106 protein-coding genes, 1 tRNA gene and 1 pseudogene are annotated in these 103,049 nt (G+C 62.5%); 55 read left to right on the top strand and 53 right to left on the bottom strand.

Going from position 1 to position 103,049, the window contains the following annotated elements; all coding sequences use genetic code 11:
- Positions 1 to 1,887, bottom strand: a 1,887-nt coding sequence (locus BQ8482_RS40155) for a cadherin domain-containing protein (protein ID WP_208867833.1), incomplete at its 3' end; no start/stop codon positions are given.
- 703 nt (positions 1,888 to 2,590) lie between these two features.
- On the opposite strand from BQ8482_RS40155, the gene BQ8482_RS26535 reads away from it, so the two are divergent.
- The gene (locus BQ8482_RS26535; protein ID WP_123150283.1) at positions 2,591 to 3,685 is read left to right on the top strand and encodes a helix-turn-helix transcriptional regulator; all 1,095 of its coding nucleotides are present in this window, start codon (positions 2,591 to 2,593) and stop codon (positions 3,683 to 3,685) included.
- Between the two features lie 149 nt (positions 3,686 to 3,834).
- On the opposite strand, the gene BQ8482_RS26530 is transcribed toward BQ8482_RS26535, so the two are convergent.
- The 8 genes from BQ8482_RS26530 to BQ8482_RS26495 form a co-directional block, all read right to left on the bottom strand.
- Entirely contained in the window at positions 3,835 to 4,893 is a 1,059-nt protein-coding gene (locus BQ8482_RS26530) for an ABC transporter ATP-binding protein (protein ID WP_123150282.1), read from the bottom strand.
- A 44-nt stretch (positions 4,894 to 4,937) separates the two neighbouring features.
- Complete coding sequence (locus BQ8482_RS26525; protein WP_123150281.1) at positions 4,938 to 5,759, bottom strand: carbohydrate ABC transporter permease; 822 nt, start codon at positions 5,757 to 5,759, stop codon at positions 4,938 to 4,940.
- Positions 5,760 to 6,719, bottom strand: coding sequence for a carbohydrate ABC transporter permease (locus BQ8482_RS26520; RefSeq protein ID WP_123150280.1), 960 nt, complete (start codon positions 6,717 to 6,719; stop codon positions 5,760 to 5,762).
- On the bottom strand, positions 6,719 to 8,056 hold the full coding sequence (locus tag BQ8482_RS26515; RefSeq protein ID WP_123150279.1) for an ABC transporter substrate-binding protein: 1,338 nt from the start codon (positions 8,054 to 8,056) through the stop codon (positions 6,719 to 6,721). Before BQ8482_RS26515 ends, BQ8482_RS26520 begins: the two co-directional genes overlap by 1 nt.
- Before the next feature lie 62 nt (positions 8,057 to 8,118).
- Positions 8,119 to 8,778 carry a GntR family transcriptional regulator gene (locus BQ8482_RS26510; RefSeq protein WP_095494342.1) on the bottom strand — a complete coding sequence of 220 codons (660 nt, stop codon included), beginning with the start codon at positions 8,776 to 8,778 and terminating at the stop codon, positions 8,119 to 8,121.
- Positions 8,779 to 8,801: 23 nt separating this feature from the next.
- Entirely contained in the window at positions 8,802 to 9,686 is an 885-nt protein-coding gene (locus BQ8482_RS26505; protein ID WP_123150278.1) for a dihydrodipicolinate synthase family protein, read from the bottom strand.
- 151 nt (positions 9,687 to 9,837) lie between these two features.
- Complete coding sequence (locus BQ8482_RS26500; protein ID WP_123150277.1) at positions 9,838 to 11,124, bottom strand: D-tagatose-bisphosphate aldolase, class II, non-catalytic subunit; 1,287 nt, start codon at positions 11,122 to 11,124, stop codon at positions 9,838 to 9,840.
- Complete coding sequence (locus tag BQ8482_RS26495) at positions 11,121 to 12,065, bottom strand: sugar kinase (RefSeq protein WP_123150314.1); 945 nt, start codon at positions 12,063 to 12,065, stop codon at positions 11,121 to 11,123. Before BQ8482_RS26495 ends, BQ8482_RS26500 begins: the two co-directional genes overlap by 4 nt.
- A gap of 243 nt (positions 12,066 to 12,308) precedes the next feature.
- Between BQ8482_RS26495 and BQ8482_RS26490 the strand changes: the two genes are divergently transcribed.
- Positions 12,309 to 13,331 carry a LacI family DNA-binding transcriptional regulator gene (locus tag BQ8482_RS26490; RefSeq protein WP_165848721.1) on the top strand — a complete coding sequence of 341 codons (1,023 nt, stop codon included), beginning with the start codon at positions 12,309 to 12,311 and terminating at the stop codon, positions 13,329 to 13,331.
- On the opposite strand, the gene BQ8482_RS26485 is transcribed toward BQ8482_RS26490, so the two are convergent.
- The 3 genes from BQ8482_RS26485 to BQ8482_RS26475 all read right to left on the bottom strand — a co-directional run bounded on the left by BQ8482_RS26485 (position 13,319) and on the right by BQ8482_RS26475 (position 16,491).
- Positions 13,319 to 14,296: an alpha/beta hydrolase gene (locus BQ8482_RS26485; protein ID WP_123150275.1), complete on the bottom strand. Its 978-nt coding sequence runs from the start codon at positions 14,294 to 14,296 to the stop codon at positions 13,319 to 13,321. The two genes, BQ8482_RS26490 and BQ8482_RS26485, sit on opposite strands and share 13 nt — an antisense overlap.
- A gap of 16 nt (positions 14,297 to 14,312) precedes the next feature.
- Positions 14,313 to 15,461: a Gfo/Idh/MocA family protein gene (locus BQ8482_RS26480; RefSeq protein ID WP_123150274.1), complete on the bottom strand. Its 1,149-nt coding sequence runs from the start codon at positions 15,459 to 15,461 to the stop codon at positions 14,313 to 14,315.
- A 268-nt stretch (positions 15,462 to 15,729) separates the two neighbouring features.
- Positions 15,730 to 16,491, bottom strand: coding sequence for a DeoR/GlpR family DNA-binding transcription regulator (locus BQ8482_RS26475; RefSeq protein WP_123150273.1), 762 nt, complete (start codon positions 16,489 to 16,491; stop codon positions 15,730 to 15,732).
- A 162-nt stretch (positions 16,492 to 16,653) separates the two neighbouring features.
- Here BQ8482_RS26475 and BQ8482_RS26470 point away from each other — a divergent pair, with 162 nt between their 5' ends.
- The 18 genes from BQ8482_RS26470 (at position 16,654) to BQ8482_RS26390 (ending at position 33,168) form a co-directional block, all read left to right on the top strand.
- Positions 16,654 to 17,454 (top strand): beta/alpha barrel domain-containing protein, encoded by an 801-nt coding sequence (locus tag BQ8482_RS26470; RefSeq protein ID WP_023797149.1) that lies wholly within the window; start codon positions 16,654 to 16,656, stop codon positions 17,452 to 17,454.
- Between the two features lie 3 nt (positions 17,455 to 17,457).
- Positions 17,458 to 18,408, top strand: a complete 951-nt coding sequence (locus BQ8482_RS26465; RefSeq protein ID WP_123150272.1) for a PfkB family carbohydrate kinase — start codon at positions 17,458 to 17,460, stop codon at positions 18,406 to 18,408.
- A 90-nt stretch (positions 18,409 to 18,498) separates the two neighbouring features.
- Positions 18,499 to 19,644: an ABC transporter ATP-binding protein gene (locus BQ8482_RS26460; protein WP_123150271.1), complete on the top strand. Its 1,146-nt coding sequence runs from the start codon at positions 18,499 to 18,501 to the stop codon at positions 19,642 to 19,644.
- A 114-nt stretch (positions 19,645 to 19,758) separates the two neighbouring features.
- A complete protein-coding gene (locus tag BQ8482_RS26455; protein WP_123150270.1) occupies positions 19,759 to 21,006 on the top strand; it encodes an ABC transporter substrate-binding protein in 1,248 nt (415 codons plus the stop codon).
- 139 nt (positions 21,007 to 21,145) lie between these two features.
- The gene (locus BQ8482_RS26450) at positions 21,146 to 22,042 is read left to right on the top strand and encodes a carbohydrate ABC transporter permease (RefSeq protein ID WP_027153440.1); all 897 of its coding nucleotides are present in this window, start codon (positions 21,146 to 21,148) and stop codon (positions 22,040 to 22,042) included.
- Positions 22,043 to 22,047: 5 nt separating this feature from the next.
- Complete coding sequence (locus BQ8482_RS26445; protein WP_023797144.1) at positions 22,048 to 22,890, top strand: carbohydrate ABC transporter permease; 843 nt, start codon at positions 22,048 to 22,050, stop codon at positions 22,888 to 22,890.
- A 189-nt stretch (positions 22,891 to 23,079) separates the two neighbouring features.
- The gene (locus BQ8482_RS26440) at positions 23,080 to 23,895 is read left to right on the top strand and encodes a sugar phosphate isomerase/epimerase family protein (protein ID WP_123150269.1); all 816 of its coding nucleotides are present in this window, start codon (positions 23,080 to 23,082) and stop codon (positions 23,893 to 23,895) included.
- A 13-nt stretch (positions 23,896 to 23,908) separates the two neighbouring features.
- Positions 23,909 to 24,985 (top strand): Gfo/Idh/MocA family protein, encoded by a 1,077-nt coding sequence (locus BQ8482_RS26435; RefSeq protein WP_123150268.1) that lies wholly within the window; start codon positions 23,909 to 23,911, stop codon positions 24,983 to 24,985.
- Positions 24,985 to 25,803, top strand: a complete 819-nt coding sequence (locus tag BQ8482_RS26430) for a sugar phosphate isomerase/epimerase family protein (protein ID WP_123150267.1) — start codon at positions 24,985 to 24,987, stop codon at positions 25,801 to 25,803. Before BQ8482_RS26435 ends, BQ8482_RS26430 begins: the two co-directional genes overlap by 1 nt.
- On the top strand, positions 25,803 to 26,636 hold the full coding sequence (locus BQ8482_RS26425; protein ID WP_123150266.1) for an alpha/beta fold hydrolase: 834 nt from the start codon (positions 25,803 to 25,805) through the stop codon (positions 26,634 to 26,636). Before BQ8482_RS26430 ends, BQ8482_RS26425 begins: the two co-directional genes overlap by 1 nt.
- On the top strand, positions 26,633 to 27,355 hold the full coding sequence (locus BQ8482_RS26420) for a ribulose-phosphate 3-epimerase (RefSeq protein ID WP_123150265.1): 723 nt from the start codon (positions 26,633 to 26,635) through the stop codon (positions 27,353 to 27,355). Before BQ8482_RS26425 ends, BQ8482_RS26420 begins: the two co-directional genes overlap by 4 nt.
- Positions 27,355 to 28,392, top strand: a complete 1,038-nt coding sequence (locus tag BQ8482_RS26415; protein ID WP_123150264.1) for an ROK family protein — start codon at positions 27,355 to 27,357, stop codon at positions 28,390 to 28,392. The genes BQ8482_RS26420 and BQ8482_RS26415 overlap by 1 nt, the downstream gene beginning before the upstream one ends.
- A complete protein-coding gene (locus tag BQ8482_RS40720) occupies positions 28,385 to 28,759 on the top strand; it encodes an ATP-binding cassette domain-containing protein (protein WP_425294136.1) in 375 nt (124 codons plus the stop codon). The genes BQ8482_RS26415 and BQ8482_RS40720 overlap by 8 nt, the downstream gene beginning before the upstream one ends.
- 326 nt (positions 28,760 to 29,085) lie before the next feature.
- Positions 29,086 to 29,250 carry a hypothetical protein gene (locus BQ8482_RS38335; RefSeq protein WP_165848720.1) on the top strand — a complete coding sequence of 55 codons (165 nt, stop codon included), beginning with the start codon at positions 29,086 to 29,088 and terminating at the stop codon, positions 29,248 to 29,250.
- A 14-nt stretch (positions 29,251 to 29,264) separates the two neighbouring features.
- Positions 29,265 to 30,254: a sugar ABC transporter substrate-binding protein gene (locus tag BQ8482_RS26405; protein ID WP_123150263.1), complete on the top strand. Its 990-nt coding sequence runs from the start codon at positions 29,265 to 29,267 to the stop codon at positions 30,252 to 30,254.
- Complete coding sequence (locus BQ8482_RS26400) at positions 30,251 to 31,252, top strand: ABC transporter permease (RefSeq protein WP_123150262.1); 1,002 nt, start codon at positions 30,251 to 30,253, stop codon at positions 31,250 to 31,252. Before BQ8482_RS26405 ends, BQ8482_RS26400 begins: the two co-directional genes overlap by 4 nt.
- A complete protein-coding gene (locus BQ8482_RS26395; protein ID WP_123150261.1) occupies positions 31,249 to 32,013 on the top strand; it encodes an ATP-binding cassette domain-containing protein in 765 nt (254 codons plus the stop codon). Before BQ8482_RS26400 ends, BQ8482_RS26395 begins: the two co-directional genes overlap by 4 nt.
- Before the next feature lie 69 nt (positions 32,014 to 32,082).
- Positions 32,083 to 33,168, top strand: coding sequence for a Gfo/Idh/MocA family protein (locus tag BQ8482_RS26390; protein WP_123150260.1), 1,086 nt, complete (start codon positions 32,083 to 32,085; stop codon positions 33,166 to 33,168).
- Between the two features lie 10 nt (positions 33,169 to 33,178).
- On the opposite strand, the gene BQ8482_RS26385 is transcribed toward BQ8482_RS26390, so the two are convergent.
- Positions 33,179 to 33,448: a hypothetical protein gene (locus BQ8482_RS26385; protein ID WP_123150313.1), complete on the bottom strand. Its 270-nt coding sequence runs from the start codon at positions 33,446 to 33,448 to the stop codon at positions 33,179 to 33,181.
- A 218-nt stretch (positions 33,449 to 33,666) separates the two neighbouring features.
- Positions 33,667 to 34,203 (bottom strand): TetR/AcrR family transcriptional regulator, encoded by a 537-nt coding sequence (locus BQ8482_RS26380; RefSeq protein ID WP_123150259.1) that lies wholly within the window; start codon positions 34,201 to 34,203, stop codon positions 33,667 to 33,669.
- 150 nt (positions 34,204 to 34,353) lie between these two features.
- On the opposite strand from BQ8482_RS26380, the gene BQ8482_RS26375 reads away from it, so the two are divergent.
- Together BQ8482_RS26375 and BQ8482_RS26370 are read left to right on the top strand one after the other, a co-directional pair.
- Positions 34,354 to 35,616, top strand: a complete 1,263-nt coding sequence (locus BQ8482_RS26375) for an efflux RND transporter periplasmic adaptor subunit (protein WP_425294135.1) — start codon at positions 34,354 to 34,356, stop codon at positions 35,614 to 35,616.
- The gene (locus tag BQ8482_RS26370) at positions 35,613 to 38,696 is read left to right on the top strand and encodes an efflux RND transporter permease subunit (RefSeq protein ID WP_123150258.1); all 3,084 of its coding nucleotides are present in this window, start codon (positions 35,613 to 35,615) and stop codon (positions 38,694 to 38,696) included. Before BQ8482_RS26375 ends, BQ8482_RS26370 begins: the two co-directional genes overlap by 4 nt.
- A gap of 96 nt (positions 38,697 to 38,792) precedes the next feature.
- On the opposite strand, the gene BQ8482_RS26365 is transcribed toward BQ8482_RS26370, so the two are convergent.
- A complete protein-coding gene (locus BQ8482_RS26365) occupies positions 38,793 to 39,266 on the bottom strand; it encodes a L,D-transpeptidase (protein ID WP_123150257.1) in 474 nt (157 codons plus the stop codon).
- 373 nt (positions 39,267 to 39,639) lie between these two features.
- Between BQ8482_RS26365 and BQ8482_RS26360 the strand changes: the two genes are divergently transcribed.
- Both BQ8482_RS26360 and BQ8482_RS26355 read left to right on the top strand, forming a co-directional pair.
- Positions 39,640 to 39,978, top strand: a complete 339-nt coding sequence (locus tag BQ8482_RS26360; protein WP_244602967.1) for a hypothetical protein — start codon at positions 39,640 to 39,642, stop codon at positions 39,976 to 39,978.
- 23 nt (positions 39,979 to 40,001) lie between these two features.
- A complete protein-coding gene (locus BQ8482_RS26355) occupies positions 40,002 to 40,169 on the top strand; it encodes a hypothetical protein (protein WP_123150255.1) in 168 nt (55 codons plus the stop codon).
- Between the two features lie 39 nt (positions 40,170 to 40,208).
- Here the strand turns inward: BQ8482_RS26355 and BQ8482_RS26350 are convergent, their stop codons facing one another.
- Positions 40,209 to 40,895, bottom strand: coding sequence for a response regulator transcription factor (locus BQ8482_RS26350; protein ID WP_123150254.1), 687 nt, complete (start codon positions 40,893 to 40,895; stop codon positions 40,209 to 40,211).
- Positions 40,896 to 40,941: 46 nt separating this feature from the next.
- On the opposite strand from BQ8482_RS26350, the gene BQ8482_RS26345 reads away from it, so the two are divergent.
- Together BQ8482_RS26345 and BQ8482_RS26340 are read left to right on the top strand one after the other, a co-directional pair.
- Entirely contained in the window at positions 40,942 to 41,721 is a 780-nt protein-coding gene (locus BQ8482_RS26345) for a response regulator (RefSeq protein WP_192362246.1), read from the top strand.
- A 57-nt stretch (positions 41,722 to 41,778) separates the two neighbouring features.
- Positions 41,779 to 43,866 (top strand): PAS domain S-box protein, encoded by a 2,088-nt coding sequence (locus tag BQ8482_RS26340; RefSeq protein ID WP_165848718.1) that lies wholly within the window; start codon positions 41,779 to 41,781, stop codon positions 43,864 to 43,866.
- Positions 43,867 to 43,949: 83 nt separating this feature from the next.
- Here the strand turns inward: BQ8482_RS26340 and BQ8482_RS26335 are convergent, their stop codons facing one another.
- The 6 genes from BQ8482_RS26335 to BQ8482_RS26310 all read right to left on the bottom strand — a co-directional run bounded on the left by BQ8482_RS26335 (position 43,950) and on the right by BQ8482_RS26310 (position 49,172).
- Positions 43,950 to 44,360, bottom strand: coding sequence for a hypothetical protein (locus tag BQ8482_RS26335; RefSeq protein WP_123150309.1), 411 nt, complete (start codon positions 44,358 to 44,360; stop codon positions 43,950 to 43,952).
- Positions 44,361 to 44,635: 275 nt separating this feature from the next.
- Entirely contained in the window at positions 44,636 to 45,922 is a 1,287-nt protein-coding gene (locus BQ8482_RS26330) for a flavin monoamine oxidase family protein (protein ID WP_165848717.1), read from the bottom strand.
- Between the two features lie 136 nt (positions 45,923 to 46,058).
- Complete coding sequence (locus tag BQ8482_RS26325; protein WP_123150253.1) at positions 46,059 to 47,117, bottom strand: dipeptidase; 1,059 nt, start codon at positions 47,115 to 47,117, stop codon at positions 46,059 to 46,061.
- Between the two features lie 185 nt (positions 47,118 to 47,302).
- Positions 47,303 to 47,602: a GNAT family N-acetyltransferase gene (locus tag BQ8482_RS26320; RefSeq protein ID WP_123150252.1), complete on the bottom strand. Its 300-nt coding sequence runs from the start codon at positions 47,600 to 47,602 to the stop codon at positions 47,303 to 47,305.
- Positions 47,603 to 47,605: 3 nt separating this feature from the next.
- Positions 47,606 to 48,229: an alpha/beta hydrolase gene (locus BQ8482_RS26315; RefSeq protein WP_123150251.1), complete on the bottom strand. Its 624-nt coding sequence runs from the start codon at positions 48,227 to 48,229 to the stop codon at positions 47,606 to 47,608.
- Positions 48,230 to 48,239: 10 nt separating this feature from the next.
- The gene (locus BQ8482_RS26310) at positions 48,240 to 49,172 is read right to left on the bottom strand and encodes a VOC family protein (protein ID WP_123150308.1); all 933 of its coding nucleotides are present in this window, start codon (positions 49,170 to 49,172) and stop codon (positions 48,240 to 48,242) included.
- Positions 49,173 to 49,389: 217 nt separating this feature from the next.
- Here BQ8482_RS26310 and BQ8482_RS26305 point away from each other — a divergent pair, with 217 nt between their 5' ends.
- Positions 49,390 to 50,967, top strand: coding sequence for an alkaline phosphatase family protein (locus BQ8482_RS26305; protein ID WP_123150307.1), 1,578 nt, complete (start codon positions 49,390 to 49,392; stop codon positions 50,965 to 50,967).
- A gap of 50 nt (positions 50,968 to 51,017) precedes the next feature.
- Here BQ8482_RS26305 and BQ8482_RS26300 read toward each other — a convergent pair whose 3' ends face one another.
- A complete protein-coding gene (locus tag BQ8482_RS26300) occupies positions 51,018 to 52,469 on the bottom strand; it encodes a PRC-barrel domain-containing protein (RefSeq protein WP_123150306.1) in 1,452 nt (483 codons plus the stop codon).
- Between the two features lie 293 nt (positions 52,470 to 52,762).
- Here BQ8482_RS26300 and BQ8482_RS26295 point away from each other — a divergent pair, with 293 nt between their 5' ends.
- Entirely contained in the window at positions 52,763 to 53,683 is a 921-nt protein-coding gene (locus tag BQ8482_RS26295) for a diacylglycerol/lipid kinase family protein (RefSeq protein WP_123150250.1), read from the top strand.
- Positions 53,684 to 53,712: 29 nt separating this feature from the next.
- Here the strand turns inward: BQ8482_RS26295 and BQ8482_RS26290 are convergent, their stop codons facing one another.
- Positions 53,713 to 53,913, bottom strand: a complete 201-nt coding sequence (locus BQ8482_RS26290; RefSeq protein WP_123150248.1) for a hypothetical protein — start codon at positions 53,911 to 53,913, stop codon at positions 53,713 to 53,715.
- 196 nt (positions 53,914 to 54,109) lie between these two features.
- Here BQ8482_RS26290 and BQ8482_RS26285 point away from each other — a divergent pair, with 196 nt between their 5' ends.
- Positions 54,110 to 55,627 carry a sensor histidine kinase gene (locus BQ8482_RS26285; protein WP_244602966.1) on the top strand — a complete coding sequence of 506 codons (1,518 nt, stop codon included), beginning with the start codon at positions 54,110 to 54,112 and terminating at the stop codon, positions 55,625 to 55,627.
- Positions 55,628 to 55,728: 101 nt separating this feature from the next.
- Here the strand turns inward: BQ8482_RS26285 and BQ8482_RS26280 are convergent, their stop codons facing one another.
- Together BQ8482_RS26280 and BQ8482_RS26275 are read right to left on the bottom strand one after the other, a co-directional pair.
- Positions 55,729 to 56,193, bottom strand: coding sequence for a hypothetical protein (locus tag BQ8482_RS26280; protein ID WP_123150244.1), 465 nt, complete (start codon positions 56,191 to 56,193; stop codon positions 55,729 to 55,731).
- Between the two features lie 11 nt (positions 56,194 to 56,204).
- On the bottom strand, positions 56,205 to 56,531 hold the full coding sequence (locus BQ8482_RS26275; RefSeq protein WP_123150242.1) for an ElaB/YgaM/YqjD family protein: 327 nt from the start codon (positions 56,529 to 56,531) through the stop codon (positions 56,205 to 56,207).
- Positions 56,532 to 56,870: 339 nt separating this feature from the next.
- On the opposite strand from BQ8482_RS26275, the gene BQ8482_RS26270 reads away from it, so the two are divergent.
- Positions 56,871 to 57,242, top strand: coding sequence for a response regulator (locus tag BQ8482_RS26270; RefSeq protein WP_165848724.1), 372 nt, complete (start codon positions 56,871 to 56,873; stop codon positions 57,240 to 57,242).
- A 54-nt stretch (positions 57,243 to 57,296) separates the two neighbouring features.
- Here the strand turns inward: BQ8482_RS26270 and BQ8482_RS26265 are convergent, their stop codons facing one another.
- Together BQ8482_RS26265 and BQ8482_RS26260 are read right to left on the bottom strand one after the other, a co-directional pair.
- On the bottom strand, positions 57,297 to 57,848 hold the full coding sequence (locus BQ8482_RS26265) for an RNA polymerase sigma factor (RefSeq protein WP_029348707.1): 552 nt from the start codon (positions 57,846 to 57,848) through the stop codon (positions 57,297 to 57,299).
- A gap of 3 nt (positions 57,849 to 57,851) precedes the next feature.
- Positions 57,852 to 58,046 (bottom strand): NepR family anti-sigma factor, encoded by a 195-nt coding sequence (locus BQ8482_RS26260; RefSeq protein WP_065007450.1) that lies wholly within the window; start codon positions 58,044 to 58,046, stop codon positions 57,852 to 57,854.
- Positions 58,047 to 58,282: 236 nt separating this feature from the next.
- Between BQ8482_RS26260 and BQ8482_RS26255 the strand changes: the two genes are divergently transcribed.
- From BQ8482_RS26255 to BQ8482_RS26230, 6 genes are all read left to right on the top strand, one after another.
- Positions 58,283 to 59,077, top strand: a complete 795-nt coding sequence (locus tag BQ8482_RS26255) for a response regulator (RefSeq protein ID WP_123150239.1) — start codon at positions 58,283 to 58,285, stop codon at positions 59,075 to 59,077.
- A 240-nt stretch (positions 59,078 to 59,317) separates the two neighbouring features.
- On the top strand, positions 59,318 to 59,485 hold the full coding sequence (locus BQ8482_RS26250) for a DUF1328 domain-containing protein (RefSeq protein WP_023797107.1): 168 nt from the start codon (positions 59,318 to 59,320) through the stop codon (positions 59,483 to 59,485).
- A 149-nt stretch (positions 59,486 to 59,634) separates the two neighbouring features.
- Entirely contained in the window at positions 59,635 to 60,669 is a 1,035-nt protein-coding gene (locus tag BQ8482_RS26245) for a sensor histidine kinase (RefSeq protein ID WP_123150237.1), read from the top strand.
- A gap of 170 nt (positions 60,670 to 60,839) precedes the next feature.
- Positions 60,840 to 61,016 (top strand): hypothetical protein, encoded by a 177-nt coding sequence (locus BQ8482_RS38330; protein WP_165848716.1) that lies wholly within the window; start codon positions 60,840 to 60,842, stop codon positions 61,014 to 61,016.
- Between the two features lie 217 nt (positions 61,017 to 61,233).
- A complete protein-coding gene (locus BQ8482_RS26235) occupies positions 61,234 to 61,560 on the top strand; it encodes a hypothetical protein (protein WP_123150233.1) in 327 nt (108 codons plus the stop codon).
- Positions 61,561 to 61,642: 82 nt separating this feature from the next.
- A complete protein-coding gene (locus tag BQ8482_RS26230; protein WP_123150232.1) occupies positions 61,643 to 61,885 on the top strand; it encodes a YMGG-like glycine zipper-containing protein in 243 nt (80 codons plus the stop codon).
- Positions 61,886 to 61,980: 95 nt separating this feature from the next.
- Here BQ8482_RS26230 and BQ8482_RS26225 read toward each other — a convergent pair whose 3' ends face one another.
- From BQ8482_RS26225 to xylF, 4 genes are all read right to left on the bottom strand, one after another.
- Positions 61,981 to 63,624: a CHASE domain-containing protein gene (locus BQ8482_RS26225; RefSeq protein ID WP_123150304.1), complete on the bottom strand. Its 1,644-nt coding sequence runs from the start codon at positions 63,622 to 63,624 to the stop codon at positions 61,981 to 61,983.
- Between the two features lie 113 nt (positions 63,625 to 63,737).
- Positions 63,738 to 64,532: an ATP-binding cassette domain-containing protein gene (locus tag BQ8482_RS26220; protein ID WP_123150303.1), complete on the bottom strand. Its 795-nt coding sequence runs from the start codon at positions 64,530 to 64,532 to the stop codon at positions 63,738 to 63,740.
- 93 nt (positions 64,533 to 64,625) lie between these two features.
- Complete coding sequence (locus tag BQ8482_RS26215) at positions 64,626 to 65,957, bottom strand: sugar ABC transporter permease (protein ID WP_123150230.1); 1,332 nt, start codon at positions 65,955 to 65,957, stop codon at positions 64,626 to 64,628.
- Between the two features lie 142 nt (positions 65,958 to 66,099).
- Entirely contained in the window at positions 66,100 to 67,140 is a 1,041-nt protein-coding gene (gene xylF, locus BQ8482_RS26210; protein ID WP_123150229.1) for a D-xylose ABC transporter substrate-binding protein, read from the bottom strand.
- Positions 67,141 to 67,406: 266 nt separating this feature from the next.
- Between xylF and BQ8482_RS26205 the strand changes: the two genes are divergently transcribed.
- Positions 67,407 to 68,654 carry an ROK family protein gene (locus BQ8482_RS26205; protein WP_123150228.1) on the top strand — a complete coding sequence of 416 codons (1,248 nt, stop codon included), beginning with the start codon at positions 67,407 to 67,409 and terminating at the stop codon, positions 68,652 to 68,654.
- A gap of 196 nt (positions 68,655 to 68,850) precedes the next feature.
- Here the strand turns inward: BQ8482_RS26205 and phoB are convergent, their stop codons facing one another.
- The 6 genes from phoB to BQ8482_RS26175 form a co-directional block, all read right to left on the bottom strand.
- Positions 68,851 to 69,540, bottom strand: a complete 690-nt coding sequence (gene phoB, locus BQ8482_RS26200) for a phosphate regulon transcriptional regulator PhoB (protein WP_123150227.1) — start codon at positions 69,538 to 69,540, stop codon at positions 68,851 to 68,853.
- Positions 69,541 to 69,556: 16 nt separating this feature from the next.
- Positions 69,557 to 70,264 (bottom strand): phosphate signaling complex protein PhoU, encoded by a 708-nt coding sequence (gene phoU, locus BQ8482_RS26195; protein ID WP_123150226.1) that lies wholly within the window; start codon positions 70,262 to 70,264, stop codon positions 69,557 to 69,559.
- Positions 70,265 to 70,302: 38 nt separating this feature from the next.
- Positions 70,303 to 71,118, bottom strand: a complete 816-nt coding sequence (gene pstB, locus BQ8482_RS26190; protein ID WP_077373276.1) for a phosphate ABC transporter ATP-binding protein PstB — start codon at positions 71,116 to 71,118, stop codon at positions 70,303 to 70,305.
- Positions 71,119 to 71,130: 12 nt separating this feature from the next.
- Positions 71,131 to 72,744 carry a phosphate ABC transporter permease PstA gene (gene pstA / locus BQ8482_RS26185; RefSeq protein WP_123150225.1) on the bottom strand — a complete coding sequence of 538 codons (1,614 nt, stop codon included), beginning with the start codon at positions 72,742 to 72,744 and terminating at the stop codon, positions 71,131 to 71,133.
- On the bottom strand, positions 72,737 to 74,125 hold the full coding sequence (gene pstC / locus BQ8482_RS26180; RefSeq protein WP_123150223.1) for a phosphate ABC transporter permease subunit PstC: 1,389 nt from the start codon (positions 74,123 to 74,125) through the stop codon (positions 72,737 to 72,739). Before pstC ends, pstA begins: the two co-directional genes overlap by 8 nt.
- A gap of 120 nt (positions 74,126 to 74,245) precedes the next feature.
- Positions 74,246 to 75,250, bottom strand: a complete 1,005-nt coding sequence (locus BQ8482_RS26175; RefSeq protein ID WP_123150221.1) for a PstS family phosphate ABC transporter substrate-binding protein — start codon at positions 75,248 to 75,250, stop codon at positions 74,246 to 74,248.
- A 722-nt stretch (positions 75,251 to 75,972) separates the two neighbouring features.
- Here BQ8482_RS26175 and BQ8482_RS26170 point away from each other — a divergent pair.
- The 3 genes from BQ8482_RS26170 to BQ8482_RS26160 all read left to right on the top strand — a co-directional run bounded on the left by BQ8482_RS26170 (position 75,973) and on the right by BQ8482_RS26160 (position 78,399).
- On the top strand, positions 75,973 to 76,335 hold the full coding sequence (locus tag BQ8482_RS26170; RefSeq protein WP_123150220.1) for a hypothetical protein: 363 nt from the start codon (positions 75,973 to 75,975) through the stop codon (positions 76,333 to 76,335).
- A 376-nt stretch (positions 76,336 to 76,711) separates the two neighbouring features.
- Entirely contained in the window at positions 76,712 to 76,948 is a 237-nt protein-coding gene (locus BQ8482_RS26165) for a hypothetical protein (protein WP_123150302.1), read from the top strand.
- 566 nt (positions 76,949 to 77,514) lie between these two features.
- A complete protein-coding gene (locus tag BQ8482_RS26160) occupies positions 77,515 to 78,399 on the top strand; it encodes a GNAT family N-acetyltransferase (RefSeq protein WP_123150218.1) in 885 nt (294 codons plus the stop codon).
- Positions 78,400 to 78,866: 467 nt separating this feature from the next.
- Here the strand turns inward: BQ8482_RS26160 and BQ8482_RS26155 are convergent, their stop codons facing one another.
- From BQ8482_RS26155 to BQ8482_RS26125, 7 genes are all read right to left on the bottom strand, one after another.
- On the bottom strand, positions 78,867 to 79,757 hold the full coding sequence (locus BQ8482_RS26155; protein WP_123150217.1) for a glutathione S-transferase family protein: 891 nt from the start codon (positions 79,755 to 79,757) through the stop codon (positions 78,867 to 78,869).
- Between the two features lie 27 nt (positions 79,758 to 79,784).
- The gene (locus BQ8482_RS26150; RefSeq protein WP_123150216.1) at positions 79,785 to 80,366 is read right to left on the bottom strand and encodes a VOC family protein; all 582 of its coding nucleotides are present in this window, start codon (positions 80,364 to 80,366) and stop codon (positions 79,785 to 79,787) included.
- A gap of 448 nt (positions 80,367 to 80,814) precedes the next feature.
- Positions 80,815 to 81,234, bottom strand: coding sequence for a type II toxin-antitoxin system HicB family antitoxin (locus BQ8482_RS26145; protein WP_123150215.1), 420 nt, complete (start codon positions 81,232 to 81,234; stop codon positions 80,815 to 80,817).
- 5 nt (positions 81,235 to 81,239) lie between these two features.
- On the bottom strand, positions 81,240 to 81,428 hold the full coding sequence (locus BQ8482_RS26140; protein WP_123150214.1) for a type II toxin-antitoxin system HicA family toxin: 189 nt from the start codon (positions 81,426 to 81,428) through the stop codon (positions 81,240 to 81,242).
- A 260-nt stretch (positions 81,429 to 81,688) separates the two neighbouring features.
- Positions 81,689 to 81,763 (bottom strand) — tRNA-Glu (locus BQ8482_RS26135).
- A 90-nt stretch (positions 81,764 to 81,853) separates the two neighbouring features.
- Positions 81,854 to 82,261 (bottom strand): VOC family protein, encoded by a 408-nt coding sequence (locus tag BQ8482_RS26130; RefSeq protein ID WP_123150213.1) that lies wholly within the window; start codon positions 82,259 to 82,261, stop codon positions 81,854 to 81,856.
- A complete protein-coding gene (locus BQ8482_RS26125) occupies positions 82,258 to 82,635 on the bottom strand; it encodes a fimbrial protein (protein WP_123150212.1) in 378 nt (125 codons plus the stop codon). The genes BQ8482_RS26130 and BQ8482_RS26125 overlap by 4 nt, the downstream gene beginning before the upstream one ends.
- 26 nt (positions 82,636 to 82,661) lie before the next feature.
- Between BQ8482_RS26125 and BQ8482_RS26120 the strand changes: the two genes are divergently transcribed.
- Positions 82,662 to 83,747, top strand: a complete 1,086-nt coding sequence (locus tag BQ8482_RS26120; RefSeq protein ID WP_123150211.1) for an RluA family pseudouridine synthase — start codon at positions 82,662 to 82,664, stop codon at positions 83,745 to 83,747.
- A 207-nt stretch (positions 83,748 to 83,954) separates the two neighbouring features.
- Entirely contained in the window at positions 83,955 to 84,866 is a 912-nt protein-coding gene (gene rpoH / locus BQ8482_RS26115; protein WP_029348727.1) for an RNA polymerase sigma factor RpoH, read from the top strand.
- A gap of 53 nt (positions 84,867 to 84,919) precedes the next feature.
- Here rpoH and BQ8482_RS26110 read toward each other — a convergent pair.
- A pseudogene (locus BQ8482_RS26110) lies at positions 84,920 to 85,060 on the bottom strand (DUF2274 domain-containing protein); the annotation flags it as partial.
- 303 nt (positions 85,061 to 85,363) lie between these two features.
- On the opposite strand from BQ8482_RS26110, the gene BQ8482_RS26105 reads away from it, so the two are divergent.
- Entirely contained in the window at positions 85,364 to 85,771 is a 408-nt protein-coding gene (locus BQ8482_RS26105) for a hypothetical protein (RefSeq protein WP_244602965.1), read from the top strand.
- A 236-nt stretch (positions 85,772 to 86,007) separates the two neighbouring features.
- Here BQ8482_RS26105 and BQ8482_RS26095 read toward each other — a convergent pair whose 3' ends face one another.
- The 4 genes from BQ8482_RS26095 to BQ8482_RS26080 form a co-directional block, all read right to left on the bottom strand.
- Positions 86,008 to 86,880, bottom strand: a complete 873-nt coding sequence (locus tag BQ8482_RS26095; protein WP_123150209.1) for an MBL fold metallo-hydrolase — start codon at positions 86,878 to 86,880, stop codon at positions 86,008 to 86,010.
- A 150-nt stretch (positions 86,881 to 87,030) separates the two neighbouring features.
- On the bottom strand, positions 87,031 to 87,690 hold the full coding sequence (locus BQ8482_RS26090) for a peroxiredoxin (RefSeq protein WP_123150208.1): 660 nt from the start codon (positions 87,688 to 87,690) through the stop codon (positions 87,031 to 87,033).
- Between the two features lie 174 nt (positions 87,691 to 87,864).
- A complete protein-coding gene (locus BQ8482_RS26085) occupies positions 87,865 to 88,230 on the bottom strand; it encodes a cell division protein ZapA (RefSeq protein ID WP_123150207.1) in 366 nt (121 codons plus the stop codon).
- A gap of 11 nt (positions 88,231 to 88,241) precedes the next feature.
- Positions 88,242 to 88,514 carry a DUF4164 domain-containing protein gene (locus BQ8482_RS26080; RefSeq protein WP_023797069.1) on the bottom strand — a complete coding sequence of 91 codons (273 nt, stop codon included), beginning with the start codon at positions 88,512 to 88,514 and terminating at the stop codon, positions 88,242 to 88,244.
- Between the two features lie 305 nt (positions 88,515 to 88,819).
- On the opposite strand from BQ8482_RS26080, the gene tkt reads away from it, so the two are divergent.
- The 7 genes from tkt (at position 88,820) to BQ8482_RS26045 (ending at position 98,280) form a co-directional block, all read left to right on the top strand.
- Entirely contained in the window at positions 88,820 to 90,811 is a 1,992-nt protein-coding gene (gene tkt, locus BQ8482_RS26075; RefSeq protein WP_123150206.1) for a transketolase, read from the top strand.
- 154 nt (positions 90,812 to 90,965) lie between these two features.
- Positions 90,966 to 91,976, top strand: a complete 1,011-nt coding sequence (gene gap, locus BQ8482_RS26070) for a type I glyceraldehyde-3-phosphate dehydrogenase (RefSeq protein ID WP_123150205.1) — start codon at positions 90,966 to 90,968, stop codon at positions 91,974 to 91,976.
- A gap of 252 nt (positions 91,977 to 92,228) precedes the next feature.
- Positions 92,229 to 94,118: a potassium/proton antiporter gene (locus BQ8482_RS26065; protein ID WP_123150204.1), complete on the top strand. Its 1,890-nt coding sequence runs from the start codon at positions 92,229 to 92,231 to the stop codon at positions 94,116 to 94,118.
- Between the two features lie 109 nt (positions 94,119 to 94,227).
- Positions 94,228 to 95,424, top strand: a complete 1,197-nt coding sequence (locus BQ8482_RS26060) for a phosphoglycerate kinase (RefSeq protein WP_123150299.1) — start codon at positions 94,228 to 94,230, stop codon at positions 95,422 to 95,424.
- Positions 95,425 to 95,553: 129 nt separating this feature from the next.
- Positions 95,554 to 96,579 (top strand): class I fructose-bisphosphate aldolase, encoded by a 1,026-nt coding sequence (locus BQ8482_RS26055; protein WP_123150203.1) that lies wholly within the window; start codon positions 95,554 to 95,556, stop codon positions 96,577 to 96,579.
- 129 nt (positions 96,580 to 96,708) lie between these two features.
- Positions 96,709 to 97,449, top strand: coding sequence for a DUF899 domain-containing protein (locus BQ8482_RS26050; protein ID WP_123150202.1), 741 nt, complete (start codon positions 96,709 to 96,711; stop codon positions 97,447 to 97,449).
- A gap of 99 nt (positions 97,450 to 97,548) precedes the next feature.
- The gene (locus tag BQ8482_RS26045; RefSeq protein ID WP_123150201.1) at positions 97,549 to 98,280 is read left to right on the top strand and encodes an SGNH/GDSL hydrolase family protein; all 732 of its coding nucleotides are present in this window, start codon (positions 97,549 to 97,551) and stop codon (positions 98,278 to 98,280) included.
- 113 nt (positions 98,281 to 98,393) lie between these two features.
- On the opposite strand, the gene BQ8482_RS26040 is transcribed toward BQ8482_RS26045, so the two are convergent.
- A complete protein-coding gene (locus BQ8482_RS26040) occupies positions 98,394 to 98,576 on the bottom strand; it encodes a hypothetical protein (RefSeq protein WP_165848714.1) in 183 nt (60 codons plus the stop codon).
- Between the two features lie 45 nt (positions 98,577 to 98,621).
- Positions 98,622 to 99,575, bottom strand: coding sequence for a ring-cleaving dioxygenase (locus tag BQ8482_RS26035; protein ID WP_123150200.1), 954 nt, complete (start codon positions 99,573 to 99,575; stop codon positions 98,622 to 98,624).
- Positions 99,576 to 99,841: 266 nt separating this feature from the next.
- Here BQ8482_RS26035 and BQ8482_RS26030 point away from each other — a divergent pair, with 266 nt between their 5' ends.
- The 5 genes from BQ8482_RS26030 (at position 99,842) to BQ8482_RS26010 (ending at position 102,271) form a co-directional block, all read left to right on the top strand.
- Positions 99,842 to 100,009 (top strand): hypothetical protein, encoded by a 168-nt coding sequence (locus tag BQ8482_RS26030; protein WP_095495301.1) that lies wholly within the window; start codon positions 99,842 to 99,844, stop codon positions 100,007 to 100,009.
- Between the two features lie 84 nt (positions 100,010 to 100,093).
- Positions 100,094 to 100,696, top strand: coding sequence for a DJ-1/PfpI family protein (locus tag BQ8482_RS26025; RefSeq protein ID WP_123150199.1), 603 nt, complete (start codon positions 100,094 to 100,096; stop codon positions 100,694 to 100,696).
- A gap of 53 nt (positions 100,697 to 100,749) precedes the next feature.
- Positions 100,750 to 101,115: a VOC family protein gene (locus BQ8482_RS26020; protein WP_123150198.1), complete on the top strand. Its 366-nt coding sequence runs from the start codon at positions 100,750 to 100,752 to the stop codon at positions 101,113 to 101,115.
- A 7-nt stretch (positions 101,116 to 101,122) separates the two neighbouring features.
- Complete coding sequence (locus BQ8482_RS26015; protein ID WP_123150197.1) at positions 101,123 to 101,533, top strand: hypothetical protein; 411 nt, start codon at positions 101,123 to 101,125, stop codon at positions 101,531 to 101,533.
- Positions 101,534 to 101,551: 18 nt separating this feature from the next.
- Positions 101,552 to 102,271 (top strand): helix-turn-helix transcriptional regulator, encoded by a 720-nt coding sequence (locus tag BQ8482_RS26010; protein WP_123150196.1) that lies wholly within the window; start codon positions 101,552 to 101,554, stop codon positions 102,269 to 102,271.
- Between the two features lie 65 nt (positions 102,272 to 102,336).
- On the opposite strand, the gene BQ8482_RS26005 is transcribed toward BQ8482_RS26010, so the two are convergent.
- The gene (locus BQ8482_RS26005) at positions 102,337 to 103,032 is read right to left on the bottom strand and encodes a DUF1013 domain-containing protein (protein ID WP_123150195.1); all 696 of its coding nucleotides are present in this window, start codon (positions 103,030 to 103,032) and stop codon (positions 102,337 to 102,339) included.
- Positions 103,033 to 103,049: the final 17 nt, after the last annotated feature.

Raw genomic sequence — 103,049 nt, 5'->3', positions numbered from 1 at the left:
CGTCACCGCGATTGACTGGGTATCGGTGAGCGTTCCGTCGGAGGCGGAGACGATGACGTCATAGACATTGTTGCCGCCGGCATCGCCGGGCGCCTCGAAGTTCGGCGCATTGACGAAGCTCAGCGCGCCGGTCGTCGCATTGATGCTGAACAGGGCGGCATCGGCGCCACCGGCGATCGCATAGGCTAGTGTCGTCCCGGCATCGGGATCGGAAGCCGTAACCGTCGTCACCGCCGTCGTATTCTCGGCCAGGCTGATCGTCGCCGTGTCACCGCCACCGTTCGAGGTGATGACGGGCGCCTCGTTCACATTGCTGACGTTGACGGTGAAGGTCTCGTCATAGGTGTGGTTCTGACTGTCGGTGACCCGCACAGTTACCTGACGGGTCGGACCCGCCTCGAAGTCGATCGGACCGCTGACGACGAGATCGTTGCCGGAGATAGCGAACGTGCCGCCCGCGTCGTCGGGTAACGTGAAAGTCAGCGTCTCCCCCGGGTCGGAGTCAGTCGCTACGAGCGCGCCGATGATCGAGCCGGGCGCGCTGTTTTCAGCGACGGCATTCGCTGAAAGCGAAATGTCTGTCGGTGCCTGATTCGCAGTATCATCGACGTCCGTGACGCCGATCGTGAAGATTCGGTCACCAGTATTTCCGGCAGTGTCGGTGACACGCACGCGGACCTCGTGCGAAGTCGCCGCTTCGAAGTCCAGTGGCCCGTTGACCAACAATTGGTCGCCGGAAAGTGCAAAGAGCCCACCTGCGTCATCAACAAGACTGTAGGTCAGTGCATCGCCCGCGTCAGGATCGATCGCTGACAGAGTGCCTATGACAGTGCCATTTGCGCTGTTTTCGGCAATTGTTGCGGCCGAGAGGCTCAGGCTGGTCGGTGAGTGAATCAACGCGTCGAACGTTCGCGTTCCATCCGAAAACACAAATGCTTCGACCGCATAGGCGGTCGTATAGGTGGCTGTCCTTAGGTCGAGGAGCTGAACATCGGTACTTGAAAAGACGGAGATCTGATAGTCTCCGAGCATTCCCGAAAGCTGGATGGTGTCGTCACCCTCGCCGCCGACAGCCTGGCCGCCGTCGGCGCCCACATCGAGCGTGTCGTTACCCGTTCCGCCGTCGAGATAGTCGCTGCCGGCGCCACCGGTCAGCGTGTCGTTGCCGGCGCCGCCTGTGAGTTGGTCGTCGCCGTCAAGCGCGGTGACGACATCGTCGCCCGTCCCACCGGTGAAGTTCAACGTTTCGACATTGATGAAGCTTGTTCCATCGCCCACCGCGGTCGGGCTGGTGGTGCTGGTCATGTTGATGTTGAGTGCCGCAACGGCCGTCGAGCGGTCGATCGTTGCCGTGTCGTTGCCATCGCCGCCGTCGATCGTGTCGGCGCCGCCATAGGAATAGATGGTGTCGTTGCCGGCTTCGCCGTTCAGAATATCGTTGCCGGTGGAACCCGGACCATTGTCATCGATCAGGGTGTCATTGCCGGCTCCGGCATTGGTCGTGTCATTGCCCTCGTCACCAGCGAGATAGTCGTCGCCATCGCCACCGGTCAGCGTGTCGTCACCCTCGCCGCCAACGGCCTGGCCTCCGTCAGCTCCGGTGTCGAGCGTGTCGTTGCCCACGCCACCGTCGAGATAGTCGTAGCCAGCGCCGCCATTGATAATGTCGGTGCCTTCGCCACCAATGAGATTGTCGATGCCGTCTCCGCCAGTCAGCGTGTCATTGCCGCCATGACCAAGGATGGTGTCGTTGCCGCCATCGCCATTGATCTCGTCGTCGCCGATCTCGAGCGTTGGGTCCCCGCCTTCGGGTCCGCCAGAGAGGAAATCGTCGCCCGCCGTGCCATTGATGACATCGTTGCCGTTCGTTCCAAACTTGTCGGCCATTTCATCCTCCCAACGACCTCAGCGGTCGGCTTGTACATTCGGGTCATGCATGACGCCGCGGAAGCCGACTCCACCCTGTTAGGTGAAGCCCCGAGCTCCCTTTCCGGCTGATGGAATCTCCCCGGCCTTGGCGGCGGGCCCCTTGTTTTTGCCCCAGCGTTTCTTCGCTCACGGCACTTTTCAGGAGACTGGCACGGCGCGAAACTCCCATTTGAGTAAGTTTCGGCACTCGATCAGGAATGATCTTGGAAAACGACATCGCCCGCCCGCCAGAAACGCTTGGAAAGGCGGCGAAATTCAACAAGGGAATCGGCAAACTCATTCGAAATGTCGCGCGCATACCCCTTTTGGCGATCCATCCATAACATGGCTGAACGGTCAGTTGACCAAAACGAACAAAACACTGCGATTCTGACGGCCAACATCTACAAATAACAACTTCCAAATACATCTAAAGATGGCTGTTCGATAGATCCGTAATTTTTATTCAATCATCCGCTGGACTGCTGAAAGTTAAATTTGGGTCATTAGTCCTCATAGGAGCAGTTATCCGAACAGATGGTTCCAGTTCTGAGTTCAATGTTTACATTGTTGATAAATTGGCAATACTTCTAGGCCACCGTTGCCATCAAAATCGGGGGCGGTCTGACTCGCCATTCAAGATCCAGTGTGTTTAGATAGGTACCTTACTGAGGGGCTAGCGGTGGGCGCTGCTTTCGATTTTGACGCGATTGGCGTTGCCTTTGTCGAGGCAGCCCTCGATCCATCACGCTGGGACGCCGCGATGGAGGTGGCAGAAAAGGCCACTGGAAGTGCCGGAGCGTTGCTCTTCGATATAAGGGGGCATCTGCCACTCGTTCCTTGCAGCCGCGCCATGGCCCCCGTTTTGGAAACCTACGTGCGCGATGGCTGGATTAACCGCGACGAGCGGTATCGTGGCCTCAACGTCCTTGATCGACAAGGGGTCACCTCGGAGTTCGACTTCGTGACGACCGACGAGATCGCCAGGCATCCATATTACCAGGAATTCCTCGCCCCCTTCGGCCTGCAGCGCTACGCGGCGGTCAAGATCGCTGCCGGCGATGATTTCTGGGCACTATCGCTGCAACGGTCGATCCAACAGGGTCCGTTCACGCCAGACGAAATGAGACAGCTGGCGGAACTTTCGAAACAGCTGGGCTCTGTGGCCGCAGTTGCACGAGCAATCGGTTTCGGGAAGGCCGACGCGGCATTGGATGCGTTTAGCGCCACCGAAACGCCTGCCGTCATGTTGGACAGAAGTGGCAATGTACTCCGGTCCAATGCTCCGGCGGAAAGGCTTCTGGGGCGGGGTCTGCAGATTACGCGCCGGCGTCTGGTCTCCTTTGACCGAACCGCTACAGATGCTCTCGACCGATCGCTGAAAGCGCTGCTGTGTTCGCCGGACACGGCCGCATCGATGCCACCCGTGCCACTGCCCAGACTCCAAGGGCGGCCGCTCCTTGCCTATCCGTTGCGCCTTCCGAAAGTCTCCTACAACGCGCTGGCGCCGTGCCAGGCAATCGTCATCCTCATTGATCCTGACGCGAGACCTCCTCCTCCTGAAGCGGTGCTGCAGTCCTGCTTCAGGCTGACAGCGTCAGAAGCGAGGCTGGCGAGAAAGATTTGCTCGGGACACGGCGTTGAAGCGGCAGCCGACGAACTTGGCGTTTCCTATGAGACTGGGCGCAACCAGCTGAAATCGGTCTTCGCGAAGACGCAGACGCATCGGCAGTCGGAGCTGGTCGCGCTTCTCACAAGGCTCTCGAACGGCCGATAGTTCGCATGACCGTTCTGTCCAGTATCATCGGTTGTTGCCGTTATTGTCGGTGGAAACGCGTGTGGCGGCAGGCGCCGCAATTGGTACTACGGCGCTTTTGCGTGAATACGTCTTCGCGTGAGCGAACCCTGCCGCGCAGGCCACGCCAATCACATACGCCGGCCGGTTTTCGCGTCGAACAGGTGGGCGCAGGCGCGATCGACTTCGATCCGTATCTGCGCGCCTTGCTTGAGCGGCAGCCGCTCGCGGAACAGGCACGAAATTTCCTCGCCGGCGCAGTCGACCTTGGCGAAGATTTCCGAACCCGTGGCTTCCAGAAGCGTGACCGTGCCCGGCATGCCCTGGGCGGTTGCGCGGATGTGCTCGGGACGGATGCCGTAGACAAGTTCGCGTCCTGCAGCGTCGGTCGGGCGGGCGCCTTCCGGCAGCGGCAGGATCAGCCCGCCGGCGCTGCGGAACACGCCTTCCTCGATGCGGCCGGCAATGAAGTTCATGGCGGGCGAGCCGATAAAGCCGGCAACGAAGAGATTGGCCGGCTGATCGTAGAGGTCGAGCGGCGCGCCGATCTGCTCGACCAGGCCGTCATGCAGCACGACGATCTTGTCGGCCATGGTCATCGCTTCGATCTGGTCATGCGTGACGTAGATGGTTGTGGTGCCCAGCCGCTGGTGCAGCGCCTTGATCTCGCCGCGCATCTGGACGCGCAGCTTGGCGTCGAGATTGGAGAGCGGCTCGTCGAACAGGAAGACCTGCGGGTCGCGCACGATGGCGCGGCCCATGGCAACGCGCTGGCGCTGGCCGCCGGAGAGCTGACGCGGATAGCGCTCAAGCAGCTTTTCAAGGCCGAGGATGCTGGCGGCATTCCTGACGCGGCCGGCGGTATCGGCAGGATCGGCTTTCTTGATCTTGAGCGCAAAGCCCATATTGTCGGCCACCGTCATATGCGGATAGAGCGCATAGTTCTGGAACACCATGGCGATGTTCCGGTCCCGCGCCCGCAGATTGTTGACCATGCGTTCGCCAATGGCGATCTTCCCGCCGGAGATCGTTTCAAGTCCGGCGATCATGCGCAGCAGCGTCGACTTTCCGCATCCCGACGGGCCGACCAGGATGACGAATTCGCCGTCGGCGATGTCGACGCTGACGTCGTGAATGATCTTGGTGGCTCCGAAAGCCTTCTGCACGTTGTTGATGGTTACCGATGCCATTGGATTTCTCCGGGGAAAGAGTGATGTCCAGCTAGAATGCGGCTTCAGCCGCCCTTGACCGCGCCGGCGGTCAGCCCGGCGACGATCTGCCTTTGCGCGAACATGGTCAGGACCAGCACCGGCAGCGTCACCACCAGTGCGGCGGCGGCGAGCGGCCCCCAGCTCACCTGCTCATAGGAAAGCATGTTGTAGACAGCGACCGGCAATGTGCGCGTCTCACGGCTGGCGAGCACCACGCCAAAGACGAAATTGTTCCACGAAAAGATGACCGACAGGATGAAGGCGACAACGATGCCCGGCTTGGCGATGGGCAGGGCGACCAGCCGGAACACCTGCCAGGAGCTGGCGCCGTCGATGTTGGCCGCCTCTTCCAGTTCCATCGGCGTGGTCTCGAAATAGCCGATCATCACCCAGACCACGATCGGCACCGTCACCACCAGGTGGATGATGATCTGCGGCCAGAGCGTGCCGAGGATCCCGATCCATTGGAACAGCAGAAACAGCGGGATGAGATAGGACAGCCCCGGCGTCATGCGGGCGATCATGATGACGACCGCCGATCTTTCGGCCTTGAGCCGCGCTATGCCATAGCCGGCCGGTACGCCGATCAGCAGCGCCAGCAGTGTCGCCGTGCCCGTCACCAGAACCGAATTCCAGAGATAGAGCAGGAAATTGTTCTCCTCGAACACCTTTACATAGTTCGACCAGGCGAGACGTTCAGGGATCAGGATCGGCGGATAGGCGCCGTTGTCGATCTCGAATTTCAGCGACAGCGAGATCATCCAGAGGAAGAACAGGATCGCCGGCGAGACGATGACCAGAGCCGCGAAAATCAGGCCGATCTGGTTGAGCAGACGTGAGCTCATCTATTTGCCCTCCGCATCGTTCCACTGCGAGCGCTGGCGCAGCATCAGGAGGATGAAGGACAGCGCCACGATGACGATGAAGAACACCACGGCCATGGCCGAGCCATAGCCGATGTCGTAGTAGGAAAAGGCGGTGTTGTAGAGATAGATATTGATGGTTTCGGACGCCGTGCCCGGCCCGCCCTGGGTCATCGCATAGATGATGTCGAAGCTCTTCAGCGCATCAATGGTGCGGATGATCAACGCAATCATCAGGAACGGCGCGATCATCGGCAGGGTGAGGTAGCGGAATTGCTGCCAGGCATTGGCACCGTCGATCTCGGCGCTCTCGAACGGCTCGCGCGGCACCGAGGCCAGCCCGCCCAGCACGATCAGCATCACCAGCGGCGTCCACTGCCAGGTTTCGACCGCGACCAGCGAAGGGATGACGGTGTTGGCGTTGAATATCCATTCCTGCGCCGGGATGCCGACCAGCGACAGAAGGTAGTTGAGCACCCCGAGCTGGGGATGGAACATCATGGTCCAGACTAGCGCCACGGCAACCGGCGTTGCCATCATCGGCATGACGAAGACGCCGCGCAGCAGGCCGCGCAGCGGAAACCTGGCGTCGAAGACCAGGGCGGCGACAGTGCCCAGGAACATCGGCGCTGCCACCGACAGCGAGGTGTAGGTCAACGTATGAACCAGCGATTCCCAGAATCGCGGGTCGCTGGCCAGACGGAGATAGTTTTCCATCCCGGCAAAGCTCCGCGACTGGCCGAGCGTCCAGCGGTTGACGCTCATCCAGAGCGTGAAAGCCCAGGGAAAGACGATCACGGCGCTAACGACGACGAGCGCCGGAACGACGAAGGGCCAGTAGTTGGGAGCCAGCCGGACCGACTGGCTCCCTTCGATGGCTTGCGTCGCCGCCCCGGTGCGGTCAGCCGTCACCCCGGTGCGTTCAGGGGCGATGGCGGACATCAGCCCTGCTCGCTCCTGTCGAGAACCGGCTGGAACTGCGCGGTGGCCTTCTTCAGCTCTTCGGCAGGATCGGCACCGGCAATCATGTTGGTCAACGCCACGCCGTAGATGTCGCGGAACTCGGTGACCGGGATGATCACCGGCAGCGCCAGCCTGCTGATATTGCCGGACTGAACCACTGCATCGAGCCAGCTTGCCGGCATGGTGACGCCTTCGCGTACCTTGGGATCTTCCAGCACCGACTTGCGGAAGGGCACGCCGGCGCCGGCCTGGAGCAGGCGCGCGCCCATCGCCGGGGAAACCGCCCACTGACAGAAGAGATAGGCAGCTTCCTTCTTTTCGCTGGAGGCGGTCACGCCGAGGCCGTCGCCAAACGTCCCGGAGGCATGCGCCTTGGGCCCTTTGGGCATGACGCCATAGCCGACCTTGCCGACCACGCGCGACTTTTCGGGATTTTCCATCGGCGGGGCAAAACCCACGCCATCGAACCACATGCCGATCTTGCCTTGCAGGAAGGCGGACTGCGCTTCAGCCCAATTGAAGCCGGTGACACCCGGAGGGGCGGACTTGGTCATCAGCCTCTGGTAGAGGGCGGCGGCCTCGATCGCCTCGGGCGTTTCGGTGCGCAGCTTGCCCTTGTCGTCGAGCGGCGTCATGTCGTAGCCGAGCATCAGCGACGTCCACACCGGCGTGTTGGCATTCTTGAGGCCGCGGGCGACGAAACCGAAAGTGTTGGTCGATGGATCGGTCAGCGCTTCGGCGGCGGCCACCAGCTGGTCGAACGATTCAGGGTATTTGAGGCCCTTGGCCTCGAACAGCTCCTTGTTCCAGTAGACGATCCAGTAGTCCACCGAGAAGGGCAGCGAACGCAGCACGCCCTGGTTGTCCTTAGCGAAAAGCATGCCGGCCTCGGCGAAATCGCTTTCGACAAGCCCAGGATCGGTCAGCGTCGGATCGGCGAGATAGCCGGCGATGTCGGCCAGCCAGCCACCCTTTTCGAACTGGCGCTTCTGCACGTGATAGCTCAGATGCACGACGTCGAAACTCGGCTTGCCGGAGCTCAGTTCGATCACCGTCTTCTGCCGCTGCTGTTGTTCCGGCGTCGCCTCGGCATTGATCTTGATGCCGGTCAGCTCCTCGAATTCGGCGATATATTTCAGGATGGTGTCGCTGCGCGGGCTTTTAACCAGATTGACGTCGAGCGTGGTGCCGGCAAAGCGCTTCCAGTCGACGCTGGCGGAAAAGCTCGGGCGAAGGCCGGCCAGGCCCGCGGCGGCGAGCGCCGTGGTTCCTGCAAGGACTTGCCTTCTTGTTGGCTTAAACGGATTGGACGACATTTCTTCCTCCCTGGGTTGCTGTCGTTGTGGATAGTGTCGCGGCAGCCGCGAACCATACGTCCTCAGATCTGGAGCGCCAACCGGCGCGCGTTGTCGATATGCCGGCTGATCGCCTCGACCGCCTTTTGCGGGTCGCGGCTCTCGAGCGCTTCGATCACCGTCAGGTGCTCCTGCATTACCGGCACGACGCGCCCGTCGATACGGAAACGCTCCTGGTGGATTAGCCTGATCTTTACCGAATTGACCAGATACGCCTTGGCGATGATCTCGTTGCCCAGCGCATCGATGAAGGTGTCGTGCATGGCCCAATCGATGTTCTGGGCCTTGGCTTCCATTTCCGGCGTCGGCGCCTGCGACAGCGCTTGAGCCAGCATGTCCTCATGCTCGTGCCGCAGGCGGGCGAGCTCGGCGTCGGAGGCGTTGACGGTGAACAGCGCCACCGCTTCGCGCTCCATGAACAGGCGAAACTGGAAGGCTTCGCGGATCAGGTTGATGTCGATATGGGCGATCTGCATGCCGCGCTGCGGGATGGTCGTCAAAAGCCCCTCGGCCTCGAGACGCGGCACGATCTCGCGGATGGCGCCAAGCGGCAGCCCGGTAAAGGCAACCAGTTCACGCTGCGACACGAACTGTCCCGGCCTGAGATCACGGGCCAGCAAATGCCGCGTGAAGCTGGCATAAGCTCTTTCCCTGAGGGTGGCCGGTTCGCTGCTGTCGTCCATTTCAGCGCGCTTCCCTTTGCCGGTCAGGCCGGCTCTGTCGCAAACAGCCGGTCATAGGCGGCAGCAAGCTGTTGCCGCCCCTGCGCAGCGATCGGCTCCAGCGGCGGACGGACAGCCAGCCAGCGCTCGTCGCCGGTCTTGCGCGCCACCATGACCTTCACCGCCGGGGTGACCGGATATTTGAGCAATTCAAGCACGAAGCCCTCGACACGGGCATCATCGCGCCCGTCCTCGGCCATGGCGCGGATTTCGCCAGTGACGAAATTGGCCATGCCGGAAATGGCGCCCTGCCCGCCCTGGCGCACACTTCTGGCCAGGTGCCGCTCGTCGCCGATCAGGATCACCAGGTCGCCATGAGCTCTTAGCAGCGCCTCGCTGTAACTCCAGTCGCCACCCGAATCCTTGACGCCGGCGACCACGCCGGGGAAGGCCGCACGCAGCCGACCGATCAGGGCAAGCGGGAGCGGCACCATGGTGACAGAAGGGATGTTGTAGAGGAGGACGCCGCGGGCCAGTGGGCCGAGCGCAGCGAAGACGGCGGAAAACCATCCGAACAACCCGTCCTCGCTGACATTCTTGAAGTAGCTCGGTGGAGCCAGCAGGATGTTGCGGACGCCGCACTGCAAGGCATGCCGCGCCTGTTCGGCAGCGTCTTCGGCCGCATCGACCAGCACGCTGGCGACGAGCTGATGTGCCGGAATGCCGGCGGCCAGCATGGCCTCGGTAACAATCCGCCGCTCTCCCGTGCCCACCGAGGCGCCTTCCCCGGTGGTGCCGAAGAGCGTTGCGCTGCTGCAGCCGGCGCCAAGGCAAGCCCGGGCCTGCGTGATCATGGGAGAGATGGCGATTTGCCCGGAAGCCTCGAAAGGCGTGGTGAGGGCAACTGAAAGACCAAAGCGCGAGGCCACTGCTATTCTCTCCAGAGATCAATGTGCACACAGCACTAGCACACTAACATGTTAGTTGTAAATTGCGGCGGCGCCCTTTTCGAAACAACGTCGACATCGGACGGCTATGAGGCGGGTTTAGGCAGATGCCGACTTTCCGGCAGCGCGATCCCTACTTTCCCGTCGCGTCCGCGTAGATATCGAGGACACGGGTGATGCTGCCGATCAGAAGGTCGTGCGCGAGGGGCTTGACCCGGCCTGCCGCAATCTCGGCGTCGAGCTGCCCCAGATACTGGCTGATCAGAGGCCGAGGGATATCCTTCTCGCTCAGCACGTCCAGCAGCGCCTGCATTGCGCGCCGCGCCTCCGGCGTCGGCCAGTAATAGCGGATGCGGTCGCTGAGCGAGAAATGCCGCTGCACGCGCTGCTCGTCCGGCGTGCCCGGATAGTATTGCTGCCAGTTGTCCGGCGACGCCAGCATGATGCGTTCCATCGCGGCAGGCAGGCTTTCGCGCGAAGGGTCCGGCGCAAGCATATCGGCGATATGGCTGAGCCCATACAGCGCTTCGCGAAGCGCGAAGGTCAGCCAGGGGCCGACCTTGAGGATGGCAAAACCGTCGCGAACGAGAGCGTTAAGCGCCTCGGCCGGCTGGTAGTCGGTCGAATGCGCTTCAAAAACAAATTGCGGCATGCGGTCGAGCACGGCCACGAGTTCGGTCGCCTTGGCCGGTGCATAAGGCACGATCTCGGTGTTGCCGAATTCGACGCCGGGCTGAACGATGACGCCGAGCGTACGGCCAAAAGCGGCTTCGAGGCCGGCGCGGGAAAACGCTCGGGCGTGTACCTCCACCGTTCGCAAGGCATCGTCCGGCGCGGTCACATGCAAGTGGTCGAGCGCCTCCAGTGCACCGCCCGGCACCGGCACTTCGGTGCCGATGACGTAGACGGGTTTCTCGCTGCCGGCGCGCTCGACCGCCGTCTCGGCGATTGCAGCAAGTTCGGCCGCGCGTTCGGCGATGATCTCATCGGCAAGCACGGCTGGATCATCGGCGCAGGCCATGCTCGTATCCAGATGCATCTTGGTGAAGCCGGCGCTCGCATAGGCGTCGATCATCGCCCCCGCCTTCTTCATCGCGGTAGCTGCTGCCATGTGCTTCCAGGGATTGGGTCCGAGATGATCGCCGCCAAGGATCAGGCGATCGACTGGGAAACCCGCTTTCAGCGCATGTGCCTCGACGAAGCTGCGGAAGTCGGCGGGCGTCATCCCGGTGTAGCCGCCCTCGTGGTTGACCTGGTTGCAGGTGGCCTCGATCAGCACATCCGCGTGCCGCGCGACGCCGTGGCGCAGGGCAGCCTCGATGACCAGCGGATGCGCCGAGCAGACCGAGGCGATGCCGCTTCTCTCGCCTGCGGCGCGCCTGGCCGCAATATTCGCAAACCTTCGCGTCGCGTCACTCACTGCGTGTTCCCCGTGGCGATGAATGCCTCGACCGCTTCAAGCGGGAAAATGCCTTCCATCGGCCCCTTGCGGGTGACGGCAAGCGCACCGCAGGCATTGGCGATCCGCAGGGCTTCGGCAGGAGCCGCCCCGCGAAGCCAGAACGAGACGAAGGCAGCACCGAAACAATCGCCCGCGCCGGTCGGATCGACCTCGTCGACGGCAAAGCCGGACGAGGCGACCGCACCGTGATGATCATGATATACGGCGCCGGCGGCGCCTTTCTTTAAGACGATGCAGGACAGGCCACGGGCGAGCAATTCGTCGGCAGCGCCCTTCTCGTCCTTCGCCGATGAAAACAGGAAGAGCTCCTCGCCGCTCGGCAGGAAGATGTCGGCTCGCGCCAGCACATGATCGAGCGCCGCGCGCATGCCGGACGCCTGCATGATCTCGCGGCGGATGTTCGGATCGAAGGACACGGTTCCACCTTTGGCCTTGACAGTCTCGATCGCCGATAGCGCCACCGCGATGGCGCGGTCGGAAAACAGCGACGAACCCATGACATGGACGTGATCGGCGCAAGCGAGCAAGTTTGTTGCCGCCGCGTCGGTCTCGATCAGGCCGGAGGCGCTGTTGCGGATGTTGAAGACGAAATGCCGGCTGGCGTCGGCCCGGTAGGTGACGAAGGCCGTGCCCGTCGCATGGCCCGTGTGAACTGCGATCGCCGACACGTCGGCGCCCAGTGCCCGCAACCGATCGATGTTCAGCCTGCCGAAATCGTCGTCGCCCACGGCGCCGATGAGACCGGCCGGCTGGCCGAGCGCCGCCGCCTGGCCGATGAAGATGGCAGGCGCTCCGGACGGGTAGGGTCCAAGCAGCGGACCAGGCTCGAGAAAGCTCTGGCCGATCCGCTCGGCCATGATCTCGACCAGAATCTCGCCGGCACTGACCAGCTTCCTCATCTCGCGGAATCCCTCCCGGCGTTTCGCCCCGGCCTCGCTTCTGATGAACCGCGCGAGCACTTTCCGGGTGACATGAATTTCGAATTCGCCCACGGAGGTGAATACGGCTTGTGCTTTTTCGCGTCAATTAATAAATTGACGCATGAAAACTATCAAAATTGTCTGTAAAGTTTCGCCTTGCAGTTGCGCGCTGGCGCACCGTATGTAGGAACGGGCAGCGCAAGCAACAGCGCGAGGGCTTTGATGTCGATGACGCACAAGACGATGGAGGATTTTGCTCGCTCGTGCGGCGTCTCCAGGCCGACACTGTCGAAATATTTCGACGATCCGACCAGCGTCAAGCCGGCGACACGTCAGCGGATCGAGGTGGCGCTGCGCTCGTCCGATTACCAGCCCAATCTCTTTGCGCGAAACCTGAACCGCAAGCGGACCCGAAGCATCGGCATTGTCGTGCCGACGGTCGCCGATCCCTTCTATTCGGAAATGGTCAGCCGAATCGAGCTCAGGCTGCGCGACGAAGGCTACTGGCCGATCGTGATCTCATCGCACGGCTCGCGCGAGCTCGAAGTGGAAGCAGCGCGAACCATTCTTTCCCTAAAGGTTTCCGGCGCGCTGATCGCGCCGCTCGGCCTGCGCTCAGACCACCGCACGCTGGAGAAGCTGACACAGACCATACCGATCGTCTATTTCGACACTTATCTTGAGGGCGACACGCCATTCGTCGGCAACAACAACAGCCAGAGCGTCTCGACCATCGTCGATTATCTCTGCCGTTCCGGCGATGCCCCGGTCTATTTCGACATCCCGCACGTCAACCACAATTCGCGCGAACGCCTGAACAGCTATGTCGGCGCCATGCAGCGGCTTGGGCATGAGCCGGTGCTCATCGGCAACACCTACGACTACACCTGGGATTTCGAACGGATCGGCTACGAGCAGATGGAAGCGATGCTCGCCCGTGGCGCCCTGCCGGGCAAGACCATTCTGTGCGGCAACGACCGTCTCGCCTTCGGCGTGATGGCTGCCGCCTACTCGCAGGGCCGCAAGGTCGGCCGCAAGGGCGATTGCGACCTGCGGGTCGCAGCCCATGACGACCATCCGCTGAGCCGCTACACCTGCCCTGCCCTCACCACCATGGCGCAGGATTTCGCTTCCATGGCGGGACGCAGCGTCGAGACGCTGCTGGCCTTGCTGGACGAGGACGACGCGGCAGTTGCCCCCAAGGTCAGTCTCGACGCGACGCTGGTCATGCGTCAGTCGGCCTGAGCGTTTCCCAAGACAGGATCGAAGCCGCGCCATGCGGCAACCGCCGCGCCGACCGCTTGCCGCGCCGCCGGGCCATGACGGCCCATTGAGACGAAGCCGTGGATCTGGCCGGGCCAGCGCCGCAGGACGACCGGCACCCCGTCGTCTTCCAGACGCTTGGCGTAGGCCTCGCCTTCGTCGGCGAGAATGTCATGACCGGCGATTGCGACAAAAGCCGGCGCTGCGCCGGCAAGGCTTGCGGCCTTGAGCGGCGACACGCGCCAGTCATCGATATCGCCGGCATGGTTGACATAGTGGTCGCGGAACCAGGCCATGGTCGCCGAAGTCAGGCCATAACCGTCGGCAAAGCGGCGATAGCTGTCCGCCGCCTGCGAGGCGTCCGTGTTCGGATAGAACAGCAGCTGCGCCACCGGCGGCTTCTTGTCGCCGCGCGCAAGCAGGCAAAGCACGGTAGCGAGATTGCCGCCGGCGCTGTCGCCGGCGACAGCGATCCGTTCGGCGTCGATGCCGAGATCGCCCGCGCCGTCCTGCAAGAAGGAAAGTACGGCGCGGCAATCTTCGATGGCCGCCGGAAATTTGTGTTCCGGCGCCAGCCGGTAGCCGGGAGAGACGACGACGCAGGCCGCCATATTCGCAAGCCAGCGGCAGATCTCGTCATGCGACTCGAGATTGCCGATCACCCAGCCGCCGCCATGCAGATAGAGCAGCGCCGGGGCAGCGGCCCCGACCGCGCCCTGTCCGCGATAGATTCTGAGCGTCAACGGGCCGCCGGGTCCGGTGATGGTGCGCTCGGTCAATGAGCCGACCGGCTCGCGCTCGCCCTGGAGTGCCGGAAAGCCCTGCTTATAGGCGCGGCGCGCCTCTTCAGGCGTGCCGGCTTCGAATGGCGGGGCGGCCGCCTGCCGGTCAAGGTCGAGCACATGCCGGGCCTCCGGATCGAGCAAGGGTGAAAGCAATGTCGTCATCGTAAGCGCTCCGGTATCAGGCGAGCAGGCTCGCTGCTTCGTCGTCCTGGAAGAGCGGCGGCTGATCGACAGTTGCGTTGACGGCGACGGACTCGCGGCTCTCACCCGAAGCGAGGATCGCCTCCATGATCTCCAGCACATGAAGCGCAAGGTCGCCGGACGCCCGCGGCTTTCTTCCTGTTGCCAGCGCGCGCGAAAGATCGGCAACGCCGAGCATGCGGTAATTCGCCCGGTCGGGCGCGGCGAAGGGCCAATTGCGCGCGCCATAGAGTTCGCTCTCACTGTGGAAGTCGGCCCAGTCGGCCCCGCGTTCCGACAGCGAGACGGTGCCGCCGAACGTGTCCGGATCGGGCAGCCTGAGCGAGCCTTCGGTCCCGTGAAGCTCGATCGGATGGTTGGAGTGCCTGAAGACGTCCCATGACGCGCCGAAGGTGATAGTTGCACCGGAATGGAACTCCAGCAGCGACAGGATGTTGGTCGGTGTGCCGACCTTGAAGCTGGTGTTCCGGTAGGGGCCTTCGGCGGTGATCAGCCGCTCCTCCTGGCCCCGCGTCGCCATCGCCATCACGCGGGCCACCGGCCCGAGCAAATTGACCAGCATCGTCAGGTAGTAGGGACCCATGTCGAAGACCGGTCCGCCGCCGGGCTGATAGTAGAATTGCGGATTGGGATGCCAGTGCTCCATGCCGCGCCCCATCATGAAGGCGGTGCCGGTCACGGCACGGCCGATGGCACCCTCGTCCATCAGGCGGCGGGCGCGGCGCCCAGCGGCGCCAAGGAAAGTGTCGGGGGCGGAGCCGAGCAGGACACCGCGCGCCTTCGCCTCGGCAACCAGCCGGCGGCCATCGGGGGTGGACGTCGCCAGAGGCTTTTCGGTGAAGACGTGCTTTCCCGCCGAAAGCGCCGAAAGCGAAATATCGAAATGCGCCGCCGGTATCGTCAAGTTGAGGACAAGGTCGATGTTCGGGTCGGCCAAAAGCGCGTCGACGCCGAGCGCGCGGATGCCATATTCCTTGGCGCGCAGCGCAGCCATATCGGCCGAAATGTCGGCGCAGGCGCTGAGCTCGACCCCGCCGAACAAAGCCGCATTGCGCAGATAGGTCATCGAGATGTTGCCGCAGCCGATGACGCCAATGCCAAGCTTTGTCTTTGATCTCCCGTGCATTTTAGATCGTACCTCCCAACGCGGTGATGGTCTGCCTCAGCCGTTGCGTCGGCAACGGATCACAGTCGAAAGCCGCTATACAACATTTTAAATCTTGACGCGCGTAAAATTATTATAGAACATGCGAAAATGATGGCGCAACATTGGAGGCCGCCAGCCTTGAGGAGGAGAACATGACTGACATGAAAAAACGGCCAGCAGCCGATGCGAATCCCGTGGGTCATGCGCGCATTGGATCTTTCCGTCGCGGTCAGGGACCGAGATGGGTTCAGGCATAGATCACCTTGGCCCCGGTCATCTCAAGCTGGCTGCGTATTGGACCGGGCAGGCCATCGTCGGTGATCACCACATCGACGGCCGACAGCGAAAATGCCTTGGAGGTCCCGCTGACGCCCCATTTGCTCGAATCGGCGAGGAGGACAACGCGCCGGGCCATGCGAACGAGGTTTCGCTTCGTTCGCGCCATGTCTTCGTTCACGTCGACCACATCCAGTGACGAGTCTATCGCATGCGCTCCAACAAAGACCTGATGCGCTACCAAGCCGCCGAGAGCCGTATCGGCATCGGTGATCAGCGTGCTCACCGTGTCGGGATAGACCCGGCCGCCGATCATATGAACGTCGAGCCCGGGACGATGCATAAGATGCTGCACGATATTCATGGCCGTGGCCGCGACCACGACATTGCTGAGCGGCGGTAACAGCATGGCAACCTGCATCAATGTCGAGCCGCCGTCGAAGATGACCGATTGGTTGTCCTCGAACAGGTCTACCGCCGCCCGGGCGATCCGCTTCTTTGCGTCGAGATTCGTTTGCATCCGCCGGGCGAACGCGGCCGTAGTCGAATCGGTGGTCCGGGTCACCGCCCCTCCTCGGGTCTTGGTCAGTAGTCCCTTGCGGTCCAGTATCTCGAGGTCGGAGCGCACCGTCACTTCCGACACGCCAAACCCGTCTGACAGGTCCTTCGTGCGAACCTGTCCGCTGCGTTGCACCTCACCCAGGATCGATTGGCGTCTCTGCTCCGACAACATTGCCCTGCCCTTGCTTCCCTGCGCCAAGCAACCGCTCTGGCCTCGGCTCACCTTACCAAAAATACGCAAATTCGAAAGCTTTCGAAAGATTGTATTTCTCATTTCTTTCGGAAACACTGGGTCCAGGATTTTTAAATCAACCGATTGGGAAATTTTGCACTCATGAGCCTAGGAACCAAGGTGCGTCTTGCGCGCCTCTTCTCGCATCCATCGGGGAAACTTTTCGGCGGCGCGGTCGACCACTTCGTCGGCTATGGTGACGTGCGCAAAGGCGGCCTTGCCGACCTGCCGGGTGCGCTCGCGCGCGTCATGGTAGGCAAACCCGACTACGTCAGCATCCAGCCTGGCACCGCGCGCCATCTGTGGCCGCAATATGCGGGCAAAGCTTCCCTGGTGATTCAGGCGGGCTGCTTCACTCCGGACGATCGCATCAGCGAGTTGATCGCAACGCCCGAGGATGCGGTCCGCGCGGGGGCCGATGCGTTGGCCGTGGCCATTCCGGTGCGCGGCGCGACCGAGGGCAAATACATACGCTGGCTGACCGATTCGGTAAATGCAGCGGCCCGCTACGGCATGCCCGTGGTGGCGCATATCTACCCTCGCGATTTCACCGACGGAGCAAAAATCGTCTTCACCCCCGACGAGATCGCCTATGCGGCGCGGATCGGCTACGAGTCCGGCGTCGACGTGATCAAGATCGGCTACACGGGCGATTTCGAGTCGTTCCGAGAGACCGTCCGGACCTGCCCGGTGCCGGTTGTGATCGCGGGTGGTCCGAAGACCGATACGCTGCTCGGCGCGCTTCAGCAGACGGCGGACGCCATCCGTGCCGGCGCACGCGGTGCCGTGGTAGGCCGCAATCTCTGGGGGCATGGCGATCCGGAGAAGGCAGCGCTTGCCTTTCGGGGCGTCATCCATGACGGCCTCTCGGCGCAAGACGCCCTGGCGAAGGCGGGTGCCTGAACGATGCCCACCGTCCCCGCGATCCTCGGCTTCGGCGCTATTGCGATCGACGACATCGTCTACGTCGATCAGCCGTTGTCGGCGGGCAAGGGGAAGGTTCTGCAAAGTGCCCGTGCTTTCGGGGGAAATGTCGCGACGGCGCTGGCCGCCGTCGTGCGGCTCGGCGGAACCGCCGGGTACATCGGATGGCTGGGCAGTGCCGCGGACGACGCCGTGCTGCGCGATCTCGTTGCGAGCGGTGTTGAAACCGTATTCGCGCCGCGCCATCCCGACGCGCGCCCGGTGCGCTCGCGGATCACCGTCGGCTCGGATGGGGAACGGTTCATCGCGTATGACGACGATGCGATGCTGGGCACCGCTCCGGACTTTCCGGACGATATCCTCAGCCGCGCGACCGTTCTGATCGTCGATAGCTACGCGATCCGGTCGCTGGATGTCGTGGCTCGGGCTCGCGATCTCGGCCTTGCGATCCTCGGCGATATCGAATGGAGCAGCGGCCCAGCCACGGAGCGGCTGATCGCGCTCTGCGACCATCTCATTCTTCCGCTCGGCTTTGCGCGGACTGCCACGGGGTGCCGATCGCCCTCCGAGATGCTCGATGCATTGTGGTTGCCGTCGCGGTCTGCCGTGGTTCTGACCGATGGTGGCAGAGGCGTGTACTATCGCGGGCGTGAAGAGACAGGTCTCTGGCGCCTGCCCCCGCACCGGGTCGTGGTCGTCGACTCGACCGGCGCGGGTGACTGCTTTCATGGCGCCTACGCCCATGCGTTGACGCGTGGAGCCGACACCGCAGGCCGGGTGGCATTCGCGGCCGCGGCGGCTGCCCTTTCGATAACGGGGCGTGGCGGGCGCGAGGCGCTTCCGACCGACGACCAGGTCACGGAACTCCTGGCATCGACGAACGCGCCGTCAGCAGTCGAACTGAAAAAAACGCATGTCAATACTGGAACATAGCTAGAAACTATACGATGAAATATTTCGCAGGTGAACATGCTCCGAGGAGGGTTATAAAAATCAGCGGCTTATACTTGCGGAGGGAGGAATATGGCAGAAGTCATTCTTGAGAATATCTGCAAAACCTACGGTAACAATTTTCGCGCAATCGACCAATTGAACCTATCGGTCGAGGACGGCGAGTTCCTGATTCTCGTCGGGCCGTCCGGCTGCGGCAAATCCACCGCGTTGCGAATGATCGCGGGATTGGAGGACATCACCAGCGGCAGCCTTCGGATCGGCGGAGTCGACGTCGTCGACATGCCGCCCAAGGACCGCGACATCGCGATGGTCTTCCAAAGCTACGCGCTCTACCCGCATATGACGGTGTCCGAAAACATCGCCTTTTCGATGCGGCTGGCAGGCAAGCCGAAGGCCGAGCGCAAGAAGCGCGTGGACGAGATCGCCAAAACCCTTCAGCTGACGTCTTTGCTGGACAGCAAACCCGCGAACCTTTCAGGCGGACAGCGTCAACGGGTTGCCATGGGCCGCGCCATGGTGCGCGAGCCGGCCGCCTTTCTCATGGACGAACCCCTTTCCAATCTGGACGCGAAACTGCGCGTGCAAATGCGCGCCGAAATCACCAGTCTGCAAAAGCAGCTCGGCGTAACGACCATATACGTGACCCACGATCAAATCGAAGCGATGACGATGGGGGACAGGGTCGCGGTGTTGAAAGGCGGCGTGCTGCAGCAGGTCGATACACCCAAGAGGCTCTATGAATCGCCGGTGAACGCCTTCGTTGCCGGCTTCATCGGCTCTCCTTCAATGAACCTTTTCGAGGCGACCCTGACGGGCGACGAACTGATGTCCGGCACCTTCGCCATCCGGCTGCAGGAGGCAGCCTTCGTGCGCAGGCCGGGCTTGAGGTCGTTTGCGGGGCGCAAGGTCGTGTTCGGCATACGACCGGAGGATCTTTATGACAGCAGCCTCGAATCCGGTCGCAAGTATCAGACGATACCGGCCAAGGTGACCTCGATCGAAGAACTCGGATCCGAACATATTGTCCATCTGAACATCGACGCGGTCCGGGTGGACTCCGGCGATCCGGACGCGGTGGACGATTTTGGCCTGGCATCGAACGCGGTGGCGAGATTCGAGCCGATCAGCGCCGTCCACTCCGGCTCGGAAATCCGGTTGGCCGTGGATGATGCCAAGTTCCATTTCTTCGATCCCGAGACGCATCTGGCGATCTGAAGATCTGCGGCAGACCGCAGGCGAGAGCGAGGCGCCTGCGAAACGCAAGAAGGCTTCTGAGTAGAGCAGACGATCGTCCGCATTGTGCGGTCGATCTTAAAGAAGGAGGAGAAAATGATGTTTCGGATACAACCCGCGATGCTGAAAATAGCCGCGGCCGCATGGTTGCTTGGCGCAACCGGCGCCATGGCGGACACGACGCTGGAATTCACCCAATGGTGGGAGCCCGAATTGCCGGCCGGCTCGCTCAGGGCAATCATGAATGACTTCGAGGCTGCAAACCCCGGAATCAAGGTGACGCTGGTCAGCGGCCCCTATGCGACCACGCGAGACCAGATCTCGGTTGGTGCTGCAACTGGAACGCTTAGCGACGTCGTCGGTCTCGACGGCGCCTGGGTGAACAATCTGAACGCGCAGAATGCGCTGGCCGACATGAACCCGATGATGGATGCGAGCGAGTTCGACAAGACCCAGGTCGCGGATATCATCAAGGTGGACGGCAAGGCGGTGATGTTTCCCGTGGCTTCGTTCGTCTATCCGGTCTTCGTGAACATGGATCTCGCCGCCCAGGCAGGCGTGACCAAGCTGCCGTCGACCCGCGCGGAGTTTCTCGAAGCCGCCAAGAAGATGACCCATGCCGACAAGAACCAGTATGGCTGGGTGCTGCCCTTGTCGCTGCAAACGCCGTCCGGTGTCCAGAACGACCTGATGTCGTGGGTCTGGGCCTCGGGTCAATCGATGATGGCTGACGGCAAGCCGGCTCTCGAGGGCAAGCCGGTCGTCGATATGCTCACCTTCGTCAAATCGCTGAACGACGCCGGCGTCATTTCGCCCGGCATTGCCACCAAGACCGAGCAGGAAAAGGTCGAGGAATTCGTGAACGATCGGGTCGGAATGATGATCGACTCGCTCGCGCATGTGAACCTCATTCGCAAACGCAATCCCAAGCTGAACTTCGACCTCATCCCCGTCCCGGTCGTGGAGAATTACAACGGCAAGCGCGGCCTTCCCTACGCCTCCTGGGGCATCGGCATCTCTGCGGCCTCAAAACATCAGGAGGAAGCCTGGAAGCTCGTCCAATATCTGATGAGTGAAAAGGTGAACGCCAAGCTCGTGACGCTTGCAAACGCCTTCCCGGGCAACGTCAATGCCAAGCCCGATTTCGTGACCTCGGACAAGGCTTTCGCCAAGGCTTTCGAAATCTTCAAGACCGGCTATCTCGCCAACGAGTTCACGGGTCTGCCGGTGGCTGAAGACCTGATGACCCAGTTCGACGTGGAAGCCCAGAAGATGCTCGCCGGCGAGCAGTCTCCGGAAGAAGCCGCAGCCAACGCTCAAAAGGGCTGGATGGCGAAATTCTGAGCGACCTGTTCCCCGTTGCTATCTTCCACCGGGTAGCCTGACTTAGGGCAGGCCACCCGTCAACAACGGATCGGCAATTTGAGATGGACCTCTTTCCGAAGCGCACCTTCCTCTTGAAGGCACATCCCAAGGGTGGCACATGACTCGGCAGAAGCGCTCCCACCATCGACTGAAACGAGCGGTCGCACCCTATCTCTATCTGTCACCCTCGCTCCTCATCATCGGCCTTCTGATGCTACTGCCGATGGTGACGGTGATTGGCTATTCGTTCCAGAACAGCGCGGTGCTGCGTCGCGACCCATCCTTTGCCGGACTGAAACACTACCACGCGATCTTTGCCGATCCGGTGTTCTGGGCCTCGCTGTGGCACACGCTCTACTTCACCTGCATGAGTGTCATCTTCCATATGACCATCGGCATGGTCTTCGCACTCATGCTGAACAGCGACCGCATCAATCCGACGCTGCGCAACATTCTGCGCGTGCTCTACATACTGCCTTGGCTGTTCACCGCGGTGATTATCGCCGTGATCTGGCGCCTCCTGCTCGAGCCGAACGGTGTCGTGAACAGCGTTCTCATGCAGATGGGCATCATCGGTTCCAAGGTCGAGTGGTTTTCCTCGACGGCGACCGCGCTGCACGCCGTCACCTTCGCCAATATCTGGGCGGGCTACCCGCTTTTCATGGTCAGCTTGCTCGCAGGCTTGCAGGGCATTCCCAAGGATTTCTACGAGGCCGCCGATATCGACGGGGCGAAGGCCTACCAGAAGCTGATCTTCATCACCATCCCGCAGCTGATGCCGATCATCATCAGCATCTCGCTGCTCGACTTCATCTGGACCATGCAGGTCTTTCCATTGATCTGGATAACGACGGGCGGCGGTCCGATCTACTCGACCGAGGTCCTCAGCACCTACACGTACAAGCTGGCGTTTTCGAGCTACAACCTGTCGCAGGCGTCGGCGAGCGCCGTGGTCATCCTGCTGATCTCTCTCGGCCTGACGCTGTTCTACATCCGCTATCAAAAGGCTCGGTAGTCACCATGAGGAAAAGGCACACACCGAAAGACAGACTGATCACCGTCGCGCTCCATGTCGCGCTTGCCGCAGGGCTCTTTTTCGCGGCCTTCCCGATCTACTGGATGCTGAGCAGCTCGTTCAAGTCGAATACCGAAATCTTTGCCCTGCCACCAACCGTCCTGCCGAAGGCCTTCACGCTGGAAGCGTATGCGGCCATCCTTGGCGACCCGGTAAAGCTGCGCTTCTTCTTCAACAGCTACTTCGTGGCCGGAGCGGTGACCGTGCTGACGGTGCTGATCGCCTTGCTGGCCGCCTACGGGTTCAGCCGTTTCAATTTCCGCGGCAAGGGCAGTCTCAACACACTCATCATCAGCACGCAGACGATCCCGCCGATCACGCTTTTGATCCCCTTCTTCGGGCTTGTCGTCTCGTATGGCATCTTCGACACCTACGTCGCACTGATCCTGACTTACCTGGTGTTTACGCTGCCCTACGCGATCCTGCTGATGACGGGATATCTGAACACCTTGCCCCGCGATCTCGATGAAGCGGTGGCTGTCGACGGCGGCACCAGCTGGACCGCACTCTGGCGGGTGATCGTCCCGATTTCACTGCCTGGTATCGTAGCGACGTCGGTCTACACCTTCCTGTTGTGCTGGAACGAATTTCTCTTTGCGCTGACGCTGACGAAGTCAACGTCCATGCGCACCGTCCCCATCGGCATCCAGCTGTTGATGGGGCAGCACGCCTTCGAATGGAACCAGATGATGGCGATGAGCGTGCTGGGCTCGCTACCGCTCTTGCTCATCTACCTCGTTGCCCAGAGGTTCTTCCTCGCCGGCATGACCGCGGGCTCGGTCAAGTAGGATGTCCCTCCCACGGAGAACCGATGGGGAAGGCCGCGCGTCGAAATCGATGGATTGGACCTTCTCTGCTGGCAGGCGATATCGCCGCGGCCTCGGGCGTCTTCATAGCGCCGCTGAATCGTGCTCGTGCTGTTCATCCAGCGCCACATCAACAAGGGCTGACGCAGGGCGGCATCAAGGAATGAAAGCATGAAAGACCTGAAAGTCGGTTGCCAGACCTTCACCTGGGAAATGCTCGGAGACCGGTTTGCCGGTGGTCCCGACGATCTCTTGAAGGCGATCGCCGATGGCGGTTATGCCGGCATCGAGATCACCGACACGATGATCGGCCGCTATGCCGACAGGCCGGCGGAATTCGCCACGGCACTGAAATCGGCCGGGCTGGCGCTCGTCTCTTTCGCCTTCGGCTCGAAGAGCGGCTTCACGCTGCCGGACAGGATCGGCGCCGACCTGGAAACCGCGCAGCGCTGGATCGATTTCGCCGCCGCATTTCCCGGCGCCCTCGTCTCCATGGGTTCGGCCACCGTCGTGTCTGACGGCCCGCGTAACGACAATTTTGCCATCGCTGCGGAGTTCTACAACAAGGCCGGCGAACTCGGGCGCAAGGCCGGCGTCGACATCGCTGTCCATCCCAGTTCCCACCACAACACGCTGCTGTTCGACCGTGCCGACTATGACCGGATTTTCGCGCTGATCGATCCGTCGCTCGTCGGCTGGGTGCCCGACACCGGACACATATTGCGCGGCCATGAAGACATGATCGACACGCTCACCGCCTACTGCGATCGCATCCGCTACGTGCATCTGAAAGACGTCGACGCCAGCGGCACCTGGGCCATGCTCGGCAAGGGCGTCTGCGACACCCAAGCGGTGATCGATATCGCCAGCGCCGCACCTCGTTTCAACGGCTGGCTGGTGCTGGAAGAGGAATCCGAGACCGCCGCCGCCGATCCGGCCGCCGCGGTCAAGACCAACCGCCAGACGATGCGCGGCTACGGCGCGTGAGGAAGAAGAGACCATGATCCGGAAGCAAGACCGTCGCCTTCGTGTCGGCGTGCTCGGCTGCGGGCCGATCGCCCAATTCGCCCATCTCGAATCCTGCGTGAAGGCCAGGAACGCCGATCTCTATGCGATCTGCGATACCGCGCCCGATCTTCTGGCGCGTATGGCCGCGACCTATGAACCCGAAAAAATCTACGGCGATTACGATGAGATGCTGGCCGACCCGCAACTGGAAGCGGTGATCGTCGCGACGTCGGACGCTTATCACGTGCCGATGTCGATGAAGGCGCTCGAGGCCGGCAAGCACGTGCTGTGCGAGAAGCCGATCGGCGTTTCGGTCGAGGAAGGCGAGATGCTCGCGACTGCGGTCCGGCGCTCCGGCAAGGTGCTGCAGGTCGGCCATATGAAGCGCTTCGACCCGGCACTGGAAGCGGCACGCGATTTCGTCCGCGACGAGATCGGCGAGATCCTGGCGCTAAAAGCCTGGTATTGCGATTCCACTCACCGCTACACCAACACCGACGCGGTCCAGCCGCTGCCGGTCACCAGCAGGCTGGCGCGCAAGCCGGGCGGCAATCCGAAGGCCGATCTCAGGCAGTATTTCATGCTGGCGCACGGCTCGCACCTCGTCGACACCGCGCGCTTCCTGTGCGGCGAGATCGTTGCCGTGCGCGCCCGCCTCAACGAACGCTTCGGCGCCTATTGCTGGTTCGTCGAAACCGAATTCGCCAATGGCGCGCTCGGCCATCTCGACCTCACCGTGGCTGTCCGCATGGACTGGCACGAGGGTTTTCAGCTCTATGGCGAAAACGGCTCGGTGATCGCGAAGACCTTCAATCCCTGGTATTTCCGGGCGAGTGAGGTCGATATCTTTCACGAGAAGGATGCGACGTCGCGAAGGCCGCTCGGCGCCGACGGTCATTTCTTCAGGCGCCAGCTCGAAGGCCTCGCCGACACGGTGCTCGACGGCGCGCTGCTGCGCGGCGCCGATGTCGAGGACGGCCTCGCCTCGATCCGCGCCATGGTGGCGATCGCCCGTTCGGTCGAAAGCGGTGAGCGCGTCGAGACCGCCAGCGTCACGGGAGCGGTCTGATGCAGATCGGAGTGTTCGCCAAGACCTTCCCGGGCAGCGAACCGGCCGGCGTACTGGCAGCGGTCCGCGACGCGGGATTTGCTGTCACCCAGTTCAACCTTGCCTGCGCCGGGCTGCCGTCGATGCCGGATGCGGTGCCGCAAGACGCTATTGATGCCATCGCGGCCGCGTCGAATGCTTGCGGTGTTGCCCTGGCAGCGCTCTCGGGCACCTACAACATGGCCCATCCCGACAGAGCTGTGCGCGACGACGGCCTGCGCCGGCTTGGCGTGGTCATCAAGGCCGCGGCATCCCTGTCCGTTCCGCTGGTCACCTTGTGCACGGGAACGCGCAACGCGGACGATCAGTGGGCATATCATACCGACAATACCGAGCCCTCGGCATGGGACGACATGGCGAGCGAGATGGAAAAGGCGCTTCAGCTCGCGGAGCGTCACGGCGTTGATCTCGGCATCGAACCCGAACAGGCCAACATCGTCACCTCGGCGTCGGACGCAATGCGCCTCATCGCCGAGATGGGCTCGACACGGCTGCGCATCGTGCTCGATCCGGCCAACCTGTTCGAGCAGGCGAGCCCCGAGGAAGCACGCGCCATCGTCGCCGCTGCGGTCGAAACCACGGCAGGCCATGTCGCCATGGCGCACGCCAAGGACCGTTTCGCCGACGGCCGCTTCGCCACCGCCGGGCAAGGTGTCGTCGATTTCCCGGATTTTGTCGCTCGACTAAAGGTATCAGGCTTTGACGGGGCGCTGGTCACCCACGGCCTTTCGGCCGACGAAGCGCCCGGGGTCGCCCGCTTCCTGAAGGGGCTGACCTGATGCGCCGCCTTGCCAAGCTGCTTCGCGATGACGCATTGCTCCAAGTCTGCGACCACAGCGACGGGCTTGCGGTTGTCTTTCAGCACGGGCTGGGCGGCGGCGAGGCGCAGGTCGCCCAGGCTTTCCCTTCCGGGCCGGGGTTGCGGCGCATCACGCTGGAATGCCGTGGACACGGCGCGTCCGGACTGGGCAGCCGCCGGCCGTTTTCCCTGGAGATGTTCGCGGACGATGTTGTTGCCGCCGCCGATCAGGCCGGCCTCGATCGATTCGTCGCCGGCGGCATTTCCATGGGCGCCGCGATCGCCATGCGCCTGGCCTGCCGTCATCCGGGTCGCGTCGCGGGTCTTCTCCTGGTGCGACCGGCCTGGATTTTCGACAGCGCGCCGGTGAACCTGCGGCCGATCGCCGAGGTTGCCAAGCTTATCCTGGACCACGGCCCCGACAAGGCGAGGGCGATCTTCGCGCAATCGGAAACCGCCGCGCGCCTGCAGCGCGACGCGCCCGACAACCTTGCCTCGCTGTTCGGGTATTTTGACCGGCCGGACGCCGCGCCATTCGCGCAGGTCCTCGCCGACATTGCCGCCGACGGCCCGGGCGTTTCAGCGAGTGACGCCGCTGCCCTTGGCATCCCCACGCTCGTCATCGGCAATGCCATGGATGCGGTGCATCCGCTGCCGGCTGCGCGCTCGCTTGCCGCCGCCATTCCCGGCGCGACCTTTGCCGAAGTCGCTCCCAAGGCGCTCGACAGCGTCAGGCATTTCGCCGAGCTGCAGGCTGAGATCACGACCTTCCTTCACACCTACTCGAATTTCCGGAGCCTCATTCCGTCATGACGACCAAAACCCTGTCCGGTCCCGACGCCATCGCCGCCCTGCCGCGCAACCGGCTGCTCGGCGAGTTTTCGCTGTGGTCGGCCGACCTTGCCAATATGGAGCGCGACCTGAAGCGCATAGAACCTCATGTCGACCTCCACCACATCGACGTCGCAGACGCCCGCTTCACCCCCGGCTTCCTGTTCTTCCCGGATCTGGTAGCGCGGATCGCCGGGCTGACGGCAAAACCGATCCATGTGCACCTGATGGTCGAAGCGGAGATCGTCGAGGAGCAGACGCGCCAGTTCATCGAGGCCGGTGCCGACCTGGTCAGCGTCCATGCCGAAAACGGCGAAGCCGGCCTGCGCGCCGTGCGGCTGGCGCATGAACTCGGCGCCGAGGCCGGCGTGGTGCTCAGGCTGGAAACGCCGGTCGCTGCGGTCACCCCGTTCCTGCCCGAAGTCGCGTTTGTGACGCTCCTCGGCACATCCATCGGCGTCAAGGGCCAGAGCCTTTCCGACCAGGCTTGCCCCCGCCTGATTGAAGCACGCACGCTGATGCAGCAAGCCGGTCGCGAAACCGATATCATCCTGGCTGCCGACGGCGGCATCCGCCACGAGACGGTGCCGCGCCTGCGCGCCGCCGGGGCCGAGACGGTGGTGCTCGGATCGCTGGCATTCGACGACCCTGACCTCGCGCAGCGCATGGCCTGGCTGCGTGGACTGAAGGTCGCCGCCTGATGACAAGACTGGCCCTCGCCTTCGATCTCGGCGGAACGGAGCTGCGCGGCGCGCTGGTCGAGAGCGGCGGCCGCATTGTCGCGCAGGTTTCGGCGTCGACGATGGCGATCGCGGGATCGGATGCGGTGATCGGCCAGATCATCGCACTGGCCGGGGCGCTTCTGGCACAGCGCCCACTGGCGGATGTCGCCGGGATCGGCATCGGCGCGCCGGGACCGCTCGATCCCAAGGCCGGCATCGTGATCGCGCCGCCGACGCTGGCCGGCTGGCACGACGTGCCGTTGATCGACATTCTCGGCAAGCATTTCGGCCTGCCGGTGCGGCTGGAAAACGACGCCAACGCGGCCGCCCTTGGCGAATGGCGCTTCGGCGCCGGCCGAGGCAGCGGCTCGCTGGTGTTCGTCACCGTGTCGACCGGCATCGGCGGCGGGGTCGTTGCCGACGGCCACATCTATCACGGCCGGCGCGGGCTGGCGGCCGAGATCGGCCACATGACCATCACCGGCGAGGGCGACCGCTGCTTCTGCGGCGCCGTCGGCTGTTTCGAGGCGGTCGCCTCCGGAACCGCGCTCGGGCGGCGTGCCACAGCGCTGACAACGCCGGGCGACGGCTCCCTGCTCAGGCGCCTTTCGGCTGACGGCGACGTTTCGGCCAGGCACGTCGTCGAAGCCGCACGTGCCGGCGATATCAGCGCGCTCGAATTGATCGAGGCGGAGGCGAAGTGGCTCGGCATCGGCTTCACCAACCTGCTTCACCTCTATTCGCCGGACCTGATCGTCATGGGCGGCGGCCTCGCCAATGGCTTCGACCTGTTGGCTCCAACCATCAGGGCAACCGTCGAGCAGCGGGCGATGCCGGCCTACCGGGATGTGCCGATCGTGCCGGCGCAGCTTGGCGACCGCGCAGGACTGATCGGCGCGGCCAGCCTGATCCTCTGGGAAGGCGAACCGGGCGCGCCATTGGCGATGGCGCAGAACGAGGACAACAAAGACGGCGCGACTGAGCGTGCCGGCGCCAGGGAGACAAGCCATGGCTGAGCTCAAGCTGCGCGGTGCACGCAAATCCTACGGGTCCGTCGAGATCATCAAGGGGCTTGATCTTGACGTCGAGGACCGCGAATTCGTCGTCTTCGTTGGCCCGTCCGGCTGCGGCAAGTCCACGCTGCTCCTGCTGAAGCTGAAGGTGGCGTCAGCCGTCCCCGAAGGCGTAACCGTGACCCTGCCGGGCGGCGAGGCGTTGACCGTGCCGGTCGCCGCCGGCGCAAGCAAATCCGGCGACGATCTTCTGCTCGGCATGCGGCCGGAACATCTCCGCATCTCGGCCAACGGACAGTTCAAGGTGGCAAGCCGTGCTGGCGGAGCGGCTTGGCAGCCTGACCATCCTGCGTGTAGAGATCGCGCCTGACATCACGCTGGTCGTCCAAGCCGAAGGCGGCGACAGGACGCCGTTGCACAGCCCGATCGCGCCGCCATCGGCTTGCCACCTGTTTCGCACCGATGGTCCAGCGCTGGCGCCTCTGCAATCGGCGTGACGGCGTGCACTTGCAGTTTGACCCGGACCACTGACGACGCCGCATCGAGCCTGCTTCGACTTCCCAGCAGTGTCGATTTCTGCTGCATCGCAGCACAGCAAAAGCCGCTGCACACGATTTTAAATCTTGACGCGTGTCAAATTTTTATAAAACATGCGGAAATGCTGACAGGGCATCGGTCAGCGCTCTGGGAGGAGAAATGCCTGACACGAAAAGCCGCCCGAACCGGGCGCGGAACCCGCAAGCCGTTTGGCAATCGCTGATCGGTCGGCAGTGTGTCATCGCAAGCGCCGGGCTGGCCTTCGCCGGCACAGCCATTCCGTTCGCCGGGCAACGGGTCGATTGCGACACAACCAACAATTAGGAGGAGGCAGAAGCATGCGTATGTTCAATTGCCTGTCGCTTGGCGCAGGCCTGTTTGCAGCCATCATTTCCATGCCGGCCCAAGCCCAGGACGCGGCCCGCGTCGCGGCTATCGTCAAGGGTCTCGACAATCCCTTCTTCCAGTATATGCACCAGGGCATCGAAGAGCAGGCCAAGGCCGACGGCGTGGCCGTCACTATCCAGGCAGCCGCCAATATGGGCGATGCCACCGGGCAGGCCGATCGGTTGACCGCCATGGCCATGCAGGATTTCGATTGCTATCTGGTCAATCCAATCAGCGTCAGCAACCTCGTCCAGGCACTTGTGCCTGTCGCCCAGAAGAACAAGCCGATCGTCAACATCGACAGTACCATCGACGCCGAGCAGGCCAAGGCCGCGGGCTTCACCGTCTCAACCTATATCGGCACAGACAACGTTGCCGCCGGCGTGCTGGCAGGCGAAGAGATGCTGAAGCTGGTTCCTGCAGGCTCCAAGGTCGCGCTGGTGGCCGGCATCGTCGGCGACGTCGGCAGCAACGCCCGCATCAAGGGCTTCAAGCAGGCCGTCGAAGGCAAGCTCGACGTCGTGGTGATGGTCAGTGCCGACTGGGATCGCGAGAAGGCACTCACCGCGGCCACCGACATCCTGGCCGCGCATCCCGATCTCGCCGGCTTCTTCGCCGCCAACGACATCATGGCGCTCGGCGTTCAGCGCGCCGTCCAGACCTCGGGCAAGGACGTCAAGGTGATCGGGCTTGACGGCATCGTCGACGCGTTGAAATCGGTCGCGGCCGGCGAACTCGCCGCGACCGTCGCGCAATATCCCTATGTCGTCGGTGCCATGGGCGTGGAAGCCTGCAAGGCAGCGGCCATGGGCAAGGAACTGCCCGCCAATGTGCCGGCGCCGGTTCTATTGATCAACAAGGACAATGCCGAAACCTCGCTGAAGAACTTCCCGCGTCCGGGCGGCGACTATCCCGATCCCTTCCGCGAGATGTTGAAGTGAGCATTCCTGAACAAAACGCGCCCGTGCATACCGCGGGCGCGGCGGAGGAGAGCCGCCCCTCCCTGTCGGCTCTCCTCCTGGATCCTTCCTTCTGGGCCGACTGGGCATCGGTCGTCGGCCTTGTCGGCCTCGTCATCGTCTTCGGCATTAGTCAGCCGGTCTTTCTCAGCATCGCCAATTTGCAGGCCCTGCTGCTGGCCGCGGCGATCCTGGTCGTGCTGTCGATCGGCCAGACCTTCGTCGTCGCCACCGCCGGCATCGATCTCTCCTTGGCGGCAGCCGTCATGCTGGGCGCCATCATCCTCGGCCTCGTCGATGCCGCGGGCTATGGCATCTTCCTTGCCTGTGTGCTCGCCGTAGCCGCCACCAGCGCGGTCGGTTTCCTCAATGGCGTGCTCATCACAGCCGGGCGAATACCCGACTTCGTGGTAACGCTCGGCACGCTTTCGGGCGTCACCGGGCTCGGCCTGATCTTGTCGGGCGGCGAGCCGATAATGGTCGGCTCGCCTTTCCTGCTGCGGCTGGCCTCGGGCTCCTTTGGACCGTTCGGCTATCCCGTCTGGGTTGCGATATCGGCCGTTCTGGTGGCGCATATCGCGCTCTACCACACCCGCTTCGGCGTGCATCTGCTGGCGACCGGCGGCCAGGTCGAAAGCGCCAGCGCGCTCGGCATCCGCACCAACCGGGTCAAGATCGCCGCCTATACGATTTCAGGCTTCTGCGCCGGCATCGCCGCACTGCTCCTGGTGGCACGCATCGGCTCGGCCGAACCGCAGATCAATACCAGCCTTCTGCTCAATTCGGTGGCGGCAGTCGTCTTGGGAGGCGTCAGCCTGTTTGGTGGACGCGCCAGCATTCTCGGCCCGGCGATCGGAGCGCTGATGCTCACCGCTCTCGTCAACGGACTGACGCTGCTCAGCGTTTCGGCCTTCTACCAGCCCCTGGCCGTTGGTGCCATCGTGGTGCTGGCGGCACTGATCATGCGGTATCAGAAATGAGCGCCGTCAATCACTCCCCGTCGGCCGACGCGATCCTCGCCTGCGAAGGGCTGAGCAAGCATTTCGGCGGCATCCGCGCCTTCACCGATGTCGCCTTCCAGGCCCGCCGTGGCGAGGTCACGGCGGTGATCGGCGACAACGGCGCCGGCAAGTCGACGCTGATACGCTGCCTGGTCGGCGTGCATGTGCCGGATGCGGGAGAGATCTTCTTCGACGGGCGGCCGCGTCCCTTCGCCAATCCCGACGAGGCGCGCAAGGCCGGCATCGAGACGGTGCACCAGAACCTGGCGCTCATCGACGAACTGACCGTCGCCCAGAACCTGTTCCTCAACCGCGAGATCGTGCGCCGGATCGGTCCCTTCGCCCTGCTCGACCGCAAGGCGATGAAACAGCAGGCGCGCGCCATGCTGTCGCGCCTGTCGATCAACATGCCTTCGGTCAGCCAGCGCGTGCGGCGCCTTTCGGGCGGACAACGACAGGCGATCTCGATCTGCCGCGCCGCGGGTTCCGGCGCCAAGCTGGTGGTGATGGACGAACCAACCGCAGCGCTCGGCGTGCAGGAGACGGCCAATGTCGAAGCCCTGATCCGGCGGCTGCGCGAACAGGCCGTCAGCGTCATCCTGGTCAGCCATAATTTCGATCAGGTGCGGCGCCTGTCCGACCAGATCTGGGTGATGCGGGCTGGCCGAATGGTGGCGACCGTGCGTTCGTCGGAGACCACCGGCAATGAACTCGTCGCGCTTGTCACAGGAGCGGCATGAAGGACGAGCCGCCCCTGTCGCCCAAACAGGCTTTTGGCTGAAACAATTGGTTTGCAAAGGGAGTGTGCCGTGGCGGTGATCCGTGTCGGGCTAGTGGGTCTTGGAGAGGTCGCGCAGTCGATCCATCTGCCGGTGCTGAGCGATCAGCGCGACCGCTGGCTGATATCAGGCGTCTATGATGTTTCGCCGAGCCTGGTGGCGCTCTGCACATCCGAATACCCGACTGCCAAGGCCTTCGAAACGGCAGAGGCGCTGATCGATTCGCCGGATATCGACGCGGTTTTCATCCTCTCGTCAGATGAGACCCACAGCCGTTTCGTCCGTGCCGCCGTCCAGGCGAACAAGCATGTCCTCTTGGAAAAGCCCGCCTGCCTGACGGTGCGCGAGATCGACGAGCTTCTGGCGCTGACGCCAAACTACGCCAAGACGATCTTTGTCGGCTACATGCGCCGCTACGCGCCGGCCTATCTGGCAGCGATGGAGGAACTGCCTGACTTCGCCGACATCACCCATGTCCGAATCTTCGACCTGATCTCCGAGGGCCGGCATTTCCTCAAGAAGAGCCAGAACGTCCTCTATCCCACCGACATCGATCCGGTCCTTCTGGCACGCGGCGCCGAGGAGCGCGACACACTGATCCGCGAAGTGGTGGGCGCCGATGCGCCGGCCGATCTCGTGCGCGCCTATCGCGGCCTGACCGCGCTCTCCTCGCACCACATCTCAGCGATGCGGGGATTGCTCGGCGAACCGGCCCGTGTGCTGGCGGCGCACCGCACCAATGGCGGCGCCAACACCAGCGTGACATTCGACTACGGACATTTCGCCGCCTGCTACGATGCGGTCGTCGACGATCTCGGCCTGTTCGACGCGATGATCGAGGTGCGCTCGAACACCAAACGGGTCCGCATCATTTACGACACGCCCTACATCCGCAGCCTGCCGACGCGGCTGGAAGTGACGGAGGCCGGCGCAGCCGGCCCGGTGACGCGGACACACGGGCCGCTCTATGGCGACGCCTTCTCGAATGAACTTGAGACCTTCCATCGCCACATCACCGACGGGACGAAGCCGCTGACCGACCTCGCCGATTCACGTCGCGACCTGGCGCTGATGGCCGAGATCATCGAGCAGATGAAGAAGACTGGCGGGCACTGAAGCCTGCCGCCTACTTCCCGCAATGGTGATCGTTGATCTTGTTCAACGCATTCGCGTCGGGTCCGACCCTGTGGTAGGAGCAGGCTCCTGCGGCTGTCGTGAACAACTGCTGGTCATAGTAGCGCGGGCCGCCGAACAGGATGTCGATGATGTCGCCTTCGGCGGGAACGTAGCGTTCAGGGTCAGCCCGTTGGTCGCGACTTCCAGCGAAGGCCGCGGCGGACATGCTGCAGCCCACCGCGAAAACGAGAGCGCAGATCGCAAAGCGTTTTGTCGTCATCGGCAACACCCTTCTGGCCGTTCGGGTTCCCACCATACATCCAAAATCGCCAGCCGAACAAAAGTTCCCTGAACGGCACTCTGGCCAACCAGCTCAACCTGTTTCGTTTCTCGACCAAGCTGGTCACCACCGGCATCGTCTACAACAGCAAGGCGCCCCTCGTGCCGGCGAGCGGGGAGGATCTCACCAAGGTGGCTACGCCCAGTCTACACGGCAATCTATCCCGCGATGTCCAGCAAGGACGATACCAGCAACCGGCGTTCGTCGACCGAAAGGACGTCCGAATCGAACAGGTTCATGCTGCGAAGTCCTTCGATGGCGAGGTAGCAGACCAGCAGCGCCTTGAGGTCCGGCGTCTCTCCCTTGAGGCGCTCGAAAACCTGCCGCCTGAACGATTTTATAGGTGTCAGGAAATCGGGATCCTCGGCGATCGCTGAAAATATCCAGGAAGCCGAAGGTTTCGATTCCTCGGCATGTTCGGCCGAAAGCTTGATGTAAGTCGCAAGCGGGCTTTCGCCGTCGACGCCGGCCGTGCGGGCGGACTCCAGCGCCTGTTCGAAGGCGCGCAGGTAATCCTCTACCAGCGCCTGCATCAGTTTCGCCTTGGTCGGGAAATTGTACAGCAAGCCGCCTTTCGACACGCCGGCTCGGCTGGCGACGGCGTCCAGCGACAGGCTGCCGGGCCCTGTCTCGCGTGCCACATCGGCGGCGGCGGCGAGAATTTTATCACGCGAATTTGTTCTGCGGGCCTTCATCAGTCGCTCCCCATACATTAGCCTACGCGGAATTGACAAGACCGTCCAGACGGTACAGTAAGATCGCCGTCATTTGAAATCGGGACCAGTCACAGGTATGTGTTTCGGTCATCCGACCGTTATGCCGGGCCATGGCCAAGGGGACTGTTCGTGATCAAGCGTTTCATCATTGCCTTCATTCTGCTCGTGCTGGTGTGCGGCGGCATCGTCGGCTTCAATTTGTTCCGCGACAATGCAATGCAGCAATTCTTCGCCACGATGAAACCGCCGGCCGCGACCGTGTCGACGACAATCGTCAAGCCGACGGAGTGGACGCCGGGCGTCGAGGCGATCGGCACTGTCAGCGCGGTCCGCGGCGTCGACCTGACCGTCGAAACCGCCGGCATCGTCAAGGACATCCTGTTTCACGCCAATCAGAAGGTTGAAGCCAACGCGGCTCTCCTTCAGCTCGACGATGCCGCCGAACGCGCCGATCTCGATGCGACGAAGGCGCAAGCAGCGCTCGACCAGACGGCGTTGACACGCGCCCTTGAATTGCAGAAACGCGATGTCGGCTCGGAATCGACGCTCGATACGGCGCGGGCAGCCGCATTGGCTTCCGCTTCGCGGGTCAACAGGCTGCAGGCGGTGCTCGAGCAGAAGCTGCTGACAGCGCCCTTCAGCGGCACCGTGGGTATCCCCAGGATCGATCTCGGCCAGTATCTCTCACCCGGTACTTCCGTAGTCACCCTGCAGGATCTGGAGACGATGCGGGCCGATTTCTCGGTTCCCGAACAGCAGCTTCCGCTGCTCAAGATCGGCCAGAAGGTACGGCTTGGCGTTGGTGACGGCGAGCTGCCGTTCGCTGGCACCATCCGCGGTATCGACCCGAAGATCGACCCGACCAGCCGGCTGGTGACGGTCAGAGCCGAGGTCGCCAACCCCGAAGGCAAGCTGACCCCTGGCCAGTTCGTGCAGGTGCGCGTCGAACTGCCCGAGGAAAACAACGTGCTGACGGTGCCGCAGACCGCGCTGACCTCCAGCCTGTACGGCGACTTCGTCTTTGTGGTGCGTCCGGCAAAGCCCGCGGACAACGGCGCCGCCCCTGCTGCTCCTGCGAAGCCGGAAGAAAAGCCCGCCACGGATACTGCGAAATCCGCGGCCGAGGCGCGCGCGGCAAAACCCGAGGAAGAACCGGCGGCAACGCCGGCCGAACCGACGGCGGAAGAACAGAAACCGCAGCTCGTGCTTGCCCAGGTGTTCGTCAAACCAGGCCGCCGCAATGCCGGCCTGGTTGAGATCCTGGAAGGCATCGCGCCCGGCGACGAAGTCGTTACCGCCGGCCAGAACCGCCTTTCCAACGGCATGTCCGTTGCCGTCGACAACACCATCGATCCGACCAAGCCGGCAGACCAGCAGGCAGCCCAGAAATGAGCTTCTCCGACATCTTCATTCGCCGTCCGGTCCTTTCGACCGTGCTCGCCTTGATGATCCTGCTCCTGGGTTTCCAGGGCATCTTCAGCCTCTCGATCCGGCAGTATCCGGAGGTTGAAGAAACGGCCATCACGATCACCACGGCCTATCCCGGCGCCAGCGCCGACCTGATCCAGGGGTTCATTTCCGCGCCGATCGCCCGTGCCGTCGCTTCGACCGAAAACATCGATTATGTCACGTCGGCGAGCCGGGCGTCCTCCAGCACCGTGACGGTGCAGATGAAACTCGGCTCCAACCCCGACGTCGCGCTGAACGAAGTCCTCTCGAAGGTACAAGGCGTGCGCGGCGACCTGCCGGACGAGTCCGAAGACCCGGTGATCGTCAAGGGCACCGGCGAGCAGTTCGCGATGATGTATATCTCGATGCAGAATCCGAACATGACGCCGGAACAGCTCACCGAATATATCGAGCGCGTCGTGCGGCCGCGCATGTCGACGGTCGAGGGTGTCGCCGACGTGCAGATCTTCGGGGCCGCCGAATATTCGATGCGCGTCTGGATCGACCCGATCAAACTGGCGGCGCGCGGCGTGACGGCGGCGGAAGTGCTGACCGCCATCAACGAATCGAATTTCCTGTCAGCACCCGGCAACACCGAAAACGAATACGTCGCTTCCTCGATTACCGTTCGCTCGACGCTGCAGACGCCGGAAGCTTTCGCCGCTCTTCCGCTCCGATCGAAGGACGGCAACGTGGTGAGGCTGCGCGACGTGGCGCGCGTCGAGCTCGCCGCGGCGAACACCGACACCAGGGTCACTTTCAACGGCAAGCCCGGCATCTTTCTCGCCATCTTCCCGACGCCGGCCGCCAATCCGCTGACGACGGCGGAGGCGATCCACGAAATTGTGCCGACAATTCAGGAGACGCTGCCGCTCGGCATGACGATCGAGATCGTCTACGATTCGACCGAGCAGATCAGCGCGTCGATCGAGGAGGTGTTCAAGACCATCGGCGAGGCGGTCGCCATCGTCATCGTCGTCATCCTGCTCTTCCTCGGCTCGTTCCGCTCGGTGCTGATGCCGATTGTAACCATTCCGCTGTCACTGATCGGCGTCTGCTTCCTGCTGTTTTCGCTGGGCTATTCGATCAATCTTTTGTCGTTGCTGGCCATGGTGCTGGCGATCGGCCTCGTCGTCGACGATGCTATCGTGGTGGTGGAAAATATCCACCGCCACATGGAGGAAGACGGTTTGTCGCCGATGCAGGCGGCCTTCAACGGCATGCGGGAGATCTCGTCCGCCGTCATCGCCATGACGATAACGCTGGCCGCCGTGTTCGCGCCGCTGGCCTTCACCGGCGGCCTGACCGGCGCACTGTTTCGCGAATTCGCGGTGACGCTTGCCGGCTCGGTGGTGCTTTCGGGTGTCGTTGCCCTCACCGTCACGCCGATGATGTCGGCACGCATCCTGAGGGCCGGCTCGCACAGCCGCTTCCAGCGTATTGTCGACAACACGTTCGGGCGCGTCGAAAACATCTATGAGCGGCTGGTCAGCGGCTCGTTGAAATATCGCCCGGTGACGCTGATGATCGTCATCGCACTGGTGGCCACGACCGGCTTCATGTTCACCAAGACCGCGAGCGAACTGGCACCGGAAGAAGACCAGGGCTTCTTGCTGTCTATTGTGAATGCGCCGCGCTATGCCACGTCGGACTACACCGAGACCTATGTGAACCAGATTCTCGGGCTGATGAATGATATCCCCGAAACCAGGGCGCGGTTCTCCGCTGTTGCGTTCCAAGGCCCGACGAACAACGCCTTCGTCGGCTTCGCATTCAAAGACTGGGCCGAGCGCGCGCGCAGCTCGAAGGAACTTCAGGAAGACATCACCGCCCGCCTTGCCAAGGTGGCGGGCGTCGAGGCTTTCGTCTTCGCCCCGCCGACGCTGCCCGGCTCCGGCGGCGGCCTGCCGGTCACGATGGTGGTGCGTTCGACCGGCGATGCCTCCCAGGTGTACGAAGCGGCCGAGGACATCAAGAACAAGGCGCAGGCCTCCGGTCGCTTCCTCGCCGTGCAGAACTCGATGTCCTACGACGCGCCGCAAGTGACGGTGACGATCGACCGCGACCGCGCCGCGGCGCTCAACCTGCCGATCGCCGACATCGGCCGGACGCTGACCCTCTTGGTCGGTGGCGCCGAAGTGGCGCAATTCGACCGCGAATCCAACAGCTACGACATCATCCCGCAGGTGCCGCAGAACTTCCGCGACAACCCTGAAAAGCTGGCCGAGTATTTCGTGCGCAGCGCGTCGGGGGAGATGGTGCCGCTCTCGGCGGTGGTGAAGATCTCGACCGACGCCTCGCCGGCCGTGATCGAGCAGTTCAACCAATTGAACTCCGCCACGATTTCCGCTCTGCCATTGCCAACCGTCACCACCGGCGACGGGCTGAGGACCATCGAGGACATCGCCAAGGAAAGCCTGCCCGAGACGTTCTTCATCGACTATACCGGCCAGTCGCGGCAGGAGAAGGAACAGGGCTACACGATCATCATCGCCTTCGCGGCAGCCGTTCTCGTCATCTATCTGGTGCTGGCGGCGCAGTTCGAAAGCTTCCGCGATCCGTTGATCATCATGATGTCGGTGCCGCTGTCGATCTTCGGCGCGATCGTGCCGCTCAATCTGGGGCTGGGAACGCTCAATATCTACACGCAGGTCGGTCTGATCACGCTGATCGGCCTGATCACCAAGCACGGCATTCTTCTGGTCGAGTTCGCCAACCAGCAGCGCGAGCTCCACGGGATGCGGCGGCGCGATGCGATCGTCGCCTCGGCCAGGGTGCGGCTAAGGCCGATCCTGATGACGACGGCGGCGATGGCGCTCGGCGTGGTGCCGCTGATCATCTCCAGCGGCGCGGGTGCGGCGGCGCGCTATTCGATGGGCCTGGTGATCTTCACCGGCATTCTGGTGGGGACCATGTTCACCCTGTTCGTGGTGCCGATGTTCTACACCTTCATTGCCAGCAAGGACCTGCCGCATCACGCCGAGAAGCCGGATCCGAAGCTGATGCCGGTCCCGGTTGATTGATTGACAAAAAAGGCCGGAAACTTCCGGCCTTTTCTTGGGCCGTGATATCCGACCCGGAATGGACTTATAACCGGCAGGCGGATCGTCTTTGGTTATCTATTTGACGATGACGATCCTGGTGTTGGTCGGACCGAAAATCTCGACAAGCTGGTAGAAATCGGCGGCATTGTCCGGATGCAGCCGCACGCAGCCATGCGAGGCCGGGCGGCCGAGACGCTTGACGAAATTGGTCGCATGCACGGCGTAGCCACCCTTGAAGAACACCGAATGCGGCATCGGCGCGTTGTCGTATTTCCTCGAATACCACATCTGGTGCATGCGGGTCGGCTTGAACGAGCCGGTCGGGGTAACATGCCCCTTGCCGCCGGTCGAGACTTTCCACGCGAAGGTCGGCCGCCCGTCGACCAGGACTTCCATCGTCTGCTGCGAAAGCGAAATCCGCGCCACGATCTGATTGGCGGCCCGATTGGCGGCATGGGCAACGCCGTTGCCGGCGCCGAACAGAAGAACCGTACCCGCGGTGACGGCGGCGGCGATGTTGATGAGCTTGGCGGAAATGCCAGTGTACATGATATCCCCCTGTCTGCCGGGCACGGCCGGCTCCAATTCGATGAGTGGCTTATCGTTGGGTCACGTTTCGAATTGATTTCGCACGGCAGACGTTTCTGTTTCGAATCTGTTTCCTCTGGTTAACGGACGGAAGCCCATCCGAGGGGTTTGCAGGGGTGAAAATCAAGGACACAACGCCTCGGCTGATCGAGCCCGGATTCCGCAAAAAGCTACTGCCATCTCCAAGCGAAAGTGCGGTTTCGCTCCTAGGAAAGAAACTTGACTTGGCTCGAAACCAATCTGCAACAAAGCGCGGACTCTAGCGGCATGAGCCGGATACAGGCCACCCGCAGAGTTGACCCAACGAAAACAGCCGGCACAAACGAAGATGAACATGCAATCGAACGCGATCTCCTGGCTCTTTAGGATAAGCATAGCCGCAGCGATCATTGGTGGTGTCGGCACCTTCGCCGGCAACCCGATGACGAAGCTTGCGGAGATGACTTCAGGCGAAGTTTCGACGCTGCATGCCGCACTGTTTTTCGCCACGGTCTGGATCGTGTCCAGTCTGCGCATTAACCGGCTCAAGACCCTCTGGCGGGTCGGTTTTGGGCTGAAGAAGATGCGCGGCCCCTCCGGCAACTTGCAGCCGAGAGGACCGAAGGCCCGCGCCGCGACGGGGGGCTCCGCTGGCGGCGCGGGCACTTCGGGGGTTTCCCTGAAGCGAACCTAAAACCAAATTGGGGGACGAAAACGATGAACACGAAATTTGCAGCTTCGGTGCTTTCCGCACTGCTCTACGCACAGGGCCTGCTCGGCTTTGCCGGCCTCGCCACCGTGCTTCTTAGGGATCGTGCCCATGCGAGCGAATTCGTCGCGGCCAGCGAAATGCCGACAGGTCCGTCGCTTCTCGTGGTGCGCTGAGCGCCTGGGCCTGTGGACAGTACGGTGAGGGCCCCGGCCTCAGTCGGCGAACTGCGTCGGCGGATCGAAGCGGTAGCCCGCACCCCTTATGGTGGTTATGGTTTCGGTGTCGAGCTTGCGGCGCAGCCGCACGATGCGCGAATCGATCGAGCGATCGAAGGCATCGGCATTTTCGGCGGGCGCGGCGGCAATGATGTCGTCGCGCGTCAAGACCTTGCGCGGACTGGCCAGGAACAATCTGAGCAGCGCCACCTGACCCGGCGACAATTGCTCTTCCGTGCCGGACCGATGCATGACCATGGCCGACCGGAGGTCGACCGTCGCGTTCTCCAGCACCACCAATTCCCCGGCGTTCCTGCCGCGCCGTGCCAGCAAGCCGCCGATACGGGCGGCGAGTTCCCTGACGTTGAGCGGGCTCTCAACGACGTCGGCGGCGCCGAGTTCGAGCGCCAGCACCTTGTCGACGAGATCGGCCGGCCGGCAGATCAGGATGAAATCCGGCCCGCCCTCGCCGCCATGGCGCCTGAGCAGATCACGCCCTTCCGCCTGGCTGAGGCTGTCGCCGACGACGACAACATCGATGCCCTTTCCGGAAAGCAAGGATTCGGCCTCCCACGGCTGCCGCACCGCGCGCACGTCATGGCCACGCCGTTCGAGATGGTCGGCGAGATCGGTCGCGACCACTTCGGCGACCGAAACAAGCGCGATGACGGATCGTGCAACCATTTTTTTCCACCCTGCAACCGGCAACCCAAGATGAGTGCTGGACATGATGTTTATACCCAATCTACTTTCCGCTGAAAGCGGGAGCGAGAGCATAGTGCGGGCACGAATTGTCATCGTCGAGGACGAGCCCGATCTGAGGGACGCGGTCGCCGAGTATCTCGGCGCCAGCGGCTACGATGTCGCGACGGCCGAGAGTGCCAGCGCCGCGCGAACCTTGCTGGAAACGCAGTCGTTTCATCTGGCCATCCTCGACATCGCCATGCCGGGCGAGGACGGCCTGTCGCTCGGCCGCTGGCTGCGCTCGAAAATGCCGATCGGCATCATCTATGCCACTGCCGCCGGCACCGCGCTCGACCGCATAGTCGGGCTGGAACTCGGCGCCGACGACTACATCGTCAAACCTTACGAATTGCGCGAGGTGCTGGCGAGGGTCCGCAGCGTGCTGCGCCGCGTGCCGCAGCCGGCCGAACCACAGGGCGCCAAGGCTGAAACAACTGCCAACCGCCGTTTCATGAGCTTCGGCCCTTTCCATGCCGATCTCGACGGCCGGTTCGTCACCGGCACCAATGGGACGGTCATCGACATGGCCAAGAGCGAATTCGACGTGCTGGAGGTCTTCCTGACACGTGCCAACCGATTGCTGACGCGTGCGGCGATCTCCGAGGCGATCGGCTTCGTGGAAGATCCGGAATCGTCGCGCGCGGTCGATATCCGCATCATGCGGCTGAGAAAGAAGATCGAGGCGGACCCTGCCAATCCGAAATTCCTGCGCACGGTCCGCGGCGAAGGCTATATCTTCTCGCTGCCGACCGGCGAAGGCAACTGAGCGGCGCGACCACTGGTACCACTGTGGCCGGGCACGACTGTGAGATGACGGCTGACCATGACGGCTGAAGCAGCACGCAGCGGTATGCAAGGCGTCAGGCAGGGCGCGGCGATGGCGGCTGTCCATGTCGTTCGCCGGCTTCGCGAAGCCGGCGACTGGCAGCGCGAGATGGACGGCATCCTTGAAAGGCTTTGCGGGGCCATGGATTGCCAGCGCGGCATCCTGTTTCGGCTGCGCGAGCTGCCCGGCCAGGGCTTTGCCCAGTCGGTCGCGGCCTACTGGATCAACCCGCGATTTGGCGGCGAACTGGCATCGCCAACGGTGATCTTGCAGTCGGTTGTCAATTCGGACCCACTGCTGGAACGGTTGGCGGAGGACGAGCGGCAAGGCAAGATCTTCGCGGGACACACGCGCGACCTCGAAGGCTTTCTGAGAATCGACTTCGAAAAGCAGCACATCAAGTCGTTCCTGTCGGTGTCGGTCTTTGCGCATGGCCATCTGTGGGGCACGCTGGCGGTCAACGACTGCGTCAACGAGCGCGAATGGACCGACGAGGAAGAGGCAACGCTGCACATCGTGGCGCTGGCCATAGGCGACGCCATCGAACGATCACTTTCCGATGCCCATGCCAGCGAAGTCATCCGCCGCACCATGCTGCAGGCTTCGCTCGACGCCATCATCGTCATCGACGAGACCGGTTCGATCATCGAATTCAATCCGGCCGCCGAAAAGATGTTCGGCTACCAGCGCAGCGACATCCTCGGCAAGGACCTGCTCGACACCGTCGTTCCGGAATATTATCGAAAGGGCTATGTGTCGGGCGCCGAATACATGTCGGGCCGCGGCGCGCCGATGGTCGGCCAGCGGATCGAGACCGTAACCCAGAATGCGGCCGGCGAGGTCTTTCCGATTGAACTGACGGCGACCGAGATGCGGGTCGCCGACCGCCGCCTGATTTTCGGCTCGATCCGCGACCTTCGCGACAAATTGCGCGCCGAAGAGGAGATCGGCCGCCAGCGTGAAAAGCTGCACCAGAACGAGAAGATGGCGGCGATGGGCTCCCTGCTTGCCGGCGTGTCACACGAGCTCAACAACCCGCTCGCCGTGGTCGTCGCCCAATCGACGCTGCTGCACGAGTTCGCCTCAGACCCGCAGACCAAGGTGCGGGCCGAGAAGGTGCGAGCAGCCGCCGAGCGGTGCGGCCGCATAGTCAAGAGCTTCCTCTCGATGGTCCGCCTGCATCCCGCGTCGCAGGCCGAAACCGACCTCAACCAGGTGGTCCGCGCGGCACTCGAAGTGACAGCCTACGGCGCCAGGTCAACCGGCATCATTATCGATACCGATTTCGCCAGCGGTCCGCTGCTGGCCATGGCCGACGCCGACCACGTGACGCAAGTGGCTGCCAACTTCCTCATCAACAGCCAGCACGCTCTGGCCGGCATCGGCGGCGACCGGCTGATCAAGGTACGCACGTTTCGCAGCGATCGCGGCAATCCCTGTTTCTCGGTCGAGGACAACGGGCTGGGCGTGCCGGAAGCGATACGCTCCCGCATCTTCGAATCCTACTTCACCACCAAGCCGGTCGGCGTCGGCACCGGCATCGGCCTGTCGATCTCGAAATCGATCATCGAACGGCACAATGGCGATGTCTGGTTCGAGGAAGTTCTGCCGAGGGGCGCCCGTTTCGTCGTCCAGTTGCCGGCGATCGCCGCCGGCGCGGCCGCCGCCGGCGAAACCCCGTCGCGCTCGAGCGGATTGCGCCATGCGCTGATCATCGACGACGAGCCGGATGTCGCCGCGTCGCTGTCCGACATTCTGGAATTGATGGGCATCAAGTCGCGGATCGTGCCGGCCTGGGCATCGGCCGCCGCGACCTTGACCGGCCACATGCCACCGGACATCGTCTTTTCCGATCTGCGCATGCCCGGCACCAGCGGCATATCAGTCTATCGCGAACTGCTCGCCGAAAAGCCTGATCTGGCGCGGCGCTTCGTTCTGGTCACCGGCGACCTGATCGGCGCGAAAGCCGAAATCGAGGCGTTGCCCGCGCCGCAGCGTCCGCAGATCCTGGAAAAGCCGTTCAGCACGCTGGACGTGCGCGGCGTGCTGTCGGCCATTGCCGAGCAGGCCGCATTGGGCGGTTAGAGCCGGCCTAGGATCCTCAAAAGAAAGCACCCGACCGATGCGGCGGGAGCCTGCCTGGAGCGCTGGAGGGTCGCTCGGGGGCATCAAAAAACGTTCGGCGTATCGGTCAGCGGCGCGGCATTGGCGATCACGCGGACCGCGCGAGCCTTGTGAATGCCGGATTGCTCGGCGATGACGCGCAGGCAGTCCGCACTTTCAGCGCCCCAGGCCTGCCCCTTGCAGACAAAATCGATCTCCGGCATCGGCAGGCGCGCGGTCTTTGTCGTGGTCGGCGCGCCGTCGATGATGTTTGCCGGCGGATTCAGCGAAGCGAAAGCTGGACCAACCGTCGGCGCGAACGCCATGCCGACGAACGCGGCGGCGCCCAGCACCACGAACAGCGCCATCGGATGGTCGTTGGCGCGCCGGCGCAGCGCCAGCTTCGGCCGCCGATCGTTGCGCTCCGGCGCCTGCAGGTGGCGGTCAACGTAGGCAGTCTGGATTTTCGTATGCATCGCCATTCCCTTCATCGATTTTCTTTTTCTGTTGAAAGGAACTTAGCCGCACCCGGTAACGGACGAACGACGCGCGCAAACTGACCGTGTAACAGATTTGAAACGGGAATTCGGGCAGTACCGGGCATATTCGATTATGCGAGGGCGAGGGAGTTCTTTGCCGAACTGTTCATGCAGTCGCATGTTCACGGGATCAAATCACGCCGCCGCTGTGGCCCGGCGAAGTCCGGTCGCCACCTTGAGACGCCTCGCCTGCGACCATGAGGCGCTTGTGACTATTGCGGATTAAATTCCGAGAGGATTTTCTGTGCAGCAATGCGCCCAGCCACGATTGCGCCTTCGACATAGCCCGGAAATGACGGCGACAATTCCGAGGATGCGAAATACACTGGCGGCGCGCCGGCAAGGATGGTTTGTTCGGCGTAGGTGGCACTCGTATTGATGATGAGATCGCTGTAGCCGCCGCCGCTCCAGCGATCATCGGTCCAGTCGCGACAGCTGAAATCGGTGAAGCTGCCTGCGTCCGTGCCGAGCGCCTCCTTGAGCCGCGCCGTAACCTCCGCGCGCAACGCGGCATCTCCCAATTCCCGCCAGCGTAGGGCAAGCGGCCCTCCGACGAAGACGACCAACGCAGGGTGGCCGCCATCCTTGCTGACGTCACAGGCAAAAAGTGCCGGCGGATCGCGCCACATCACCATGCCGCTCAAGCCCTTGGCGCGCCAAAAGGCTGTGGGGTAGCGCACCTGCATTTTGATCACCGCGCCGCTTTGCCAGACGCCGAGGGCCTTTTCCAAGGCAACCGGCAGCGGCGGCGCGAAATCCAGCTTCGAAGCCATCATCGGCGGTATGGCGATCAGCGCCGTTCGCGCCGTGATCGAGCCCGTCGTCGACGCGAGACGAACGCCTCCCAGTCTGCGCTCGATCGTTCTGACCGGCGTGTTCAATCGCAGGCGGTCGCCGAGATCGCCAGCCAGATCATCCGCCAGAGACTGCATGGTTTCATGCACGAAATACTGCAGTTCCGACACTTCATTGGTGATACGGCGGTCATTGTCGATGAGGTGCCAAAGCGGCAGTTTTTCGAGCGCCTGGCACCACAGGCCTTCGATCATCGAGCGAAAAGCCGCCTTGGCCTCACCGGGATCGTTCTGGCGATCGAGCCATGCGGCGACGGTCAAGCCGGCAATAGTCGGATCGGCCGGTGCAATCGCGTTCATGCGGTCGCGGATCGCCATCGAGGCGTAGTAGATTCGCTCGGCTTCCTTTTCGCCCGTCAGCGGCTGGGCAATGACTTCGCCCTTAACATAGGTCTCGACCAACGTCTTACCGCGCGTTCGCACCAGGGCCATCAGTTCCGGCATGTCCTCGCACAGGAACTGACCGCCGCTGTCGATCAGCTCGCCAAGCCCATTCCACTTGGACTCGACCCGCCCGCCGACGCGGCCGCGCGCCTCGAGCAGCACAAAATCGATGCCGGCCTTGTTCAATTCATGCGCGGCTGACAGGCCGGTAAAGCCGGCGCCGACGATGGCGACATCGGTTCGTACGGTCTGGCGCTTCAAGAGCCGGCCCTGAAGTTCTCGAAGTCCGCAATCATCCGCGGCTTGAGCTCCGGAGACAACGGTCTTGTCGAGATCATCAAAACCCCGCTCGATCGATATATTGCAGGCCGCTGGCTACTCTGCCGGGCGACACGCTTTAGCCGATGGTCTTTTCCAGCATACTGATCCAGTTGCGATAGGCGATCTTCTCGATCAGCGCGCGACCGAAGCCGCGCTCGGCGAACGCATCGAGCAGCTTCGGCAGGCCGGTGACGTCGCCGATCACGGCCGGGATCATGGCGCCGTCGAAATCGGACCCGAGGCCGACGCCGTCTTCGCCCAGCGCCTGCAGCAGCGAATCGACATGGCGCACCATGATGTCGAGACTGGTATCGGCATTCATCCTGCCGTCCTCGCGCAAAAACCCGGTCGCGAAATTCAGCCCGACCATGCCACCCGACTCGCGGATCGCGCCGAGCTGCCAGTCGGTGAGGTTGCGGGAATGGCCGCAGATCGCATGGACGTTCGAGTGGGTCGCCACCAGCGGTGCGTCACTGATCTCGGCGACGTCGCGAAACCCCTTTTCGTTGAGGTGCGAAAGATCGACCATGATGCCGAGCTGGTTGCAGGCCTTGACCAGTGCCTTGCCGGCATCGGTCAGGCCAGGTCCGGTGTCGGGCGTCGACGGGAAACGGAACGGCACGCCGTGGCCGAAAGCGTTCGGGCGGCTCCAGACGATGCCGAGCGAGCGCAGGCCGGCCGCATGCAGTACGTCGAGCATCGTCAGTTCGGGGTCGATCGCCTCAACGCCTTCTATATGGAACACCGCCGCGATCGACCCTTCCGCCATCGCGTTTCGCACGTCGCCGGCGCTGCGGCAGACGGTGAGCGCCGACGCTCGTTCCAGCCTGAACAGGATCGAGGCCATGGCGATGGTGGAGGCAAGCGCGTCGGCGCGCGGAAGCTCGGGCGGCAAGGGCTCAGTATCGCTCGGCGCAGGTGGAACCGCACTGCGCTTGGATTTCTCGAGCGGCGGTGGGAAGATCGCGAACATGCCGCCGGCAAAGCCGCCCTTTTTCGCGCGCGGCAGGTCGATGTGGCCACCCGACGTCCCCTCGATGAACAGCTTCTCGACATCCGCGTCTTTCGACTGATGGAGCCTGAGCAGCGTATCGTTGTGGCCGTCGAAGACGGGAACAAGATCGGTTTCGGTCATCAAGGGATCATTCGGTCCGATTGGTCGGGCGGGCAATATACCTACTTAGGCAAGGCAATACCTACTAGGCAAGACAACCCACCAGGCAAGACAGGCGATCTGCGCAAATGCCACAGCGAAGGATGCCCTTGTGGCTGCCCGCCCTCAACCGTCACCGCGGGCTAAGGCCTGTGGTAGGAACAGCGCTATTGCTTCAGCACGTCGGCCCATTCCGGGTGACGATGGAACTGGGCATTGGCGAACGGACAAAGCGGGATGATCTTCTTGCCCGCGGCGCGCGCGTCCTCGACGGCGCGGGTAACGAGGCGAAGCCCGGCGCCCTGGCCACGAAACGCATCCGGCACCTCGGTGTGGTCGATGATGATCTGGTGCTCGCCGATCTTGGTGAAGGTCATCTCCGCCTCGGCGCCACCAGGCCCGCGCAAGAGATAACGGCCCTTGGAACCGCGATCCTCCAGTTCGATCTCCGGCAATTGGTCAAGCATTGCTTACGCTCCTTCTACCGGCGTAGCGGACAGGAACCGCCGCGCCGCCTCGATCTCGTTCGACTGCACCTCATGGCCGCCGTCGTGCCACTCCACTGTGACATCGGCGCCATCGGCGCGCAAATAGGCTTCGAGCCGCGACGTCAGGTTGGGCGGACAGATCGGATCGCGCCTGCCTGCTGTGACCAGGATGCGGCGGCCGGCGAGACTTCCCTCGATCTCCGGCTCGAACGGAATCAGCGGATGCATCAGCACCGCCGCATCGAACAGAGAGGGCGCCGCGAACACCACCGAGGCCAGGATGTTGGCGCCGTTGGAATAGCCGAGGCCAAGCACCGACGCGGGCTTTGCCGCCTCGACATGTGCCTTGACGAAGCCGGCCATCTTGTCCGTCGCCCGCGCCAGATCGGCCATGTCGTAGACGCCCTCGCCGGTGCGGCGAAAGAAGCGCGCCGCTCCGTGTTCCGAGACATCGCCGCGCGGCGAGACGATGGTCGCCTGCGGCGCGAGATCACGCCCGAGCGACAGAAGCTGGCTCTCGTCGGCCCCGGTGCCATGGAAGACGAAGAGCAGCGATCCATCAGGCGAACCGGGCAGTGTCTTGTAGATGTAAGCGTCCTTGCTCATGGCCTTGTCCTCAGCCTTCCAGCTTTTGCAAATGTTGCTCGAGATAGGGCCGCAGATGCTGGTGTTGCGCGGGCAGCTTCAACGCCTCGCCGAGATGGGCGGTGTCCTCGTCGCGGTCGAAGCCCGGCTCGTTGGTGGCGACTTCGAACAGGACGCCGCCCGGCGTGCGGAAATAGATCGCCCAGAAATAGTCACGATCGATCACCGGCGTCACCTGATAGCCGGTGTCGATCAGCGCCTTGCGAACTTCGAGCTGCTTGGCGCGGTTTTCGACGGCGAAGGCGACGTGGTGGACGGAGCCGGCGCCGAGATCGGCAAAAGCAGCGCCCGGCAGCGATTCGATGTCGACGATATTGGCGCCGTTGCCGTTCTTCACCGCCAGCCTTTTTACAGTGCCGGATGTGTCGACTTCTTCATAGCCCATGAATTTCAGCAACTCTTCCGTGGCGCCGCCATCCTTCAGCCTGAGCGACACCGAGTGAAAGCCGCGGATCGCCTCGTCGGAGGGAACATCGCCCTTCGCCCACGGCGTACGGGTATCGGCCTTGTTCTCGACCAGCGCAAACCCGTCGCCGTCGGGACCGGCGAAGCCAAGGCGCTTCTCGCCGAAGCTCTCTTCGCGCGAGAGGCCGGCGACGCCCTCATCGGCAAAACGCTTTTCCCAATAGGCAAGCGTGCCTTCGGGCACCGAACAGATCGTGGTGCCGACTTCGCCGACGCCGTGGCGGCCCTTGCCGATGTTGGGGAACGGAAAATAGGTCATCACCGAACCGGGCGTGCCGACCTCGTCGGCATAGTAGAGATGGTAGACATCCGGCGCGTCGAAATTGACGGTTTTCTTGACCCGGCGCAGGCCGAGCTTTTTTGTGAAGAACTCATTGTTCTGGCGTGCATCCCTGGCCATCGAAGTGACGTGATGCAGGCCCTTGATCTGGTCGAGCATTTCCTGCTCCTTCCCTTGTCCTGTGCGGCCCATGCCGCGCTCCACGCCAATATGAGGACCCGCCGGCCGACGGCAAAGGTCGCAAACACAGAATGGACTGTGCTCTATAAGTGAACAATAAGACAACTTTTGTTCACCGTTTCGCGAACACCTCAGGCTTGCGTCGCCACAAAAATTCGGCTCCATGAGCGGCACGTTCTCAATGAAGGATACAGCATTGGTCAGAAAAGACAGACGCCCGAATGTTCTCCTGATCACCTGCGATCAGTGGCGCGGCGAGTGCCTGTCGGCGGCAGGCCACAAGGTGGTGCGGACGCCGAATGCCGACGCGCTCGCCGCCGAGGGTGTACTGTTTCGACAGCATTATGGCGGCGCGGCGCCGTGCTCGCCGGCACGCGCCTGCCTCTACACCGGCCTCTACCAGATGAACAACCGCGTCTGCCGCAACGGCACGCCGCTCGACGCCCGCCATGGCAACATCGCGCTCTCGGCGCGCAGCCTCGGCTATGATCCGACGCTGTTCGGCTATACCGACGTATCGCCCGATCCGCGCACGCTGGCGCCGGGCGACCCGCGGCTGAAAAGCTACGAAGGCGTGCTGCCCGGCTTCACCGTGCGCCAACTCCTGCCGGAGCACCAGAAACCATGGCTGTCGTGGCTCAAGGCGCGCGGCATCGATAGCGGCGCCGGCTTTCCCGACATCCATCGCCCAGCCGACGAGCATGGAGGCACGACCGACAGCGCAGTGACCAACGCGCCGCCCGTCTACTCGAAGCACGAATCCCCAGCCGCTTTCCTGACCGGCGAATTCCTCCGCTGGCTTGGCGAACAGGAGCGCGATACACCGTGGTTCGCACATCTTTCCTTCCTCAGCCCGCATCCGCCGTTCATCGTGCCGGAGCCCTACAACAGCATGTATGATCCTGCCGAGGGACCGGCTTTCCACCGCGCCGTGAGCTGGCAGGCCGAGGCAGAATGCCATCCCTACCTTGCCTACAACCTTAACCTGCAGGAGCGTTCGAATTTCCGCCCCGGCGCCGAGGGCAAGGTGCGCGATTGGGGCGACGACGATTTTCGCCGCATCCGCGCGCTCTATTACGGCATGATCTCGGAAGTCGACGCGCAGCTTGGCCGTATCTGGCAGGCAGTCAAGGCAGCGGATGCCTGGGATGACACCATCGTCGTGCTGACCTCCGACCATGCCGAAATGATGGGCGATCATTACATGCTGGGCAAGGGCGGCTTCTTCGACGGCAGTTATCATATTCCGCTGATCGTCCGCGACCCGCGTCGCCGCAAAGCGGCCGGCGCCAGCGTCGACCGCTTCACCGAGGCGGTGGACATAGCGCCGACCTTGCTCGATCTGCTTGGCGAAGAAACCCCGCCGCATCTCGACGGACAGTCGCTGAAGCCGTTCCTGGATGCCACGGAGCCGGACAACTGGCGCGAGGCCGCGCATTGGGAGTTCGATTTCCGCTCGATTGCCGATGGTCATGCCGAGCGCCATTTCGGCATCGGTCCGCGCCAGTGCAATCTGGCCGTTATCCGCACGAAAGAATTCAAATATGTACATTTCGGCGGCGGCCTGCCGCCGCTGCTGTTCGACCTGGAGCAGGATCGGGACGAACTAACCAATGTCGCTGCCGATCCGGCCTATCTGCCGGTCCGGCTGGAGCTTGCCGAAAGGCTGCTCGCCTGGCGGGCCGAACATCTCGATCAGTCGCTGGCGCTTGCCGAACTGACCGAGGACGGCGTTGTCGGCCACGTCGCAGGCCTGCCGCCTTTCCAGTCATAAAAAAGGCCCGCGCCTTTGCCGGCACGGGCCTCCTTCGTCGTTGGAGTAAACTAGCGCATCATCATGCGCTGTGTGTCGCGGTTTTGCACATATGTGGCCTTGTCATAGGGGGCCTGCGCCTCGAGCTGCTCCTTGGTGAAGTTCGTGTAGAGATAGCGCTTGCCATCCTTGTCGGTCATGAATTTCAGGTTATCCATGCCGATCGCCACTTCCTTCTCGCCAACGCCAAGGAAACCGCCGACGTCGATGATGACGGCATCGACCTTCTTGTCGCCCGTCAGCACGACGTCACCAATCTCACCGACGTTGACATCATTGGCGCCATAGACGGTGGTTCCAACCAAATCCTCGGACCGGATTTTGTCGACCGGCATTTCGGTCAGCGCCGACTTGTCGATCGCCGCGGTCTGTGTCTGGTCGGGGGTGGCGTCAGGCGCTGCTGCAGCCGGAGCCTCGGCTGTCTTGTCCATTGGAGCAGGAGCAGCCGCGTCAGGCGTTGCCGCCGGGGCCTTCGCCATCTTGTCCGCCGGTGCCGGAGCAGCGGTGTCAGGCGTTGCCGCCGGAGCTTCCGCGGTCTTCTCCGCCGGGGCTGGAGTGACAGCAGGGGTGGTGGTCACCGGCGCCGGCGTCGCCGCGTCAGTCGATGCGGTAGTCGCCGGGGCGGGATCATAGGGCCTGCGGTCGAACTCCGGCAGCGCCTCCAGACCCTCTCTCGTGGTCTCGGCCACCAGCCAGCGATCGCCATCCCTCTCCGCCCACTTGGCCTTGTCGAACTGATAGGCGACATTCTTTTCGCCAATCTCAAGGAAGCCGCCGACGCCGATGATCAGCGACTCGGCCTTGCCATCCTTGGCCAGGACGATGTCGTTCACGTCACCGATGTTTTGAGCGTCGTCGCCAGTGCCGTTGTAGACGGTTTCGCCGATGATATTGGTGGCAAGGTTACCGTCGGCACGCTTCACGGGTTCGGCCGGAACCGGTTCGACCGGAGCCGCCGGAGCGTTCTGTGCGGTGGTATCGGTGCCAGAAGGGGCTGGAGGAGCCGTAGCCGTGGTGTCGGTGGCCGCAGGAGGCGGATCGTAAGGCCTGCGGTCGAAGTCCGGCTGAGCCATCAACTCATCCTTTGTAGTTTCGGCGATCAGCCAGCGGTCGCCACCCCGTTCGGCCCATTGCAGCTTGCTGTAGTCGAAAGTGACATTCTTGGCGCCGACGCCAAGAAAGCCGCCGACACCGATGACGACGGATTTCGCCTGACCGTTTTCATCGAAGACGACATCACTGACATTACCGATGTTCTCGGCATCGTCGCCTGTGCCGTTATAGACCGATTCACCGACGATGTTGGTTACCAGGCTGCCCTCGGCGCGTGGAACGGGCGCAGCCGGAGCGGTCTCCTGAACCGCCGGATCCTGGGTCGGCGCCGGGGTTGTGGCTTCCTGCGCATACGCACCGGTCGCAATCAACGCTGCCAGTGCGGTGGTGGTTAAAAGGGTGCGGATCATCATAATCCTCCTCGAGCGTTATTTCGTTCACGCCACGAGCCGCCGGGTGGGAGATTGGTCGCGGCGTTACATATTCACAACGTCGTGACCGCGCCGTTGTTCCGACACCACGGCGAGCGTCGTGAAAAAACCACCCGAATCGCGCTCAATCATGCGTTCGGCCGGTGAGATTCGCTCCTGTATTTTCGTCAGAGCTGCGGAACTTTTTTTCAGCCGCCCCGTTCCAATCTGTGGCTGGGTCTGTCCTGGCCGATGATTATCCAATGGTTGGCAAGAAAAAACGGAGCGGGGGGATGAGATTTGCGGCGGTGCTGAACCAGGAGGGCGGCACCCTGCGTACGATTGATCTTTCCGCCTTCACGGACCGGATGCGCCAGACGTTGGAGGCAGCAGGTCACTCCATCGATATCGACATCGTTGACGGCAAGGACATCGTCTCAACGCTGGACCGCATCGCTTCGAAGCACAGCGTCGACATTGTGCTGGCCGGCGGCGGCGACGGCACCATTTCGGCCGCAGCGGCTCAGTTGATGGGCAGGAAGAAGGCACTTGCCATTTTGCCGGCTGGCACGATGAACCTGTTCGCGCGCGGGCTCGGCATCCCACAGACCCTGGACGCGGCCGTGGAATCCTTTGCCGACGGCGAGGTGATCGCAGTCGATATGGCAACCGCCAACGGCAAGCCGTTCGTGCATCAGTTCTCGATCGGCATGCATGCCAGGATGGTTCAGCTTCGCCAAACCATGGCGTTTGGCTCGCGGTTGGGCAAGATGCGGGCTTCAGTGAAGGCTGCCTGGGCGGCGATCAACAACCCGTCGGCAATGAAGGTGACGCTGACCATCGGCGAAGCCGAGATCATGACGCGCACCACCGGCATCGGCATCACCAACAATCTGTTCGGTGAGGGCCATCTGCCCTATGCCGACAATCCCGCCGGCGGCGTGCTCGGCATCTATATCACGGTCGCGCGGCGGCGTGGCGAACTGGTCAGGTTCCTTTTCGACATGGCGCGCGGCAAATGGCGCGACAGTGAGCACGTGGAAATCCACCAGGCCGACCGGGCCGTTTTGAAAGTCCACTCGGCAGCCAAGAAATTCCGCGCCGTCATGGATGGCGAACTGGTCAGGCTTGACCGCGAAACGACAATCGAAATCCACCCTGGCGCGCTGAACGTTCTCGTCCCGGCGCGCGCTGTCCAAGCGAAGGCCGCGTGATGCATCCCGGCACAGTCGATCGGAAAGCTTCAGCCTTTGGGAAGCTCGCCCTGTTCGTCCCTGGGAAGCTCGCCCTGTTCGGTTGTCGACGTCTTGTCTATCATGTTGCCATAAATCTCCGCGATGCCCCAGGCGATAAACGCCAACAGCAGCGCGGCGATCAGGATACGGAAAGTATACCACCCCCAGCGTCCCTGGCGGGCTTTGTCTTCAGGAACGATCCTGGGCATGATCGGCCTCCATTTCGTTGGGCGCCGGCATGTCGTTTAGCGCCGGCAAGTCGTTTGGCGCTGGCGGGCGCGGCTGACAAAACGTGGTTGGGTAACGGTTCCTCAAGGCGAAGGTTCCGGTTTCAGAGCCAGGCAACTGGCCTGGCGCGAATGGCTGCAAGCCGATGCATTTGGGGGCCTTGTGGATAGCAGGGTAGTGAAAAAGCCGAATCTGCCGGTCGATGTCCTTAGCGTGGTAAGGGCGCAGGACCGGCTTGCCGTACTGCACGGTCTCGATGCAATCGACACGGCGGCCGATCCTGACTTCGACCATATCAGTGGGCTCGCCGCCGCGGTGATGCAAACGCCTATCGCGCTTGTGACACTGCTCGATATCGAGCGGCAATGGTTCAAGTCCTGTGTCGGCCTGGATGAGACCGAGGCCGCGACAGATACATCTTTCTGCGCCCATACCATTGCCGCCGGCGACGAGCCCATGGTGGTGACCGATGCAACCACGGATCTACGTTTCAACGCCAGCCCGCTGGTCACTGGCGAGCATCATGTCCGTTTCTATGCGGGTGCGGCGATTGTGGTGGCCGGCGCCCGAATCGGCACGCTCTGCGTGTTCGACCGGAAGCCGCGCGCGTCCCCGTCTGCCGCCCAGCTCGAACAATTGACGGCGCTCGCCAGCCTCGCCGCCAGCCTGTTCGCATTGAAGGACGCCACCCGCAACGGCGCCAGCGTCGCTGCGGCGCTGGCGCGCGAGGAAAAACGGCGCGGCATCGCGCTCGATGCCGCCTCGCTCGCAAGCTGGGCATGGGATATCCACACCGATGTGATCGAATGCGACGTCCGGTTGTCCGAACTGTTCGGCCTGCCGCGCTCGAATCGGCTGAGGGCGCGCGATATCCTTGCCGCCATCGACCCGCGTGATGTCTACCAGACCGAGACGCGCTTTCGTGACGCGCTGACCGGCGGCGACGATTATTTTGGCGAATACCGCGTCAAGGGCTTCAGTCCGCCGCGCTGGCTCGCGACGCGCGGCCGTGTCATCGAGCGCGACGGCGACGGCAAGCCGACGCTGATCTTCGGCGTCAATTACGACATCACCGAACGCAAGCTCGGCGACGAGCGGCAACGGCTCTTGCTGCGCGAGCTGAACCATCGCGTCAAGAACACGCTGGCGACCGTGCAGGCGCTGGCGACGCAGACCGTTCGCCATGCCCGCCAGCCGAGCGAGTTCCTTGAAGCCTTCAGCGCCAGGCTTCAGGCGCTGGGCGCCGCCCACAGCCTGCTGTCCGACCGCGAGTGGCGCGGCATTGGCATCCGCGAACTCGTGCAGATCGAGGTCAAGCCGTTCGATACCGCCGAACAGCCGCGCATGACGATCTCAGGCGCCGATCTGCTGCTTTCGCCCGACCAGGCAGTCGGGCTCGGCCTGATCCTGCATGAACTGGCCAGCAACGCGCTGCAATACGGAGCGCTGTCGGCGGCTTCGGGCAAGGTCGATCTCGACTGGCAGGCACAGGGCCGGAAAGGCGCACGGCGCCTGGTGCTGACCTGGCGCGAAAGCGGCGGGCCTGAAGTTGCCTCGCCCGAACGCCACGGCTTCGGCTCGATCCTGATCCGCCGCAGCCTGGCCAAGGTCATCTCCAGCGAAGTGACCCACGAATTCCGGCCGGAAGGCGTGTTCGCCGAAATATCGATGCCGCTGGAGTATCTGCCGAAGTGACGGCCCGGCCATGATCCCGAACCGAAGGTCCGCGTCAGCGAAAAGTGGAGCCCGGTTTTCGGATAAGATTGTGGTCAAACAACAAGAAGAATCGCTTCGAGCTATTTCGCTTCGCCGGCATCCGGATCGTCGGCATCGGGCTTTACGTTCTCGCGGTAGATGGCGTAGGCGGCGAGTGCAATCGCCGGGCCGAGTATCGTGCCCAGGCCACCTTTCCCCTTGAGTAGCGCCGGCAGCACGGCGAGCGCGGCCGTGATGCCGACCGCCTTCATATCGGCTTGGCGCCTCCGCGCCCGGCGTCGGGCGCGCGCGCCGGCCGACAGCTGATGGAAGAGCAGGAGAAGCCCTGCAATCACCAGGAGGCCGACCCCGAAACCAAGGCAGGCTGCCATCGGCCCATAGAGACCCGCCACCCAGATATAGGCCGCTCCGACGAGGAAACCGACGCCGCACAATGCTGCAAGTGCTGCGAGCGCATAGACGATTGCAGCCGTGCGCGCGCGGCGCACGGCTGCAGCGGCTTCACCCGAGACGACGCCCGAGATCAACGATGCCAGCATTCCCATCTGGGCTGAGACTAGCGGCGCGCGAGAAGCGCGAACAGAAAGCCGACGCCTGCCGCGATTGCCAGCGACGTCACCGGCTTTTCGCGCACGCTCGCCACCACTTGCGCCTCGATGTCCTTGGCGTTGCTGCGCAGGGTATCGAAGGCTGCTTCGCCCTGGGCGCGCAATTGCTCGACACCTTCGGTCGCGGCGCGGCGGGCCGTCCCATAACCATGTTCGCCGGTCTTGGCCAATTGCTTGGTGAGTTTTTCGATATCGGCTTTCAATTGCCTGATGTCGGCCTCGAGATCCGAATCCGCCCGGCTTGCGTTCGCGGCCTTTCCTGCAGCAGTCGCCATTGCTTAACTCCTTGCTTGCTTGGCTCCAAACGCTCGATACACGCCAAGGTTCCGAAATCGGAATGAGGTCCATGAAAGGGTGTTTCCGCGTATGAGTCCAGCCCGACCCGAGCGTCCCGGGACCGGCGTCAGATCATCGGCCGGCGATCCTCGCTCAACCCTCCCAGCGAGTTGAGCTTTCGTTAAGGATCGAGATTTCCGTCATCTGCGACGGGCATGCCTTTAGATGACAGGATGCCAAATAACTTTAGATGACAGGAAGCCAAATAGAGATCATGACTCCTCTGTTCCCTGCGCTTCCCCTTTTCCCTGCGCCCACGGAGACATTGCCACGTGCCCTTGCTTGACGGATTGCGGATTCTTGTTCTGGAGGATGAATTCCTGATCGCCATGGACGTCGAGCAGCTTTGCCGCGACTACGGCGCCGGCGACGTGATCATCGCCCGCGATCTGAGTGAGATCGATCGGAAGAGCGTTGCCTCGCAATTCGACGCAGCCATCGTCGATCTCATGCTGGGCGGCGCCTCGACACTCGATTTCGCTTCGCGGCTGCGCGAATCGGGCGTGCCTTTCGTCTTCGCCTCGGGCTATTCCGAAATGGACGAAATCAAGGTGTCCTTCCCCGATATCAGATTGGTCACCAAGCCTTATTCGGGAGACGATCTCGTGCAGGCAGTGGCGGCGGCGTGCGGGCGCGGCCCTCTTATCTGATGTCCGGAAACCGGGGCCCGCATTACCGGGGACCATATTATCGGGGGTCAGTATTCAGGCGGCGTTCGACCCCGTCACCTGAGCCGATATCGCATCCGGGCCAAACTCGTCATCGCCGGAAATCTTCAAGATTTCCTGCAGCCGCGTGCGGGCGCGGCTGACGCGGCTCTTGATCGTTCCGACCGCGCAGCCGCAGATCTCGGCGGCTTCCTCGTAGGAAAAGCCCGACGCGCCGATGAGGATGATGGCTTCGCGCTGGTCCTCGGGCAATTGCTCGAGCGCGCTACGAAAGTCCTTGAGGTCGAGCTGGCCGTGCTGGGCCGGATGGACGGCTAGCCTGGCCGTCATGATGCCGTCGCTGTCCTGCACCTCGCGCCCGCGCTTGCGCATCTGCGAATAGAATTCGTTGCGCAGGATGGTGAACAGCCATGCCTTGAGATTGGTGCCCGGCTCGAAGCTTTCATGCTTGTCCCAGGCCTTCACCAGCGTTTCCTGCACCAGATCGTCGGCCTTGTCGGCGTTTTGCGTCAGCGACACGGCAAAGGCGCGCAGGCTCGGAATCGAGCCGAGCAGATCCGTCTTGAAGCTCTGGGAGACGGCCGCCATGCCTCAGTCCTTTTTCCGTGCAGGCTGGGCCTGTTCCAACTGGCTGAGCAACTGGGCGAAGCGATCCGGCACGTTGTCGGAGACCAGCTCGTCGTAATATTGTTTGAGTTTGCGGCCGATTTCCGAGTTTGGCCCGAGCGGGTCGCCGGAAGCTGCCCGGCGCCTGTTTGCAGCGCCAGCCGTGATATCTTTCGTCATGTCTTCATTTCGCCCTTTGTTCCCAGCACCCTGCCGCCCTTCAATACACGATGCAAAGCAGGCGGTCCCCTCGTCTGGTTGCCCGTCCCGACCTCAAACGCCGTCCTCTTACATTAGTTCCAAACCATCGGAACTTTTTCGGAAAGCCGGCGTTTATGCTTTCAGGGTTTATTTTCGGGGCTTGTAATCATCTTGGCCTGCAATCTATGCAATTACGTCAGAGGGAGACGTCCATCATGAGCCTATCCGCAACCATCGCTCCGCACCTGCCGTTCCTGCGCCGCTTCTCGCGGGCCGTTTCCGGATCGCAGGAGAGTGGCGACGCGCTGGTCGCCGCGATGCTCGAAGCCATCATCGCCGACATCGACATCTTTCCGGACGCGTCGAACGACCGCATCGCGCTCTACAAAGTCTTCGCCAGGCTGTTCACCTCGGTCGCCATCCGCGTTCCGCAAGAACACCCGCAGTCGGCGTGGGAACAGCGCGCCGCCGCCAATCTGAACGCGATCTCACCCCTTCCCCGGCAGGCCTTCCTGCTGGTCGCCGTCGAAGGTTTCAGCGAAGACGAGGCGGCTGAGATTCTCGACGTCGACGATCAGGAGTTCTCCGAACTTCTCGCCGAGGCCAGCAACGAGATTTCCCGCCAGGTGGCAACCGATGTGCTGATCATCGAGGACGAGCCGCTGATCGCCATGGACATCGAGCAAATGGTCGAAAGCCTGGGCCATCGCGTCGTCGGAACTGCACGTACCCACGCCGAGGCGGTGGCAATGTTCACAAAGACGCGGCCGAAGATGGTGCTGGCCGACATCCAGCTTGCCGACGGCAGTTCCGGCATCGAAGCGGTGAACGAGATCCTGTCGGCCACGCCGGTGCCGGTGATCTTCATCACCGCCTTTCCCGAGCGACTCCTGACCGGCGAGCGGCCGGAGCCGGCCTTCCTCGTCACCAAGCCGTTCAATCCGGATATGGTCAAGGCCCTGATCAGCCAGGCGCTGTTCTTCGACCGGCATGCGAAAGCCGCTGCATAGGACCGGGCGGCCCAGCCTCCCAGCGCCCGTTTTCCACAGTTCCACAGATCGCCCGTTTTCCACAGATGAATGACGCTGGCCGCTTGCGGCCGGCAAACGTCACTTGCGCCTCCAACTTCCCCCTGCGCATGACGATTCAATTCGGGCCGGAAAGATTTCCAGGGATCGTCTTTTTCGGGAAATGGTGGAACAAACGGCAGCGAAAGACGTTTTTGCCGTACCATTTGAAGGAGATGGATCATGCTTTACTGGGCGCTCGTGTTTCTCGTCGTCGCGATCATTGCAGGCGCTCTTGGTTTCGGCGGTATCGCCGGCACCTCGGCAGGTATAGCGCAGATACTGTTTTTCATCTTTCTCGCTTTCCTGATCATTTCGCTTATCGCGGGCTTGTTCAAACGCGCGTCGTGAACTGCGATCGAACACTGGGAGCCGCACCCCTCAAGCGGTTTCCAGCTACCGCCGGGCGGAGTCCTTACCGGACGTCGCTCGGCGGACCTCTTTTGGGAACCCATTTTTCCGTCAGCCGTTCAGCCTGCATTGGGCGGGTGAAGTGAACAATGCAACCCAGAGCCGGAGACATGAAAGACAGCGGACGGAGCGATGAGATCATCGCTTTGCAGTCCGCTGAGAGTGGAATGCAGCTTGGCCGGGCCCTTCTCCATGCGCTGCACAATGCCGGCATTTCGGTTCTCTATCAGGATCGCGAGATGAAAACCGTCTGGGCCCGCAACATGCGCCCGCCATGGGCTTCCGATACGACCGACAGCAACGGCATCCTGCCGCTGGCGCAGGCGGAGCGTATCGGTGCGGCCAAACGCAATGTCGTCGCATCCGGCAATCCGGAACATCTTGAGCTCAGCATTCCCGCCGACGACGGCGTTCGCTGGTTCCAAATATGGGTAGACGCGGATCACGACGACGGCGGCGCCGTGCAGGGCGTCGTCACCACCATGGTCGAAACGACCGAGCAGAAACGTCGCGAGCAGACCCTGAAGACGCTGCTGCGCGAGGTCAGCCACCGCTCAAAGAACCTTTTGGCGATCATCCAGAGCATCGCCACCCAGACCAGCCGTTATTCGGACACGCTCGGTGATTTCCTGACACGCTTTCGCGGCCGGCTGCAGTCGCTTGCCTCATCCCAGGACCTGGTGACCTCGTCGAACTGGCGGGGAGCGGCACTGCGCGAACTGGTGTCCGGCCAGGTCGGCCGCTATGGAGCCGACCCTGTGCGCAGCTTGCGTTTCCAGGGTGCAAATCCGTACCTCAACCCCAATGCCGCCCTGCATATCGGCTTGGCCATGCACGAGCTTGCCGTCAATTCGGTCAGCTACGGCGCTCTGTCGCGAGCCGACGGATTCGTCGAGGTGACGGCCGATCTGACGGCCGCTTCCGCTGGCGAGACCGCACTGTCGCTGACATGGGCCGAAGCCATCGGAGCCAATGACAATCAGCCCAGTGAGAAGCGCTTTGGCAGCGTCGCGCTCGAGCGCGTTGTGCCTGCGTCGTTGAACGGTACGGCGACACTTGAAATCACCGGGGACCGCCTCGAATATCGTCTTGTCGTTCCTCGCGGCAATTTCGAGACGGATTGAACGGACAGCAGCCGAGCCCAAGAGAGCCGGGGCCAATAGGGCTGGGGATCGATACCGGCCGCGCCGGCTTAACCATCTGTTCACCATAAGGTCCGATGCTGTTTTTCCCAGACACCGCTCCGCATGACGTTTTCGATCGCAGTTGCTGCGCAGTACGGGAGGAATTGGCTTTGACGGTTGCCGACATCAACAGGCTGGAACAGGCCGCGCGCGTTTCGATGGGCGGGTTTCAGGATCTCGAAGCATCCGCGATGCCGTCGCCCCGTACTCCCCTCCCGACCCCCGGCGTCGCCGCGATCGGGCTGGCTGCGGTGGTCGTCCTGGTCGCCGCGTTCCAGTTGATCTAATGCATGTCGCGCAAAAGCATGCCCTCGGGCCTGACCCGAGGGTGTGCAGCGGTTTTGCGATAACGACATGCATAAATACAATTTAAAGCGGCGGACCCAAAGTGGCCGGCGGCTTGTGCTTGCCTCATGTCGACCTGTTCTCCAATCAGTCGCGCCAGCCTGCATGGCAGGAACTTTGACGGATGTGGCCCGTTCTTATGGCCGGAGGACCGTCGCCATGGAACACATCGCTGCCGTGTTGCTGGTCATTGGCTGTTCGAACGCGATGACCGAGTGTCGCGAACTGCCCGTATCGGTGAGCGTTTTCGAAACCGCTCAGGAATGCACCGTCGCGCGTCCGTTTGCCCTGAGCGATGTGCAGGGTCAGGCTCCGCGCATAATTGCCAAATGCCTTTCCGTCGATCCGGCACGTGAGGATGATTACGACCAGATCGTCTGGAATGTGCGTCCGGACGGCACGCTCGACGCGTCCGTGGAGATTTCCGATCTTGAGGTTGCCTCGCACGGCGCGCGCCCCGAAAAAGATTCCCTTAGCCAACAATGAAATCGAGCAGGCAAAACGCTTTTTCGCATGATACATGACGGGTAGAGCTACAAGTGAGGACAAAAAGGCGAGGAGTGACCCTATGCGGAAGATGATTATTGCCATGGTTGCCGTGATCGCAGTCAGCGGTTGCAGCACCACTGAGAAGGATGTCGCCGTCGGCGCCGGTGTCGGCGCTCTGGCCGGCGGCCTGATTGACGGCGGCGAGGGTGCGCTGGTGGGCGCAGCCATCGGTGCCGGTACCGGCCTGCTGGTGCGCAACCTTCGCAACGGCTATTGCCAGTACCGCGACAACCGTGGCCGTCTGTTTACGGCTCGCTGCTGATCCGATTCGGACGCATGAGGCAATAGAAGCGGAGACCGGACGAGCCGGTCTCTGTTTACTTGCGCCTTCGAAAACGGTCGGTTTGCGGCAGCGTTTCAGTCCGACAGTGGAATCCTGATTTCCACGCTCAACCCGCCATCGTGAAAATCGCGATTGATCGTACCGCCCAATTCGCGCGTGACGTTCAGATCGATCAGCTTGGTGCCAAAACCGGTTTTGACAGGTGGTTCGAGCTTCTTCTGGCCGGCTTCGCGCCAGTTGAGGACCAGCGTCCGGTCGCTCCTGCGGCCCTCGACCGACCAGTCGACCTTGAGTGACCACTCGCCCGTTCTAGCATTGACCGAATTGCCGGTTTCGCCATATTTCAGCGCGTTCGTTGCCAGTTCATGAAAGGTCAGGCCGAGCGCTTGCGTCGTCGTCTCGTCGAGCAACACCTCTGGCCCCGACAATATCCCCTCGGGAAGCTCCTTGCCGAACACCTGGCCAAGCTCGATGCGCAAGAGATCGGCGAGATCGGCCTTCTGCCAGCGCGAGCGCGTCAGCATGTCCTGGGAAGCCGCCATCGCTTGCAGCCGGGCCGAAAAAGAGGACGAGAACTCGTGGACGTCAGTGGCGTGCGACGCCGTCTGGCGCGCGATCGCCAGCACCCGCGTGATCGAGTTCTTGATGCGGTGCTTCATCTCCTGCAGCATCAGGTCTTTTTCGAGCAAGCTTTTTTCCGTCGTTTCATGGAGCAGCGAGACCGCGTCATAGGCCCGCTCCTGATAGCGGGCCACCAACGCGATGGTTCCCGCGAGCAGCAGTCCGAACAGGCCGAGCATCACCGGAATGGCGCGCGAGGAAGGTTGCGAGAACGCGCTTGTCGGCCTGAACAGGACGGTCCATGGACGTCCGGCGATGGTGATCTCGCGAGAAACCACCAGCCTGTCACCGAAGGTCGACGCCGGCGGCGTTTCCGACTGGAACAAAAGATGGTCGGCATCCACCTTGCCGTCATAGATTTCGATGTTGACCGGCAGCAGCGGCGTTCGGCTGAGCGCGGTCTGGAACAGATCGCGGGCGCGGAAGGCCGCATAAAGAAAGCCTGATGTCGAGGAGCTGGACGCATCGATGCCGTCCTGGGCGGTTTCGACGTTGAGCCGCACGAAGACCAGGAAGCCGGTGAAGGTCTGCGCAGCACCTGTTTCCTGGCCTAGCTGCACGCGCCCGCTCGCGTGCTGCTGGTTGTCGGCCATCGCCCTTTCGATCGCCTCGCGCCGCACCGGTTCGGTGAACATGTCGTAGCCGATGCTGGATTGATTGGAAGGATCCAGCGGCTCGAACAGCGTGATGGGCGTACGCCATGGCAGCGTTGTCGTAGCCGGATAGATCGCATCGCTGGCGCCATAGTCGTGCAGGATGGCACGCTCGACAGCTGCCTCGTCGCCGGCTCTCACCAGCCGGAGAAAGCCGATACCGCGCAGGCCGGTAAAATTGTCGTTGATACCAAGCGCTTCGAAGAACGCCTTGAACTCGCCCCGCGAAATGCTACCATTGCGCGCCTCGAACAGCGCATGGGTCGATCGCAGCAGCGACAGATGCAGGTCGATGCGGCTGTCGATCCGGTTGAGCGCGTCGTCCGCCGTCGCCTCGAACTTGATGCGCGCTGCTTCCTGCGTGGCGAAATAGGCGAATCCCGCCATCGTCAGGCTGATCAGCGCGACGGCGATGAAAGCGACGATCGGGAAGAACTTCTTCAAGTTGCTGCTGCGGCCCATGGTTCCCCATCTTATGGGCAAGTCCCCGTGGCAACACAATGGCGCGGCCAAACCATCATGACGACTGGCATATCACATGACAGGTATTTGAAGCTTCAGGCGGCGATCTTCAGCGCACCTGGCCCCGGAATGGCACCGGGCGGGCACTTGCCCAGGATGATCATGCCGAGCACCTCGTCCTGGGTCACGTCGCTGGTGCGCGCCGTGCCGACGACCCGACCATTCTTCATCACGCAGACGCGATCGGCAAGCTCGAACACATCGTGGATGTCGTGGCTGATCAGGAAGATGCCGATGCCGTCGGCCTTGAGCTGCATGACCAGTTCGCCGACCTGCGCCGTTTCCTGCGGCCCGAGTGCCGCCGTCGGCTCATCCATGATCAGGATGCGGGCGTTGAACAGGATGGCGCGCGCGATCGCCACCGACTGGCGCTGGCCGCCTGAAAGCTTTACCACCGGCTCCTTGAAGCGCTGGAAACGGGGATTGAGCCTGCCCATCACCTTGCGCGCCTCGGCCTCCATGGCGCCATCGTCGAGCGTGCCCCAGCCGGTCATCAGCTCGCGTCCGAGGAAGAGGTTGGCGGCGGCGTCGACATTGTCGGCGAGCGCCAGCGTCTGGTAGATCGTCTCGATGCCGTATTTCTTGGCGTCGCGCGGATTGGAGATCGAAGCCTCTTCGCCATTGACGAAGATCTGGCCCGAATCGCGCTTGTAGGCGCCGGACAGGATCTTGATCAGCGTCGACTTGCCGGCGCCGTTGTGGCCAAGCAGTGCCACGACCTCGCCCGGGAAAAGGTCGATCGACGCATCGTCGACAGCGCGAATGCCGCCAAAGGCAATCGAGATGTTGCGCATATCGACCAGTGGCGTGGGAGCAGTTGTGTCAGCCATGATCGTTCCTCCCTGTGGTTTTTGCTTGAGCATGGTCTTGTCGAAACCGGCGTCCAATTTTCGCTGACGCGGAGCTTCGGCTCGGGATCATGCTCAGACCCGCTTGCGGTAGACGGTGTCGAGCCAGACGGCGACGACCAGCACGGCGCCGACAACGACGCTCTGAAGTGGTGAATCGATGCCGAGCAACACCATGCCGGACTGCAGCGACTGCATCAGAAGTGCGCCCAGCATGGCGCCGAGCACCGTGCCGGAGCCGCCGGCCAGCGATGTGCCTCCAATGACCGCAGCCGCGATGACCAAGAGCTCGTCCAGCGTACCCAGCGCATTGGTCGACGCATTGAGGCGGGCCGACGCAATCGCCGCGCTGATCGCGGCCAGCACGCCCATGATCATGAACGCCTTCATGGTCACCCAGCGCGTGTTGATGCCGGCGAGTTCCGCCGCTTCCGGATTGCCGCCAATGGCGAAGACATAGCGGCCGAAACGGGTGCGCCTGGTGATGAAGGTCATAACGATGCCGACTGCGACCGCGATCAGCACCGGTATGGCGATGCCATGGGCGATGAACAGGCCGCCTTCGGGAACGGTGATGCCGGTCCGCTGCGCGTACTGGCGAACGATGCCGATCGGCCAAGGATAGGAATTGGCGATCCAGACGGCGCCAAGGATGGCGGCGCAGGCGACAACACCAAGCAAGCTCTCCGCCCAGACCGGGCGCAGCGGAAATTTGAACCGCTTGCGCTGTGACCGGCCGTTGAGCAGCATCAAGGCGACGGCCACACAGGCGAGAATGCCGACGATCCAGCTTGCGGTTGCCCCGATCGAGCCACGCGGCCCGCCACCCATGAGCTGGAATGTGGCGTCGAGCGGCGCGACGGTGCGCCCGCTCGTCATCAGCCACGCCATGCCGCGCCAGATCAGCAGGCCGCCCAGCGTCACGATGAAGGCCGGAACCTCGAGATAGGCGATAATGAAGCCCTGGAGCGCGCCGATCATCAGGCCGAGCACCACGCCGGCAGCCAGTGCGATGATCCATATCCAGGGATTTCCAAGCTGGAAGCCCATGACCCGGATGAGGAATTCGGCCTGCGCGACGCCCATCACCATACCGATCACACCTTCGACGGAGCCGACCGAAAGATCGATGTTGCGCATCACGATGACCAGCACCATGCCGGTCGCCATGATCGCGACCGAGGAGGTCTGCACCGACAGGTTCCAGAGATTGCGCGGCGTAAGGAAGAGCCCGCCCGACAGGATGTGGATTCCAACCCAGATGACCAGCAGCGCGCCGACCATGCCGAGCATGCGTATGTCGAGCTCGGTTGCCTTGAGGAAGCGGCCGATGGGGCTGAGCTCGGATTCACGCGCCCGATCGGCAGCTGTATCGGCGGCCGGCGTGTTGGAAGTCGTGTCGGCCATGATGTCCTCCCACCGGGTTGCCGTCTGCCGCGGATGCCGGAAGCAGCTTAGAAGTTAGCCGCGAGAAGCGGAAAAACAATTCTTTTTGAAAAAACGCCGCGGCGTGAAGCCGCGGCGTTTCAGGCTTCTTGCGATGGCCGGATCAGTTGCAGACCGGGACAGTGCCCGCTGCCACGCCGGCGCAGACCTCTTCCTTCTTGATCCAGCCTGCGTCGATGACGACGTTGAGATTGTCCTTGGTGATGGCAATCGGCGTCAGGAACAGCGACTTGACGACATTGCCGCCCGGCGTGGTGAAGTCCTTGACGCCCGCAATGTCTGTCATCTGCTTGCCGTCGGCCAGCTGCGAGGCGATCTCGGCAGCGTTCTTGCCGAGCTCGCGCGCGTCTTTCCATACCGATACGGTCTGCGTGCCGAGCGCGATACGGTTCAGCGCGGCATGGTCGCCGTCCTGGCCCGACACCGGGACGGATCCGGCCAAGCCTTGCGCCGTCAGCGCCGCGACGACGCCACCAGCGGTGCCGTCATTGGCAGCAACCACCGCATCGATCTTGTTGTCGTTGGCGGTCAGGAACTGTTCCATGTTCTTCTGAGCGTTGGCGGGAAGCCAGCCGTCCGTATAGGCCTCGCCGACATTCTTGATCTTGCCGCTGTCGATCGCGTCCTTGAGCACTTCCATGGAGCCGGCGAACAGAAAATCGGCATTCGGATCGGCGCCCGAGCCCTTGATAAAGACGTAATTGCCTTCCGGCGCCACCTTGAACACTTCGCGGGCCTGCATGCGGCCGACTTCCTGGTTGTCGAAGGTCAGATAGAACACGTCCTTGTTCTCGATCAGCCGGTCATAGCCGACGACCGGAATGCCTTCGTCCAGCGCCTTCTGCACCGCCGGCCCGATGGCCGAGGCGTCCTGCGCAAGGATGATCAGCGCGTTGGCGCCCTGCGAGATCAGGCTCTCGACATCGGTCAGCTGCTTGCCGGGATTGGACTGTGCATCGGCGGAAATATACTTGTCGCCGGCTGCCTCGATCGCAGTCTTCATGGCGGCTTCGTCGGTCTTCCAACGCTCTTCCTGGAAATTCGACCACGAAACGCCAATGACCTTGTCCTTGGCCTGTGCGGCCGACGCGAGCGTCAGCGACATGGCAACCCCCGCCAGAATGGCGGCTGCGAATCTCTTCATGATATCCTCCCTGCGCCGCGTACGGCGCGACCAACTGGCCCGAAGGCCGGCACAAAGGCCACTATTTTTTCGAGCCTCGAAAAAATACTGGTCCAACGGCGGAGCGCTGTCAACATCAATTCCGATGGATTTTAATGTCCCTGCCGACTTATTTCGAGCCTCGGAATAAATAATGACAGGGCCTGCTGCTTCTGCCACTATTTGTCGGACATTACCGACGGCTTCCGATTCATGAGCGGCCGCGGCAATAGGGAGGAAGCAAAAGAATGTCGGTTGGAATCCGTCATGACGATTTGCGCCGGCGCAACCGGGCCATGGTGATTTCTGCGGTACGCCGGGCCGGCCAGCCGTCGCGGACCGAGATCGCCGCAACCACCGGCCTCAGCCATTCGACCATATCGGCGATCTCTTCCGACCTGATCCAGGAAGGCATCCTGACCGAGAGCAAGGCGAGCGAGACCGTTTCGATGAAACGCGGCCGACCGCAGGTCGGCCTCAGCCTCAATCCGGAAGCCGCTGCGGTATTGGCGGTCGTGTTGTCGCTGAATTTCCTGTCGGTCGCTGTCATCGATTATGCCGGACAGGTGGTCGCCGAGGAACAACGCCGGCTGGACACGCTGACCATGTCGCGCGACGAGCTGATCGACGAATGTGTCGCCATCGTGCGGCGCCGGATCGAAGACCCCGACCTCGACGTCCAAAGCGTCGCCCGCATCGCGCTGGCGATCCAGGGCATCACCGATTCGCATGCGCGCGCCATGTTGTGGTCGCCGATCACGCCGCAGACTAACATCGCCTTCGCCGACATTCTGGAACGCGAGTTCGGCATCCCGGCCATCATGGAGAACGACTGCAACATGATGGCCGTGGCGCTGCGCTGGCGCGAGCCGGATCGCTACCGCGACGATTTCATCGCCATCCTGCTCTCGCACGGCATCGGTATGGGGCTGGTGCTGAAGGGCGAACTGTTCACCGGCACCCATTCCTCGGGCGGCGAATTCGGCCACATGATTCATCGGCCGGGCGGCGCGCTTTGTCGCTGCGGGCGGCGCGGCTGCGTCGAGGCCTATGCCGGCAACTACGCCATCTGGCGCAACGCAAGGCAATTGAGCGAGAACGCAGAGCCGGTCGCCGATGTCAGCGACGCCGAGATGCGGGCACTGGCGGCCCGGGCGCGCCAGGCGGACGGACCGGAGCGCGAAGCCTACCGCAAGGCCGGCGAAGCGCTCGGCTTCGGGCTCGGCAGCCTGTTCGCGCTGATCGATCCGGCGCCGGTCGCCATGGTCGGCGCCAACGCTGCCGCCTTCGACCTGATCGAGCCGGCCCTGCGCGAGGCCATCGCCCAGACCGCCGGCGGCCATCATTCGGGTTCGATTTCCTTCGACACCGAGACGAACGAGCTGCCGCTGATCCGCGAAGGCTGCGCCTTGCGGGCGCTGAGCTTCGTCGACCAGGAGATTTTCGCGCCGGGCATACAAGGGAAGTCCGGCATGATCAGGAAGCACGTGGCCTGACTCCGAAAGGCAAGGAACAACGGCGGATTGCAACTTGGGGATGTGTTGAGATTCAGGTCAGGCCGCGCCGGCTCGAAGACGGGCGCGAGCCGACCAGACTGCGTGAGTTCCGAGAACCGGAACGGAGCGTACTTTTGGGTACGTACCGGAATCGCAGGAAATCGCCGGTCGCAGGCCGGCATCACCTGAATATCAGCTAGTCTTCCCTGATCGCATAGCCCGCGCCGCGGATGGTGCGGATGACATCGGGCATGCGACCATTGTTGACCGCCTTGCGCAACCGTCCGACATGGACGTCCACCGTGCGCTCGTCGATGTAGATCGTCTCGCCCCAGACATTGTCTAGCAACTGGCTGCGCGAGAAGACCCGACCCGGGTGCCGCATCATGAATTCGAGCAGCCGGAACTCGGTTGGCCCGAGCCGGATCTCGCTCTTCTTGCGATAGACCCTGTGCGATTCGCGATCGAGCATGATGTCGCCGACCTTCAGCACGCTGGACAGCACTTCGGGCTTGGCGCGGCGCAGCAGCGCCTTGATCCTGGCCATGAATTCCGGTGTCGAGAACGGCTTGACCAGGTAGTCGTCGGCCCCTGTCGAGAGGCCGCGCACCCGGTCGCTCTCCTCGCCGCGTGCGGTCAGCATGATGATCGGCAGCCGCTCGGTTTCGGGGCGCATCCGAAGGCGTCGGCAAAGCTCGATGCCGGAAACCGCCGGCACCATCCAGTCGAGCACCAGAAGATCGGGCACGTTTTCCTGCAGCCGGATTTCGGCCTCGTCGCCGCGCGTCACCACCTCGACCTGATAGCCTTCGGATTCCAGATTGTAGCGGAGGAGGACGCCCAGCGGCTCTTCGTCCTCCACCACCATGATGCGTGGCGCGATCATCGACCGGTCACCCCCGTCATGTCGCCGGCGCCGACATCGTCGTTTCGTCGAGCTTCGGGCGATCCGCCGGCAATTGCTGCCCGGTCACGACATAGTAGGCGTTTTCGGCGATGTTGGTGACGTGATCGCCGATACGCTCGAGATTCTTGGCGCAGAACAGAAGATGCGTGCAGGCGGTGATGTTGCGCGGATCCTCCATCATGTAGGTCAGGAGTTCGCGAAAAACCGCCGTATATTTCACGTCGATCTTCTGGTCGTCGGCGCGCAGTTCTTTCAACGCGCCGGCATTGCGCGACACATAGTGCTCGACCACGCCGCGGAGCTGCACAAGAACGAGATCCGCCATCGCGTCGATACCGTGCGAGAGATTACGCGGCGTGGCGCTCTGCCCGACTGCGCTGACCCGCTTGGCTATGTTCTTGGCCAGGTCGCCGATGCGCTCGAGATCGCCGGCCATGCGGATTGCGCCAACCACGGCGCGCAGATCTTGCGCCATCGGCTGCCGCTTGGCGATCAGCGTGATCGCACTATCGTCGAGTTCGCGCTGCCGCGCATCCATGATGGCGTCGTCCGAGACGACGCGCTGCGCCATCGCATTGTCTGATGCAAGCAACGCGCGGATCGAGGCTGCGACCATCGCGGCGGCGAGCTCGTCCATATCGCGGATCAGCCTGTCGATGTGCTCCAGTTCCTCGTCGAAAGATGCGACGGTGTGTTCACCCATGATACTGTCCTCGTGTTCGAAATTCGCCGCCGGACCGCTCAGCCGAACCGGCCGGTGATGTAGTCCTGGGTGCGCTTGTCGTCGGGGTTGGTGAACATCTTGTCGGTCGCGCCCTCCTCGACCAGATAGCCGAGATGGAACATCGCCGTGCGTTGCGACACGCGCGCTGCCTGCTGCATCGAATGGGTGACGATGACGATCGTGTAGTTCTGGCGCAGTTCGTCAATCAGTTCCTCGACGCGGGCGGTGGCGATCGGATCGAGCGCCGAACAGGGCTCGTCCATCAGGATCACTTCCGGCGATACGGCGATGGCGCGCGCGATGCACAGGCGCTGCTGCTGTCCGCCGGAGAGACCGGTACCCGACTCGAGCAGGCGATCCTTGACCTCGTTGAACAGGCCGGCCTTCTTCAGGCTCGATTCAACGATGCCGTCCAGCTCGGCCTTGCTCCTGGCCAGGCCGTGAATGCGCGGACCGTAGGCGACGTTTTCATAGATCGACTTCGGAAACGGGTTCGGCTTCTGGAATACCATGCCGACGCGGGCTCGCAGCTCGACGACATCGATCTTCGGGTCGTAGACATCCTCGCCGTCGAGCGTGATCTTGCCGCTCACCCGCGCGATATCGATGGTGTCGTTCATTCGGTTCAGGCACCGCAGGAAGGTCGACTTGCCACAGCCCGATGGGCCGATCAACGCCGTCACCTGGTTCTCGCGGACATCGATATCCACGTCGAACAGAGCTCGCTTCTCGCCGTAATGAACAGAGACCTTTTCGCCCTTCATCTTGATCGAAGGGGCATTGGTTCCGCTGCTCAGTTTCTGCTCGACGCCGGCTTCCGTCATGATGTTCATATCCTCTACTCCTTACCAGCGCCGCTCGAAGCGCCTGCGCAGTATCACCGCGATGGCGTTCATGATGACCAAAAACAGCAGCAAAATCAAAATCGCCGCCGAAGTCTTCTGCTGGAATCCAGCTTCCGGGAAATCCGCCCACATGAATATCTGCACCGGCAGGATCGTCGCGGGATCGGTGAAGCCGCCGGGAATGTCGACGATGAAGGCGACCATGCCGATCATCAGCAACGGCGCGGTTTCGCCCAGCGCATGCGCCATTCCGAGGATGGTGCCGGTCATGATACCCGGCATCGCCAGCGGCAGGACGTGATGGAATACGGTCTGGACCTTGGACGCTCCGATGCCGAGCGCCGCCTCGCGGATCGACGGCGGCACGGCGCGCAACGAAGCGCGCGAGGCGATAATGATGATCGGCAGGGTCATCAGCGCCAGCACCATGCCGCCGACCACCGGGGCTGAGCGCGGCATGCCGAAGAAATTCAGGAATACGGCAAGTCCAAGCAGGCCGAAGACGATCGAAGGCACCGCCGCCAGATTGTTGATATTCACTTCGATGATCGTCGTCAGCCGGTTCTTGGGGGCAAATTCCTCAAGATAGATCGCCGCCGAAACGCCGATCGGGAAGGCGATGGCGAGCGTAACGATCATGGTCAGGAACGATCCGACGACCGCGCCCCAGACACCGGCCAGTTCCGGCTCGCGGCTTGCGCCGGTGAAGAAGAAGATCGAGTTGAACCGGCTTTCGATCAGGCCGGCGCTCTTCAGCGTGTCGAGCCAGACGATCATCTTGTCGGAAATCTTTCGCGATGCTTCCGGCGTGTCGATGACGCGCAGGAATGCCTGGCCGCTCGCGGCGGGCGCCGTGCTGTCCAGCGCCTCGATCACCGTGCCCTTTGCGACCGCCGTCCCGTTGGCCCCAGGCGACAGCGCGGTCAGCTTGACCGTACCGCCATTGAACGCGACCAGCAGCGACGACGCGCCGCTCGTCAGCGTGAGCATACCGTTTTCGCCCTCGGTCGCACCATTGCCACGCGCCAGCGTCAGCATGGCGTCGTCGCCGAAGGTCAGATCGATGTCGCCGCTGGTTTCCGAAGGCGTGACGCTTGTCGAAATCGCTTCGTCCGAACCGACGTCGGCAAGCAACCCCTTGAGATAAAGGTCGGCAAAATCGTCAAGTGGAACCGCATAGTCCACTGTTCCTCCGAGCATCCCCGGATCAGCCGCAATATCTTTGCGCAGGAAGACGCCTGTGCCGGTGGAAATCAGTCCGCGCAGCAGGCGCTTGTCCTGACGGCCCGTCACATCAGGAAATTTTGCCGTAAGCGCTTCCTGAGCGATGGCGTCGTAGTTGGCGGCGTCGAGTTTCGCCGGGTCGACCTTGGCCGCCGAAAGATCGATCGGCAGCGTCAGATAGTTCTGCCGCAGCGCCGGGATCGCCTGCGTGACGATCGTCGACAGGAGCAGCACAAGGAATAAGCCGGCCAACGCGACGGCTGCGGCGCCAAGCCATTTGAACCACGTTTCAGTGCGGTAACGACCCTTCAGCCGCGCCTTCGCGGCATCGTCGGTATGAACGCTGACCGGCCGCCGGCCGGCGCCGAATGACGCGATCGCATCAGTCATATTGCTCTCGGTATTTCTGGACGACGCGCAAAGCGACGATGTTGAGGGTAAGCGTGATGCAGAACAGCACCAGGCCGAGTGCGAAGGCTGCAAGCGTCTTGGCGCTGTCGAACTCCTGATCGCCTACAAGCAGCGTCACGATCTGCACCGTCACGGTGGTGACCGCTTCGAGCGGGTTGGCCGTGAGGTTTGCCGCCAGGCCCGCCGCCATGACCACGATCATTGTTTCACCAATTGCGCGGCTGACGGCGAGCAGCATCGCCGAAACGATGCCCGGAAGGGCAGCGGGAAGGACCACCTTGCGGATGGTTTCCGACTTGGTCGCGCCGAGGCCGGCGGAACCGTCTCGCAGGGATTGCGGAACGGCATTGATCACATCATCGGAAAGCGAGGAAACGAAGGGAATGATCATGATACCCATGACCACGCCTGCGGCGAGCGCGGATTCGGACGCGACGCTGAGGCCCAGGCTTTCGCCCATACCGCGGAAGTAGGGCGCAACCGTCAGCGCGGCGAAGAAGCCGTAGACCACGGTCGGAATGCCGGCGAGGATTTCCAGTACCGGCTTTGCCACCGCGCGGACGCTTTTGGAAGCGTAATCCGAAAGATAGATTGCAGCCATCAGCCCGATAGGCGCGGCCACAAGCATGGCGATGAAGGTGATGAGCAACGTGCCGGCAAAGAGCGGCACCGCGCCAAAAATGTCCTGGTTGACCGCCCCGGCTTCCGTCCCCGCACCGGTGAAGGCGCTCTGCGGCGACCAGTGCGTGCCGAACAGGAACTTATAGAACGGCACCTGTTGGAAGAACCGCAGGGATTCGAAGATAAGCGACAGGACGATACCGATCGTCGTCAGGATTGCGACCACCGAACAGGCGATCAAGAATGCGCGAAGAACGCGCTCGACCACGTGGCGCGCCCGGTAGGCTTGGGCGATGCGCGAATAGGCCCAGTAAAATCCGGACGCGGAAAACACGAGCGCGACGGCCCAGATGATCCAGGTGCTGGTCGTATGGATCGATTTGTAGACGGCCGCGGCTGCCTCTTTCGTCGGATCGGCGAAGCCGACAAGCCCGCCAAAGGCCATCGCGCGAGCGTCGCGGATGAAAGCTTCGACCTGCGGAACGCCCATTCCCGACAACTCGGAGGCGAAGCGGTCGGCAATGATCGACGATTCAATTCCCGGCGTCATCAGCGACCACAACACGATCGCAAGCAGCGCGGGACCGGCAGCAAAAAGCGCCAGAAACATGCCATGTTGGCCAGGCAGCGAATGCAATCGCGCGACGTCGCCGTTGACACTGGCAATTGCGCGTGTCCGGCCGATCCAATAGGCCGCAGCGGCCAGACCTAACAGTAGAACAACGAGATAACCGACCATTCAGGACGTCCCCTCGACCGCCGGTCATTCACCGGCTCAAAGCACGGGACCTTTGGTCCCGCGCTTTGGGCTTTTAGAGCATGAGGGGTCAGAGCTGATATACGCCCGGACCCCGAAACATCAAGAGCCCATGCCCTTCAGGGCCTTGGCGTTTTCGGCCCACTTGGCGCGCTCGGCGTCCGGCAGCGGGATCAGGCCCTTGTCGGCCAGATAACCATCAGGACCCCATGCACCCTCCGAGGTGTACTCGGCGATGAACTCCTGCATGCCGGGGATGACGCCGACATGCTCTTTCTTGGCATAGACATAGAGCGAGCGGGAAACGCCGTAATCGCCGGATGCGATGTTCTCGAAGGTTGGCTCGACGCCGTCGACCTTGTGGCCCTGCAGCTTGTCGGCGTTCTGGTCAAGGAACGAGAAACCAAAGATGCCGAAGGCATTGGGGTTGGCTTCCAGCTTCTGGACGATCAGATTGTCGTTTTCGCCGGCCTCGACAAAAGCGCCGTCTTCGCGGATCTCGCCGCAGCCCTTTTCATTAGCCGCCTTCACTTCTTCCTGGCAGGCCGCATCCATGACGAGTTCAACGAACGCATCGCGCGTGCCAGACGTGGGCGGGGGGCCAAGCACCTCGATCTTTGTCGCGGGAAGCGACGCATCGACATCCGACCAGTTCACGTAGGGATTGGCGACGACCTTGCCGTCAACGGCGACGTTCTTGGCGAGCGCCTTGAAAACCTGCTCCTTGGTCAGATCGACGACAGTCCCTGCCTTCGAGTTGGCCAGTACGATGCCGTCGAAGCCGACCTTGATCTCGACCGGCGTCACGCCGTTTGCCTTGCAGGTTTTAAGTTCGCTGTCCTTGATGGCGCGCGAGGCATTGGTGAAGTCGGCGGTATTTTCGCCGACGCCCTGGCAAAACAGCTTCATGCCGCCGCCGGTGCCAGTCGACTCGACGACCGGGGTCTTGATCTTTCCGCTCTGGCCGAGCTTTTCAGCAACAGCCGTCGTGAAGGGGAACACTGTGGACGAACCGACGATTTGAATCTGGTCGCGCGCGGCGGCATAACCAGCCGACGCGGCGAGCGCAAGCGCCGCGGCCGACGCCGTAAGGAGGAATTTCTTCATGTGGCCTGCTCCTGTTCGGAAAATGGTCTCTCGGCGCCATTCCTGCGGCGCCCGCTGAGGCCAATAGCCCCCGATTATTACAGTCACATGACAGTTTGATGTCAGCCCGGTAACGCGGCACTGCCGTGTCGAAAAGGAAGCGCCGCGGGTCTCGCCGGCACAGCCGTGGTTTGCCGCTGGAATCAGCAGCTTGCACGATTTCCGGCCGACATTTGTCCTCGACAGGCGAGACAATTGGCGCCGAAAAAGAAAATCCGGGCGGGAGCGCGTTGCATGCGGCCAAGGAGGTCATGGCCGCGCCATCGCCGAAACAGGTCCGTTGGGGTAAATCTGACCCTGCTTCTTGCCGGCGGTCGCTGCTCCCGCCCGTAACTGGAGGGGCGGAACTCGAATGGGCTTATTGTCCCAACCGGACGCACGCTTTGGTATGGTGCGATCGCACCATAGTCTTGCCCGCAACGCGTCGCCGAATCGCGGCTGAACTCTACGGCTTGACGGGATGCCAATCCCGCGTTGCGCTGGATTTCTCCGTCCGCGCCGAGCCACAGCGCGGCGCGCCCTTTCGGACGCGCTAGGGACGCTGCGGCATTTTGATTTTGCGCACGATCCCCGGCGAAATCGATTCCGATTCTCCGGGTCATGCGCTAGCCTTGCCCGCGGTGTATTCCGACGGTTGTCGGTGGAACCGAAGCCGCGTTATAAATCCCGCAAGGGTGTTGCCGATGTTGGGACGGATCCTGCCTTTTTTCCTGTGCCCGATGCTGCTATTCGGGAGCGGCTGCTCGCGCAGCTACGACGGCACCGTCGTCATTCCGAGGCCGCTTGACGTCCGGCGGTTCTGGGACAGGCCGCCGCAGCAGGCGCAGCCCGAACAGCCGCAGTTGCTGCAGACCGATGTCTTTCCTGTGGCGCCCGAAACGCCGAAAAGGGCGACGGTCCCCGGTATCAAGACTCCGGTGGCGCCGAGAAGGCACACGCGGAGGATCTCCAACGATCCGCCGATGCCGTCATCCGAGCCGGCAAAACCGCTCACCTGCAGGAACGTCAGCCAACCCGGAAAACGGGTCCGCATGGTCTGCGAATAGCCGGCCGGCATTCAAACGGTGGCAGCCAAATATCCGTCCTCAAACGCTGCTGCGCACCCTGACGCAGCGGTTCGGTGAGACGCGCACGCGATCGCCGAAAGCATGAACTGACTGGTGGGTTTCAGGCTGACCAATCGATCCGGCGCCCCGATCAATCCGGTGTCGCCAGTCAGTTGAAACCTTATCCCGCCTTCGACGTTAAACGGCCATTGCAGCGCCGCGCGTCCGTATTGCGGCGCCGCGCGTCTCTTTGGACGCAGAAAGGGCCGCTGTGACGTTGGTTCGGCGCATGGTCCTTGCCGAACCGAAGGGCAGCGGAGCGAAGGTTGATCCCGATTTTTGGGTCATGCGCTGGATGGTCAAAAGGAGACCGCACATGTCGATTCACTTCACTGTCTCGGGCCTGACCAGAAATCTGTTTCACTCGCCCAGAAATCTGTTTCACTCGCTGGGACTGGACCATGAGCGCGCGCCGAGACCTCTCAGTCCTGAGCAAAGTCTTTTGCTGGAATGCTACCTGGCCGGCCAGATTCCGGAATCGGCCTGGAGCGACTACGTCTTCGAGACGCCGGAACTGGCACGCCATGTCAATGCGAGACGCGCCCAACACTGACATCTCGTAAAATGTGACGGTTGAATTCCCTGCATTCGCCGGCGGGGTCCAGCACGCGAGGATCGCAGCCCCGACATCGTCCATGGTGTTCAGCGATGCGGCATTCGATTGACAGCTGGCGCCTGCCAATATCGAGCCGGCAATCACCGACAGTCCTGCCGTGCGTTTCATTGCAAGTCCTCGTCCCTCCGCCTTGCCCGCACAGCAAGGCCGGCTGTTTTGAAGGCTTGACGCCAAACGACAATCGCGAATGTCAGGCCGCAGCTTCCCGGGAAACGAAACAAAAAGGCCGGCACATGGCCGACCTTTCCTTTCCACCTCGACCGCGCCAGTACATCCGTGGTCACGAATTGGAGGTGAATTGCCAAGCAGTAGATAGGGATTTGGTTAACGAATCCTTAGCTGACGGGGAGGTGCTCGTCGACGCGTCATGGCCAACCTGATCTGCGTTCTGGTGATGAGTGCGGAAAGTCGTCTTTAAATGCGGCACATATTATTAATCGTTGTACACCAATGTGTTAGCATGTGAAGCACGTCCAAGTAACGATCGTGTTCTGGGGTTCATTATGGCCGTACTTGGCGCTCTCCCTCCCGGCGTTCGCTGTCGACCAATTCGCGAAGCCGATTGGGAAGGAGTAGTCGACTGCCTGTGCCGGGGCTTTCCGGAGCGTGACCGGAGTTACTGGATACAAGCGCTGACCCGATTGTCGCAGCGGCCTGCTATCGCCGAATGCCAACAATACGGCTTTGCTTTGGAGGAGGCTGGTCGGATCGTCGGCGTCGTGCTGACCCTTTATACCCGTTATCGCAGGCAGGAAGGCGACGAAATCCGCTGCAACCTATCAAGCTGGTCCGTCGACGAAGAATTCCGCCCCTATGCCATCAAGCTGATTACGACGATTCTCAAGCAAAGAGACGTAACCTACACGAACGTTTCGCCGGCGCCTGCTACATTAAAGCACAATTTGGCGCTCGGCTTTCGCCTCTTTTCCAGTGGACAATTTGCCTTCTTGCCGGCCTTCAGTTCGATGCAGCGGTCATGTCGCGTGCTCGAAGCTCGTCCCGATCTTGCGGAAATGGCGATGCTGTCCGACAGTGAGAGATACATACTCTCGGAACACGCCGCGCTGGGTTGCCTGTCATTGATTTGCATTTGCGACGGAGCGGCGTTTCCCTTCGTATTGATGCCGCGCCGGATATTGCGCGGTCTTATCCCATCCTATCAGATCGTCTATTGCCGCTCTCTCGCAGATTTGAGCCGGTGCGCCGGTGCCATCGGGCGCTTTCTCTGGCGAAGCGGCATCCTGCTTTGCGTCGTCGACGCCAAGGGACCGATTGCGGGCCTGTTCGGGTGGTACCGCCCCAACCGAGGGCTGAAATACTTCAAGGGTCCCAGACCACCCTCGCTCGGAGATCTGACATTCACCGAGCTGGTGATATTCGGTCCCTGAACGACAAGCGCAGCATCAATCAGCCCGCGCCGATTTGCGGCCGCAATGCCGAAAGCGAACCCCCGCCTCCGGCGAGGGTTCCATCTTTTTGAAACCTACAATCGCTACTGAGCAGGGGCGGTCTGAGCTGGCGGCGGGGTTGCGGGTGCCGGCGTCATCGTGTCAGCTGGAGGTGGCGGCAATTGGCCAGCGGTCGTCGCCTGCGTTCCTCCCGATTGAGTTTGGTCACACGCCGCCAGGGCAGCAAGCGCCAGACCGAACGCGGCGAATGAGGGTAGTTTGCGGGTCATATACAGTCCCTTCCATGGACGCCACCCGCGCAGGCCTGATCATCAGGACCGCTGCCTCCAGGTCAACCGTGCCTTCGTCGTCGACGCTTCAAACATTCTTACGTCCCGTAAAAGGCGGCGGGCCTTCGGCATCGGTTTAGGTCGGCCTGGGCAAGCAAAACCGTTAGAGCGAAAGCCTCACGCCCCGGCCTGCGACTTCACATAGGCGATATAGCCGCGCACGTCGGCGGCCGGCTCGGCGTAGGCCTTGCCGAGCTTTTTCTCGATCGCCGCCATGTAATCTTTTGCCCATTGGGGCAGCGCGTAGTCGATGACGGCCAGGAATTCGAGCGTCGCCGCCAGGCGGATGTCGGCGATCGACGGGTTCTTGCCGCCGATGAACGGCTTGCCGTTCCTGAAGAAGCTGTGAAAGACCTCCAGCGGCTCAGCAATTGCGGCCGCCGCGGCCTTCTGGGCTTCCGACTTCCTGTCGGGGTCGGCGTCGCTGTGACCGACCTCGCCGGCATACTGCGGGAAGTTCAGCGCAGGATAGGTGGCGCGCGCCACATAGGGGTAGAGCGTGCCGATCAGGTAGAACATGGCGCTGTCGATCATTGCCCGCTTGGCCGGCGCCTTGGGATATAATTTCTCCAGCCCATGCTTGTTGGCGAGATACTGCATGATGGCGCAGCTTTCCCACAGCACGCCTCTCGGCAAGCCCTTGTCCTCGATCATCGGGGTGAGATGGGCCGGGTTTCGCGCCATGTATTCAGGCAAGCGCGTGTGGCCCCATACGTCGGTCTCGGAATGATCGAGCCCGGCCGCGCGTGCAAACACCCGAACGCTCATATTGTTGACGCTCGGCTTCAGCATGCTGAGCGTCAGCGCGGGCTTCTTTCCTGATTTCGCCTTGGTCTTCCGCGCGGATTTCGCGGATGCCTTGGCTGCAGGCTTTGCGGCGGCTTTCGCTGCCGGCTTGGCGGAAGCTTTCGCCGCCCTGGCTGCAGGCTTTGTCGCGGCCTTGGCAGCTGGTTTCGTAGCGGCCTTGGCGGCCGGCTTCTTCGCACTCTTCGTTGTCGTCTTTGCCATTGTGTCCTCCCTTTGTTTGGCCTGTCGTCAGTATGGATCTTTCGGCGTGCGGTCCTCCGACAAGGTCGCGCGGGAGCGCTCGACCAGCGCCTGGATCGCGTCGGCAAGATGCACTTCGGCTATTGCGTAGTCGCCGCGCGCGACGCGAATCTTGTGCGCCTGCATCAGCACATCGGCATGAGTGAAGCCCGCCGGCGGCTCGAAACGGTAGGAGGCGAGCTCGATCAGCAGGCCGAGCGGATCCTCGAAATAGATCGAATCCATAAAACCGCGATCCTTGACGCCGCTGTGCTTGATGCCGCGCACGTCAAGCCGGGCCACCGCCTGCAGGTAGGTGACGCGCGACACCGCAAACGCGATGTGATGGACGCAGCCCGTATCGGTCGGCGTGCGCCGCTTGACCGGCGTGCGGCTCTCGTCGGTGAAGATGGTGATCAGCCGGCCGTCACCCGGATCGAAATAGAGATGGCTTTCGCTCGCCTTGTCGAGATTGGGCTGCTCGAAGATAAAAGGCATGCCAAGCACGCCTTCCCAGAAATCGATCGAAGTCTGGCGCCCGGCGCCGACCAGCGTGATGTGATGAACGCCCTGCGATTGAAGTTTCTGCATTGGCCCTCTCCCTGGCAGCCGGACGACGTCGTGTTCACTTCGCCCCCGGTACCGCTCGCGGTTATGCTGCCTTGTGCCTGGCGCGAGGATTATCAGGAGATGCTAAATCAACCGGCGACGATGCGCCAGAAGCCAGGCTACATAGGGACGCTTGCATTGGAAGGCCTCGGTGCGCCAAGCCCTGGATCACAGGTCGCTTACGGCCTTACGCCGCATCGCTTCCCCGTCATCCAGGATTGTTGCCAGCTCGGCAGGAGGCGGCTTGTCCGGTTCAGGCAAACGGACGCGATGGCACCATCGCCTGTCCAAGGCGTTCAAGGAAACTTCTTCGGGCGCTTAGCCTGCGACCAGAACAGGGCGCGAAGCTCGGAAGAAATCGGTTTGTCTTCTTTCAATCGCTTCGGCTCACGCCGCCGACACGGCCGTGGCTCCGCTGCGCAAACGGTAGCTAAGCGCTGCGAGCCTTTAGGCCGCCCTCAAGCTCGATGACCCTTTGAGCCGCCTTCGCGATAAAGCCGGACCGGGTATAGCCGTGCGCCTCAGCAAAGGCGTCAATTTGGGTTAGAACATCTTCAGCGAGCGTGATGTTCACGCGGACAGCTTTCTTGGCCTCGGTCTTCACCGCAACCAGGATTGCAACGCCGTCTCGATTATCGGCGTCGGCCATGACATCTTCCAAGCTGGAGGGCTCTGGAATGGCTTCGCCATCTTCCACAAGCCCTTCGATGTGAAAGGCAAGGGCCTCTTCAGCCATAGCACGAGCGTCGTCTAGATCGGTGCCGGCGGTGACAACGCCGGGAAAATCAGGAAAGGACACACCGAAGTCGCTGTCGGTATCCTTATGGATCAATCCGATATACTGCTTCATTGCATCTACCTCAGCTTTAGACCGGATTGACGTTCAATGCTCCGCAGGGTTCCCAAAGGAATATCCCTTTTGCGGTGTGGAACCGTGACTCTACCGGCTTTCTTCTTGTGTTTGAACTGTGCATGGCTGCCCCTTCGAGCAACTTCATACCAACCATCCCCCTCTAGGGCTTTGATCACGTCTGCACTTTTCATGTGTATAAATACATACTAGCTGCAAAAGAATGCAAAAAAAAGCTAAAGTCAGTCTTTCAAATAGCCGTGTCCGGTCAAAGGCTAGGATTCTTCGGAGTGGGTTCCGGGCATTTATCGCACGCGCGGGGCCTATGGAAATTGCCCACGGTTGCGTCAGCGCCTCCAGACCCTCAGGTCCGCCAACATTGGCGGCCGTATATGGTCGCTCATCGACTAACATTCGATGCACAGATCGCAAGCGAGCTAAGCGTTGAAATCCTTGGTACGCCCAAGGGGAATCGAACCCCTGTTCCCGCCGTGAGAGGGCGGTGTCCTGACCGCTAGACGATGGGCGCGTTCAAGAACCGGCGATATAGGCTGACGGCTGGGAAAAAGCAACTGGCCTTCGGACAGTCTATGGTGCCGGGAAAACATCAGTCGCAAGCCTATCGTTTTGGCTCGATGAGGTCCCAGAGATTTCCATGGAGATCGGCGAAAACCGCCACAATGCCATAGGCCTCGTGGCGAGGCGCCTCACGGAATTCAACGCCCTTTTGGAGCATTGCCGCGTGGTCGCGGACAAAATCGTCGGTTTCAAGAAACAAAAAGACGCGGCCGCCGGTCTGGTTGCCGACGCTATCCCTTTGCGCATCATCGGCCGCTTCGGCCAGAAGCAGCCGCGCGCCCTGTTCGTTGGCCGGCGCCACCGTGACCCAGCGCTTGCCACCGCCAAGATCGACATCCTCGGTGAGCAAAAAGCCCAGCCTGTCGACATACCAGGAGATCGCCTCGTCATAGTTTCTGACGACGAGCGCGACGGTGGCGACGCGGCGATTTTCGGCGAAACCAGTCATTTGTTGCGGATCGAAAAGCGGCCGATGATCCGCCGCTCAGTGATGTCGTAGACAAAGATCGCGCGGCTGCCGTCGGCAAGCTCCGCATCGATGGAGACGCGGTTGCCGGCAAGCGACTGGCTGATGACCCTGGCGCCGACCGGCAGCACGATGTCGCCGGTCAGCGGCTCGCCGGCCGGCACCTGGATGTCGCCGGCAAGTGATGGGGCTGCCGGCGGCGTGGTGCGCGTTTTGTAGACAAGGGCAGCGATCACCACCATAAGGGCGAGGAACAGCAGGCCGAGATTGATGGCGACGAAGCGGACAAGCTTCTTGCGCACCTTTTCAACTTCGGGGTCGAGCGGCTTTTCCTCGTCTTCGTCGGCAGCAGCCATGGCAAAACATTCCGGAACGATTTTCGATGAGCGCTCATAACGAAGAGGCCCCCATATTGATAGAGGATGGATTAATGGAGGGCGGATCGCCAGACGGGGAATCGCCAAACAGGGGATCGATCGTGCTGGAAGCCGGTCCCGATGCGGCCGGCCAGCGCCTCGACCAATGGCTGGCTGGCAAGCTCGGTCCGGACATGTCGCGCAGCCGGGTGCAGATGCTGATCAGGCAGGGCGCGGTCAAGGTCGGCGGCCGGCCGGTCAACGAGACCAAGCGCAAGATGGCGGCCGGTGACTGCGTGTCGGTCGACATGCCGCAGCCGGAGCCGGCGGAGCCGCAAGGCGAGGAGATCCCGCTCGACGTCCTCTATGAAGACAACGAATTGATCGTCATCAACAAGCCGCCGGGGCTTGTCGTCCATCCGGGTGCCGGCAACTGGACCGGCACGCTGGTCAACGCTCTGATTCACCATTGTGGCGACAGTCTTTCCGGCATCGGCGGTGTGCGTCGGCCTGGCATCGTCCACCGCCTGGACAAGGAGACCAGCGGCGTCATGGTCGTCGCCAAGACTGACCGTGCCCACAAGTCATTGTCGGAGGCCTTTGCCGACCATGGCCTGACCGGCGATCTCAAGCGCGCCTATCTGGCCCTGGTCTGGGGCATCCCGATGAGACCGACAGGCACGGTCGACGAGCCGCTCGGCCGCGCCGCCGACCGCGTGCGCCGTGCCGTGGTGCCGGAGGGCCGTGACGATGCCCGCCACGCCGTCACCCATTTCTCGGTGATCGAGCGCTTTGGCGAGCAGCAAAAGGAATTTGCCACGGCGAGCCTGGTCGAATGCCGGCTCGAGACCGGCCGCACCCATCAAATCCGCGTCCACATGGCGCATATTGGCCATCCGGTGGTCGGCGATCCCGATTACGGCCAGGCCTTTCGCACCAAGGCGAACCGGCTGCCCGAGCCGCTGAAAGGTCGGGTGAAGGCATTTCCGCGACAGGCATTGCATGCCCGCCTGCTTGAATTTCGGCATCCGACTACCCATCTAACGATGAGGTTCGAGGCGCCTGTAGCGAGGGATATGGAGGAACTCGTCGACGGCTTTCGCAAACTCTGATCCGCCTTCCATCCATTCAAAACCTGATCGGCAAAAACCTGACCGGCGTTGTTCACTTTGGCGTGACACACTGTTTCGTGTTGAACCAATGCTGTCCTTTCTGGTTTTGTTCCTATATACACCGGTTGTCGCGAACGAGCCTTTGGCGTTCGCGATATATGCCCGCCGAATTTCGGGGGCACCACTCCAAGAGAGAGGGGCGCTATCATGGCCCAATCATTACCCAGTATCGTTTCCGGCGAAGGCGGCCTCAGCCGCTACCTGGAAGAAATCCGTCGCTTTCCGATGCTTCAGCCGCAGGAAGAGTACATGCTCGCCAAGCGTTACGCCGAGCATGAGGACACCACGGCTGCGCACAAGCTCGTCACCAGCCACCTTCGGCTCGTCGCCAAGATCGCCATGGGCTATCGCGGCTACGGCCTGCCGATCGGCGAGGTGATCTCGGAAGGCAATGTCGGCCTGATGCAGGCCGTCAAGAAATTCGAACCGGAGCGCGGCTTCCGGCTCGCCACCTACGCAATGTGGTGGATCAAGGCCTCGATCCAGGAATACATCCTGCGCTCGTGGAGCCTGGTCAAGATGGGCACGACCGCCAACCAGAAGCGCCTGTTCTTCAACCTGCGCAAGGTGAAGGGCAAGATCCAGGCGCTCGACGACGGCGATTTGAAGCCTGACCAGATCACCGAGATCGCCACCCGCCTCAACGTGTCCGAAGCGGAGGTGGTGTCGATGAACCGCCGCCTGTCGGGCGACGCCTCGCTCAACGCACCGATCCGGGCGAGCGAAGGTGAATCTGGTGAATGGCAGGACTGGCTCGTCGACGACCACGAAAGCCAGGAAGAAGCGCTGATCGAGCAGGACGAGCTGGAAAACCGGCGCGGCATGCTGTCGGGCGCTCTTGCCGTGCTCAACGAGCGCGAGCGGCGCATCTTCGAGGCGCGCCGCCTGGCCGAGGAGCCGCTGACGCTGGAAGAGCTGTCGGCCGAGTTCGACATCAGCCGCGAGCGCGTGCGCCAGATCGAGGTGCGCGCCTTCGAGAAGGTGCAGGACGCGGTCAAGGCCGCGGCCAAGCGCCAGATGCAGGCCCTGCGCACCATCGAGGCGCAGCCGGCCGCATAAAGCTTCCGACGGAAACAAATAACGGCGGCGTCAGGTAACTGGCGCCGCCTTTATTATGGGTCCTCGGACTGCCGGAAGAACTGTCGCTTGGTGTCATACTCTAGCCAGGGCTGCCGGTTCCGCCGCGCCTTCGCGAGCGCCCGATCCGTCGCCATAAACCGCTCAATCATCGGTGTGATCAGCCTGGCCGGCTCATAGCGGCATTATAGCAATTTTCCCCAAGCCCTGGAAACCGCAACGCTGCAAATTGTGGCGGCAATGTTCCGGCGCCGACACGGGCTTCCGTCGCGGAATTTCACAAGGCGGCGCTTGCGGCAAGCGGGCGCGACAAAGGGCCGCCGGGACTGCGCTGGGCAGTTGAGCTCGCCTATTTGGAAACCAAAGGCAGTATGACGATGACGATTTCTCCGTTTCTCACCGCTCTCGGATCCGAAGGTCCCCCAGCCGACCGAGCGAAAGACATGGACCTGTATGGATGGCTAATTGGAAGCTGGGAAATGGACACGGTCCACTACCTCGACGACGGCACAATCCAGAAGTGGAATGGAGAATGCCATTTTGGCTGGGTGCTCGAAGGCCGCGCGATCCAGGACGTCTGGATTAGGCCCAAGCGCCCTGCGCCGTCCACGATGTATGGCACGACTTTGCGCATCTTCGATCCTGGGATCGATGGCTGGCACATCATATGGAACGACCCGCTCAACCGAGATCACTCGCGCCAGATCGGGCGGGCCGAGGGTAAGGACATTGTCCAACTCGGCACTGACTCGCGCGGTCTGAAAACTCGATGGCGTTTCACCGAGATCACTGCCAACAGCTTCCACTGGATCGGCGAGGAAAGATCTTCCGAGAGCGACCCTTGGCAAATCACGTATGAACATTTAGTTCGCCGAACAAATCCCTGAAGCTAGCTGGCGTCTGCGCTGCCCCTCATCCGGCTGCCGCCATCTTCTCCCCATATAGTGACGGGGAGAAGAGGCAGATCGCACCGCCGCCACTCTTTCTTGCAACGTCGAAAATTAGCGAAATCGTCAGTGAAAGCGTCCTTCTCCCGGTCACTTTGCGGGGAGAAGTGCCCGGCAGGGCGATGAGGGGCGGCGCCGAGTTTGAATTAGAGTTGTAGTGCCAGCGACCCATCTGATCACAGGCAATCGAGCGGAAACTTCAGATAGCGGCGACCGTTGGATTCCGGTTCCGGCAAACGCCCGCCGTTCATGTTGACCTGCAGCGCATGCAGGATCAGCCTCGGCATCGGCAGCGTCCTGTCGCGCGCCTCGCGCAACGCCACGAAATCGGCCTCTGTCCTGCAGCCGGCAACATGGGTGTTCTTGGATTTCTGCTCCGCGACCGTGCTCTCCCACAAGGGTTCGCGTCCTTCCGTCTGGTAGTCATGGCCGACGAAAAGACGTGTCTCGTCCGGCAGCGCGAGGATATCCTGGATCGAACGCCAGAGTTGCGCGGCACTGCCGCCGGGAAAGTCCGCTCTCGCCGTGCCGCTGTCCGGCATGAACAGCGTATCATGGATGAAAGCGGCGTCGCCGATCACATAGGTGATCGAGGCCAGCGTGTGGCCTGGCGAAAAAAGCACCTTTGCCGGAATGGCGCCGACCGAAAAGGTCTCGCCATCGGCAAACAGCCTGTTCCACTGGGATCCGTCGGCAGGAAAATCCGGCCAGTTGTAGATCGCCTTCCACAATTTCTGGACGCCGACGACCTTCTCGCCGATCGCGGTGGGCGCTCCTGTCTTCGTGCTGAGATAGTGGGCCGCCGAGAAATGGTCCGCATGCGGGTGCGTGTCGAGGATCCACTCGACCTCCAGCCCGTTTTCCCTGATGAAATCGAGCAGAGCGTCGGCATTTTTCGTCGCCGTGGCGCCGGACTTCTCGTCGAAATCGAGGACCGGATCAATGATTGCGCATCGTCGCGTCTGCGGGTCGGCGACGACATACTGGATGGACCCGCTCGGCTTGTCGTAAAAGCCTGCCACCTGCAGCTTGGCCGATGTCGCGTCCAATCCCGGCTCCCTCAACTCCCACCCGGCAGGAATAGTTTTCCCTGCCGGGGTAAAAGAAGAGCATGTTCATTCGCCAACGCCACGCCGTCAAGCACCGCATGCTTCGCCGAGGCAAAAAGGCCGAAAATCCTTCCGTGCCGCCCTGGCCGCTCAGGCGGAGGGCTGCTTGGTCTTCCGGAGATACGGCAGGACCGTCTCGTAGGCGCCGAAACGCTTGATCGCGTCCTCATTGGAAACAGCTGCGGTGATGATGACGTCCTCGCCCTGCTTCCAGTTCGCCGGCGTCGCCACCTGGTGCTTGGCGGTCAACTGTATGGAATCGATCGCGCGCAGGATCTCATCGAAGTTGCGGCCGGTGGTCATCGGATAGGTGAGAACCAGCTTGATCTTCTTGTCGGGGCCGATGACGTAGACCGAACGCACCGTCGCGTTGTCTGCGGGTGTGCGCCCTTCCGAGGTTTCGCCGGCGCCGGCCGGCAGCATCTCGTAAAGCTTGGCGACCTTGAGATCCTTGTCGCCGATCAGCGGATAGTTCACCGATTGGCCGGTCGCCTTCTTGATATCATCCTGCCATTTGCCATGGCTTTCGACCGGGTCGACGGAAATGCCGATGATCTTGACGTTGCGCTTCTTGAACTCGCCTTCCAGGCCGGCCATCGTGCCGAGTTCGGTCGTGCAGACCGGCGTGAAATTCTTCGGATGGCTGAAAAGCACCGCCCAGCCGTCACCGATCCATTCGTGGAAGCTGATCGTCCCTTGCGTAGTTTCGGCCGTGAAATCCGGCGCGGTATCGTTGATACGGAGGCTCATGACGTGTCCCTACCCTGTGAGTGCAGATTGCAGCCGGCATTGACCGGCGCTGCTTTTGCCTTTCTACCACTCCGGCGTCATCCTTCAAACGCCTGTTGCGCCCGCATCAAGGCCGGCTGCGAAATATTTTCATTGCTTCTCGGCAAAGGCAGCAGGAATTTCCGCTGCGCTGGCTCAGCCCTTGTTCACCGCCAGCGTCGTCGCCAGGTCTTCCATGCGCTGGGCGAGCGCGCCAAGCGCTTGGGTCAGCACGGTATCGTTCTTATCGGCCTTGGTCAGCGCATCGTCACGCGTCTTGCGCAGCGTCAGCACTTCGCTTTCCATGCCCTTGACGCGTTTTTGCAATTCCGAAAGCTCGTCCATGACCATGATGCCGGCCATCACCGTCAGCCGCTGGTCGCCGATCTCGCCGAACGAATCCTTCAGATGCGAGACATAGCGGTCGAAGCGCTCGGCAAGATCGATCAGATGTTCTTCCTGGCCCTCGTCGCAAGCCATGCGATACTGCTTGCCGTCGATGGAAACCGTGACTTGTGCCATTGGGCCAGCCCCTATCTGTCCAACACGGCGCGGATGGTTTCCATGGCGGTCACCAGCCGACGCGACACTTCCTTGTTGGCGTCTTCCAGCCGTTCGGCGCGCGCTTCGGAATTGTCGAGTTCCTGCGCCAGCCGCGAGCGGTCGGCGTTCATGCGCTGCACCTCCGCCTCGGCTTCCGTATAGTCGCGCTCGTGCTCGAGCTTGGCCGCGACGGCATTTTCCAGCCCTTCGATGGCCTTACCCAGCCTGGCGATGACTTCCTTGAGTGTCGTTTCCCCGGTCATGGCTTTCGTCCTGCGCCCTGCCCATCACCGAATCATCCACGTTCAGAACGCGTTATGTCTGAAACATTACCCGCCGTGTGAAGGTGACGTCAACAAAGCTCTCGCGACTGTCCCCTGCTAACGCTAATGTAGAGCCCCCAAGGCCCTTCTGGGGCCATCACAAGACCGGCAAAAGCGCCAGTTTATTGACTAACAAGATCGGCAAAAGCGCGCCGGTTTGTTGACTAAAAAGCCGCGCCTGCTATGTGTCGCGCACCCTTTTCCAGGGCTCTCCCAAGGCCCCAAACCCCCACACTGGAGGAAGCATGACCTCGCGTGAACGACATGACCGGATGGCCAATGCGATCCGTTTTCTTTCCATGGACGCCGTCGAGAAGGCCCAGTCCGGCCACCCCGGCCTGCCCATGGGCTGCGCCGACATCGCCACCGTGCTGTTCACGCGGTTCCTGAAATACGATGCGAAGAGCCCGCATTGGCCCGATCGCGACCGCTTCATCCTGTCGGCCGGCCACGGTTCGATGCTGCTTTATTCGCTGCTTCATCTGACCGGCTACGAGGACATCACTCTCGACCAGATCAAGCATTTTCGGCAAGTGGGGTCGAGGACGGCAGGCCATCCCGAATATGGCCATGCCGCCGGCATCGAGACGACGACCGGCCCGCTCGGCCAGGGCCTTGCCAATTCCGTTGGCTTCGCACTCGGCGAGCGCATCATGAATGCCGCCTTCGGCAATGACCTGGTCGACCACTACACCTATGTGCTGGCCGGCGACGGCTGCCTGATGGAAGGCGTCTCGCAGGAGGCCATCGCACTTGCCGGACATCTCAAGCTGAACAAGCTGATCGTCTTTTGGGACAACAACAACATCTCGATCGACGGCCCGGTGTCGCTGGCCGACAACACCGATCAGGTCGCTCGCTTCCAGGCGTCCGGCTGGAACGCCAGCCACATCGACGGCCAGGATCCGGAAGCAATAGCCTATGCCATCGAGGCGGCCCGCCATTCCGACAAACCGACGATGATCGCCTGCAAGACGACGATCGGCTTCGGCGCCCCGACCAAGGCCGGCACCAACAAGGCACACGGTTCGCCGCTCGGCGCTGAGGAAATCGCCGGCGCGAGAAAATTCTTCGGTTGGGATTATCCGCCTTTCGAGCTTCCTGCCGATATCCTCGATGCCTGGCGCGACGCCGGCAAGACGGGCATCAAGGCACGCACCGACTGGGAAGGCCGCCTTGCCAAGGCCGACGCCCAATTGCGCAGCGAATTCGAGCGCCGCATCAGTGGTACGCTGCCGGCGAATTTCGACGCCGTCATCACCGACTACAAGAAAAAGCTCGCCGCCGATAAACCGAAGGTCGCCACCCGCAAATCGTCGGAAATGGCGCTCGAAATCATCAACGGCGCGGTGCCGGAAACCATCGGCGGCTCAGCCGACCTGACCGGCTCCAACAACACCAAGACCAGCCAGACCAAGAACATCACTGCCGACGACTACGGCCAGCGCTACGTTCACTACGGCGTCCGCGAGCACGGCATGGCTGCCGCGCTCAACGGACTGACGCTGCATGGCGGCATCATCGCCTATGGCGGCACGTTCATGTGCTTTTCCGACTACGCCCGCCCGTCGATGCGGCTTGCTTCGCTGATGGGCATCCGCTCGATCTTCGTCATGACCCATGATTCCATCGGTCTCGGCGAAGACGGCCCGACCCATCAGCCGGTCGAGCACCTGGCCGCGCTGCGCGCCATTCCGAACCACAATGTCTTCCGCCCGGCGGACGCGGTCGAGACCGCCGAATGCTGGCAACTGGCTATCGAGCAGGAAAAGACGCCTTCGACGCTGGCGCTGACCCGGCAGAACCTGCCGGCGGTGCGCAACGACTTCGTTGCGGAGAACCTCAGCCGCCAGGGCGCCTATGAGCTGGCCGCCGCCAGTGGCAATGCGGCGGTGACGATCTTCGCTTCGGGCTCGGAGGTCGAGATCGCGCTGGCGGCACGCGAGGCATTGGAGAAGCACGGCCATCCGACCCGCGTCGTCTCTGTCCCCTGCTTCGAATTGTTCGACAAGCAGAGCGCCGATTATCGCAACAAGACGATCGGCAACGCACCGATCAAGATTGCCATCGAAGCCGGCATCCGCCAGGGCTGGGATCATTTCATCGGCACCGACGGCATCTTCATCGGCATGACCGGCTTCGGCGCCTCTGGCACGATCGAACAGCTCTATCCGCATTTCGGCATCACCGCCGAAGCGACGGTGAAGGCAGCGGAAGCCCGCCTGCACGGCGAGTAAAGCCAGGCTCCCGCGAAACCGCGCATAGTGGTTTTGCGGGCAGCCTGCGTCTGGTGGACTTAAATCCAACCCATCGACGGCTGGATTCTTTGACAGCCCGCCGTTATGAAGCTGCGGACTTGATCTTCGGCCTCCAACTCCCAGGGAGAGAAAAATGACCGTCAGAGTTGCCATCAACGGATTCGGCCGCATCGGCCGCAACATCCTGCGCGCCATCCACGAATCCGGCCGCAAGGACATCGACGTCGTCGCCGTCAACGACCTCGGCCCGGTCGAGACCAACGCGCATCTGCTGCGCTTCGACAGCGTGCATGGCCGCTTCCCGCATGAAGTGACGGTTGACGGTGACCAGATCACCGTCGGCACCGAAAAATTCAAGGTCACCGCGATCAAGGACCCGACGCAGCTGCCGTGGAAGGATCTCGGCATCGACATCGCGCTCGAATGCACCGGCATCTTCACCGCCCGCGACAAGGCCGTCGCGCATCTGACCGCCGGCGCCAAGCGCGTCCTCGTCTCGGCGCCTGCGGAGGGCGCCGATCTCACCGTCGTCTATGGCATCAACCATGACAAGCTGACCAAGGACCACATCGTCATCTCGAACGCCTCCTGCACCACCAACTGCCTGGCGCCGCTGGCAGCCGTGCTGCATGAGGCCGTCGGCATCGAGAAAGGCATGATGACGACGATCCACTCCTACACCGGCGACCAGCCGACATTGGACACCATGCACAAGGATCTCTACCGTGCCCGCGCCGCGGCGCTGTCGCAGATCCCGACCTCGACCGGCGCGGCCAAGGCGATCGGCCTGGTGCTGCCCGACCTCAAGGGCAAGCTCGACGGCATCTCCATCCGCGTGCCGACCCCGAACGTCTCGGTCGTCGATTTCAAGTTCATCGCCAAGCGTGCGACCACGGTGCAGGAAATCAACGAGGCGGTGATCGCCGCCTCCAACGGCAAGCTGAAAGGCGTTCTCGCCGTCACCCGTCATCCGAACGTGTCGATCGACTTCAACCACGATCCGCATTCCTCGATCATGGCGCTCGACCAGACCAAGGTCATGGACGGCAACTTCGTTTCGGTGCTGTCCTGGTACGACAATGAATGGGGTTTTTCCAACCGCATGGCCGACACCGCCGTCGCGTTCGGCAAGACCATCGCCTGATCGCAGAACCATCTTCTTGCGACTTGAAGACGCCCGGCCTGTCCGGGCGTTTTCATGAGAGCGCCCAGCGCCCTTTTGGATGCGCAAACGACGCTCTAAGGGTTTGTTTGGCAAGACCGCGCCTTGAGCGCCAAAACACTCAAAAATCAGCGGCATAGGGCAAAAAACCACCCTCACGCCTTGCACCGGTCATGTCTTCGCCTCACTCTGCCGTAAAGCGAGAGGAACACGAATTCGCGGGGCAATTGGCGGATGGAGCATGCGATCTATCTCATGACGCTAGTCGGCGCCGCGCTCGTCGTCGCCGCCGCGTTTTCGAGTCTGATCGCCTTCCGCTTCGGCGCCCCTCTCTTGCTGCTGTTTCTCTGCATTGGCCTGGCCACGGGAACCGACGGCCTCGGCATCCCGTTCGACAATGCGCGGCTGGCTTATTTTGCCGGCTCACTGGCGCTGGCGGTCATCCTGTTCGATTCCGGTTTCGGCACGCCGCTCAACGCGTTGCGGCAGGCGGCCGGACCGGCGCTGTCGCTGGCGACCATCGGCGTCCTTTTGACCACTGGCCTGTTCGGCGCCGTCGCCCATTATCTGCTCGATCTCAGCTGGCTGGAATCCTTCCTGCTCGGGGCTGCCGTCGCCTCGACCGACGCGGCAGCGGTGTTCTTCCTGTTGCGCGCCGGCGAAATCAATTTGCGCGAACGCGTGCGTTCCACGCTCGAGGTGGAATCCGGCACCAATGACCCGATCGCCATCTTCCTGACCATAAGCCTGGTCGAGATCATCGCCGCCAACGCCAGCCCCGAGGCCAGGGCGCTGGTTACCGACCTCGTCCTCGGCTTCCTTCTCAACATGGGGCTTGGCGCCATTGTCGGCATTTTCGGCGGCCTCGCCATCGTTCGCCTCGTCGACCGGCTCAATCTCGACCACGGGCTGCTGCCGATCTTCGTGCTGACGCTGTCGCTGATGGTGTTCGCCGCCGCCGGCGCCATTGGCGGCTCCGGCTTTCTGGCGGTCTATCTCGCGGGCCTCATTGCCGGCAATTCCGACATCCGCGCCGTCACCATCCTCAAGCGCTTCCAGGACGGCATGTCGTGGCTGGCGCAGATCATCATGTTCCTGATCCTCGGCCTGTTCGCGACGCCCTCGCAATTTCCGGCGATCCTGCTGCCGGCGGTGCTGCTGGGCCTGTTCCTGATATTTGTGGCGCGGCCAATCGCCGTCTGGCTTTGCCTCATACCGTTTCGTCTGCCGCGCCCGGAAGTCGCCTTCGTCTCATGGGTGGGTCTGCGTGGCGCCGTGTCGATCCTGCTCGCCATCACGCCGCTGCTTGGCGGTCTTGAGAATGGCCGCCTCATCTTCAACACCGCCTTCATCGTGGTGTTGGTATCGCTGGTCATCCAGGGATGGACCGTCGGACCGCTGGCGCGCCGCCTCGGCCTGATCGTGCCGGCCCGCCTGGGTCCGTTGGACAAGGTCGAACTCGAATTGCCGGGCTCCGCCCATCACGAACTGCTCGCCTACCGCGTAGCACCTGGCAGCCCGGTGGCGCGCGGTGAGCGCATTCCGCGCTGGGCGCGGCCGTCGCTGGTGCTGCGTGATGGACGCTCGATGCGCTTCCAGGACATGGGCAGGCTCGCCGCCGGCGACCATGTCTACATCTTCGTGCCGGATCGCTATCCAGCCCTGCTCGACAAGCTGTTCGCCAGCCGCGCCGTGGTCGATCCCGAGGATGCGGACTTCTTCGGCGCCTTCGCCGTCGATCCGGCGCGCTCCGCCGCGGAACTGGAAGCCGCTTACGCGCCGGGCCTGACCGAGGAGGAACGCAAGCTGACCGTCGGCGACCTTGTGACGGAGCGGCTCGGCGGCCATGCCGAATATGCCGACCGCGTGCTGATTGGTCCGATCGAGCTGATCGTCCGCGACGTCGACGACAAGGGCAAGATTACTAGTCTCGGTCTTTCCCTCGAGCCGACCGCGCCGGTGGCACGGGTGCCGGTGTTCCTGAGTGCCGGCGAAATCGCCGACCGCATCGTTGCCTTTGTGCGCAATTGGCGCAAGCGGATCAAAAAGCGGAGTGCCGAGGCGCCGGCGGACGCGGAACCCGCTCCACAGCCGGTGGTGGAAAAGGCAACCGACGGGGGCTGACGGCGTCCGACACAAGCCGTGGTCATATTTTCTGCGTAGCACCATTGCAGGTCTTGCATCGTCGTTGATGCGGGTTAAGGTCCCGGCGTTTTTTGCGAAAGGGAACAGCATGGCCGGCTTTAAGACACTGGACGACATTGGCAATATCGATGGCAAGCGCGTGCTGGTGCGCGTCGACCTCAACGTTCCTGTCGCCGGCGGCAAGGTCACCGACGCCACCCGCATCGAGCGCATCGCGCCGACCATCGCCGAGCTTTCCGGCAAGGGCGCCAAGGTCATCCTGCTTGCCCATTTCGGCCGGCCCAAGGATGGACCGTCGCCCGAATTCTCGCTTGAGCCGATCGCCAAGGCGACCGCGGAGGTGCTCGGCCGCCCTGTCGGCTTCGCGGCCGATTGCATCGGCGACGCAGCGGCGAGCGCCGTCGCCGCCATGAACAACGGCGACGTGCTGCTGCTCGAGAACACCCGCTTCTACAAGGGCGAGGAGAAGAACGACCCGGACTTCACCGAAAAGCTCGCCGCCAATGGCGACATCTTCGTCAACGACGCCTTTTCCGCTGCCCACCGCGCCCATTCGTCGACGGAAGGGCTTGCGCACCTGCTGCCGGCTTTCGCCGGCCGTACCATGCAGGCCGAACTCGACGCCCTGGAAAAGGGCCTCGGCAATCCCGCGCGCCCTGTCGTCGCCATCGTTGGCGGCGCCAAAGTCTCGAGCAAGATCGACCTGCTGATGAATCTGGTGAAGAAGGTCGACGCGCTGGTCATCGGCGGCGGCATGGCCAACACCTTCCTGGCCGCGCGGGGGACCGATGTCGGAAAGTCGCTGTGCGAGCACGACCTCGCCAACACCGCCAAGCAGATCATGATCGAGGCGGCCGAAGCCGGCTGCGCCGTCATCCTGCCGATCGACGGTGTCGTCGCCAGGGAATTCAAGGCGGGCGCCGCCAGCGAAACCGTCGCCATATCAGAGGTGCCGGCCGACACCATGATCCTCGATGTCGGCGAAAAAACCGTGAAGACCGTTGCCGACTGGATCGACCGCGGTGCGACGCTGGTCTGGAATGGTCCGCTCGGCGCCTTCGAGATCGAGCCGTTCGACCGGGCGACGGTGGCGGCAGCCAAGCACGCCGCGGCCCGCACCAAGGCCGGCAAATTGATCTCGGTCGCCGGCGGCGGCGACACGGTGGCAGCACTCAACCATGCCGGCGTCGCCGACGACTTCACCTATGTCTCGACCGCCGGCGGCGCCTTCCTGGAATGGATGGAGGGCAAGCCGCTGCCCGGTGTCGATGTGCTGAAGCGCTGAGGCGAGAGACGAACAGGGACGTTTGCGCGTTTCAATCGATTCGAGTTTTCCACTCGGAATGGTTCGACTTGAACCTGCCTTGCACTAGTGGTCTGCTAGTTTGGAACAACTGTTTCAGGAGGATGCACAATGAGCGAACGTCTCGAGGACATTGCCGCCGCGATGGTGGCCGACGGCAAGGGTCTTTTGGCCGCCGACGAAAGCTCCGGCACCATCAAGAAGCGCTTCGACGTGATCGGCGTCGAATCGACCGCCGACAGCCGCCGCGACTATCGCGAGATGATGTTCCGCGCCAAGGAGGCGATGACCAGATACATTTCCGGCGTCATCCTCTATGACGAGACCATCCGCCAGAAGGCCACGGACGGCACGCCGCTCGTCGACATCATCAAGGCGACTGGTGCCATCCCAGGCATCAAGGTCGATGCCGGCGCCAAGCCTCTGGCTGGGTACCCCGGCGATACGATCACCGAAGGCCTCGACGGCTTGCGCGAGCGGCTCGCCGACTATTACAAGCTCGGCGCCCGTTTCGCCAAATGGCGTGCGGTGATCGACATCGACGTCGCCAAAGGCGTGCCTTCCGCCACGTCGATCGGCTCGAACGCCCATGCGCTCGCCCGCTATGCGGCGCTTTGCCAGGAGGCCGGCATCGTGCCGATCGTCGAGCCGGAGGTGCTGATGGACGGCGCCCATAACATCGGTACCTGCTACGAGATCAGCAAGGCAACGCTGACAAAACTCTACACCGAGCTCTACGCGGCCCGCGTCGTCCTCGAAGGCACTATCCTGAAGCCGAACATGGTTCTCGCCGGCAAGAAGTCGGGCAAGACCAGCAGCCCCGAGGAAGTCGCCGAAAAGACCATAAAACTGTTCCGCGAAACGGTGCCGGCCGCGATTGGGGGCATCGCCTTTCTCTCCGGCGGGCAATCGGACGAGGAGGCGACCGCCAACCTCAATGCCATCAACGCCATCGGCCCGCATCCATGGAAGCTGACTTTCTCCTACGGCCGAGCCTTGCAGGCGGCGCCACAGAAGGCGTGGAGCGGCAAGGCGGCCAACGTCGCCGCTGCCCAGGCCGCCTTCGCCCACCGCGCCCACATGAACCATCTGGCCGCGCTTGGAAAATGGCAGCCGGAACTGGAACAGGCCGCCTGACCGGATTTTTTCTACCTCAGCCGAACCCGGGCCATCTGCCCGGGTTCCATATGCTCCCAAAAAAACGCGACGGCCGTGTCGGCTCGCGTTGAGCCCAAACGTCCTTAGGGCTCAACGAGGAGCGGGCTGATGCCAAACAACAAGATCGTTTCACGGGAAGACTGGTTCCAGGCACACAAGGCGCATCTGGCGCGCGAGAAGGAATTGACGCGATTTCGCGACCGCATCGCTGCCGAACGGCGGGAATTGCCTTGGTTTAAGATCCGGAAGGACTATGTCTTCGAGACCGAACAAGGGCCGAAGAAACTGGCCGAACTATTCGCCGACGCAAGCCAGCTGATCGTCTACCACTTCATGTTCGGGCCGGGCGCCGACTACCGTTGCGAAGGGTGTTCCTTCCTCGCAGACCACATCGACGGCGCCAATCAGCACCTCAAGCACCACGATGTGTCGCTTGTCGTGATCTCGCGGGCGCCGTTGGCCGAGTTCCTGCCCTACAAACAGCGCATGGGCTGGAAATTCGACTGGGTGTCGTCCTACGCCTCGGACTTCAACTTCGACATGCAGGTTTCCTTCACCGACGAGCAGATCGCATCCGGCGACACGATCTACAATTTCGAGCAGCGGGCGCTGAAATCGAAGGACCTTCCCGGCACCAGCGTGTTCTACAGGGATGAGAACGGCGACATCTTCCTGACCTTCATGTCGCGCTCCAGGGGCGGCGATCCGCTGATCGGCGCTTATCACTATCTCGACCTGACGCCGAAGGGCCGCAACGAGACCGGTCCCTACCACAGCCTGATGGACTGGGTGCGGCTGCACGACGAATATGCAGACAGGTCCGAAATGCAGGACGCCTGTTGTCATTGACGACCGGCAGCCGACGCAAGGTCTTTCGCCTTTGGCCCGATATGCGCTAAGTGCTGCTCGCTATGCCCTTAAACGGAGTTGCCCCATTAACGGTTTGCGATGCAGCGCTTTCTAGCCCTCCTCACGTGGCTCGCCTTTCCGGTCTATGTCTGGCAGGGGCTCGGCGTGCGCCGCCGCACCACCCGCATGCTGCCGGCGCAAGGTCCGGTCATGCACGAGATATCAGGCCAGGCGCCGGCGGTCTCGCTTCTGATGCTTGGCGATTCTTCCGCCGCTTCGGTCGGCATCGGCAATTCCGAGTACGGGCTGGCCGCGCAACTGGCCGAGTTGATCTCGAAACGCACTGGCCGTGCGGTGCGCTGGCGGGCAGCCGGCTTCAACTCGGCGACCTCAGGCCAGATCCGCGACCATGTGCTGCCCAATCTGTCGGCCGATCCTTGGACGCATATCGTGCTCGCCATCGGCACCAACGACACCAAGAACTTTCACTCGGTGCCACGCTTCAAGAGCGATTTTGGCGGCCTGCTCTACGCGTTGCGCGCCAAATGGCCGGAGGCGCGCGTGGTGTGGTCGCCAGTGCTGGAATTCACCCGGGCACCGGCAATGCCGCCGCTGCTCGGAAAAATCCTGGAGATCCGCGCCGCCGAGATGAACCGGATGGGCGAGCGCCTCTGCCTCGAACGCGGCGCGGTGCCGGCGCCGCGCCTGCCGATCACCGATGCCGAAGCCGGTTTTGCCTCCGACGGATTTCATGCCTCGGAAGCCGGCTACCGAGCCTGGGCGGAACATCTCGTCGACTTGGTGCTGGCCAAGGAACCACGCCTCGCATAGCGGGCCGCCAGCCCTAATGCATGTCGCGCAAAAGTGTGCAGCGGTTTTGCGATAACGACATGCATAAAACAACCTAAAGCGCGTCGCGTGAGGTCGGTCGAACGCGACGCGCTTTAGGTCCAATGCCCCAGCGCCGCTGTTATCGAAATCGCCGCCATCGCCAATACCGCCAGCTTCCAGAAATCGCTGCGCCGCTTCAGCCCCGGCCAGCCGAGCGGCTTGATCAGCTGGATGACCATCATGGCAATGATAACGAGCGCGAGGAGTTTCGACATGCCGCCTTTGACCAGCATCACGGTCGGCTGTCAAAGCGCTCCTTTCGCTCGCTCACGAAAGCGTTGCTATGCCAGCGGCTTGAGGCCGGCCTCGATCGCAGCCCGGTTCGGTTCGAGGAACGGCGGCAAGGCCAGCCTTTCGCCCAGCGTTTCCAGCGGCTCGTCGGCCGTGAACCCGGGGCCGTCGGTAGCGATTTCGAACAATATGCCGTTTGGCTCGCGGAAATAGAGCGAGCGGAAGTAGTACCGTTCGACCTCGCCGCTCGACGGTAGGCGGAATTCGGCCAGCCGTGCGGTCCATTGATGCAAGGTCTCCTGGTCCGGCGCCCTGAATGCGACGTGGTGGACCGCACCGGCGCCTTGCCGTGCCGGCGCAAAGCCCGGCTGCACCGCGACATGAAGCTCCGCCGCCGGCCCGCCTTCTCCCATTTCGAAGACATGAACCTGACCCTCGCCGTCTGGCGAGGCATGGTCCCGCGCCTTGCGCATGTTCATCACCCTGGTCAGCACCGCTTCAGTGTTGGTGATATCGGGAACGCTGATGATGATAGGGCCAAGCCCGCGTATCTGGTGCTCGACTGGGACCGGGCTTTGAGACCAGGCATGGCTGTCGCCCTTGCCGCCATCACTGACGAGGCGCAGGCGCTGGCCCTCGGGATCCTCAAAATCCAGCGACGGGTAACCGCCAATGTCGTCGATTTCTCCTGTCGCGACGGTCTCGCCGGACAAGTGCTCCTTCCACCAGGCAAGGCTTTCAGGGCTGGCGACCCTTAGGCTGGTCCGGACAATGCTGTTGGTGCCGCGCCGCTCGCGTCCGACCGGCCAGTCGAAGAAGGTGATGTCGGTACCGGGCGTCGCCTCCGCGTCGGCGTAGAAAAGGTGATAGGCTGACGTGTCGTCCTGATTGACCGTCTTCTTGACTAGCCGCAGCCCCAAAGTGCCAGTGTAGAAACGAAGGTTTCCCGGCGCGTTCGCGGTGATAGCGGTTAGATGGTGGATTCCCGTCAGTTGCAGGCCCATGGTCGTCTCTCTGATCTCTGGAAAAGTTTTCTCCTTCAATATCAGAACGCCGTCCCTATCGCAGAAGGATTGCGAATTCCGACAGTCCGTCGCTGCAAGCTGAACGACTTAACCCGCAGAGCGACGAAAAAGCCTGCTTCTCTCGCGCAGGCGGGATCGGAATCGACAAAACCTGGCACGCTCGCCAAAGACCTCTCAGCCTCCTGACAGACTGCTGTCAGGAGGGGTGTGCGATAGTGTCTCCATCGAAAGAGAGGAGACCAGCCATGAACGGTTTTACCATTCTGCGCAGTGTGCAGCACTATGTCGGCAAGATCCGGACGATGCGCAACGAGATCCGCACCCGGCGTTTCATGAATGGGTTGCCGCAGAGCATCCGCAAGGACATCGGTTGGCCGGATAATTACGAAGGCCGCCACGGCCGCGGCAATTGAGGTGCTTTTTTCGCGGCAACGGTTGGATGCCGACGCTACAGCGCCCAGATAATAGGTCCGGCGCGCCGAAAGACGGAGCAGGAAATGTCCGAACAGAAGACCATCGGCGTCTTTTTCATCGATCGCTTCGCCGACTGGGAATACGGCTTGCTGGCGGCTTCGGCGGTCGAGTGGTTGGGTGCACGCGCGGTGTCGCTGACCCCGAACGGCAAGCCGGTGACCTCGGCATGCGGATTTGTGCTGACGCCCGACCGCTCCGCCGAGGTTGATGAAAACACCGATCTCGACGCCGTCGCGGTCATCGGCTCCGATCAGTGGGTCGATGCACCGCCTGATATCTCCGGACTGCTGACGGCAATTGCGGCGCGCCGTGGCGTGGTCGGCGGCATCTGCGCAGGCACGCTGGCACTGGCGCGCGCCGGCCTGTTCGAGAAGGCCAAACACACCAGCAATGGTCGTGACTGGATCAATGAAAAGGAACCGGGTTACCCCGGCGCCCAGAACTATCAGGACGTGCCCTATGCCGTCGCCGACGGTCGCATCGTGTCCGCGCCGGGTTCGGCGCCCGGCACTTTCGCTCTTGCCTATTTGAAGACGCTCTACCCCCAGAGAAGCGGCGACTTGGCGCAGATGCGCGCGCTGTTCGCCAAGGAGTATGCCGAAGGGGAATATGCTGAAGCCTCCTGACAGTATGGTGTCAGGAGCGGCGTGCAATAGTGCGACAGTATCAGGAGACAGACATGGCCTTCATCCCTGCAAAAGCGTCGGCATGGTTCGAGATTCCCGTCACCGACATGGATCGGGCGCGCGCCTTTTATGGGTCGGTGCTTCAGAACGATCTCATCCTGGAGGAGAGCGGCCCGAACCCGCTGGCCATGTTCGCAGCGCAGGACCGAATGGCATCCGGGCACGTCTACCCCGGAAAACCCGCAGCACCGGGAACCGGCCCGACCATCCATCTGTCGGTTGCCGCACCAATCGAGGACGCCATGGAACGGGTGAGGCAGAACGGCGGTCAGGTCGTCTCGCCGGCGATCTCCATTCCGGCCGGCACATTCGCCTATTGCCTCGACCCGGACGGCAACAGCTTTGGGCTCTTCGTCTAGGTGGCGCATGGTAAAGAGCTGGAGCGACAGGCTGAATACGCCGGGCACCAACGGCATAAAGCCGTCGCCGCGCACTGTTGGCGACGTCGTCGAGGGCCAGCCGATGCTGGTGCCGACGGCACGGCAGGTCGATGATTTCATCCGCTCCATCCCAAAGGGCGTGGACATGGACGTCCGCGCATTGCGCACCGCGCTCGCCACCGAGCACGGTGCCGAAGTGACATGTCCAGTCACCATCGGCTATCATCTGCGCACTGTCGCCGAGGCCGCCAACGAGGATCTGGAGCGCGGCATGACGCTGAGCGAGATCGCGCCGTTCTGGCGGGTGCTGGATGCAAAGACGCCGACAACAGGGAAATTGTCCTTCGGTGCGGCATTCGTCGCCGCGCAGCGCAAGCGCGAAGGGCTGGAATCATAAACACCGAGGGACCATACGATGCGCCGCGCCGACAGGCTCTTCCAGATCGTGCAGCATCTGCGCGGTGGCCGTTTGGTCACCGCCCAGAAGCTGGGCACGTGGCTCGAGGTTTCCGAGCGAACAATCTACCGCGACATCGCCGACCTGCAGTCGACCGGCGTGCCGATCGACGGCGAGGCCGGCGTCGGCTACATGATGAGGGAGGGTTTCGACCTTCCGCCGCTGATGTTCACGCGTGACGAGATCGTCGCGCTGGTCGCCGGCGCCCGCATGGTGCGCGCGTTTGGCGGCGCTGCGATGGCGCGCGCCGCCGACGAGGCGCTGGTCAAGATCGGCGCCGTGCTGCCCGATGCCGAAAAGGACCGCATCGCCCGCACCGAGATCCACACGCCGATGTGGGTGGTGAGCGATGCCGCCCGCGAAGCAATCGACCTGATCGAGCGCGCGGTGGAAAAACGCCAGGTGCTGACCATAGACTACTCCGACGAAGCAGGTCGCAGCACCGCGCGAGACATCAGGCCATTGGGCCTGTGGTTCTGGGGCAAGGTGTGGACGCTGGTCGCCTGGTGCGAGATGCGCGACGATTTTCGCGCTTTCCGCATCGACCGCATCGCTTCAGTGGTCGTCGCCGGCCGCGTCTTCAAGCCGGAGCGCGGCAAGCAGCTCGCCGATTTCTATCGTGCGGTGGAGCGCAGCGAGGACTACGGCATGGCGCCGGACCGGGCCGCGCGAACCTGACACCGCGAGATCGAAAAAAGCCCGCGTGAGGCGGGCTTTTTGTAATTGATCGGGCTATGGCCGACTCACTCCTCGTCGTCCTTATCCTGGTCCTTCGACTTCAGTGCCGAAAGCTTGGCGAAGACGGCGTTGGCGTCGAGCTCCGCATCCTCGTCCTTTGGCTTCTCCGGCGCCGGCACCAGGCGCTCGGTCAATGCCGCCGGCAGCAGCGTGTCGCCGGCCGGCTGTGCCTGCTCGCGGCCTCGCGAGGCGCGGTTGACTTCCATGTCGAGATCGATCTGCGAGGCGAGACCCAGCGTCACCGGATCCATCGGCTGCAGATTGGCCGAGTTCCAGTGCTTTCTGTCGCGGATCTGGTCGATCGTCGACTTGGTCGTGCCGACGAGGCGCGCGATCTGCGCGTCCTTCAACTCGGGATGGTTGCGCACCAGCCAGAGGATGGCGTTGGGCCGGTCCTGGCGCTTCGACAGCGGCGTGTAGCGCGGACCCTTGCGCTTGGATTCCGGCACCCGCACCTTGGGATCGGACAGTTTCAGCCGATGGTTCGGGTCCTTCTCGGCGCGTGCGATCTCGTCGCGGGTCAGCTGGCCGGTCATGATCGGGTCCATGCCCTTGATGCCCTGCGCCGACTCGCCATCGGCGATCGCCTTGACCTCGAGCGGATGCAGCCCGCAGAACTGCGCGATCTGCTCGAAGGACAGCGCGGTGTTGTCGACCAGCCAGACGGCGGTCGCCTTGGGCATCAGCAGCGTATTGGCCATTATGAGATATCCTTCTC

The sequence above is a fragment of the Mesorhizobium delmotii genome (assembly GCF_900149755.1).
GTDB lineage: Bacteria > Pseudomonadota > Alphaproteobacteria > Rhizobiales > Rhizobiaceae > Mesorhizobium > Mesorhizobium delmotii.
The sequence above is the reverse complement of the archived record's forward strand: the minus strand, read 5'-3'. Positions and strand labels throughout refer to the sequence as shown.

Excerpts from the sequence above, each read along its gene's own strand:
- BQ8482_RS26530 (WP_123150282.1), bottom strand. The coding sequence starts at position 4,893 with ATGGCATCGGTAACCATCAACAACGTGCAGAAGGCTTTCGGAGCCACC.
- BQ8482_RS26525 (WP_123150281.1), bottom strand. The coding sequence starts at position 5,759 with ATGAGCTCACGTCTGCTCAACCAGATCGGCCTGATTTTCGCGGCTCTG.
- BQ8482_RS26520 (WP_123150280.1), bottom strand. The coding sequence starts at position 6,719 with ATGTCCGCCATCGCCCCTGAACGCACCGGGGTGACGGCTGACCGCACC.
- BQ8482_RS26515 (WP_123150279.1), bottom strand. The coding sequence starts at position 8,056 with ATGTCGTCCAATCCGTTTAAGCCAACAAGAAGGCAAGTCCTTGCAGGA.
- BQ8482_RS26510 (WP_095494342.1), bottom strand. The coding sequence starts at position 8,778 with ATGGACGACAGCAGCGAACCGGCCACCCTCAGGGAAAGAGCTTATGCC.
- BQ8482_RS26495 (WP_123150314.1), bottom strand. The coding sequence starts at position 12,065 with ATGAGGAAGCTGGTCAGTGCCGGCGAGATTCTGGTCGAGATCATGGCC.
- BQ8482_RS26490 (WP_165848721.1), top strand. The coding sequence starts at position 12,309 with ATGTCGATGACGCACAAGACGATGGAGGATTTTGCTCGCTCGTGCGGC.
- BQ8482_RS26485 (WP_123150275.1), bottom strand. The coding sequence starts at position 14,296 with ATGACGACATTGCTTTCACCCTTGCTCGATCCGGAGGCCCGGCATGTG.
- BQ8482_RS26480 (WP_123150274.1), bottom strand. The coding sequence starts at position 15,461 with ATGCACGGGAGATCAAAGACAAAGCTTGGCATTGGCGTCATCGGCTGC.
- BQ8482_RS26475 (WP_123150273.1), bottom strand. The coding sequence starts at position 16,491 with ATGTTGTCGGAGCAGAGACGCCAATCGATCCTGGGTGAGGTGCAACGC.
- BQ8482_RS26470 (WP_023797149.1), top strand. The coding sequence starts at position 16,654 with ATGAGCCTAGGAACCAAGGTGCGTCTTGCGCGCCTCTTCTCGCATCCA.
- BQ8482_RS26465 (WP_123150272.1), top strand. The coding sequence starts at position 17,458 with ATGCCCACCGTCCCCGCGATCCTCGGCTTCGGCGCTATTGCGATCGAC.
- BQ8482_RS26460 (WP_123150271.1), top strand. The coding sequence starts at position 18,499 with ATGGCAGAAGTCATTCTTGAGAATATCTGCAAAACCTACGGTAACAAT.
- BQ8482_RS26455 (WP_123150270.1), top strand. The coding sequence starts at position 19,759 with ATGATGTTTCGGATACAACCCGCGATGCTGAAAATAGCCGCGGCCGCA.
- BQ8482_RS26450 (WP_027153440.1), top strand. The coding sequence starts at position 21,146 with ATGACTCGGCAGAAGCGCTCCCACCATCGACTGAAACGAGCGGTCGCA.
- BQ8482_RS26445 (WP_023797144.1), top strand. The coding sequence starts at position 22,048 with ATGAGGAAAAGGCACACACCGAAAGACAGACTGATCACCGTCGCGCTC.
- BQ8482_RS26440 (WP_123150269.1), top strand. The coding sequence starts at position 23,080 with ATGAAAGACCTGAAAGTCGGTTGCCAGACCTTCACCTGGGAAATGCTC.
- BQ8482_RS26435 (WP_123150268.1), top strand. The coding sequence starts at position 23,909 with ATGATCCGGAAGCAAGACCGTCGCCTTCGTGTCGGCGTGCTCGGCTGC.
- BQ8482_RS26430 (WP_123150267.1), top strand. The coding sequence starts at position 24,985 with ATGCAGATCGGAGTGTTCGCCAAGACCTTCCCGGGCAGCGAACCGGCC.
- BQ8482_RS26425 (WP_123150266.1), top strand. The coding sequence starts at position 25,803 with ATGCGCCGCCTTGCCAAGCTGCTTCGCGATGACGCATTGCTCCAAGTC.
- BQ8482_RS26420 (WP_123150265.1), top strand. The coding sequence starts at position 26,633 with ATGACGACCAAAACCCTGTCCGGTCCCGACGCCATCGCCGCCCTGCCG.
- BQ8482_RS26415 (WP_123150264.1), top strand. The coding sequence starts at position 27,355 with ATGACAAGACTGGCCCTCGCCTTCGATCTCGGCGGAACGGAGCTGCGC.
- BQ8482_RS40720 (WP_425294136.1), top strand. The coding sequence starts at position 28,385 with ATGGCTGAGCTCAAGCTGCGCGGTGCACGCAAATCCTACGGGTCCGTC.
- BQ8482_RS38335 (WP_165848720.1), top strand. The coding sequence starts at position 29,086 with ATGCCTGACACGAAAAGCCGCCCGAACCGGGCGCGGAACCCGCAAGCC.
- BQ8482_RS26405 (WP_123150263.1), top strand. The coding sequence starts at position 29,265 with ATGCGTATGTTCAATTGCCTGTCGCTTGGCGCAGGCCTGTTTGCAGCC.
- BQ8482_RS26395 (WP_123150261.1), top strand. The coding sequence starts at position 31,249 with ATGAGCGCCGTCAATCACTCCCCGTCGGCCGACGCGATCCTCGCCTGC.
- BQ8482_RS26385 (WP_123150313.1), bottom strand. The coding sequence starts at position 33,448 with ATGACGACAAAACGCTTTGCGATCTGCGCTCTCGTTTTCGCGGTGGGC.
- BQ8482_RS26380 (WP_123150259.1), bottom strand. The coding sequence starts at position 34,203 with ATGAAGGCCCGCAGAACAAATTCGCGTGATAAAATTCTCGCCGCCGCC.
- BQ8482_RS26370 (WP_123150258.1), top strand. The coding sequence starts at position 35,613 with ATGAGCTTCTCCGACATCTTCATTCGCCGTCCGGTCCTTTCGACCGTG.
- BQ8482_RS26365 (WP_123150257.1), bottom strand. The coding sequence starts at position 39,266 with ATGTACACTGGCATTTCCGCCAAGCTCATCAACATCGCCGCCGCCGTC.
- BQ8482_RS26360 (WP_244602967.1), top strand. The coding sequence starts at position 39,640 with ATGCAATCGAACGCGATCTCCTGGCTCTTTAGGATAAGCATAGCCGCA.
- BQ8482_RS26355 (WP_123150255.1), top strand. The coding sequence starts at position 40,002 with ATGAACACGAAATTTGCAGCTTCGGTGCTTTCCGCACTGCTCTACGCA.
- BQ8482_RS26350 (WP_123150254.1), bottom strand. The coding sequence starts at position 40,895 with ATGGTTGCACGATCCGTCATCGCGCTTGTTTCGGTCGCCGAAGTGGTC.
- BQ8482_RS26345 (WP_192362246.1), top strand. The coding sequence starts at position 40,942 with ATGTTTATACCCAATCTACTTTCCGCTGAAAGCGGGAGCGAGAGCATA.
- BQ8482_RS26340 (WP_165848718.1), top strand. The coding sequence starts at position 41,779 with ATGACGGCTGAAGCAGCACGCAGCGGTATGCAAGGCGTCAGGCAGGGC.
- BQ8482_RS26335 (WP_123150309.1), bottom strand. The coding sequence starts at position 44,360 with ATGCATACGAAAATCCAGACTGCCTACGTTGACCGCCACCTGCAGGCG.
- BQ8482_RS26325 (WP_123150253.1), bottom strand. The coding sequence starts at position 47,117 with ATGACCGAAACCGATCTTGTTCCCGTCTTCGACGGCCACAACGATACG.
- BQ8482_RS26320 (WP_123150252.1), bottom strand. The coding sequence starts at position 47,602 with ATGCTTGACCAATTGCCGGAGATCGAACTGGAGGATCGCGGTTCCAAG.
- BQ8482_RS26315 (WP_123150251.1), bottom strand. The coding sequence starts at position 48,229 with ATGAGCAAGGACGCTTACATCTACAAGACACTGCCCGGTTCGCCTGAT.
- BQ8482_RS26310 (WP_123150308.1), bottom strand. The coding sequence starts at position 49,172 with ATGCTCGACCAGATCAAGGGCCTGCATCACGTCACTTCGATGGCCAGG.
- BQ8482_RS26300 (WP_123150306.1), bottom strand. The coding sequence starts at position 52,469 with ATGATCCGCACCCTTTTAACCACCACCGCACTGGCAGCGTTGATTGCG.
- BQ8482_RS26295 (WP_123150250.1), top strand. The coding sequence starts at position 52,763 with ATGAGATTTGCGGCGGTGCTGAACCAGGAGGGCGGCACCCTGCGTACG.
- BQ8482_RS26290 (WP_123150248.1), bottom strand. The coding sequence starts at position 53,913 with ATGCCCAGGATCGTTCCTGAAGACAAAGCCCGCCAGGGACGCTGGGGG.
- BQ8482_RS26280 (WP_123150244.1), bottom strand. The coding sequence starts at position 56,193 with ATGGGAATGCTGGCATCGTTGATCTCGGGCGTCGTCTCGGGTGAAGCC.
- BQ8482_RS26275 (WP_123150242.1), bottom strand. The coding sequence starts at position 56,531 with ATGGCGACTGCTGCAGGAAAGGCCGCGAACGCAAGCCGGGCGGATTCG.
- BQ8482_RS26265 (WP_029348707.1), bottom strand. The coding sequence starts at position 57,848 with ATGGCGGCCGTCTCCCAGAGCTTCAAGACGGATCTGCTCGGCTCGATT.
- BQ8482_RS26260 (WP_065007450.1), bottom strand. The coding sequence starts at position 58,046 with ATGACGAAAGATATCACGGCTGGCGCTGCAAACAGGCGCCGGGCAGCT.
- BQ8482_RS26255 (WP_123150239.1), top strand. The coding sequence starts at position 58,283 with ATGAGCCTATCCGCAACCATCGCTCCGCACCTGCCGTTCCTGCGCCGC.
- BQ8482_RS26250 (WP_023797107.1), top strand. The coding sequence starts at position 59,318 with ATGCTTTACTGGGCGCTCGTGTTTCTCGTCGTCGCGATCATTGCAGGC.
- BQ8482_RS26245 (WP_123150237.1), top strand. The coding sequence starts at position 59,635 with ATGCAACCCAGAGCCGGAGACATGAAAGACAGCGGACGGAGCGATGAG.
- BQ8482_RS26235 (WP_123150233.1), top strand. The coding sequence starts at position 61,234 with ATGGAACACATCGCTGCCGTGTTGCTGGTCATTGGCTGTTCGAACGCG.
- BQ8482_RS26230 (WP_123150232.1), top strand. The coding sequence starts at position 61,643 with ATGCGGAAGATGATTATTGCCATGGTTGCCGTGATCGCAGTCAGCGGT.
- BQ8482_RS26220 (WP_123150303.1), bottom strand. The coding sequence starts at position 64,532 with ATGGCTGACACAACTGCTCCCACGCCACTGGTCGATATGCGCAACATC.
- BQ8482_RS26215 (WP_123150230.1), bottom strand. The coding sequence starts at position 65,957 with ATGGCCGACACGACTTCCAACACGCCGGCCGCCGATACAGCTGCCGAT.
- xylF (WP_123150229.1), bottom strand. The coding sequence starts at position 67,140 with ATGAAGAGATTCGCAGCCGCCATTCTGGCGGGGGTTGCCATGTCGCTG.
- BQ8482_RS26205 (WP_123150228.1), top strand. The coding sequence starts at position 67,407 with ATGTCGGTTGGAATCCGTCATGACGATTTGCGCCGGCGCAACCGGGCC.
- phoB (WP_123150227.1), bottom strand. The coding sequence starts at position 69,540 with ATGATCGCGCCACGCATCATGGTGGTGGAGGACGAAGAGCCGCTGGGC.
- phoU (WP_123150226.1), bottom strand. The coding sequence starts at position 70,264 with ATGGGTGAACACACCGTCGCATCTTTCGACGAGGAACTGGAGCACATC.
- pstB (WP_077373276.1), bottom strand. The coding sequence starts at position 71,118 with ATGAACATCATGACGGAAGCCGGCGTCGAGCAGAAACTGAGCAGCGGA.
- pstA (WP_123150225.1), bottom strand. The coding sequence starts at position 72,744 with ATGACTGATGCGATCGCGTCATTCGGCGCCGGCCGGCGGCCGGTCAGC.
- pstC (WP_123150223.1), bottom strand. The coding sequence starts at position 74,125 with ATGGTCGGTTATCTCGTTGTTCTACTGTTAGGTCTGGCCGCTGCGGCC.
- BQ8482_RS26175 (WP_123150221.1), bottom strand. The coding sequence starts at position 75,250 with ATGAAGAAATTCCTCCTTACGGCGTCGGCCGCGGCGCTTGCGCTCGCC.
- BQ8482_RS26170 (WP_123150220.1), top strand. The coding sequence starts at position 75,973 with ATGTTGGGACGGATCCTGCCTTTTTTCCTGTGCCCGATGCTGCTATTC.
- BQ8482_RS26165 (WP_123150302.1), top strand. The coding sequence starts at position 76,712 with ATGTCGATTCACTTCACTGTCTCGGGCCTGACCAGAAATCTGTTTCAC.
- BQ8482_RS26160 (WP_123150218.1), top strand. The coding sequence starts at position 77,515 with ATGGCCGTACTTGGCGCTCTCCCTCCCGGCGTTCGCTGTCGACCAATT.
- BQ8482_RS26155 (WP_123150217.1), bottom strand. The coding sequence starts at position 79,757 with ATGGCAAAGACGACAACGAAGAGTGCGAAGAAGCCGGCCGCCAAGGCC.
- BQ8482_RS26150 (WP_123150216.1), bottom strand. The coding sequence starts at position 80,366 with ATGCAGAAACTTCAATCGCAGGGCGTTCATCACATCACGCTGGTCGGC.
- BQ8482_RS26145 (WP_123150215.1), bottom strand. The coding sequence starts at position 81,234 with ATGAAGCAGTATATCGGATTGATCCATAAGGATACCGACAGCGACTTC.
- BQ8482_RS26140 (WP_123150214.1), bottom strand. The coding sequence starts at position 81,428 with ATGAAAAGTGCAGACGTGATCAAAGCCCTAGAGGGGGATGGTTGGTAT.
- BQ8482_RS26130 (WP_123150213.1), bottom strand. The coding sequence starts at position 82,261 with ATGACTGGTTTCGCCGAAAATCGCCGCGTCGCCACCGTCGCGCTCGTC.
- BQ8482_RS26125 (WP_123150212.1), bottom strand. The coding sequence starts at position 82,635 with ATGGCTGCTGCCGACGAAGACGAGGAAAAGCCGCTCGACCCCGAAGTT.
- BQ8482_RS26120 (WP_123150211.1), top strand. The coding sequence starts at position 82,662 with ATGAGCGCTCATAACGAAGAGGCCCCCATATTGATAGAGGATGGATTA.
- rpoH (WP_029348727.1), top strand. The coding sequence starts at position 83,955 with ATGGCCCAATCATTACCCAGTATCGTTTCCGGCGAAGGCGGCCTCAGC.
- BQ8482_RS26105 (WP_244602965.1), top strand. The coding sequence starts at position 85,364 with ATGGACACGGTCCACTACCTCGACGACGGCACAATCCAGAAGTGGAAT.
- BQ8482_RS26090 (WP_123150208.1), bottom strand. The coding sequence starts at position 87,690 with ATGAGCCTCCGTATCAACGATACCGCGCCGGATTTCACGGCCGAAACT.
- BQ8482_RS26085 (WP_123150207.1), bottom strand. The coding sequence starts at position 88,230 with ATGGCACAAGTCACGGTTTCCATCGACGGCAAGCAGTATCGCATGGCT.
- BQ8482_RS26080 (WP_023797069.1), bottom strand. The coding sequence starts at position 88,514 with ATGACCGGGGAAACGACACTCAAGGAAGTCATCGCCAGGCTGGGTAAG.
- tkt (WP_123150206.1), top strand. The coding sequence starts at position 88,820 with ATGACCTCGCGTGAACGACATGACCGGATGGCCAATGCGATCCGTTTT.
- gap (WP_123150205.1), top strand. The coding sequence starts at position 90,966 with ATGACCGTCAGAGTTGCCATCAACGGATTCGGCCGCATCGGCCGCAAC.
- BQ8482_RS26065 (WP_123150204.1), top strand. The coding sequence starts at position 92,229 with ATGGAGCATGCGATCTATCTCATGACGCTAGTCGGCGCCGCGCTCGTC.
- BQ8482_RS26060 (WP_123150299.1), top strand. The coding sequence starts at position 94,228 with ATGGCCGGCTTTAAGACACTGGACGACATTGGCAATATCGATGGCAAG.
- BQ8482_RS26055 (WP_123150203.1), top strand. The coding sequence starts at position 95,554 with ATGAGCGAACGTCTCGAGGACATTGCCGCCGCGATGGTGGCCGACGGC.
- BQ8482_RS26050 (WP_123150202.1), top strand. The coding sequence starts at position 96,709 with ATGCCAAACAACAAGATCGTTTCACGGGAAGACTGGTTCCAGGCACAC.
- BQ8482_RS26045 (WP_123150201.1), top strand. The coding sequence starts at position 97,549 with ATGCAGCGCTTTCTAGCCCTCCTCACGTGGCTCGCCTTTCCGGTCTAT.
- BQ8482_RS26035 (WP_123150200.1), bottom strand. The coding sequence starts at position 99,575 with ATGGGCCTGCAACTGACGGGAATCCACCATCTAACCGCTATCACCGCG.
- BQ8482_RS26030 (WP_095495301.1), top strand. The coding sequence starts at position 99,842 with ATGAACGGTTTTACCATTCTGCGCAGTGTGCAGCACTATGTCGGCAAG.
- BQ8482_RS26025 (WP_123150199.1), top strand. The coding sequence starts at position 100,094 with ATGTCCGAACAGAAGACCATCGGCGTCTTTTTCATCGATCGCTTCGCC.
- BQ8482_RS26020 (WP_123150198.1), top strand. The coding sequence starts at position 100,750 with ATGGCCTTCATCCCTGCAAAAGCGTCGGCATGGTTCGAGATTCCCGTC.
- BQ8482_RS26015 (WP_123150197.1), top strand. The coding sequence starts at position 101,123 with ATGGTAAAGAGCTGGAGCGACAGGCTGAATACGCCGGGCACCAACGGC.
- BQ8482_RS26010 (WP_123150196.1), top strand. The coding sequence starts at position 101,552 with ATGCGCCGCGCCGACAGGCTCTTCCAGATCGTGCAGCATCTGCGCGGT.
- BQ8482_RS26005 (WP_123150195.1), bottom strand. The coding sequence starts at position 103,032 with ATGGCCAATACGCTGCTGATGCCCAAGGCGACCGCCGTCTGGCTGGTC.